Source organism: Paenibacillus sp. Soil750 (assembly GCF_001428045.1).
Taxonomy (GTDB): domain Bacteria; phylum Bacillota; class Bacilli; order Paenibacillales; family NBRC-103111; genus Paenibacillus_E; species Paenibacillus_E allorhizoplanae.
This window is the reverse complement of record NZ_LMSD01000040.1, coordinates 346,028-461,370: the sequence shown is the minus strand read 5'-3', so window position 1 is coordinate 461,370 and position 115,343 is coordinate 346,028. Positions and strand designations below refer to the sequence as shown.

Below are 115,343 nucleotides of genomic sequence, written 5' to 3'. Positions count from 1 at the left end.
CAAGATTTGACGCATTGGATTCGGGAGCATATCAGTAAACCTGAAATCATTGCCTCCATATTCTGGATCACTATCAAAATTGTACTCATCTATGTCATTGCTAGAGTTATCATCAAAATTGCTGACAAAACAATCGCGCATATGGTCATTGCGAGAGAGAAGTCACCGCTCAAAATTGATAGACGAAGATCGAATACCATTTCTATTCTCGTACATAATCTTATCGCATATACAGTAAATCTAGTTGCTATCATGTTGATTCTCGGTCAAGTAGGATTAAATCTTGGACCCTTACTAGCGGGTGCAGGTGTTCTTGGATTGGCAATAGGTTTCGGAGCACAGAGTTTGGTGAAGGATGTTATTACAGGGTTTTTTATCATTTTCGAAGACCAATTCGGCGTTGGTGATGTTATTCAGATTGACCAATTCAAAGGGACCGTTGAGGAAATTGGCATTCGCGTGACTCGAATCAAAAGCTGGACCGGTGAGGTTCACATCATCCCTAACGGAAACATCAAGCAAGTGACCAACTTTTCCACTTATAATTCTATTGCTATCGTCGATGTCTCCATCGCCTATGACGCTGACATTGATCGTGCGATGGTCTTATTAAATGAAGTTGTCGCTGAAGTGCATGAGCGCACAGAGAGTATCGTTAAGGCGCCACAAGTACTCGGTGTGCAAATGATTGGGAACACGGACTTGAAGATACGAGTTATTGCGGAATGTAAGCCGAACAAGCAAGGCGAAGTCAGCCGTATTCTAAATGCAGAGATTAAGAAGTATTTAGATACCCATGGCATTAAACAAGAAAAGGTGGAGGGGAACTAAGATGGAAAAGAAAGAATACCAACTTGGCGATGTTGTACAGATGAAAAAGCCCCATCCATGCGGAACAAATGAAATGGAAATTATTCGAATGGGGATGGACATTCGGATTAAGTGTGTAGGCTGTAAGCACAGCGTCTTAGTGCCAAGAACGAAGTTCGAGAGCAAGCTCAAAAAAATATTGCGCAGTAATGCGGTGACAGAAGAAGAATCGAGCTAAACTTTTCATAAAAAATAGTAAAACACTTGCGAGAGACAGACTTTTTTGATACAATAAGTCCTGTTCTCATTTTCTTGGAAAGGTACCCAAGTGGTCCAAGGGGGCTGACTCGAAATCAGTTAGGCGTCGCGAGGCGTGCGTGGGTTCGACTCCCACTCTTTCCGTACTAGAACACACCAGATGAAAGCCGTTTATATCCTTCGGGGATATGGGCGGCTTTTTTATTGTTCTGTTTCGATATGGTGATATTGGTTTATATGAAATAGGAGGGATAAAATGTAAAGGTCTGAAGCAACCTAACAGTTAGGTTATGGCAAATAGCTACGTAGGAGGACGCGATAAATGAATAAATGGATACTAGCCCTAGCAATGCTTGCTGTGGTGGCCTCAGGCTGCTCTAAGAAGGATGATACGAGTACAGTTAGTCCTACAGCAGGTGTGACGGTACAGCCCTCAGCAGGGGCTTCAGCGACGCCTAGTGGGACGAGTGCAGGAGGCGCTGCAGGGGGGACTGTGACGGCAACACCTACACCAAAGGGAACAACTGGTGGCGGAGCCGCAGAGAAACCTTCTACGCTCACGAAGGAACAAGTGGAGAAAATTACTTTGACGAGTACCTACGATGATTTGGTTAAGCAAACGGGGTCCAAAGGGAAGCTCGTGAAAGAGGAGAATGGCAAACGAACCTATGAATTTGCGATCTCTAATCAAGCAGGTTATTATGCGGAAATCGTCTATTTTAACGATGGGAAGATTTCAGAGAAGCGTGTGTTCCAGAAGTAGTCTGGGATAAAGGTAGATAAGAAAGTGCATTGTGGAAGAAAGGAACACCTCTCATTAAAACTGAGAGGTGTTCTATTCTTTTCATATAGAAGAGCTACATCCGTTTGCCGCCTTTTTTGTGCCATTTGCGATTATGATTGCTTGTAGCTGGAAAGGTGTCCCCTTTACGAAGGGTAACTGTCTTGGGATTGTTAATCCCCATATGGAAGGCATTCTCGCCAATTTCCATATATTCACCGTCGTTAGGAACATGATCGCCTTCATTAAAATGTGTCCATTCACCCACGATTGAATCACCTCTTTGTAAGAATAACAATCATAGTTAGAATGCCCGCAGGAGAGGGAAGCATGTATCTGATGGACTTCCAGCTTCCACCTGTGCGAAGCGTGTGATAAAAACTTGTAATTTGCCGCATGATTTGCTATAGTATTCAGGTGCGAGTTTTGAAAAGAATCCTCGCTCCTTGCTCCTTCGCTTGCCTAGCAAGTTAGAATAGGAGCCGCTTAGTCCAAAAGGAGGTGAAATACATGCGCAAATATGAATTGATGTACATCATTCGTACTGACGTTGAGCAAGAAGTTGTTCAATCTACGGTAGAAAAATTTCAAGGCATCATCTCGAACGGTGGGGGAGAAATCTCCAAACATGACCTGATGGGTAAACGCCGTCTTGCGTATGAGATCAAGAAGTTCCGTGACGGGCACTACGTGCTTGTACACTTCAACGCAGAACCTGCTGTTGTAACTGAACTTGATCGCGTACTTAAGATTTCGGACGAAGTTATTCGTCACTTAATCGTAAACGACGTAGCTTAATCAATGCCAGTATTTTCGTCAGGAGGGTTATTCCATGTTGAACCGTGTTATTCTAATCGGTCGATTGACCAGAGATCCAGAACTTCGTTATACACCAGCTGGGGTAGCAGTTACCCAATTCACACTTGCTGTAGACCGTCCTTTCACGAGCGGTGGCTCGAAAGAACGTGAAGCGGACTTTATCAATATCGTCACGTGGAGGCAGCTTGCCGAAACTTGCGCGAATTACTTGCGTAAAGGTCGTTTAACAGCAGTTGAAGGACGCATTCAAGTGCGTAACTACGACAACAATGAAGGAAAACGTGTTTACGTGACCGAAATTATTGCCGACAATGTACGTTTCCTTGAATCTAGCGGCGGCGGGAATCGCGAAGAGGGCGGATCCTCTAATGCAAATGCAGGCGGCTATAGCGGCGGCGGAAGCAGCAATCGTGGCGGTGGATCGCGCGAGCAGCAGGATCCTTTCATAGATGACGGGAAACCGATCGATATTTCCGATGATGATTTGCCATTTTAAACGTAGAAAGGACTGAAGAGACACAATGGCTTTCCAAAAAAGAGACAATAATGGTGATGATCGTGCTGATCGCAAATTTGCTCCTCGTGGCAAAGGCGGTAAAGGCAAACGCCGTAAGGTTTGTTACTTCACTGTAAACAAAATCAAGCATATTGATTATAAAGATATCGAGACTCTTAAAAAGTTCATCAGTGAGCGCGGGAAGATTCTTCCTAGACGTGTAACTGGAACTTCCGCTAAGTACCAACGTGCTTTGACGATCGCTATCAAGCGTTCCCGTACAATCGCGTTGCTTCCTTACACAACGGAATAGGTTTCGGAATAAAGAGCAATCGGGCAACCGGTTGCTCTTTTTATATTTGAGGAGAAGCGAGCCCGCGGGGGCTCGCTTTTTTGTCGTTGGTTTGCTTTTGCCGCAGCCAGACCCAAGGATACCTAGATTAATAATATCTATAAATCAAGCTAATATTCTGCTTACATACAACCTACATACTGAGGATAAGAACAAGCTTTCACCAATAGAAGGGAGATAGGAACCATGCAAACTGTACAGCTTGATGAAAAGAAGAACGTAACGATCTTTGAGGATCAGCTAGTGACCACAGAGAAACGCCCTTGGTTTGGGAGCATGCCTAGTCAACTGGGAGAAGACTTTTCGTTTGTTGTGATGGGGGATCGTTGCGGGATGGCGACGGAGGGAGTTTTTGAGAAGGCGCTGGACATGGCGAAGGATTTGAAGCCTGACTTTGTCTTGGCGGTAGGTGATTTGATTGAAGGTTATTGGAAAAGCGCCGCGGACACGCATCAGGAATGGGATGACATTGACGACAAAATTGCAGCGATGGGACTTCCATTTTTTCCAGTCATCGGCAATCACGACTATAGCAATCAAACGATGGCAGAGGTATGGCGCGAGCGTAAAGGCTTGGACTACTACGCGTTTCGTGTAGGAGATACGCTCTTCCTTTCTTTAAATACGGAGCATACACCGGATGAGTTCTCAGATGCCTTTATCGACATCATCAAACGGATAACAGCAGACGTGAAACGCGAACCTGAACGCGCCAATGAACACATGAGTGCTTTTGTTGATGAACTGAAGGGAACACTTTCACCTGAGGAACTACAAGGTTTTGGCAAGATTAAGCTGAGTTTTGGTGAAGAGCAACTTGCTTACTTTAGACGCGTATTGGCAAACAATGCGGATGCAAAATGGACGTTCGTCAACATGCATAAGCCAGGTTGGAAATCAGAAAGCGAAGAATACCAAGAGCTCATTCAGATGCTAGGGAATCGCTCTTACACCATTTTTGCTGGGCATTTGCATGCGATGGAGTACGCTCGAGTAGGTAATGCGGAGTTCATACAGCTTGGTAGAACTGGTGGTCTTGCACATGGGGATGGCACGAATCCTAGTGACGAGAATGTCGTGTTATGGGTAACCATGCGCGGAGGAATGCCTACATATCGCGTTATTCATCTTGATGGAGTCAATGATTTAACAGCTTATCAGCCTCATCAGCACAATCACGGGGAGAGTGTATAACATGACGACGAAGGAACCGATTTTCTTCATACAATTAACGGATATTCACATAAGCGCACCAGGGAAGAAACCATTGTTCGGCCTCGAAATGTCAGATAAGCTTCGCGCTGCTTGTGCTGAAATTCGCACATTGGAGGCGAAGCCATCTTTTGTGGTGATTAGCGGCGATTTGACGCATGATGGCAATTTGGAAGACTATCGTTTTCTGAAAAGCCTGCTGGACGAAGAAGAAGCGCTTCTCGGAATTCCGATTCATGTCGCGCTGGGTAACCATGATTTCCGTGAGCCATTTCGCGAAGGTTTCCTAGGGGAAGAGCCATCGAACGAATCCTATTATTATAGCTTCATGACCGATGGCCTCCGCATCGTGATGTTAAATACACAAGTACCAGGGACCCATGGCGGTAGGCTAGATGACGTGCAGCTCGCTTGGCTTAAACAAGTGCTAGCTGAGCCGGCACCATCCGGAACGATTATTGTGCACCATCATCCAGTTGTGAAAACACCTACGGGAATGATGGATGATCATCTATTGGAAAACCCGCAGGATTTGGCAAGCGTCATCGAAGGAACTGACGTGATTGGCTTATTATCGGGGCACATTCATTATCATAATATCGGTATGTTAAATGGCATTTTGTGCGCAGCCGCAGATGGACTTGCCTTCGGTCTGGATCCGTCAGCTTCGACGAATATGCGATTCATCGATAGATCTGGTTACAACTTGATCACGGTGAAGGACGGACAAATGATCGTACAACCAATGACCCTACCTGGCGAACAACGCTTGCTCTATGAACTGAATGTATCGAAGATTCATGCTGAGGTCTAATCCTGCCCATAGATCGATAATAAGAAGGAGCTGTGACATGTCACGAGTCAAAACAAAGATCATCATGTTGCTTTCATTAACTGCATTGGTAACAGCAGCATGTGGAAATGGCAAGGAGAGCGCATCAACCGGGCCAGTTACGATTTCGTTCTATAGCTACAACTTAGCGATCGCTAGCCAAAAGGAAGGCACGCAGCAACTGATTACGGAATTCGAGGCAGCGCATCCGAACATTAAGATCGATGCGATTCCGGTTACTTCAACGGAAATTAATACGAAGGTACAGGCAGATATCGCGGCGGGTTCGCGTCCTGACGTTGCGCAGCTCGTATTCGATGGTTTGGACTACGCTGTTCAGAACTATAATGCGAAGGCATTGGAAGATATTGTACCAGCTGACGAGCTGAAGAAGAACTTCGAAGGCTTCTCTCCGAATGGACTGAAATTAGGTCAATTGAAAGGCAAAACCTACGGACTTCCTTTTACATTCAGTACACCGGTCTTATTCTATAACGCAAAGCTATTCAAGGATGCTGGTCTTGATCCAGAAAACCCTCCGAAAACGTGGGAGGAAGTGAAAACTTATGCGCTGCAGATCGCAGCCAAAACGAAAGCTTCAGGTGTGCATGTAGGCGGTGCTGCCGGAGCGGACTGGATTGTTCAGGCATTGATCGGCAGTAACGGCGGGAAGGTCTTGTCGGATGACCGCAAAACGATCCAGTTCGGTGAACCCGCAGCGATTGGCGCAATCAAGATGTGGCAGGATCTCGTTCAAAGTGGCGCAAGCGACAAGATGAACGACACGGAAGTGATTCAAGCGTTCAGCGAATCGAAGGTTGGGATGTTGCTGTATACAAGCGCATTACAGAGCGCCTTGCTCAGCGCTTCTAAAGCTGGAGGCTGGGATCTGAAAGGTGTACAGATGCCATCCTTCGGAAGTAAACCTACAACACCAGTTAACTCAGGCAGTGCCTTGTTCGTGTTATCTGATGATAAAGCGAAACAGCAGGCAGCGTGGGAATTCCTCAAGTTTGTCACTAGTGAGCGGGGCTACACGATCATTACGTCCAAAATCGGGTATCTGCCGCTTCGCCCTACTATTGTAGACGATCCGAAGTATCTGAAGGACTGGGTGGCAGCCAACCCGTTGGTGAAGCCGAATCTAGACCAGCTGACTCGCTTGCAGCCTTGGGTGTCCTATCCGGGTTCGAAATGGAGCCAAATTGAGACGATCTTGCTCGAAGGTGTGCAGAAATCGATTCAGAGTTCAGGAGATGCCACGTCCATCATGCAGGATGCTCAGAAACGTGCACAATCACTAATGCCATAATTGGTGCGAAGACAGGAGGTGGGTATATCCTTCTGTCTTCTGCCATGTATCGGTCATTCGATGATCGCCGAGAGACCGTTCTAAACATTTAGGAGGGATACCATGAATAGCAATGCTATCACGAGGACAGTTTCTAAGGCTCGTCCGAAGTCGGTGCAGCAGGTAAAAAGACCGTTCCCCTATAAAAAGTTGATCCCTTATTTATATTTGTTACCAGTCATGATATCGATTGGTTTCTGGATCTATCGTCCTTTAATTGAGACCTTTCAGCTCAGCTTCTACGAGTGGAACATGCTGCCGACATCCCCGAAGGAATTCATGGGATTGGATAACTTCGAGAAGCTAGTTACCCTGCCCGAGATGAGTAGAGCCTTATTGAACACCTTGTTTTACACAGTTGGCGTTATGCCATTTTCGCTACTTTTACCGCTGCTGATTGCGATTGCCACGGACAACATCGGGCAGCGTACCCGCAATGCGTACCGTGCGTTAATTTTCGTACCCATGATCATGGCACCTGTTGCGGTATCGGCCGTGTGGAACTGGATTATGAACCCGATGGGCGGTATTCTCAATAAAACGTTGCAGGCTGCGCTGCATATTCAGGAACCAATACGCTTCTTCACCGACGAGCGGTGGGCGATCTGGTCGATCACGTCCATCACAGGTTGGAAGCTGCTCAGCTTCAGCACGTTAATTTTCTCTGCAGCGATGACAGGCATCAATAAAGATTATATAGAAGCGGCTAGAATTGATCGGGCGAATCGTTGGCAGATCATTTGGCATGTGCTGCTGCCATTGTTGTCCCCTACGATTATGTTTATGGCGATGCTCAGTACGTTATTTGCTGCAGAGTGGAGCTTCTCGTATGTCAATGTATTGACGCAGGGAGGGCCGTTAAATTCAACTACAAATATTTATTACTTGCTATGGACGTACGGATTCAAAACGTTCTCCGTAGGTTGGAGCTCGGCCGCCGCTGTATGCGTATTTCTTGGTTCTGGACTTATATCATTAGGTTTCATGAAACTCTCGAAAAAGCTCTCGTTTTACGATAATTGAAGGAGGATCAGCATGAAGAATCCGCGATTGAATGGATCCCGCAGCGCAACCGTCGGTAAACATACCGTGTTGATATTGCTTAGCTTTCTAGCGATTTTCCCATTCTACTGGATGTTAAACACGTCCTTTAAACCAGCAGGTGAAGTGTACTCCACATCACTGCTTCCCACCCACTGGACGTTCGATAACTACGTGCAGGCATGGCATGCGATTCCTATGGCTCGTATGATGACGAACTCGATTATCGTTGCTGTTAGTCAAACAGCAGCCCAATTGCTCACAAGCATTCTGGCGGCATATGCGTTCACGCGCTGGGATTTTCGCGGCAAAGGTTTCTTCTACGGCTTAATTTCATTGACATGGCTGGTTCCATTTCAGGTCATCATGATTCCGAACTATGTAGTCATTAGTGGTTGGGGGCTGCGAAATTCCTTGATGGGGTTAATCATCCCTAACATCGTGTCCGCATTCGCGGTACTCCAGCTGTACAACACTTTCAAATCCTTCCCGCGAACGTTAATTGAAGCGGCTCATCTGGATGGGGCATCCGATTGGAGTGTGCTGTGGCGGACTATTTTCCCGAATTTACGTGCATCCATTGCCTCTATTGGCGTACTATTATTCATTTCCTCATGGAATGACTACTTCTGGCCGTTGTTGGTCACGAACAAACCAGAGCATGCCACTCTCCAAATCGGGTTGCAATCGTTTATGTCCACAGACGCTAATCTGTGGGGACCGATGATGGCGGCGACAACGATGGCGAGTTTGCCGATTCTTCTGCTTTATTTTATCCTACAGCGTCAAATTATTGATTCCTTCGTCAAAGGCGGTTTGCGTTAATGAGTTCATTATTCACACAGCAAGGGCATCTGCTTCAAACGAAAAGCATGGCCAAACCATCACTAGAAAAGAAAGCCTATCAAGAAATTCGGAATCACATTATTCATGCGAATTATTTGCCTGGTACCCTTTTGTCAGAGAATGAATTGGCAGATCAACTGAACATGAGTCGAACGCCGATTCGGGCGGCTATCTCTTTATTAGAGCAAGAAGGATTCGTGGAATCGGTACGTGGTCGGGGTGTTTTTGTTAAAAATATTTCGTCCAAAGAGTTCTGTGACATGTTTGAAGTATTAGTTTCTATGCAGATTTATGCATTCGATGTTGCTGAAAAGCGAGGACTTTCCTTCGATTTGACGTCGTTACGTGACCATCTTGATCTTCAAATTGAAGCGGCTGACAACGGTGACCATTGGCTCTATTATGAAAGTTCGTTGCTATTTATAGAGACGATTCTAACTACAGTTCACAATCAGAACATGATGCAGATTCTGGAGCAAATAAAAGGTAAATATATGTGCAAAGTTGTTTCCTATCGAACAATGAATCCGCAATCTCTATCCAATCCGAGACAGGGGAGAAGGATCAACTCCCGGATCTATGAGGCTCTTTTGCAAGGGAACATCCAGGATGCGAAAGAAGCGATCTATGAAGTGAATGAGATTTTGCATCAGCAATTGAAACAATTCGATATTTGACGTATACCAAATTTGAATAAAGGCGGATGAATAATCATGACGACACATATGGCCAATGAGCAGCGGGTCTTACAGGTCGAAGGCGCATATAACTTGCGTGATCTAGGAGGCTACAAGACGAAGGACGGGCGGATGACGCGTTGGGGTGTACTATTTCGAGCGGATGGCTTGCACATGCTTAGTACGGATAGCCAACAAGATTTGGTGAACAGAGGTGTACGGACGATTATTGATTTGCGAAATGTGCATGAGCTTGAGGAAAAGAAAAACGTGTTCGCAGATTCCGAACAAGTGAGCTATCATAATGTAAGTTTGATCAATCCAGCCACATCGAGTCTTACACAAATTCGCAATCTAGGTGATTTATATATTAACTTGCTTGAAACTTCGCAAGCTGAATTGTTGCGTGTGTTCAGTTTGCTTGCAGAGGGAGCCATACACGGAAGTCTCTTCCATTGCGCGGCAGGTAAAGACCGTACTGGTGTCGTTTCAGCCCTATTGTTAGACCTTGCAAATGTTCCACATGGAACAATTATGGAAGACTATGTGCTAACGAATGCCTGTATTACGCCAATCATGGATGAACTGCGGAAGGGAAAACCAGCGAGTGTGCCCGATGAAGTGTATGAGAGCTTCTTAGGTTGTGATCCAGCATATATGGCGGCTCTGTTATCCCATTTGGAGCTTCGGTACGAAAATGCGGAACGCTATTTACTAACGATTGGTATAACGGAAGGGCAGATTCTAGCGTTGAAGGAGCAGTTAATTACAAATTGAGGGGGCATCGGGATCCCTAATCTCGCACCATTTTTCCTAAAATAATACAATTCCCCAACAAGGCAGCTGTCAAGATCAGCTGTCTTTTTCTACGGCATCGGAGAGCTCGATTAGAGGCTTTCTTTTCTAGTACCTTTTTGTGGTATAATTGATCAATATCGTTTCTGCGGAGATGAGGAGTGATGACGGTTGCTGAATAGGGATAAAGAAGTTGACCTAGCCAGACGGGCCAAAGTCATTGAGTGGCTCAAAACAGAAGTCGTAGATCATGTAGCTCACTTGCTCAAAGGCATGTGGGAAGGTAGTCATGTAAAAATGGTCGATGGATTAGCCAGTTTGATTTCGAGTGGCTATATTTTAGGCCGAAGACTGGGGATTTCTTATCGCAGTTTGGACGAAGCTATTGTTGAGAAAATGAAGAAGCACCGCCAAGAGGGCCATCAACTTGAGGATTGGTACGGCGACATTTCATCGCTCGAAGAACATTTACGTAAGAGGTGAGCCCGGTTGGGGAATCGAAGTTGGCAGAGTGTCATTTGGAGCGTTGTTATGATTATTTCATTGCTATCGCTGATGACACCATTTATTATTTTTACATGTAGTTTTCTGTTGGTACCCGTTCTTATGTTATACGTCAAATCAAGTACGAAGCGTTTCGTCGTAAGTTATGTACTCAGTTTGCTCGTTGTCTACCTACTTACCCAGTGGATAGGTCTCTATTTAATAACGATTGCGTTGTTCATATTACCACCCGTGTTAGTGATGGGGAACCTGTACAAACGCAAAGCGGCAGCAAGATCCGTATTAACTGCGGGTATCGTTACCGTCTTGGCTGAATCATTATTAAGCCTGCTTCTAGGCTTTGCTTTAGGTCTTGACCCGGTTACTAAGTTCAAGCAATTCATGATAGATAGTATTGCAACGATGCCGAGTAGCATTCAGGAGATTTTACCTAAAGATCAGGACTGGTACGTTGGATTCATCGTGCAAGTGATACCGTTGTATTTGATTTTTGTGGCGTTGTTCATTACCTTTGTAACACATGGGGTAACGCGGTGGTTCTTGAACAAAACAGGAGAAGGTATCCCTGGTTTACGTCCAATGAGAGAGTGGAAGCTGCAAAGATCACTTGTTTGGATTTATTTAGTGGCTTTTGTTTTAGATTTATTCTCAGTACCCGATTCAAGCTCACTCATTTCAACACTGCTGATGAATGCGATGCCGCTGTTGATGCTCGTATTCGCTGTTCAGGCGATAGGCTTTTTGTTTTTTGTGGCGCATGCAAATAAGTGGAAACCGATTTTGCCAATTGTGGCCATTATCATTCTAATCTTTATGCCGCCACTATTTATTGTGTATAGCTTGTTAGGGGTATTTGATGTTGCGTTTCCAATCCGTGAACGGTTCAAGAAAAATTTATAGGATTAGGAGCTAGTTCGAATGCCGAAGTTCCTTTTGAAGCGGTGGCACGGTCAACATATTGTGTGGATGTTCGTTCTGCTCATCGCCTTGACAGCCATTATCTATATGTTCAAATGGTGGCTGGGCCTAACGGCTTTCTTACTCTGCGGAGTAATGGCGTATTTTACGCTGCAAGCGGAGACAGCTTTTCGTAGAGAATTGAATACGTACGTCGGAACGATAACCCATCGGGTGAAAAAAGCCGGCAATGAAGTCATGAGCGGGTTGCCCATCGGCATTATTTTATATAATGAAGAGAAACGCATAGAGTGGCACAATCCTTTTGTAGCGAAAATGCTAGGGCAAGACTCGGTGATTGGTGAGTCGCTCTTTGATTATTTCCCCGATCTCAAGAATAAGAAAGACAAGGCCGAAACACTGGAACTTAAAGTTGGCCAATTTATTTATCAAGTCTGGTCCAAACCTGAGGAGAGACTCCTCTATCTGCGTGAAATTACGGAGCATGCTTTGCTGGCGAAGAAATACGAAGATAGTAAAACGGCGATTGGTATCGTGATGATGGATAATTTGGAAGAAGCGACCCAAGGATTAGATGATCAGGCACGCAGCCTTATGCTGGCCAAGGTTACTGGTGAAATTACGGAGTGGGCTCAGAAGAATCAGCTGTACTTACGCCGGACTTCATCAGATCGCTTCCTAATCTTGATGGATCAGAAGGCATTGCGTCAGTTAGAACAAACACGCTTTGAACTTCTAGACGATGTTCGCGATCTTACAATTGAGAATAAGCTGCCTCTAACGCTTAGTATCGGGATCGCATCTGGGGCTGAACAGCTCACTGAACTTGGTCAAATGGCACAAATGGGGCTGGATATGTCGCTCGGCCGCGGTGGTGACCAGGTAACGGTGAAGGTCGGACAGCGACTGTCTTTCTACGGTGGGAGAACGAACGCGGTCGAGAAACGTACACGAGTTAGAGCTCGGGTGATCTCACATGCACTGCGTGATCTGATGAAAGATAGTGACAAAGTCGTCATCATGGGTCATCGATTTGCAGATATGGATTCCATCGGCGCGGCGATTGGTGTGCTCAAAGCTGTCCAAGTCGTCGGTAAAGAAGGCTATATTGTACTGGAGGGCGTAAACCCAGCCATTCAGAAGGTGATGGAGACGATTTCAGCTGATGAACGGCTGCATCGTTGGTTCATTACACCTGAGCAGGGCATGCAGATTACGACGCAGCGAACACTTGCCGTCGTCGTGGATACGCACAAGGCATCCATGGTCGCTGAGCCTAAGCTGCTCCAGCTGACGCACAGGGTCGTCGTGGTCGATCATCACCGTAGGAGTGAAGAGTTCATCCATGATGCTACACTCGTCTATATGGAGCCGTACGCGTCCTCAACGTGCGAGCTAGTGACCGAGCTGCTGCAGTATATTAACGAGAAGCTATCGATGGAGGTTCTAGAGGCCACGATGCTGCTCGCAGGAATAGTTGTAGATACGAAGAGCTTCAGTCTTCGGACTGGCGCAAGAACCTTCGAAGCCGCGTCGTACCTGCGACGCAATGGGGCAGATTCCGCTCTCATTCAGAAGTTAATGAAGGAAGATTTGGATTCTTATATTGAGCGTTCCGAGATTATTAAGCACACAGAAACCATCTATGAACACGTGGCTTTGGCAGTGGCTGAGCCTTCACGTAAATATTCTCAGTTGATGATCGCGCAAGTTGCTGATACATTGTTAAATATGACGAATATTATGGCTTCCTTCGTAATTGCCGAACGACCGGATGGATTAATTGGGATCAGCGCGAGATCGCTCGGCCAAATGAACGTCCAAGTTGTGATGGAGCGTCTGGGCGGCGGAGGGCATTTAACCAATGCAGCGACGCAAACAGACTGTACATTAGAAGAAGCGACGAATCGCTTAAAACAAGTACTAGCCGATATGCAGGAAGAGGAGGGACTTTTCGAATGAAAGTAATTTTACTCAAAGACGTTAAAGGCCAAGGTAAGAAGGGCGAAGTGAAGGAAGTATCCGAAGGGTACGCACAAAATTTCCTAATCGCACAAGGACTTGCAGCTCCAGCTACTCAGGGCACAGTCAAAGTGTTAGATAATCAAAAGAAAGCCGAGCAACGCCGCAAAGATCAAGAGAAGGCAGATGCGCAGGCGTTAGGCGAGAAGCTTAGTGAAATGACCGTTCAAATTAAAGCCAAGTCTGGTGAAGGTGGACGTTTGTTCGGAGCTATTCCTAGTAAGCAAATCGCGGAAGTGCTTGAGAAGCAATATAAGATCGTGATCGATAAGCGTAAAATCGTGCTGGAAGAGCCGATTCGTACCCTTGGTGTAACGAAGGTTCCAGTTAAGCTTCATGCGGAAGTAACAGCTAGCTTGAACGTACAAGTAACTGAAGAGAAGTAGGCTTCAGGGCATAGAATATTGCGATTTGAATAGCAAAAAGTAACGAACGAGAGTCCCAGTCCGGGGCTCTTCTCTCTTGTAGACACAAAACTAGTAAACTATGAATAGTGAAAATGAAAGGCGGGCACAGTAGCATGAGCAACGGAGATAATATGTTTGTGGATCGTGTTCCGCCTCAAAATATAGAAGCAGAGCAAGCCGTCCTAGGTGCGATTCTGATTAATGCTGATGCCTTGATCACCGCGATGGAGCGGATAACTAGCGATGATTTCTATCGCGGCGCTCATCAGCGCATCTTCGAGGCGATCGTTGAGCTCGCTGAGGATCAAGAGCCTGTCGATCTTATTACATTAACTGCGCTTCTCCAAAACAAGCAGCAGCTTGAGGAAATCGGCGGCGTAACGTATTTATCGGAGCTGGCGAATGCAGTGCCAACGGCTGCCAACATCGACTATTACGCGGCGATTGTCGAGGAGAAGTCGATGCTTCGTCGTTTGATCCGGACAGCGACCCAGATCGTCACCAATGGCTATGCCAATGAGGATAATGTTGGGGCGATGCTCAGCGAGGCGGAGGCGAAGATCCTCGAGATCTCGCAGCGTCGTAGTTCCAGCGGCTTCGTCGTCATTCGCGACGTGCTGATGGAAGTGTTCGAGAAGGTTGAAAACCTCTACTCGAACAAGGGCGGGTCAACGGGAATCCCGTCTGGATTCATTGACCTAGACAAGATGACGTCTGGCTTCCAGCGTTCAGACTTAGTCATTCTGGCCGCCCGACCTTCTGTTGGTAAAACCGCGTTCGCACTGAACGTGGCGCAGAATGTCGGCGTTCGGGCCAAAGAGACCGTCGCGATCTTCTCGCTCGAGATGGGTGCCGCGCAGCTCGTACAACGTATGATCTGCGCCGAGGCCAACGTCGATGCGAACCGCATGCGGACGGGTTATCTCGAAGGCGACGACTGGGAGAAGCTGACGATGGCGATTGGCGCCTTGTCAGAGGCGAATATTTATATCGACGATACCCCGACGATTACGGTCGCGGATATCCGGGCGAAGTGCCGTCGTTTGCAGCAGGAGAAGGGGCTCGGCATGATCCTCATCGACTACTTGCAGCTGATTGCCGGCCGTGGCGGTAAGGGTGGCGACAACCGTCAGCAGGAGGTCTCTGAGATCTCCCGTACGCTGAAGCAAATTGCCCGTGAGCTGAATGTACCGGTCATCGCTCTCTCGCAGCTGAGCCGGGGCGTTGAGCAGCGTCAAGACAAGCGTCCGATGATGTCTGACCTTCGGGAATCGGGTTCCATTGAGCAAGATGCCGACATCGTAGCGTTCCTCTACCGGGATGATTACTACGATAAGGAATCCGAGAAGAAGAACATTATCGAGATTATTATTGCTAAACAGCGGAATGGTCCCGTAGGCACCGTCGAGCTGGCCTTCCTGAAACAATTCAATAAATTCGTGAATATGGATCGCAGTCATCAAGAAGCAGCAGCCGCGCAGTATTGACGGCTGTTTTTTTGTTTGTAGAGGGGGCAGGAGGGCACTGCACTGTTGTTAGGTTCGGAGTCGGGTGGCATTCCGGCGGATGAGCTGTTGCTGGCGTAGCGGGGTGCTGCGGACGTGGGGGCGAGCGGGTGTTTGTAGAAGCGGAGACAATGAGGGTTAGCGGCAAGCAGGGTATTCGAAGCTATGCAGTCTATGGGCACGTTTGCACTGGCGAAGTGCTGGTAGGTGGGGTACTTTGAGGCTGTGAGGCAGCGCGGAGTGTTGGATTGACCACACTCTCTCTACTTCCTCTCTCATCTCTCAAAAATGCAAAAATACAACCTTTTTTACTAATTTGTGGTCGTAGTTGGTAAATACGTGCAAATAGGCAACCTTTTAAACATATTTCATGATAATCTCCTGAAATCACTTCAAATTGATGCCTATTTGCATCAATTTCCAATAACGAAGGAGGAAACCCATTCGAAAAGTGCTCTTTTGCATTTTTGACAGGGGGAGAGGACCTGGACTTGAGAGTTCTTAGATAATGAACGAAACATTCCTCCATCGGGAATACATTTGTTATCTCCACTACTTTGCTACATTACTCCACATTCTCCTCCTACTTCACTTTACTCCACTTTACGTCACATTTTCTCTTTATCCAACTACTTTAATTACACTCATAACTCCATATTACTGTCCTTATTATTCACTACTCATATGGGGGAGAGTTGGAGCGGGGGAGCCGCCGGTGCGCTGTAAACATGAAAAACATCACTACAGTCGGTGGAATCCGAGAAAGTGTCGCAATAGTGATGAAAAACATGGTTACAGCTCAGTTTCAGGTCGGATATCTAGGTTACACACGCTGTAAGCATGAAAAACACCCCTACAGCTGTTGTTACGCCTATAAAGTGTTTTTCTCCAGCAACAGACATAAAATATGCCCTCAAGAGGAATCTTATGGAGAACAGAATGCCTGTGAAACTGGCAAAGACAGAGCTTTCCCTTCTTTTAGTGGCAGCAACGAAATAGTTTGCGTAATTTCCGAACAATTATACAGACACCCCTATAATCGTTCGTTTTTCATTGACTTTGGCATGGGGGACTGCTAAACTAAAGACGGTGAAAAAACCTTGATCGACAAGCCGGCCCCAGGCAGGTAACTCGAAATAAGGTCGTTTTTTCATGCCGAAGGGTGGGTTTCCTTCCTGCAGATCACTGCCGAAAGAGACCAGATGTTCCTTTGCGGTGAGTAAGTGAGAGTTAGCTCTTTTGTCTGTTGCCGCGTGTAGCAGTGAATAGAGGTAGTTGCATCACCAGAATCGCCAGAGGGAAAGTGCAATGGACGCTGAACGCTTTAGCGCTTTAATGAAGTCCAACTTTCCTCTGTGGTCTTACAGCCATAACGGCTCATTATGGGTGACTAGTCACCGTACGGAGGTAAGTGCATATGTCAACGGTTGTTGTTGTCGGTACGCAATGGGGAGATGAAGGGAAAGGTAAAATCACGGATTTCTTAGCGGAGTCTGCTGAGGTTGTTGCGCGTTACCAAGGTGGTAACAATGCAGGCCATACGATCATTATCAGTGGGAAAAAGTATAAGCTGACGATGATTCCTTCCGGTATTTTTTACAGAGATAAAGCTTGTGTGATCGGGAATGGGATGGTTATTAATCCGGCTGCACTCATTGAAGAAATTAATTACATTCATGATAATGGTTTTACAACAACGAACCTGAATATCAGTGATCGCGCGCATGTCATTATGCCGTATCATTTGGTGCTTGATGGTCTGGAAGAAGATCGCAAAGGTGATAGCAAAATCGGTACGACCCGCAAAGGAATCGGCCCTTGTTATATGGATAAAGCAGCTCGTAACGGTATTCGTATCGCGGACTTGATGGATGCGGAAGAGTTCGAATTGAAGCTTCGTCGTATCGTTGCTGAGAAAAACGTATTGATCGAGCAAGTCTACGGTTCGACAGGTCTTGATGTGGAGCCAATCCTCAAAGAATACCTGGCGTACGCAGAAATCATTCGTCCATACGTGAAAGATACATCCGTTATCCTTAACGAATATATCGATCAAGGTCGCAGAGTGTTGTTCGAAGGTGCGCAAGGCGTTATGTTGGATATCGATCAAGGGACATACCCGTATGTTACTTCTTCCAACCCAACAGCTGGCGGCGTGTGTATCGGTTCAGGCGTAGGCCCGACGAAGATTCACAACATCATCGGTGTTGCTAAAGCCTATACGACACGTGTCGGCGACGGTCCTTTTCCAACGGAATTGGATAATGAAATCGGCGCTTGGATTCGTGAAAAAGGCTTCGAGTACGGTACGGTAACAGGTCGTCCGCGTCGTGTTGGCTGGTTCGACAGTGTTGTTGTACGTCACGCAAGACGCGTTAGCGGCATCACGGGTTTGTCCTTGAACTCCATTGACGTTCTGACAGGTCTAGAAACGGTCAAAATTTGCACAGGCTACATGTACCGCGGTGAGTTAATTGAGCACTACCCAGCGAGCTTGAAAGCTATCTCCGAGTGCGAAGCGGTATACGAAGAGCTTCCAGGCTGGACAGAAGATGTCTCTGAAGCTCGTACGTTGAGTGATTTGCCAGAGAACGCAAGACACTATGTAGAGCGTGTATCTCAGCTTACAGGCATCCCGATCGCAATCTTCTCCGTAGGCCGTAACCGTGAACAAACGAATTTGGTTCGTCCTATCTACGCTTAAATCATAGATAACCTAAACAATCCTCTAGGCTGCTTTCGCAGCTTAGAGGATTTTTCTTTTTGCTTACAGGGATATAATGGCAGGGTTTTCGTCCATACTGGGAGGAGAAGCATATCTAGCTGTAAGCAATGTTAGGAGTGATATAAATCGTATGAAACTATTAACTTGGTTAAGTAAAATCGTCATAAGTACCGTCCTTATTACATCAATTACGATGTTTACAACATGGTACGTGGTGAACATGTACGTGGAGGATATATTTCGACAATATCAGCTACCAGCGATGGGTAAAAAGATTCAATTTGGTGAATTTGCGTCAAGATTGGCGGGAGAGCTGAATATAGTTAAGGGGAAAGACGGGGGGAAGACGGCTGCAGCAGGAGAAAGCCCAACGAAGAAGCCTTCGCCAACTCCTAGTCCCAACCCGTCAGGGGCGTTTCCAAGCCCGAGTTCAAGTCCAAATCCGAATGATCAACAACCTGTAGGCGGAATTAGTTCGTCAAGCGGCGGTGTAGATACATCGACTGTAAATCAAGACGATGCGATAGCCGTGATGGGAAGCGCTCGAACGGAGGAGAGCGAGAAGAAGGAGCTTGTCATGTCCACAGAGGATTTTGCGAAAAAGAAAGAAGCCCTCTCGAGCGATGATAAAATGAAAATATTTTCACTTGTTGTCGCTAAGCTGCCGCAGACTGAGGTGCAGACGCTATCCGCGATTCTGGAAGATGGGATTACTACGCAAGAACTTGATGAAGTAAATGCGACACTTAAGAAATATTTGAGCGACAAAGAGCTATCACAATTAACAGATATATTAAATAAGTACTAGGCTCAGGGGAAGTTGCTGACCAATGGATCTCAATCCGTAGCTTCCCTTCTAAGTTTCATGCCTTTTCGTCATTTCTCTTAACTAGCAGGCAAATCAGTTGGGATTTCGCACAAAAAAATGGACTTTTAGCGACTTCTTTTGGTGGTGGACACGAATCTATCACATGGTGATTGAGTATTTTGTTGAAATAGGCACGGAAAGTGTGTTAAATTTAACAAAAGAAAGACAACATAATGGATATTATGTCTAATCAAGGTTTATTTATGCATCTACGAGTATTTACGCTAGGGATGCAAAACCGTTCAAAGGGAGAAGATCATGACAGGTTTCAGGGGAATGCGTTTTGTCATGGATCTCATTAAGAGATTCACGCCTAAGCGAGAAAGCTTGACCGGAAATGAATCATTATCAGACAAGCAACTAGAGGAAGTTCAGCCAGTCGATGTTCAGACATCCACGACACTAACGGTAATCAAACGACATAAATGGTCTCTTGCAGTAGGCGTAGGAGTTATTGCACTTACGGGAGTGATTACGTTTACCGGACATGAGTATGTAGAAGCGGGCATGGACGAAGTGTATCATGTGATGCTTAACAATCAAGAAGTGGGTATCGTAAGCGATACTAAGATAATTGATGAATATAAGAAGAACAAACCGTTAGATGTTCAGAAGAATTTTCCAGATGTTCATGTCGTGCTCAAAACAGACGGAATTACCTACACGTCTGAAAGGGCTTACAATATGAAAACGGACGATTCTGCTGTTATTTCCTCTTTGGATCAATTGCTTATACCGCAACCTGTGGGAGTGGCATTGAAAGTGGATGGCAAGACGGTAGCGATTGTGAAGGATCAGGCAACAGCCGATCAGATTCTGAATCAAGTCAGCGAACCATTTACACCCAAAGGGAAGAATAGCGAAAAAGTAGCTGCCTTATCTACCGGTCTAGGTGAGGATATCTCAACAGCACCATCCGAGCTTGAAAAGGTGGAATTCGTTCAAAAAATCGATAAAGAGGAAGTTCCTATCGATCCAACGGAGTTAGCCAAGCCAGAGGATGTCGTGAAGACCTTGAAAACCGGCAATGTTGCACCAGCGAAGTACACCGTTGTTGAAGGTGACTGTGTTTCTTGTATTGCGAAGAAATTAGGCATCACCAAGCAATTTATTTATGATAATAACCCAGGTATTCAAGATGATAAGCTTAAAATCGGGAATCAATTGGATGTTACCGTGCTGAAACCAACGCTATCTGTGAAAACGACGGAGAAAATCGTAAAGAATCAAGAGATTCAATACGATACCGAGTATGTGAAAGACGATTCGATGCGCTTAGGCGTCGTCCAACCGATTTCGCCAGGAAAGAATGGGCTTAAGAAAGTAACCATTCAGGTGACGAAGGTCGATGGTTTAATGACCGAAGAGCAAGTCGTGAATGAAGAAATTATTGATCAACCTGTCACCGCCAAGGTGAAAAAAGGGACGAAAGTCATCAAAGGTGAAGGTACAGGGAAATTCGCATGGCCTGTCATCTCGCCTAGTATCTCGAGTACATTCGGTTATCGTTGGGGCAAGTTACATAAGGGCATCGACATCACAGGTAACAGAAATATTATGGCTGCAGACAATGGCAAAGTTGTCGAAACGGGTTATAAGTCAGATTACGGCAATTATATTATTATTAACCATTTAAATGGATATGAAACACTTTATGGACATTTAAGTCAAATTACTACGAAGTCAGGCACCATCGTCGAAAAGGGCGAGAAAATTGGAATTATGGGGAGCACAGGCGACTCTACTGGTGTGCATTTGCATTTTGAAATCCACAGCAGCGGTAGCTTGGAAAATCCTTTGAAATATTTGAACCGTTAATTTAGAGATAAGAGGCAAGGTCGAACCGGACAACTCGGGGGCCTTGTCTCTTTTTCAATCAATGTATGTTAAAATAAAGAAGAGTATGTAGGAAATAACTGGGCTGAAAAAATGGATCTAACTCTGGCAGTGGCACGCGATCAGGCGTGTCAGCGTCAGTTACTTTATAGTAGGCGGTGGTCACATGTTTGGGAAAATTCTCGTGGTGGATGACGAACAACCAATTGCAGATATTTTGAAGTTTAACCTGGAGAAAGAGGGCTACCAGGTCATCTGTGCGTACGATGGTGGAAGCGCTGTAGAGCTTGCGTTCTCGGAGCAGCCGGATCTAATTCTGCTCGATCTTATGCTGCCTGTGAAGGATGGCATGGATGTATGCCGTGAGGTGCGCTCTAAGCTCAATACGCCGATTATTATGCTGACAGCGAAGGATACGGAGCTGGACAAGGTGCTTGGCTTAGAGATGGGCGCAGACGACTATGTGACGAAGCCATTCGGTACCCGGGAGCTGCTGGCCCGTGTGAAGGCGCATCTGCGCAGACAGACGAAGGTGCAAACGGCACCGAACGAGCCGGAGGCGCAGCGCAATGGGATGCGCATTCATGCGCTCTTTATCGATAACGACATGTACATGGTTTACAAGGATGGAACACCCCTTGATCTGACACATCGGGAGTTCGAGCTCATTCAATATTTGGCCAAAAACTCAGGCAAAGTGATGACCCGTGAGCACCTGCTGCAAGCGGTGTGGGGATTTGAGTACTTCGGCGACGTACGGACCGTCGATGTGACGATTCGCCGCCTGCGCGAGAAGCTGGAGACAGATCCAAGTCGTCCCGAATATATCATGACGCGCAGAGGTCTCGGCTATTTGATGCGCAGTCCTAAAGCCGGAGGCTTCTAAACATGAAGGGCATCCGCTTCTTTCAATCGATTCAAGCGAAGCTAATTATTATTTATGTTCTGCTGATTCTGATCGCGATGCAGCTCATTGGGGTGTATTTCTATAAGACGGTAGAAACATATTTTAAAAATGATTTCCTAGCATCCCGCAATAGTCAGGTCACGCTGCTTGCTGGCTTCGTTGAATCGTATTTGACGGGGGACCAGGAGAGCAAGAATGCGACCGAGGGTAAGAAAACCTACGCGGATTTAAATGAATTCGTAAGCAATCTTTTTTCCATTAATAATGCGGAAATTCAAATCATAGATGCGAATGGCAACGTGATCAGCACGTCGGTCGCGAGTCATTTGAAGCAAAAAAATACACAGCCAGAAGTCATTCGGGCCCTACAAGGGATTAAGGATAATCAGCGGATCTTCACGGACGAGGATGGGTATCGGAAGGTCATTATCGCAAAGCCAGTCGGCAGCGGAGCTCGTGTCTTAGGGGCGGTGTACATCATTGCCTCCATGGAAGATGTGTACAAAACGATTCGTTCCATTAACCGGATTCTCATTTCGGCGACGTTGATTGCGCTGGGCTTGACTGCCTTATTAGGTGTTCTCTTAACGAGCACGATTACGAACCCTATTAAAGAGATTACGAAGCAGGCAACAGCTGTAGCGGAAGGGAATTTTGATCAACAGGTCATTATTCAAGGGACCGATGAGATCGGGCAGCTGGGGCAGACCTTTAATTTTATGATGAATCGACTGAAAGAGGCGCTCTCGCTCAATGAAGAAGAGAAAGAGAAGCTTGCTTCCATTCTAACGAATATGAATGATGGCGTTATTGCTACGGATGATAGAGGACAAGTCATTGTATTGAATCGCCGGGCGAAACAGATTTTGCAAGTGGAAGAAGAAACAACGCTGGGATTGGATATATCCGAAGTCATTGGGATTCCGATAGATACGATCCGCGGCTTGGTCACCGGGCAAGTGAATACGACATTGCTAGATATTCAGCTGCCTGACGACGAGGATGAGCAACTATCGGTTCGAATTACGTTTACGCCGATTCATAAGCGAGGCGAGGGCCAGCACGGGATCATTGCGGTGCTGCAGGACGTAACGGATCAGGAGAAGCTGGAGCAGGCCAGACGAGAGTTCGTAGCGAACGTGTCGCATGAGCTGCGCACGCCGCTGACAACGATCAAGAGCTACCTCGAGGCGCTCGATGACGGAGCGATCGAGGAGCCGCAGCTCGCCTCACGCTTCATCAGCGTGACACGCAGCGAAACCGAGCGTATGATCCGCTTGGTGACGGATCTCTTGCATCTGTCGCGACTGGATTCGAAGCAGTCGATGATGAGCAAGTCCTCGACGCTCGTCAGCGAAATGCTGGAGGAGGTTGCGGACCGGTTTTCTTTTCAGCTGCAGCAACGGAAAATTCGAATTATGTTACACGTGGAACATGGCGTAACCAGTTTATTGCTTGATCGGGATAAGATTGATCAGGTTCTCGATAATTTGGTTTCCAATGCGATTAAATATACCGGTGATGAGGGTACTATTCGCTTGGAAGCTCGCAAGATTGATAAAGAGATACTGGAAATATCCGTGCAAGATAACGGAATGGGGATTCCGAAGAAGGATCTTTCTCGGATTTTCGACCGTTTCTATCGCGTTGATAAAGCGCGCTCTCGCAACATGGGAGGCACAGGCTTAGGCCTGTCCATTGCCCGGGAAATAGTGAAAGCACATGGTGGAACGATTGCATTAGAGTCAGAGTTGGGTCAAGGAACGCGCGTCGTATTTACGTTGCCAATTAGGCAGGAAGAGGAGGGGGAAGTATGATAGAGAGCCTGAAATCGGTCCTGCTCGTTCTATTGATTGGAACAAGCTTGTATCAGAGCTTTATCCTAGCTTCTTATAGCCCTCCGAAGATCGAGCCGATTCAACAAAGCAACTATGTACAGACAGAGACGCTAGGTAAACAAGCCGAGCTATCTGACATGCTATTTCCGGATCAATTGATCATTCACTTAGGAAATCAGCAGCATTCTGTTTTGTACCCAAGCAATTACTACTACACCAGATTGCTAGATAATATTAAGCAACGTAGCTTCAAAGGCTTCCGCAAGACGTCGATGTATCTCGTCAATGTGAACTGGGAAGAAGTTCGGACCAAACAACTTGGTGTGGAGATTCGATTCCGAGAAGGGATACCGTTCTCGATTCTGCAGCAGTTATTCCGAATCGAAGGTGAAATTCCGGTTGAGAATGATAAAATTACGAAGATTTGGATCTACTCCAAGGGGACGAATGATGAGGTTCGCGCATTCTTTTTCACGGATTCGCCAGGTGTTGGTTATGAAGTCATTGGGGCGGATTTCACGAGTAAAGACGTTGAGAATTTCGTGGCCTATGGGGAGCCAAGCAATTTATACAAGACGATGAATGGCGGCGATTATTATCTACCGTTGAAGTCGCTGCATCTACCTAGCTTTACGTTCACGTATTCCCAACTTACGGCAGATCAATTGAAGCAAAGCTTGTTCGTAGACCCCGGCATTACGCGCTATTTGAAAGAACGGGATGGCTCGGAGATTTACACGGATAGCAAGCGTGGCTTCCAACTGAATCGAGACCAGCGGTGGGTGACGTATTTCGATCCGGTAGCACCAGCGGCTAGTAAAACCGAGGTGTTGGAGGATTTGATGGCTGGCATCAAATTTATCAATCAGCATATTGGTTGGGACGGCAAATATATGGTAGCCCACACCCCAGAGAAACAACTGGACAACCAGACGTTCATATTCCGCCAGTACTATGAATCACTTCCGATTGTAACCGCACAGCCAGAAGGTTTTGGAACGATGAACATGCAAGTACAGAAAGGTGTTATCTCAGGATTCGAACGATCCATGGTGATTCCTGATCTGAAATCAGGGCAACGCAAAGAGAATGAATTGATGTCAGGCGAAGCCATAGAGCAACGCTTACAGTACTATCAACGTCGATCCAGCATCGTTTCTATATTCCCAGCGTATCGTCCGGTTATTTTGGAAAAGACATTAACATTAACGAGTACGTGGGCAATCGAGCTGCGTGATGGTACGTATGATTTTATTGAATAAACAGAATGACAGGGATTGGTTGGTGAGATTATGAATTGGAGTAGGGCCAAGACGATTTTGATCGCTTCATTTTTACTGTTGAATATGATTCTCGGCTTCCAGCTGTGGTCCACCAATCGTTCCAATCAGACTGGCGTATCTTTGGATCCATCTAGTACTGTGGAGGATTTGAACCGTGCGCTCCGCAATAAAAATATTCGGCTTACGGACGAGCTTCCATCAGATCCGCCTAAGTTGAAAGTCATCACGGTGAAATATGATGATAGTATCAAGCCGGGCGAGGAGAAAACGCTCAAAACACCCATATACATGAGTGCGCTGCTCGGTAAAGGCGCAAGTAAGGAAGTTCAGACGCTTTCTGAGATTCCAAATTTCACGATGTATCAGCTAGACTCAGCGATTAGTCGAGACGGAATCTATGTATTCTCGCAATTGTATGGCAAGATTCCACTTTTTGATGTGATGGTCGAGTTGAATGAGAAAAATGGAGAAATTACCAGTTACCGTCAAGCTTTCGTTGAAGTAGAATCAGAGGTAGAACAGACGGAGCAGAAGATGATTTCGGCCCAATTAGCGGTCCGCAGCTTGGTGGACAATTATTTAAGCGATGGTTCCATTATTACCGAGGTTCGGTTGGGGTATCATGGACAACCTTATAACTCGCAAACACAGCCTATGTATCCGCACTGGCGGGTAACGATTGATAACGGAGATATTTATTATTTACAAGCCTTCAATGGTGCGGTGGAGAAGGGGGCTGCACTTACCCCCTTTGGCCTGAAAGGTGATGGAGAGGCATCCACGGCTTCTCCAGCCACAGGTGCAAAGATCACGCCGAAGAAGTAAAAGTAACAGTAGCAAGGAATAACCAACTGGCATACAGGTAGGCATAGAGGAGTAGGGAAGATGGGAATTCGATTTACGGTGTTATCAAGTGGTTCAACGGGGAATGCAACGGTTGTCGATAACGGTGAGGTTAAACTGCTAGTTGACGTAGGCTTCAGTGCGAAGAAGATGGAGCTGTTAATGAAGGAGCGGGAACTCGCCGCGAGTAGTATTGACGGCATTCTTGTCACGCACGAGCATTCTGACCATATTAAGGGACTCGGTGCGTTCGCTCGGAAATATGATGTGCCGATATACGCCAATGAGAAGACGTGGGTGGAGTTAGATCGCCAAATTGGTGTGATCGCCGAAGGCAACAAGCGTGTGATGGACACAGGCGGCGTAGAGGAGTTCGGTTCTATGAAAGTGGAATCCTTCGGGATTTCGCATGATGCGGCGGAGCCGGTAGGTTACGTCTTTTATGAAGGCGAACAGAAGTTAAGTGTTGTAACGGATCTCGGATATATGAGCGAAAAGGTGAAGGAAAAGATCTCGGATTCGGATGCCTTGGTTCTGGAAACGAACCATGATGTGGACATGCTGCGCGTGGGACATTACCCATGGAGCATTAAGCGACGCATTCTCGGAGACAAGGGACATTTATCCAACGAAGCCGCAGGGGAAGCGCTCTGTGATATCATGACGAATAAGACGAAATCTGTCTATATGGCGCACCTTAGCCGTGATCATAACTTAATGGATTTGGCCAGGCTAACCGTGAATAGCATAGTACAAGAGCGAGCGCCCGAGGCGAAACAGCTGCGGCTGATGGATACGTATTTTGACCGTTCTACGAAATGGGATGTATTGGATTCGGAGTAAGTGCAGCGTCGAGTTCCTGGGACTTGAGCTGGATTTCTTGTGCGGTGATAAGACCTTTATCAATTAACACCTGAATGAGAGATGAGAGGACGAGCGACTGGTGATAGTGGCTTTCCTTAAGGTCTGCAAGCTTACCAATCATATTAATTTCTTCAAAATGGGATGGAATACGGTTCATAGTGGCATTCTCCTTTAAAATAAGGTCTAGTAAAGTTTCCTAATACTCTAGTAATTCGGTGAGAGATTTGGTTTACTATTATTGTAGGCAAGAAGCGAGTGAAACATTCCTATTATTTGCAAAAAACCAATCACAAGGCGATGTGTTCGAGAACCCATCCATGGATTGAAATAAAGCAAGACGAGTGAGCTTCAAACCCCGTTAGCGAGGAGGGACCTGAAATGAGTTTGTTTGATGATGATTTTTATTCGACCAAAAGGTCCAGAAGGCGCGAGCCGGTCTGGCGTCCCAAAGGGACAGGGAATTTCACGAGTTTCACAAGCATCGCTGGTCGAAGACGGTATGTAGCCCTCATCGCAGGATTCATTGGGGCAATAGGCATGCTCATCGTGGTAGGAATCGTTCACGCTATTGGCGGAAGTACCTCATCAGAAAACGCACTTGCGATTCCTGTAGTGGCCAAAGCAGATGTACATCCGATGAATAGCAATGATTCGGTTGTTGCGGCAACGGACAAAATAAAACCAGCCGTGGTCAGTGTTATCTCTTCGAAGAAGGACGACGCGGGGCAAGAAACGGGAATTGGCATTGGATCAGGCGTCATGTTTGCACGCAGCGGGGATAAAGTTCGCATTGTGACGAATAGCCATGTTGTGGAGAACGGGAACCAGTTCGAAATCGTGAACTTCGAAGGCGAGCACCGCAAAGCTACGTTGGTTGGTCGCGATCGGATTACCGATTTGGCCGTACTAGAGGCGGATGGCAAAGATGTGAAAATACTTGCTGAATTTGGCGATTCCGACAAGCTAAGGGCGGGCGAAATGGCGATTGCCGTGGGCAATCCGCTAGGCCTTGGCTTCTCACCAACCGTGACGCAAGGCATCGTATCCTCACCGAAGCGGACGATACCTGTTTCGCTTTCGCGGGAAGGCACCGACTATGACTGGGAAATGGACGTCATCCAAACGGATGCCGCGATTAATCAAGGCAACAGCGGGGGACCGCTGGTCAATATCGAGGGCAAAGTGATCGGCATCAATTCGATGAAGATTTCGGATACAGGCGTTGAAGGTTTAGGCTTTGCGATTCCCATTAATAGTGTGACACCGATTATTGATAGTCTCATCAAGGACCACAAGGTGAAACGACCATTGATTGGTGTGTCGACGCAGGAGCTGCAAGCTTTTAAAGGGACGGATGTATTAAAGCTGCCTGCAGATGTCAAAACTGGAGTTATCGTCTTTGATGTTTCTGGACCTGCGAAGGAAGCGGGATTGAAGGCGCAGGATGTTATCGTGCAGTTGGATGATCGCAAGATTGAGAGCACGATTGGGTTGAGGAAGTATCTTTATAACGAGAAGAAGATCGGCGATAAGATCAACGTGGTGTACTATCGCGGCGGGAAGAAGCTGACGACGGTGTTAACGTTGGTTGAGGCGACGGATAAGTAGTGAAAGCGTAAGTGCAAGAACAAAATCAAGTGATAGAATAGAAATCTACAGAGCCGCCAACGGATGAGAGGTACTAAACATGCATGTCGTTTGTAAAGATCATGTGGAAATAGCCATAGATGAATTTGTTGATGAGTATGAGGAAGCGCCAGACGTGGTGGATTTGCAGAAAACCCACTTTGCCCACTGGGCACCGCCTGAGCACTGCGAGCATTGCCAGTCATTATCACGTTTTCTAATCGTATGAGGGAGGCCCAAGGGCCTCTTTTTTCTTTGCAGAATTTATAAGTTTTGGGGTAAGTGCAGCTTACCTCATGGAAAAAGCGGGACATGGGGGGAGGGGAAGTCGGAACCGCCCAAATAAACACGCTACTGTTATTTGGTTTCTTGCATAAGCTCGATAAAATGCTGGGCCGCTTTGGAAACATGGCGATCTTTCAGCCATATTAATCCGGTTGCTAATTTGAGCTGACTGTCTGCGATTTCATAAGCTTGGAACGCATATTCGCGATGCAATTTAACAATGGACTCCGGTACAATTGTTGTTGCATCCCCAGAGGATACCCAGTCCAATAGCGTGACCATATCGGAACATTCCCCGATTACGTTAGGCTGCAAGCCGCGTTCGGTGAATTGATCGATGATACTATGATACAGCCCAAGCCCTTCTGTACTAGGCAAAATGAGCGAATAACGCTGAATATCAGCGTAAGTGAATGCCTGTGATTCCGACGCGAAGGACTTAGCTGTAACGAAATAAAAAGGTTCAGATTGCAGCTGGATGACTTCAAAGTCACTTAATTCCATCGGGAGCCGGATGATAGCAAGCTCGATGGTATGTTCTCGAATAAGCCGAAGCAGCTGCGCGGATTCATTCTGTTGTATTTTATACGTAACCTCTGGATAGCGTGTTTTAAAAATACGCAGCAATTGAGGCAGTTGGGCCGAGGACAATGTGTTAACGCCTATTCTTAACTTGCCGCGCGTACCTTTGCCGATCTCTTTTACATCATTCTCTGCTTCCTCTATAAGCTTCGTTAAATGTAGGGCGTGCTTATATAAGGCCTGTCCGGCTTCGGTCAGTTCGATGACTTTACCTGTTCGTAGAATAAGCTCGACACCGAGCTCTTGCTCCATGAGCTTTAATTGTTGTCCTAGCGGGGGCTGTGTCATGTGCAATCTTTGGGCGGCAGCCGTAATTTGCTTCTCTTCAGCGATTGCGATGAAATAGCGAAGTTGGCGAATATCCATCGTAGTGACAATTCCTTTCCAAACGATAAAAGTATGAAAACCAAAGGATATAGATATTTTTCGTATACTTATCGATATGATACCATAGAAGCCGACAGAAAAGGGGGAGCCTTTATGCTTCGAAAGTATCATTCCAATCCGTATTTACATGTTCTACAATGGTTTATTTTTATGACCGCTAGTTCCGTGGCACTTCCTATCGTAATTGGTGGTTTGTTTCATTTGTCTCAGGACGAAATTGCCTCGTTGATGCAGCGTACTTTTTTTGTAGTCGGGCTCAGTTCAATGCTGCAAGCAGCACTCGGGCATCGATTTCCGATCGTGGATGGTCCAGCGGGTTCATGGGTAAGCGTGTTTGTCATGATGGCTGGTATATCCGTGAACCAAGGTCACACGGCCAAAGAAGCGCTGCAGGTTCTAGAAGGCGGGCTGCTAATGGCCGGTGTGCTGTTGTTTTTACTGGGGATAACAGGCCTCTTTTATAAACTCCTTAATCTATTTACACCACTCGTGACGAATTTATTCTTGTTCATCTTGTCTTTACAGCTGAGTGGTGTGTTTCTGAAAGGCATGTTCGGTTTGAAAGCAGGGCAAGGGGCCGTAGATTATGGAACGATTCTGATCTCGTTAGCGGTATTCGTTGGCGTAGTGTTCCTGAATGTAAAAGGGAAAGGATGGACGCGTAACTATGCCGTACTGCTAGGGATTACCGGCGGTTGGGTGCTTCAAGCATTGGCCGTCGGAGGGGTTTCTAGTGCTGGTTCGGCTTCCGATGCTTGGATTAAACTTCCTGATATATGGGCATGGGGATTCCCCCAGTTGAATCCAGGCATGGCTGTAACGGCCGCGCTATTTACACTGATCCTTGTTTCAAATCTTGTTGCAGCTATTACAGCGGCTCAGCAGGCCGTCCCGAGGAAGGAACTCCCTGGCAAGGATGTCTACAACCGGGCTAGCCTAATTGCAGGCGTTTCTCACGGAATTTCGGCTTTATTTTCTGCTGTCGGTGTCGTTTCGCTTCCAGTTACGGCGAGTTTTATCAGAATGACGGGGCAAACGAGAAGAATGCCGTTCATCATCGCCTGCTTGGCGCTCTCGGCAATTGCTCTTGTCCCTTCGATCGTTCATTTCCTTGCTCAGCTGCCTACGTCCGTAGCTAGTGCGGTCTCGTTAGCGACTTTTGTGCAAATGACCAGTAACTCATTCTCTTCCTTATCGCGCGTCGTTCAAACACAGCGCCAATTGACGATTCTGGGAATCGGAATTCTCGTCGGTGCCGGATTCACCCTCATCGCGGCTTCACCTTTGCCTGAGCTTCCTGTAGTCATGCAGTATGCGTTTGGTAACGGGCTGTTAGTTGCCACTGTAGTGGTCATGGCCCTTGAGCGTTTCTGGCAGACGGACCCGAAATTAATCGTTTCTAACTAAGAAAAGAGCCAAGTTCCTCTAAGGGGGAAACTGGCTCTTTGTGCTTTTTATCGAGCTTTCAGGTAATCAATCAGAATGTTCTTGAGAATAGTCAACTGCTGCTCGTTTTCCAGATCGGACTCCAGTAGGAGAATGTTCTTCTGCAGTGACAGTTTTTTGGAAAAGAGACCGAAGGTGTTAATGATAGTAGTCAAGGTCTCCTTAACCGGAAGGTCGGATCGAATTGAGCCGTCCTCGATGCCATTTTGAATAATCCTGCCATACTCACGTGAAATTTTACGGTTCAAGGCATTGAAGTCGAGAATACCTTCCAATGGCTCCAGCGAGTGGGATGCGTAGCTTTCAAAATCCACCATGAATTTGATGCTCGAATCGTTCTGATCTTCGATAAAGGAATCGAATAAACGTTCAAGCTTTTCGAGACATGACAGGGGCTGGTCAGCGACATATTGAAAACGATGCAGCATCGGTTCAAGTAATTTGGTAGCTACGGCAACGATCAGTTTTTCTTTTTTGGGAAAATACCGAAACAAAGTTGCGATGCCGATATTCGCGTCACTGGCGATATCCTGCATGGTGGTTTTTTCGATTCCCTTCAGCGTAAATACACGCTCAGCTGCTTCGAGAATGAGATATAGTCGTTGCTGCTTGCCGTCAAACCGTTCTTTCTCATATCTTGCTTTCGGATCCATGAGGGTTATTAACCTTTCAACTTAGGTATTTCAATACAAGTATTATATCGACTGGGTATTCTTTCAGCAAGTGGAAGTTGAGTTCATAATACCATGGTGATATAATAAATATTGTAGTGATAGTTATACTATCATTTACGTAATAATTTAAAAATTTCATTTCATAAAAGGAGAGATCGCAATGACTCGTCTTACTAATAAAGTTGCCATCATTACCGGAGCAGGCAGTGGTATGGGGCGTGAAGAAGCACTTTTATTTGCTAAAGAAGGGGCTATGGTAGTAGCAACGGACATTAACGAAGCTGCTGTACAAGCTGTTGTGAAGGAGATTGAAGCTGCCGGAGGTCAAGCCACAGCTTATGCTCACAATGTAGTTTCTGAAGAAGAATGGATCAAAGTAGTCGAGGGAGCAGTTGCGACTTACGGCAAAGTGGACGTCTTGGTCAATAATGCGGGTATTTCCCTTGCAGTTGGTTTGCTGGATACGACGATTGAACAATGGAATAAAGTCATGAGCATTAACCTGACGAGTACGTTCCTTGGCATGAAGCACGTTATCCCACATATGCAAGCGAATAAGGGTGGATCCATCGTCAACATTTCCTCAATCGCGGGACTAACTGGCAGCAGTGGAGCGGGGGCGTACACGGCTTCCAAAGGTGGTGTCCGCATGTTAAGCAAAGCGGCTGCTGTGGATTTCGGCAAGGATCATATCCGTGTCAATTCGGTTCATCCTGGGTTTATTGAAACGCCGATGAGCTCTGAATTTGTAAATAATAAGCAGATGCTGCAATGGTTCTTGTCTCAGACTGCACTGCCAAGAGTAGGGTGCGCCTCTGAGGTAGCAGAAGCTGTATTATTCCTGGCTTCTGATGAGTCAGCTTACATTACAGGTGTTGAACTGCCGGTCGATGGCGGCGTCACAGCCAAATAAAGATTCGTATGCAATCAACGAAGGGGGAATCGATATGAGACGCGTGGAAGGCAAAGTAGCGTTAATAACGGGAGGAGCCTCCGGTATTGGCTTATCATCAGCCACTTTAATGGGCCAATCCAAGCATAGCGGATTTTAATCAGTTTTTGGCGCAAGTTTAATTTAAATAATGAGTAAAGAGGGCCTAGAGATGGTATAACTCTAGGCTTTTTGGTATGAACGAGTGCTATTGGTAAGCCTATGCATCGAATGGTATGATGGGAGGAATGAATGAAGAATGAATGATTGAATGGGTTAAAAATGATTGAGATAAGTAAAGGGGCATGTCATGCATATACAGATACTGACCGTTGGAAAATTAAAAGAGCGCTATCTCGTGGACGGGATCGCGGAGTACGTGAAGCGTCTTGGCCCGTATGCCAAGATGCAAATGATTGAGGTGCCGGATGAGAAGGCACCTGAGAACATGAGCCCTGCTGAGGAGCAGCAGGTGCGGGATCGTGAGGGCGCGCGGCTGCTGGCTGCGCTGCGCCCGGATGTGTACGTCGTGGCGCTGGCCATCGACGGCGAGATGTGGTCGAGCGAGCAGCTGGCGAGCTCGCTCGATAAGTTGGCCACCTATGGGCGGAGCCAGGTGGCTTTTGTTATAGGAGGCTCGCTGGGGTTGTCCAGCGAGCTGCTGCGCCGTGCGGATATGCGGCTGAGCTTCGGCCGCATGACGCTGCCGCACCAGCTGATGCGGCTGGTGCTGGTGGAGCAGATTTATCGCGCGATGCGGATAAATCGGGGGGAACCTTATCATAAGTGACGCAAATCATAAATAAACAAAGGTATTACAAAAACCGACATGCCGTTACAGACAACGCAAAGAACGGTTTCACAAGTAAATAAAACTAACATAAATTGCCAGTTGACATCAATAGAAATAGGTTGTAATTTATAAGTATGTTCTTTATAAAGAACAAAATCAAAAGTAATAACGAACAGTGCAACATTGTCCATTTTTTGCAATCAAAAATATAAGGTGGGAAAATGCTTGAGCGCAATCAGTGGCATTTATTATATGGACAATGAGACTATGAAAATAGAAGATGGCGCAATTTTAATGAAAGGTTTAAGGCAATATCCATCCGACGATATTCAAATTTGGCACAGTGACAACATTTTTTTTGGCTGTCATGCACAATGGATTACTCCTGAGTCGGTTGGTGAGAGGTTACCTCGATTTAGTGAAGAAAAGCATTTGGCGATTACCGCAGACGCGATTATTGATAATCGACAAGAATTGTTTGAAAGACTTCAAGTAGATCATACATCAAGAAAGATTATGACAGATAGTGAATTGATTTTACTAGCCTATTTAAAGTGGGAAGAGGAAGCTCCAAAGTATTTAATTGGTGATTTTGCCTTCATGATTTGGGATATGAGGAAAAAGCTACTTTTTGGGGCTAGAGACTTTTCAGGGACTCGGTCACTTTTCTTTTATCGGGATCCCAATCGCTTCGCTTTTTGTACAACGATTGAACCTCTGCTCAATCTTTCATATGTTTCAAAAAGTATAAATGAGCATTGGTTTGCCGAATTCCTGGTTATACCAAGCATGGTTGATGCCGTAGATACTTCATCTACCGCTTACAAAAATATTGAACAAATTCCTCCTTCGCACAGTATCACCATATGTGATGGGAAAGTCAGACTTTCAAGATATTGCAAAATATCATCTCAAGAGCCGCTGAAGTTCAAGAAAAATGAAGAATACGAAGAAGCATTTAAGGCGGTATTCCAAGAGGCTGTTAAAGCTAGAACTCGTACTCATGGCGAGGTTGGAGCACAATTGAGCGGAGGACTAGATTCTGGCGCAGTAGTAAGCTTTGCAGCAAAAGCATTAAGTGGGAGAAATAAACAATTACATACCTTCAGCTACATACCAGAAGATCATTTTAAAGATTGGACCACCCATAGTTATGCAGCCGATGAAAGACCTTTTATAAAAGCAACGGTAGATTATGTAGGCAATATTTCGGATCATTATCACAATTTTGCAGGGGACAATCCCCTAACTGATCTTGATGATTCCCTGGAGCTTATGGGAGCGCCGTATAAGTTTTTCGAAAATTTTTTTTGGTTAAAAGGAATTCATGAGAAAGCCCATCAAAAAGGGGTAAAGGTACTGTTAACCGGAGCAAGAGGCAATTACTCCATTTCATGGGGATCTTGGAACATGACAGTTAACTACTACGCGTCTCTATTTAAAAGGTTAAGGTGGGCACGACTTTATCAAGAGCTTGATCAGTATTGTACGAACTTTAAAACAGGAAAATCAGTCATGCTTCCCGTCGTCTTGAAAAGAGCATTTCCATCCATTTATCGAAGTTCTCCCCTACATGAACCTTCTGAAAATCAAAATCAAAATCAAACACTCATTAGTGCATCATTTGCACAAAGAACAAATGTTTTTGCAAAACTTTTGGAAAATGGTATTGATATAACCGGGACGTCAAAAGAAGATCCGTATGAAATCAGGAAAAAGCACTTTGAACAGCTGTATTATTGGAATAAAAACGGGATTGCCACTACGAAACTATCTTTACGTTACTCCTTATGGGATCGTGATCCTACAAATGATTTACGAGTCATACGTTTTTGTCTGGCTGTGCCAGAAGAACAATATGTTCAGGGTGGCTTACAACGATCACTGATTCGAAGATCAACTAAAAACATGCTTCCTGATAAGGTTAGATTAAACCAACAAGTCCGCGGCATCCAAGGGGCTGATGTCATACATCGTATAGCTTCAAATTGGCATGCTTTTATTGAGGAGCTAAACCAGCTTGTATGTGATCCAAGAGTTTCAGAGATGCTTAATATGGATGTAATAAAAAGGGCGATTACAAATATCGGGCACAATCCCCGTCCAGAACTCGCGTTTGATAACGAATTTAAATTGTTAACGCGTAGTTTAATGGTTTATCGGTTTATTAAAACGCTTGCGTGAGGGGAGGTGAGTACATGAAAAATAGTTGGGTAGCACCAGTATTGGAAGTTCTTGATATTAGCTTCACAATGGGTGGACCAGGGAATGCGATTGCTGACAGTTATTGCACGAATAACCAGGATTTTGAAAATCATGATGGTATGTCAAATAACAGCTGTACACATAGCAGTTAATTTAAGCATAATTTCTGTAGCCCTTATACCTTTCAAACGTATAGGGGCTTTTTACTAAGTATGACCCAATTAATCACTTAGGGAGAATTACCTATATGATACATACAAATGAAAAAGCCATGTATAGTGCGTTTGGATTGAACGTAAGCAGCGAAATTAGCTTGCCTGAATTGACAGCTGCAAATCAAAAGGACCAAAGTGATATTACGATCGAAATTGATGAGTTATCGCGATTATGGTCCATGTTAGCTGTTCCTAACGAGTCTTTTATCATTAGAGAGAACTTCGTTATGTTTGAAGTCCCTGATACGGCTATCTACGCGATACAAAATGGAAGCAAGATTACGGTTGAACCTAAGGCTTCACTGCTTATGAGCTTGCTTCCTTAGTCATAGAGACAATAGAAAACGAAAAACAGGCCCATTTATCTAGAGGCTTTATATAATAAGCAGGAAGGGAACAAAACTATGAAGCAAACGTTCTATTTTGTTAAAAAACTACATGCCTTTTCAGGGAAAATTTTATATATCAATCTTCTTGCCATGATTTTCATTAGTCTGCTAGAGGGAATCGGAATTTTATTTTTAATTCCAATGATAACGGCAAGCGGTATTATAAAGTTAAATGCAACAGGGATCCCCTTTTCGCAGTGGTTTGAGATATTTCATAAGGTTCCTGCTTTACTTGAATTACCCCTAATCTTAGGGATTTATGTTTTACTAGTGATTGGGCAAACCGTATTTCAAAATCATATATCGATTCGCAACGCAAAAATACAGCATGGCTTTACCAGACATCTACGATTAGAGACCTATGGTTTCATACTTCAAGCCAACTGGGATTTTTTCATAAAAAGTAGAAAATCTGATTTAATAAACTTGTTAACTTCAGAACTTGCTCGTGTTAGTGCTGGCACACATACCTTTTTGCAATTTATTGCATCCATTATTTTTACGTTGGCTCAAGTGAGTCTTGCTTTTTGGCTCTCACCTAGGATCACTGTTTTTGTTTTAGTTAGCGGATTGCTGCTGATCTTCATCTCTCGTAAGTTTCTTAGAAGATCGCTAAAGTTTGGTAATTCGACATTTGAGTTAGGACAAAGTTATCTTGCGGGTGTCACAGACCAAATTAATGGAATTAAAGATATTAAGAGTAATCGATTAGAAAAAGCGAGAATGGATTGGTATGTTGCCCTGACCGAACGGATGAGAAATGAGCAAGTGGCATATACCAAGTTACAGGCAGGATCTAGCAAAATGTATAAAGCTTCATCGGCAGTATTAATCGCAGTTTTTATTTATATATCTGTGAACTTATTTCGTGCTCAGCCTGAACAGTTGTTGTTGATTATTATCATTTTCTCTAGGCTATGGCCTAGATTTATTGGGATTCAATCAAGTATGGAGCAGATAGCAGTGGTAATGCCATCCTTTAATGCGTTGGTAGAGCTACATGAACAATGCGCGGTTGGGAGAGAATTTAAAGAGGGCATAGATCATGAACCCAAAGAGCAGAGGATTCATATGAAACAAGGGATTAACCTTGAGAATGTCTGCTTCCGCTATGATTTGGGGGAACCCGCATATGCTCTTCAAAAAGTTAATTTGCATATTCCTGCTAACCGCATGACAGCCATTGTGGGGCATTCTGGTGCCGGAAAAAGCACCTTAGTAGATGTAGTAATGGGATTGCTGAAACCTGAGAGTGGAAGCGTCATGATTGATGGCATCCCGCTAACAGATGATATCCTATTATCGCTAAGAGAGTCTTTAGGTTATGTTTCTCAGGATCCTTTTTTGTTTAATACGAGTATAAGAGACAATCTGCTCATGGTTAAACCGCATGCACAAGAGGAACAATTGTGGGAAGCTTTACAATTCTCATCCGCTGCTGACTTTGTAAGGAAATTACCACAGGGTCTTGATACGCTCATTGGTGACCGAGGAGTCAGGCTTTCAGGTGGAGAAAGACAGAGGCTGATCCTCGCTCGAGCGATGCTGAAGAAACCTTCTATTTTGATTTTGGATGAAGCGACTAGCGCATTAGATAATGAGAATGAAGCAAAAATTCAGGAGGTCCTAGAACAGTTAAAGGGGAAAATGACGATTATCGTGATTGCCCATCGCTTATCGACAATAAGGGATGCTGATGAAGTTATTGTCATGGAAGAAGGTAAAATTATTCAAGTCGGAAAATATGAAAAACTGGCAAAAGAGAAAAAGGGTGTATTCAGTTTTTTGGATAAATATGAGTTGATGACTGTCCAAAAAGCAGAAAATTTCACCTGATGGGACAGCCCCGAATCGCTGTTAGAATGATACGGAGAAACGTACCACAAATGACGCAAATTTTTGGTATTAGCTGTAGTTTGTGGGATCATTGCCTTTTTTGGTCCCGATCTTTTCCGAAAAATATGTAAGAAGGGGCCCTCCAAATTAAGAATGAATATTATTTTCAATCTTAAAAGGAGGACGAACTTCACAACATGATGCATACGGATACAGAACTCCGCTTTATCAACGATGTGCGGACAAACATCATCTCAGGATGACCGTGCTTCGTATTATTGATTACGATCAGTTATATAGTCCATTTCAATCTTTGATGAAGTAATCCATCAGAGTCTTTATTTTCTCCCACGACAAAGTCGGTCATATGGTACATTAGATATTCTCCGTAATTGCTTTCGGTGTTGAGCAGGAGCTCATGAACATTATAAATACCTACAGGAATATCATCTAGGATTAGGCTGGCAAAGCCTGCATAAATGCCGCATGCGACTTGGAAATACGTGGCATTCGTTTTGTGCTGAGCATAAATGTCACTACTTTTCATCGAATTATACATAAACTTTTCCATATCCTCGTAAACCAAAAGAACTCCAACGAGGTCTTCACCTTCAACCTTGCCTTTCTCTGGATCAATTAAGCGCTGGTTCCAATCCCATAAATCGTCTACATGATCTAAATTGTTTCGGATTAATTCCGTTGTATATTCACTGACACGATAAATAAATCCAATCTGTATATCAAAAATTTCACCTAGTGTTAGTACTTCTTCATGCGGCATCAGACATCCGTAAAATTCCTTGTCTCCTAACCTTACTTTGTATTCCATTGCATAGACTTCTTCATAAAAATAATGAGGCAAATGATTATGGACAAACATCGGATAGCTTAATATCGATTCATCCAGGAAACATTCGACTGACCAAGAAGTGTAGATGGTGTTAGGTTCAATTAATGTTTGATCTGCAAAAAAGGAAGTATCATGCTCAACAATGTAGCAGGCTAAAGGTTTTTTGCCTGGATTTTCTTGCATCAGTTTAAGAGCCATCCATTGTACGACACCGGGATTCATACCCGAGCACGTAATGGCCGTTGTATGGGTAAAATCAGTTTTTCTAGTTTTATATCTAAGATATCGCTCTGCAAGGGGAAAACCGTACAGACTCTCGTCCTCATCGACCTGCGCATTCTCAAGGGCTGAATTGACGTACAATATGCCTAATTCGTTACAGCAGCTAAGCATCTCAATCGTATCGGCCCATGATACGTCAATGACTACTTCTGTTTTTGTCTTAGTGAGGTGTTTCCGAAGGGCGTTTACATTTTTAAGATCTAGCTGGTGGAGTTTGATTTGATTCGAGAGATGAGGGAATAGTTGATCAAAATATGCTTTATCCTTTTGATTAATATCAATGAGGTGAAGTTGCGAATGGCTAATGATAGGATATATAGGGTCATTTTTATCTTGAACAGATTGATTTATAATGGCTAATACCGCTTTAGCAGCACCTCCGCTGCTGCCTAATATCGTAATGGAAGAGGGTCTTGTACAATTCAACATCTCATCACTTCCTTCAAGTCAATCATACTGTATGTATTAATATATGATTCTACTAATCGCAACGTAAGTGTTTCTACCCATTAATAAGAGATATGTTGAAAAGAAACAAGATTAAGTTTAAGGAAGAAGTGGTAATTTTAGCGGTGATAGGTTAGAGGGGGAACTAACTAGCTGATAGAGGACTTACGCTGAACCGTACCATAAGTAACGGCAAGTTTTGGCGATCCATTGATGATGTAGTTTATTTCGAAATTGATTGTATGTCGAAAGTAATTTATGAAATAATTGTAATGAAGTGTCGTGGTATGGATTACAAATTTAGGTAATGGAGGTTTTTCGTAATGTCGGATAACACCGCAAGCGGCAATCCAGGGAAAATGCATTTCATGTTATGGTCTACGCCGCCAAGAACAACTTTTTCTCAGGATATGACAGTAGAAGAACGTAACATTATGCACCAACATATCGCCTATTGGACGGATAAGCAGAATCAGCGGATAGCTTTGGTCTTCGGACCAGTTCGAAAACCGAACGATCCTCATGGGCTCGCCGTCATTGAGGTTGAGAATGCAGATCAAGTCTCAAAACTCATAGCGGAAGATCCTGCCGTTATCGCGGGAATAATGAATACAGAATTTTATCCAATGATGGCAGTCTTACCGAAATAACACTTATTACTTTGAAGTAAGAAGGATTAACTTAAATCGAGGGACGAGTACGATAGCCGAAAGTAGTGGTAAAGCAGAGAATTGAAGTAGTAGTTGATCGATACGATAACTAATTGAAATGATGAGAAGCCTCGTTTAAGGGGCTTTTTTACGTTAAGCAGCAATATATCTTTGTCATTCAGAAAAGAGTTCTACCAATATCCTTCATTTGTAAGCTGGTGATATAATAAGGAGGTAACGAAAGAATTATGATGTTAGTCTTGCTCCAGAAAGATACATAGAGGCTCAGGTTTGGGATGATGAGGTACTTAAATACATAGTGTAAAAGAGCAATTTGATTGAAATTGAAAGGGGTAGCGAGCGTTTCGCATGGGTAGGAATTTGATCGGTAAGGCAAATTTTCAACCCGATGCAAATGAGGGCATCGTTACTATTTTTCACAATAAGAAAGGAACTGATTCCCAGCCATGAACCAATTAATAGATCAATATAGCGATGAGATTGTCCAGATCTTCGGGGAAGCCTCGGCTCAATTGCAGACGCTACCGGAGGAATTGAAGGAGCAGGCTTTGGCGCTTCTGAGCCGGTGCTATCCTTTGGACAGGAAGGACAACGAAGGACCTAATATGATAAGCTACCTGCTCCCATATTGGGTTGGAGAGACTTTGGGGAGTTCGATCGAGCTGTGTCGCGAGTTAGCCGTGGGAAATGTGTACGGGATGTTGTCCTTTTTTCTCTTGGACGATGTAATGGATGAGAAGAGGGAGGTTCGGCGTTCGCTGGCCCTAAGCACGCTTTTGAATCAACGATTCTTGGAGGCTTATCAGCGGTGTTTCTCAGGAAACGCTCAGCTATGGGTTTGTTATCATCGCTATTTAGCGGAATGGGCAGATGCTATGTACCGTGAGGCGGACGAGCCAATGGACCCGCGGGATCCTGGCCGATTGGCACGTAAGGCTGCCCCGGTGAAGCTGTGCGCCGCGGCACTGTTGCTCCAAGCTGGAAGGGCCCAAGAGATTCGGGTTATGGAGACAGCCACCGATTTGGCTCTTGCGGTACTCCAACTCTCCGATGACTGGACAGATTGGCAGGAGGATTTGCCGACGGCTTCGTGTAACGCCTTCCTAGTGTTGCTGCGGGAGAACCTTCAGCTAGAGGCAAGCGAAGTTTTGGATGAGAGTATGGTGAAACGCAGTATTTATCGTGAGATGGCCTTAGGAGAATTTTCGGCCCTTGCAAGCGGTTATGCGGATCAACTGAGCGCTATGAAGGATGCTCCTGCATCTCTCCAGATTTTCTCATCCTCCATCGCTCAAAGCTTGCAGAGCAAGGCAAACGAGATCAGAGATCGTTACGATAGTTTGTTAAATGATGGGGGATTTTCAGTTTATTTGACGATAAATGGTTAATAATGGTACAAAATGTCTAGTTCTATGGTATTATGAAGATGCAAATTATCCTAATATTTGGGAAGGTTGTGTTGTCATGTCCATAGATACGTTGAAAGTGAATATCATCAAGAAAGCTTGGGAGGACGAGGATTTTAAGGCACGTTTGCTGGCAGATCCCCGTAGTGCGTTGGAGCAGGACTTCGGACACAGTATTCCTGAAGGTATTGAGTTGCATGTGATGGCGGTAACACCCACTAAGTATGCGCTGATCATTCCTCCGAAACCAGAGGAATTGGATGAATTGACAGCTACTGGGGTACAACCACAGATGATTGCTTGGAGCTAGGGTTGGAAACGAGAGGGAACCGGACGATGGCTTCGGTTCCTTTTCCTTTTTCACTATGGAATTCCAGTGTGCCCTCCAACTCGCCAGGTTTTCGCATCCGTTATCGCTCAAAGCTTGCAGCGTAAGGCTAACAAGATCTGAGATCATTACGATGGTTTGTTGAATGGTGGCGGATTTTAAATTTATTTGTCGATAAATGGTTAATAATGGCACAAAAGATCTAGTTCCATGGTATTATGAAAATGCAGATATCCTACATTTTGAAGGGTTGTGTTGTCATGTCCATGGATACGTTGAAAGTAAAGATTATTAAGAAGGCTTGGGAAGACGCAGATTTCAAGGCGCGCTTGTTGGCAGATCCCCGTAGTGCGCTGAAGCAGGACTTCGGAATTGAAGTTCCTGAAGGTATTGAGCTGAGTGTGCTGGCGGAAACACCAGCTCATTATGCGCTTGTCATTCCCCCGCAACCGGAGGAATTGGATCAATTGAAATCTGCTGGGGTACAACCGCAGATTACTTGGAACTAGGGTTGAAAACGAGAGGGAACCGGACGATGGCTTCGGTTCCTTTTCCTTTTTCACTATGGAATTTCAAGGTGCCCTCCATTACTTCGATGATACGGAAGGTAACCATCAGACCGAGGCCGGTTCCTTTGGTTTTCGTCGAGAAGTAAGGCTCTCCTAGTTTCGCGATCTGCTCCGGCTCCATGCCTTCGCCGTTGTCTGCAATGCGGATGACAGCGGTTCCTCCTTCGGCCCAGGCGTTGATAGTAATGTGGCCTTCTTCGTGAAGGGACTCGATGCTATTCTTGATGATGTTGATCAATGCTTGCTTGAACTTGGATGAGTTGCCCAGAATGATTTGAGGTTCGGGCACGTGGACATCCAGCTCCCCATTGTTCAGCAAGACCAGCGGTGTCATCATGGTTTCGATCTGGGCGAGCTCATGCTGCAAATTCAGCTCTACTAGGGTATCCAACTCCGGTTTCGCAAAGGTCAGGAAGTCCGTTATGATGCCTGACGCCCGATCCAGCTCCTGAATGGCCATGGTAAAGTAGGACTTGTCGTGCTCTACTGATTTTCCCGAGAGTAACTGCAAAAAGCCTCTTGTGACCTGAAGCGGGTTGCGCACCTCATGAGCAATGGAAGCGGCCAGTTCGCTGATGATCTGCATTTTCTCTGTCCGCTGTAGTTGGTGATTGTAAAGTTCCAACTCTTTGGAATAGGAGAGGAGCCGGGCATAGTCAGATGCAATGCGGCGGTTCAGGATCATCACCAGGGAAGCGATCAGAATAATGATGCCAATCTTCCAAAAATTAAGCATACGGAGAGTATCTATCGCGTACATCAGCAAGAGATCCGTCACACCAGATAGGGCAAGGATCAAAATGCCCAGAGAGAGGATCAGGGAATTGGGATTCTGCATGGCGTTCCGAAAGGCGAGGACGCTAATGAGAATCAGTTGTCCGATAATGAGTGGTGCACCCAACCAGAGAGTCAGGAACGCGTAGAGAGAATATAAGGGAGCCCCGATGATCTTATAACATACCATAACGATGAAGCTAATCGAATAATAGACAACAAGCCAGCGAAACACTCGCTTGATCCATGGATACCGGCCTTCGAATAGGTGGGTGACGAAGTACAGCAGGGCAGGAAATATAATATAAATAGACGTATCAAATAGAAATAAAAAAAGATGTCCAAGCTCAGGAAAATAGTAGTATGGCATATCCGAGTAGGTGATAATCAGAATGCCGCTGCACATTATGAATAGGGCAAGCGCTAGAGCAGTACTGCGTAGGGCCCGGTTCAGGTACCAGGAGCAGAGAAGCATCAAGAGCGACAGGAAAGCAAAACCTCCCCCTAGCAACAGGTCAGGCAGTTTCTTGCGGACGGCTTCCTTGGAAATTTCGGGAAGCTCGCCAAGATGGATATCGCTGCTGATGCCTGCCCGTTCCTTCGCCGTGAGCCGCAGGTAGAGATCGCTGGTTATCTCAGTATGGTCAAGCGGCAGTTGTAGAGGGGTGCGCTCGAAGTCAAAGCTACGATTGGCCTGATAGACGGGTTTGCCGTTCTCATAAATCATTATGTTCATGGCGTACAAGGGTTCAATATACAGTCCAGGTTTGGATAGGTTGGACGTCGGGGGGACAGTCAGGTGAATCCATGCGCCGACCTTCCCATTGGGGATAGTAACAAATGGGTGCTCAACCGTGGCAGACAGCCACTCTCCGTCTATGTCAGGTGGGGCGTCTTCCTGAGCTCCAACTGGAATCCATTGCACTTTCCAGGTGGTTATTGGAGTACTGGCGGAATCCTCCGATGAACTTATATAGGGATACAGGAGCAATGCCAAGAAGGCAGCGCCGCCAAATGTGAGTAGTAACAAGATTAATTGAAAACGCTTCATTTGTGCACCTCGTGGGAATAATCCAGTATTTTCATGTATGCCTATAATTTCGACAAAATTGTGTATAAATCCTTTCGTTGCCGACAAATTTTTACAAATCCCACGACATGCCAAAAGACCCACTTCACAACCGTAAACGAACGGATAGAAGAGGGTCTGTATTCAGATTAGGGTATTAAATTCTATCGGCCAGCCAGAATGGCATCAGCCAAGATATCGATCTGATTCTCGACGGCAATAGGATCATCGTTATACAAGTAATTATAGTTAACTACGTGGACGTTTCCATTTTTGACTGCTTTTAAATTTTTCCAGAGAGGGCTGCTCTCTAGTTCTTTAAGAACAGTCGAAGTACCCTCAGGGTCATAGGTCGTCAAGATAATGTGATCCCCTGCAAATTCGGGTAGAACTTCGTAAGAGATTTCACGATACCACTCTTTGGCATTGCGGAATTCTTTATCTACTTTGGGAGCAGGTGTCACTTGCAGACCTTCATACAAAGCGTAGCCTCCCATATTGACAAACCCATATACGCGCAGTTTATTTTTCCAAATGTTGAGAATGGTGAAAGTCTCATCCTTGCTAATTTTGCTGGAAACCTTTTTCCGAGCTGCTTCTACTTTCGTATCAAATTGCGTAATCCATTGTTCCGCTTCAGCTTTTCGCCCCAGAATGTCTCCAAAGATGCGTACAGAATCCTTGGGACCGCCACTTAGTTCCAACGGCACAGTTGGAGCGATCTTGGAGAAATTATCGTATTTCGAAGCTCCCCAGGAAATGATAAGATCGGGCTGCAACTCAACGATCTTCTCCAGTGATTTTCCAATGCTCTCTGTGCCATCTTTCTTAATGAAGGGATGATTCTTGAGTACGAAATCATCTGTCCCAACAGGCTTAAGCCCAAGGGCAACGAGTTGGCCATAGTACCAGTCAGTGACTACACGTTCTGCTTTGACAGGAATTTCGGAGGTACCTGACATATGTTTATAGGATCGAGTTTTCGCTTCTGTATTCGGCTTACCCGTTTCCTTAGTAGCGTCTACTGATTGGTTATTGGCCGTTGGTGTTCCCGCGGCATTGCTGGTTTCCTTTGCATTACTGCAAGCGACAGTCCCCCCAACCATCATGATGATGATGAAACAAATTAGTACGATTCTCTTTCTACCCATTACCTATTGCCCTCCTGTATATAATGATTCTCATTCTCATTTACAATGATAACAAGATCATTCACCCATGTACATGTCAGATTAATCTCTGTTTCTTTGGATAATTGGGCAAAAGGTAATGGATGACATCATGTAGTTGGGCATCTAGTGCAGCTGGCCCGTAACCGTACCATTTGGTCATATCCACCGGATAAACACATTGTTGCTTCCCGGCAGTTAAGGCAAGCCACTCAGGGCTTCCCTTCATGGTCACTGCACGTTGTTTGGCAGCTTGATTATTCTCAATGGATACAAAGTAATAATCGGCATCGTAACGGCTTAAGTCAGAGATAGAAAACTCAGGGTGCTCTAACCCTTGAGCGTACATGGACGCAACAGCCTGAGGGCGTTTTAGCTGCAGAATGTCATAGAGTAAATCTGCCCCCATGTATCCGTAGGCATAAATCAGTGAACGATTACTGCGCACATTCATTATGGCAACTGTGGCGTGAGGATCCAGTGTTCGACGCAAAGCTTCCCGCACTTGTCCTGCTCTGTGATCGAAGGATTCCAACCAGTTGCGTGCCTGCTGCTCCATACCCGTTATCTGGGCAACACTCATAAAATGCTGCTTCCAAGTAACACCGCGCCACGGAATCTGAATGACAAGACCCGCCTGGTGATAGCGTTCAATATGTTGGTATTCATCGCCTTCTACTAGAGGATGCAAAATGATATCAGGCTTGACGTTCTGGAGTACCTGCAGCCGTCTCGCATGCTCGGTTTCCCAATAGAGCGGTTGAAACGAACGTGAGCCTTGTAATAGTTGAAACTGATCATTCATCCAAGTATCTGTAATGGCTGCACAAGGCTTAACGCCAAGCGAGAGCAAGTCCAGTGTATAAGCATGGTCCAGGGATGCGACTGTATGGGGTTTACGTAGATATATCGTAGGGGACATTCCTGTGACTTGCTTGAATTTACGGCTTAAATAGAACTCATCGGCATAACCCACTTGGTGAGCAACTTCGTTTAACGATTGTCGGGATTGCAGCAAAATAGTCTTAACCTTGTCAATGCGTATACGATTAAGATATTCCGTAAAGGTAGAGCCTGTACGCTGCTTAAAGCTTAGCGTGAATTGCCGAAGGCTTAAACCGGATAGGCGTACAACATCATTTCGTTTGATTTTGCGCTCATAATGCGTGTGCACATAAGAAATGACCTGCTCGATACCATCCAGCGGTTGAGTAAAAGAAAGGCAATCGGGCTGTTCGAGTGCCCAGCATGCATCAGCAAAAAGGGAAAGGAATTGGGCTTGTAGAGGCAGACGCTGTGATAGGCTGTTATAAAGTCGATTTTCGTATGAATCGTATAGGGAGGACACTTGATCAAGCAGAGCCGAATGGCTCAGTTTAGCAAGCATCGGCATAAACGGGGGGTCCGTGGACGATTCCTCGCCCATCCAATCGTAGTTGCAGGCATAGAAATGAATCTGCTCGGTAGATGATGAAAGATTCTCTATCAGATCCTCATTTTGAATATGAATGGATGTATGGGGTGGTAGATATACACAACCGATGCCTTCAAGCCTGTGTGTGTGATTGTTAATCGTAAGTATAACTGAACGTGCATGTATAAATAATAAACTATAGGCATCCCGATAATAGTGAAAGCCCTCGGTGTGCAAAGCTTCTGTGTACATCGACATGTTTTTAAGAACAGGAAGTCCTGAATGCTTCATAACGAGTGCCAGCTCCTTCTATGATGCCTCTTCTTCATTAATCAATTTACTTATTCGTGAAAAGAACCATTCTCTCCTGTAAACCTTCCATAACCTCTTTAGGCACTTCCCTAATCTTGATATCTCCACCTAAGAAAAGCAGCCAATTTGTGACTTCAGCCAACTCATCCGAGTGATGAACATGGACGAAAGTCTTTAAAATAGCCGTAGACTGATAAGGATTCGTGTATGAAATTGACATTTTTAACGGATGGTACTTTTTGAACTGGGCAATCGCTTTTGGACCTAGTTCAAGGACAAGATTGACGACTTTTTCCTGCTTGCTTAGTTGTTCTATAATCTTCTTTTTGGTTATTCTTTTTTTCCCAGAGTAGGGTGTAACATCGGTGAGATTGTCGACAGGAATAATTCGCCTCTTCTCTTCCTCTAGGTCATAGCCTTCAATTTGCCAAGAGCTTTTTTCACGATATAAGTGCAGCAGATAGATGGGATAAGTCTCAATTTCCCTCCCTACTTCAACGGAAACCACTAAGTAGCTATCCATAATAATGATTTGGATAAGTTGTTCTAACATAGGATGGGGCAGATCTGACAGATCAAGCAGGTCGGGATTGTGGGGGTTGGTTCCCTCAAATAGCAAGATTTGATTTAAGATAACAAGATCATCTTGCTGGTTTTCCGAGATGAGTCCGAGTAATTTTTCCGCTAAAGAGTGGCGACTCTTCAGATAGGGAAGTTGTTGATTTCTAGTGGCCATGAAGGCAATAAAAAGGGCTTTGATCTCATTATCGGTAAAGCGGACAGTCGGTAGGACGGAATTTTTCATGACAAAATAACCCCCATCCCTACCGACTTCGGCGACAAGCGGCATTCCCATCGTCTCAATTTCTCTGATATCTCTAATGGCTGTCGAACGAGAGATATTAAATTCCTGCATAATCTCAGAAATAGTAAAGTGGGCGCGGTTATTGATATACCGCATGATGATGTTAATTCGTTCTACTTTTTTCATCGGGTCCTCTAAACAGTATCATTTTTTGACATGGTTTAAGGTTATTATAAACGTATCAAGTGAAAAAACAAATCACTTCCAGTTGTTAAGAAGTAAACAGGATCAGAGGAGGAATGAAAATGAGTACAATTATAAGGAATGAAAAAATGGCGAAAGTAGAGTCCCGCCCTTTTGGACGGGTGGCCGCTTATTGGGCAGTCACAATCATACTTGCATTCTCAATTGCATTAAGCGGTATCGGGCAACTAATGCGATATGGGGGGAATGTCGATCTAGTGACCGATATTGGTTTTCCGTTATATATCACAAACATTCTCGGAACTTGGAAGTTGCTTGGCGTCATTGCAATCGTAATGCCAGGTTTCCCTCGGCTTAAGGAATGGGCTTATAGCGGTATCTTTTTTCTAATGACTGGTGCGGCCTTATCTCATGTGTTCGCTAACGATTACGGTGATTACGGATTCCATATTATTCTTCCGCTTTTCTATGCCGCGCTTAGTATCGCCTCTTGGGCGTTGCGTCCGAAAAGCCGCAAACTTTAATAGGTAGTAGAGATTTCAATGGAACTTCTAAACAGTATCATATTTTGACATGATTTAAGGTTAATATAAACATATCAAGTAAAAAAATATTTCATTAATTTGAAAAAAGGAGATTTTAATTATGACAATGTATACCCTTGAGGAAAAAGACAGCTTTATCGTTCTAGGTATTGGCACGGAGCTGAAGAGCAATTACACAGATTATGCCGGTATCAACAAGGAGAAGGAAAGCTTTTGGCGGGCAGTAGAGCAAGATGGAAGGCTTGACGCATTAAAAGCGATTGCCACGAACGACTACATTTTTGCCGTGAACGAAGCGGTAAATCACAAGATGATGTACTATGCTGGTGTCATGACAGGAGCATCGGTACCGGAAGAACACAGAGTTATTCAATTCCCTAAGGGACAATACCTCGTGGTTAAAGGTGAAGGGAAGACGGCAGAAGAGTTGAGTAATAGGCTGACTGGCATTGCCTTTGGTCAAGTTTTGCCGGAAGCACAAAATTTCGCCTATGTAGGCGGGCCAAATACAACGGTTGAGATGGGGCAGCGAGACGGCCTCGTCTATGGTGAAGTATGGATTCCTGTTATTGGGAAATAAGCGAGGTTATTGGAGGGATGAGCGTGTCTCAAATCGTTGATTTTAAAAATGTGTCTATGGTGGGTTTAGAGTCTTCACCAGTAGCAGAAGCGCTTGCTGGTTTACGTGCGAATGAAGCCCGTTACTTTATGAATAAATACAAACATGAATTTTCGGTTATACCCGCTAGCGAAAGTCAGGAGAACCTTGATTATGTGAACCGCGTTTTGAAAGAACGTGATATCACGTTTGCGGCCAAACCTTTAGAAACGTCGCGTTTTCAAGTGGAAAATATCCAATTTACTTACGTCTTTTATGAGGATGGTCTGGGGATCAATGTCATGTATACGGTTGATGACCCTAAGAAGCGGGCTGTTGGTTTTAAGCTTTCTGAGGGGATGGAAGTACCTAAGGAATTGGAAGAGAAGAAATTTAAATTTGCTAGACAGAAGTCCAAGTTAGCTGGGACCATTCGAGGTTCGTTCTTTGTCATAAAAGGGCAATATTAAAGTAAGTATAAGCGAAAATAGAAAAAGTCTGAATGAACTCCCACAGCTACGTTGCGGGGATTCAATCAGACTTTTTTATTTATGGTCGGACTAGCGTGTCCATGCTTCGCATTTTTATTGATTATGACGAATTGTTTGGCTGGAGTAAGATTTCATCATCATCCCAAAACCAAGCCATTTTGAAGTAAGCCCCTTCCCGATAAGATGAAAATAACGACGGAGAAGGGAGGGAAGTGGAACGACTAACGATAGAGTTAAGCGAAACTGGTAAAACTAGCGCAGGTGCAACCAAGCAAGTGATTTGCCAATAGGAGAGGAGACGATTGACAATGAGTAACGCTTTATCAATTCGTATGTCCAAGCTTGCGGTTTCTTTGATGACAGCTTTCCTACTTTCGGCCTGTTTCAATGTATCTTCATTCGTCCATGCAACCTCCACCTACGATACGGCCGTACTGGCTGACAACCCCGTTGGATATTGGCCCTTATCCTCCGCGGTAACGGCTGATCAATCGGGGAACGGTTTGAACGGTACGTTTACTGGAAGCCCGACGAACACGACGATGCCAAATGGGGATGCAGCTCCGGTATTCAACGGAACGAATCAATATTTTACAATTCCTGATAATGATTATCTGGAGGTTACGCGCACAGGGATCTTAACCGTCGAAGCCTGGATGCGGCCGGATACGCTACAATTTACAAACTATGAGAGTAGTGGGTATGTGCATTGGATGGGCAAGGGGACATCCGGGCAGCATTCTTGGGTGGCTAGAATGTACAATCAGACAAACACCGAAAACCGTCCAAACCGCATCAGCGGGTATTCGTTTAATTTGAGCGGCGGCTTAGGCGCAGGCTCCTACTTCCAGGATACGGTGACCGCCGGTCAATGGATTCACTACACCTTAGTGATTAATACCGTAAATACGAACTCAACATACACAACGGGTTACACCAAGGTGTTTAAAAACGGCGTCCTACGTGATCAAGACAAGCTGTCTGACTACAGTATCGTACCCGGAAACGGCACGGCTCCGATGCGCATCGCCACGCGAGATCTCGCATCGTACTTCCAAGGTGCAATCGGCAAAGTTGCTGTGTACGATTATGAGCTGACGCCTACCCAGTTGGCTGCGCATTACAGCGCGATGACCAATTAAGTGATAGCTGCGCATAAGGCAGCTTAGAAATTAATAAGGACGATCCTCCAAAGTAATTTGGTCAGGATCGTCCTTTTTTAGTTCATACGAGCTCGCCTGAACTCGCTGGGCGTAATGCCCGTATGCTTTTTAAACATGCGGTTGAAGGAAGCAATCGTGTAATAGCCGACAAGCGTAGAGACGTCCTGAATTTTGAGATCCGTCTTCTCCAGCAGCTCCATCGCTTTATTCATGCGCACCGTATTGACATAATCGCTAAAATTAATGTCGGTCTTTTCTTTAAAATACGTCGACAGATAGGCGCCTGTAATGTTGAGCTTATCCGCTAACAAGTCCAGCGATAGATCGCTGCCGAAATGCTCATTGACGTAGTTCGTTACGAAACTGGTAATGTGGTCGGTCGCTTCTTTCTTCTGACGAATATCGGAGGCGGACTGTGTCAGGATTTCCTTGAAAAACTGCTGAAATTGTTCTAGCGTGCGGCAATTCCTGAGAATATCCGCAGGGCTCCTCTTATCATCCAGCAAGGAGATCGGATTATGGCTGGAATAGAGCGTTTTAATAATCAAGTTGACGATTTCCTTGGCAAGGTCATGAATTTGCGCGTAGGAAGCGCCTCGTTTGACGGCGAGCTCTAACGTTTTTGAAACGATAGGAATTGTGATCGCGGGGTTACCGGAAGTCAAATTCGCCGTGAATTCTTTCATATTAGCCGGTGTGAACCAGAGATCTGGAGGTAGCGTTTCCTTGTCCCGAATGATTTGGACACCTTCCCCAAGTTTCCGTTGTTTGGCTAACAGCAGCGTGTTCTCAAAAGCTTCGTTGAAAATAAACGCATTGTCATGGACAGGACTCACGGCAATCGTGACGGAACAATAGGAAGCATCCAGTTCAAATATTTTTTTAATATCAAGCAGTAGATTGTCTAGTACGGAAAGTTCGGAATCGTTTGTAAAAATAATCGTTAGAATTTGATCCTTCTCAATTTGGAAGGTCAAGGCATCTTTATAGGCCTGAATAAACTGCGATTGAACGAATTCCTTAATGTAATATGAGGCGCGATTAGGATCCATGTCCATGGCAGCTAACTGGTTGTCGATATACATGAGCTGGTAGAGAACGATGACATAAGGTTTTTCGGAATCAATGGATATTTTCGCGTCCTCAATATCGGTGTGAATCATTTTCACCTTATTTAAGTAGGCGTAGTGCTTGAGCAGGGAATTTTTGCTTAGTAAGTCACGGTTAATCGTTTCATTGGTCAGAAATAAATCATGCAGCTTCTGGCTAATGACATTGAACTCGCGAATGGGACTGACAAAGGGAGCGCTTTGGTGACGATCCATCTGTTGAATGGAACTGATGATGGTGGTGAGCGGGTTGTTAAACCGTTTGGCAAAGAGAATTGAAATGCTGACTCCGATGATTATAGAAAGAAAGATCAGCCCAATCATAAACACATTGAGTTTGAAGAACTGCTCGGAAATGGTAGCGAAAGGCACGATCAGCACATAGGTGTTTCCGGTCACTGCACCTTGTTTGTAGAAATAATAATTGGTGCCTTCCAAATAATAGCCGGAGCTGTCAGTATGCGGCTTCAATTGCAGTGGATCCTTCCGACTGGATACGGAGTACGTTGTACCCCCAGCATCATCCAGAATGTAGAAGCCGGAGTCTGCTTGGAAATGGCTGAAGGCATCAAACATTTGATCACTGTCTAGCAAGGCTATAATGGCGAAGCCGTCCGTAGCGGCGCTTTTGAAAAGAACGGGATTAAACTTCCCAAAGCTTCTAGTAGAGAAGCTTGTACTTTCTTGGAATTCCGCAGAAGGGTACACCCGGAAGGAGAGCGAAGATTTTGCGGTTTCCGTTGACCAGAACTGCTCTGGATAAATGGGGGACGTATAAAATTTGCTGAACATCATTTGCGCATCTCGGGAGCCATCTTTATCGATAACAAAGTCACGGTTCGGAAAGTAATAGATGATGTTATATAAAGAAAGCTGATTGTTCGCTAACACATTTTGCAGCTCGCGTTGAACCTGACTCGAAACATAAAAGTCGAGCTTCTGCGGATTGTTTTTAAGAGCTTCGGTATGGGTGTTGAAGTATAGGCTGACCAGCAGGCTTTTAATTAACGAAATGTTTTTTTCATAGCTGGCTACGGTCGTCTCGAGATTCAGAGAGCTGTTCTTAATAATTTCTTCGCGAATACTGCTTCGAAAGAAGGTAAAGGAGGCTACATTAAAGGATACGAGCAGCAAAATGATGATAATGAAACTGATCAATAGTCGGTAGAACAAGGAACTGCTGTATCTTTTTCTAGGGACATAGGTGGTTTGCATGGTCGTCTCCTTTCGCTAGCCAGTAGTATGTGGAAATTATAGCATGGTGAAATTCATGGTGTGAGAAAAAATTTACAATTCCTTATATGAATTTTTACGATTCTTATTATTATTCTCGATTTAGAGAAATTTGCGAATGAGTCGATGAGGAAGTGGATAGTCGGCATGGTGTTTTTCCGATACGATGGGCTTGTCGATACAGAGCCTTCATAACCGAGGGGGCAACCCACATTGAGAAAAAGGAGAGATGACTATTGCGTACGAACCCATCGGCCGCCACGACACAGACGTCTGTTTCGCAAACGAATCTCCGGTCGAAAAGAAGTACCTATCTGAAGCAGTGGAAACGAGGAAAATACTTATTTCTCCTCTTCCTTCCTACCTTGTTGTTTTATTTACTTTTTAAGTACGTTCCTATGTTCGGATTAGTCATTTCTTTAAAAAACTACAATTTGTTTAAGGGTGTCTGGGCAAGTGAATGGGTCGGATTCAAGTATTATAAGCTGTTTTGGGAAAATCCCGACTTCTTTAAGCTCATCTACAACACGTTTATGCTCGGGATCTACAGGCTAATCTTTGGCTTTCTTGCACCGATTCTACTGGCGCTGCTCCTAAATGAAGCGAGGCACGCGTTCTTCAAACGATTTGTACAAACGGTCAGTTATTTGCCTCATTTCATATCCAATGTGGTGGCAGCGAGCATGGTACTCATGTTCCTTTCGCCTTCCAGTGGGATCGTCAACCACCTGATTCAAGTCTTCGGCTTTGAGCCGATTAACTTCATGGTGATGCCCGGGATGTTCCGCTCGGTCTATGTGATTTCGGAAATTTGGCAGCATGTCGGCTGGGAGACCATCATTTATCTGGCAGCTTTGACGTCGATTGATCCTCAGTTGTATGAAGCGGCGGAAATGGATGGTGCGAGCAGGTGGAGGAAAATAGCGAATGTCACACTCCCGGGCATTACACCGGCTATCGTCATCGTCTTTATTCTAAATGTCGGGCACGTTCTCGATATCGGTTTCGAAAAAGTGTTTCTGCTCTATAATCCCGCCATCTATGAAACGGCTGATATTATCAGCACTTATGTGTACCGCACGGGGATTGGTCAGGGCAATTACAGCTATGCGACGGCGATTGACTTTTTTACAGGGATCGTCAGTTTAGTCTTCATATACTCGGCCAACTGGATCAGCCGAAGAGTCGGCGAGACCAGCTTGTGGTAGAAAGGAGGTACGCTTTATGAAAACGAAATTTGGTGTGGCTGACCTACTGATCATCCTTGTGCTGTTTGGGGTGGTTGCTGCAACGCTGTACCCCTTTGTTTATATGTTGGCGGTCTCGTTCAGCGATAGTACGCACATTTTGAAAGGCGAGATTACGCTTTGGCCAAAAGGATTCAACGTGGAAATGTACAAAATCGTCTTACACGATCCGCGTATTTCCTCCGCCTATATCAATACCATTCGATATGTACTAGTGGGGACCTTGGTCTCGCTAATTATGACAGCTATGGGTGCGTTCGCGATCTCCAAGAAAGAGCTGCCGCATCACAAGCTGTTTACACTGCTTATTGTGTTTACGATGTTTTTCAGCGGTGGTATGATTCCGACTTTCCTGGTGGTCAAAAGCTATGGCTTGGTAGATAGCCTGTGGTCTATGGTGTTACCAACGGCTGTCAGTACGTGGAATCTCATTGTGATGCGAACTTTTTTCTCCGCAATGCCCAAAGAGTTAGAGGAATCGGGTAAAATGGACGGATTGACAGATATCGGCATTTTCTTTCGGCTCGTGCTGCCGCTTTCCAAAGCGGTACTTGCCACCATCGGACTTTTCTATGCCGTTGGCATCTGGAATAACTTTTATTCCGCCTTACTCTACCTGCGCAATCAGGATATGTTCCCCCTGCAAGTTGTTCTACGCAATATCGTCTTGCAAGGGCAGATCAACTCAGCGAACGTGTCCAGCGTAGGCGGCGATAATTTGGTCGTTGATGATGCCTTGAAATTTACAACGATCCTTGTTTCCACCGTACCGATCCTCCTTGTGTATCCGTTTCTGCAAAAATACTTCGTCAAGGGGGTGATGATCGGTTCGGTGAAAGGTTAGTTCATATTCAGTAATAAAAAGGCTGTGGGTCTAAACAAATGAAAAGGGAGATGGGTTCTATGAATAAAACAGTAAAAGGGTTGTCAATTTGTTTAGCTTTGGGACTATCTATGACGGCAATCGCCGGTTGTTCGACGAGTACGAACGAGACATCGACGGCAGCGCCTTCTGCCAGTACGGGGACAACAGCTTCAGCTCCTGCGCAAGTGGTCAAACAAACCTTTAACGTGCTCAATTATTCGAATCCAAGCTGGCCTTATAATAAAGACAATATTTCCTGGAAATTAATCGAAGAGAAAACAGGCGTCTCCCTGAATGTGCAGCTGCCGTCCGGAAAGCTGGATGACGCGCTAAGCGTTACAATTGCCTCAGGTAATTTGCCGGATATGATGATGACGCAGGACAAAAAGCTGGCAGATAAGTACGGACAGCAAGGTGCGCTAGTGAATATTTTGGACTATGTCAACGAGATGCCGAACTTGAAGAAATGGATGGAAAAGTATCCTGTTGATACGCAAAATACGATTTCATCAGATGGCAAAATGTATATGTTCCCGAATGCGGGAATCGGGGAAACGAATCGCATGATATGGATGTATCGCGATGATGTGTTTAAGAAGTTGGGGATTTCCGAGCCAAAAACGTGGGATGACTTGTATGCAGCGCTTAAGAAGATAAAAGAAGCTTATCCAAAGAGCTATCCGCTTTCATTCCGAAACGGCTTGCAGCGTCTCTTGAATTTTGCTCCAGCCTTTGGCACGGGTTCGGATGTGTACTATGATTTTGATAAAAAAGAATGGCGCTATGGTCCGCTGGAAGACAATTACAAGCAAATGATTGTGTATTTAAATAAATTTTATAAAGAAGGCCTCATTCCGCCTGATTTCTTGTCTGCAGATACGAAGCTATGGCAGGACCTGATGTCTACGGAACGAGCCTTCGTTACCGTCGATTACATCGGACGGATTGACTTCTTTAACTCGGCATTGCGCAAAGATAAACCGGAATTTAATCTGGCTTTCATGGGAGCGCCGACCGGATTTGCAGGTGCGCCTGCCAAAAATGCGTTCACGCAGTATTTGGACGAAGGCTTCATGATTGCAACATCTTCGAAAAAAATCAAAGAGATTATGAAGTTCATGGATTTCTTCTACAGTGAGGAAGGTAAAACGCTGGCCAGCTGGGGGAAAGAAGGCGTCACGTACAAAACGGAAAATGGCAAGAAGCAGTTCATTGAGAAATATGCGGATGTAGCGGACATGAGAAAGAAAACTGGTATTTCTACGGATGGCACCTATGCGTGGTTCGATTATGATGCTCATCTTTCCCTGTCTTCGCCAGAGCTCCAGAAGGCTTATCAAGAAGCGCCGAAATATGATAGTCTGCAGCAGCCGCGCCCGGCTTTCACAAGCGCAGAGATGGAAACCCTCTCTCTTTCCGGGGATACCATTATGAAGAAACGCGATGAGAATATCTCCAAGTTCATTGTTGGTGAGCGCAGTCTGGAAGATTGGCCGAAATATGTGAGCGACATGAAAGCGCTAGGCGTTGATAAAATGGTGGACATTTACAAAAAAGCGTATGATCGGGCTTTGAAAAAATAAAGTTTGAGGATCGTAATTACTTCATCTTCACAATCCCAAGACCCTAAGTAGGGTCTTTTTATTTTTTCATATCGTGCAGATTATCCAACACCATCACTTTCTAACAAGGAATAAAAATTATCGCGGTCTTCGTCATCGAACTTGCCTAGCGTCCGTACCCTGATAAATTCATGTCCACCAAACATGTCTAATTCCTCGCCATGCCTATTGTAGAGCGCGAGCACATGACCATCCTGATCCAACTCCATGTACCCGTAACAAGTTACTTCAGGTTCTTCACCATAAAGGAGCACGAATCTAATTTTGTCCACGCTGTTCATGCAGCGCCTCCATTTCTATCCTTGGTGTGTATATTTCTTATTTCCCCAATGACCTGAAACAAATTTTACTTGAAACCGGATGAATTGGAAAAAGGGAAATCACTCTTCATTCGCGGAAATACATTCATATTTCGAAAGTATAAGGGGGGATCCTCCGTTATGTCGCATATTCGCACATTATCTCTTGACGCGATGAGATTTGAGGAGTATTATATCGTGCCAGTTAACTGTACAAAATACATCAACAAAAAGACCGACTTTTCGAAGTGCCTTGGCACCGAATCGTCAGCCTGTTGTGTAAAGTTTACTTATTTGAAATGCCCCTCCATAGCCTCCAGCCGCGGAAGCGATACACCGAGCTTGCGTGCTTCAACCAGAACATCATTAGGGAAGTGAGCGAATGATTCGCGTGAGATGTAGGCTGTGCGCTCCATTCTGTCCATGATGGCCGCGGGTACGGAGTTGCCTTTCAATAATTTGAAAGCGGCATAACCGATCAAACCGGCGGGGAGTCGCATCGCGAGTGCAGTGCCTAGACCGATTATACCTCCTTTAGCTGTGATTAGTGGAAGCATCTCGCGCATGAGCAATATCGCATTGGCAACTTTTTTTGGAGATTGATACAGGTTGCTATAACTGCCTTCTTTCAACGCCTGAGCTGCCATTCCTGCATTCAAAATGAAATGGAACCAATACCAGACGCGTATATCTTTTTGCCAGGAAAACGAAAATCCCGCCTGCCGGAAAAGCTCCACGACACGTTGATGCCTCGTTGCAGAAGCCGCGGTTGCTTCGGTTTGCAAATAGATCGATTTCATAAAGCCGCCTTCTAACTTATTATGGCTGCTAAACCCCCCGCCACCGCCAGGGAAGCCCCAAATGATCTGGTCCATAGGCAGGCCCTTTGCAAAGATAGGTAGATCCTGCCAGACATTATTGAAAAGTAGGATGGTTGCTTTCCCTACATGTGGACCAATGACTTTCACTACATCCTCAAACTGATTATGGTTGACGCTGAGTACGATTAGGTCATAGTCATGATCAGGTGTAAGCTCCTCACGCATCCGAATCGGCCATTCTTCCTTAACAGGAACGCCTTTAAAGCTTGTTCGGCCATCCAGAATATCTAAATCGATAAAAGGACCGAATTGCTCTTTTCGCCCTGGTCGAACATAAAACTCCACTTCGTGTCCCGCTTTTTCAAATGCCCATCCGTACTGTGCAGAAATAAAGCCGCGACCAAACATTAATATTTTCATAGGTAGGCTCCTTGAATAGTTTTTAAATTTTAATGCATGTATTTAAAAACAAATATATCTTGAGGCGTCGCAGTAAGTCAATAAGTTTTTAAATATGTTTCATTACGTTTAAAAACTTATCAATTTGTGAGATAATACATGTATCATTGTTAAAAGGGGTATCCGTGTGAACAAATACGAAATCAGAACGAATCAGAAGAAAGAGGCGATTATCCAATCGGCGCTCGAGCTATTCCGAGAGAAAGGTTACACGAATGTCAGCATTAATGAGTTGGCAGCCACCTCGGGAGTGTCTTCTGTGTCGATTTACAATTATTTTGGAAGCAAAGAGGGATTGGTTAAGGAATGCGCGCGGATCCTATTGCGGGAAACGACACAAGCAGTGGATCGTTTGCTGAACGAGGGTATTGGCTTCAAAGAGAAGCTGATGCAGGCTGTGGCGCTTTGTGCCGAGATGCCGAATAAACTAATGGAGCAGTATTTCTCCAAGGAAGCGATAGACGATCAGGTGTTTGTCGAACTATTCAGCAAAAGCTCGGGCGAGATTCGGATGGATATACTAGGCGCATTCATAGATAGCGGTAGGGAGGAAGGGGCAATCGATGCTTCCATTTCTACAGAGACCGTGTTGGAGTTTCTACAGGCCGTAGGTGGCATGCAGAGTCAATGGGTAACTGCTTCCGAATATAAGGAAAAAGTCGGTGAATTGTATAAGCTTATGCTATACGGCCTGATCGGGCGTTGAGGGCATGCTTGATAATTTTCTTCTAGCATATTGCTTCATAGTTTTATATAATACCACCAAATAAGAGATGGGGGTGACAGGTGCGTGCGGAAACACTGGATTGAAGTAATTGAAGGACAATTGCTTCCGGATTTGCAGATTGCCAGTGAGCGACCCTATGACCCGATCGTTGTTTATCATGTCCCTAAGCCGTGGCAGCTAGTTGGAGCGGGAAATTACGCGGCCGTGCTGATGCATCCAAGCTATCCGGATATGGTGGTAAAGGTATACGCGCCGGGACGGCCGGGCATAGAGGATGAGAAAGAAATATATCGACGGTTGGGTAAGCACCCAGCTTATTCCGAATGTCTGCATGCGGGTGATACGTATCTTGTGCTGCGTCGATTAACGGGTGTCACGCTGTATCAAAGTTTGTTGCGCGGCATCCCGATTAAGCGTCAGGTGCTGAACGATATCGATGAAGCGCTGAAATACGCGGTAAGCCGAGGACTGACACCACATGATGTACATGGCAAGAATGTGATGCAGCTGGACGGTCGAGGCTTGGTCGTTGACGTATCGGACTTCTTGAAAGAGGACGATTGCACGATGTGGGACGATTTGAAGCGCGCCTACGATCGCTTTTATTTCCCATGGCTGCGCAGGATGCCGCTTCCAGAGTTCTTGCTGCACTTAGTTCGGCGAGGCTACCGGAAATACCGCAGATGGGCGCGACCTTCAGGTGAGTTACACAAGAAGGGTATGTAAAATGGTATAATTGAAGGAGCTTGCCGCGGCCAGCTCCTTTTGTATTTTTGCCGTGAGGATAGGAGAGATATTAATGGGAAATACGGATAAGTTTGAAATGATAGCTAATGTATACGACACGCCTGAAAGAATTCAAATTGCTAAGGTATCCTCGGATGCCATTCGTGAATATGTCGTTGACGCAAATCGTAAGAATGCGATTGATTTTGGATGTGGAACTGGTCTAGTCGGATTGAGTCTATTAAACGAGTTTAACTCGATGCTGTTTCTGGATACTTCACCCAACATGATTACGCAACTAAAGCAGAAAATTTCTGATTTACATATTCAGCATGCAGATACATTATGTTTTGATTTTGAAAAGGAAGGTCTATCGGATTTGCATGCCGATTACATTTTTATGGCGCAAGTCCTACTCCATATTCCGGATGTAGAATTCGTTTTATCCAGATTATTTGAAGTTCTCAATGAAGGCGGACATTTACTAATCGTGGATTTTGATAAAAACGAAAAAGTAGTTTCCGATATGGTTCATAACGGATTTAATCAAGAGAAGCTAACGGACATCATGACTAAGATAGGTTACAAGAATATTCAATCGAAAACTTTTCATCAGGAAAGCAACATATTCATGGGACAAGATGCATCTATGTTTATTCTTGATTCTCAAAAGTAATCGTTACAGCGGCGGAGAGCTTTATTATAAATGTAGGTAAGACGGAGATGACTCAGTCCCAAACGGGATCGGGTCTAGTGGATCATTTCGCAAACGCAAACGTTTATATTGAATTCATTTTTGGTATAATAATAGGAATTAGTGATAGAAAACGAGGGATGTAAATGTCGTATGTCGTTGATTTTAAAAATGTGTCCACGGTAGGTTTAGAGTCTTCACCTGTAGTAGAAGCGCTTGCTGGTTTACGTGCGAATGAAGCCCGTTACTTTATGAATAAATACAAACATGAATTTACGGTTGTACCCGCAAGCGAAAGTCAGGAGAACCTTGATTATGTGAACCAAATCTTGAAAGAACGTGATATTGCGTTCGCGGCTAAACCGCTAGAAACCTCGCGTTTTCAAGTGGAAAACATCCAGTTTACCTACGTTTTTTATGAGGATGGTCTTAGCGTTAATGTCATGTATACGGTGGATGACCCTAAGAAGCGGGCCGTTGGGTTTAAGCTTTCTGAGGGGATGGAGATTCCCAAGGAGTTAGAACCGAAATTTAAGTTTGCTAGACAGAAGTCCAAACTAGCTGGAACGATTCGAGGATCATTTTTTGTAATTAAAGGTCAATATGAGTCTTAAGAGATACGTGTAAATTAAAGTAGGTATTTCACAGTGCATGTGAGATATCTACTTTTTCATTGCAAAAAAGAAGGAATCCGGTCGAAAAATATAGAATGTTAATATTTGTCAGGTCTATTATGCAGGGGGAACACATCTATGGTATATCGAAATATGCTTTTAAAAGTGTTGCTTGGTCTCTTTATTGCAGTTTCGGGATTGTGTATGGCTCAGCCACAAGTGGAGGCGGCATCTTATTCTTCCTATTGGTATCCACAAGGAAAAGTTGGATTGATGAAGCCAACGATCGTGTTTGAATTTGTAAAAAGCGATATCACACCCGAGTTCAAAAGCTATACGATGAAAATCGACCAAGTCAAAGTAGATGCTCAATGGGACATTGGTAGAATGATCCTGTCTTATACGCCAACGGCGGATTTAAAAGCGGGAGAGCATACCGTTAATATCATATTGGAGCTTAAGGATGATGGCTATTTGCCGCTCGAGAAGAGTTGGACATTTCGTGTTGACGAGAAAGCCATTTCTGAGCTGCCTGGGGCACCTACGGCCCAGCAATTAGAAGGTATCAAGGCGATCAACGATTACAGGGTTATGCATGGCTTGAATCCCCTTACCTTCAATAAGAACCTTACGTATGCGGCCAAACTGCATGCTCAGTATTTAGAAACGAACAAGGTCAGTGAATCGGGGGTATCCATGCACGAAGAAAATAGTAAGCTCCCCGGCTATATCGGAAGTAAGTTGTATGAGCGCGGTATGTACGCATCGTATGCCGGTAATTTCTCAGAGGATGTATCTTATAATGGAAACTCGCAAGCAACGATCACACAAGCAATTGATGGCCTTTTCGATGCTCCTTATCACCGTACGCCGTTCTTAACACTAGATGCCATAGAAATTGGTCTTGATAAACAAGGGGATTACACGGTTATTGAATTTGGATTAACGAATGAATGGAACTCGCGATTAGTCGTTTCTCCAGCTCCGGGCGATCCCTATGTTCCAATTGGTTTTGATGGTCATGAATCACCAGACCCGATACGAAACCATGCGGGTACCAAGTACCCTGTCGGTTATCCCATCATGGCGCAGCTATCTGGTAGATTTGTTAGAGATGTCAAATTAGTAGAATCCAAGCTGACGGACAGTACGGGCAAGGAGCTGGATCTATTGCTGAATACGCCGCTAGACGATGATCATCTACAGAGTGAGGTTATGTTAATTCCGAGCAAGCCACTCTCCCCAGATACAGTCTATACGGCATACGTTAAATTGTCCGTCATTGAAGATAATCAACCCAAGATTTATGAAAAGAAATGGGATTTCCGTACGGAACCTATTGCGTATGTAGGGAAAAGTAAATTGCATAACGATTCTACCGCGTATTTGAAGAATATGAACCAACCTGGCAAGTTGCAGCATGTGGTTTCTTTTGGACTAGCAGATAATAAATTCATCTTGGATGATGTTAAAGTGCCGATGAAGCAAAAGCCTATCATTAAAGAAGGAAGCTCCTACCTTTGGATAAGAGACTTAGCAGGGGCACTCGGGGCATCCGTAGAATGGGACGATAAACTGAAGGCAGCTATATACACGAAACAAGGTAGAACCATCACCCTCTTTACGACCAAAAGTGCTTATGCGCTAAATGGTGTAGAAGTTGTGACGGATTCGCCAGCTATTTTGGACAATGATTCTACAATTATCCCAGTGAGACTGCTATCTGAAGTGCTTGGGGCTAAGGTAGACTATGAGGACAAAACGCGAACGGTTAGAATAAGTTATTAGCTTAACCTTAGTTACGAATCCTAGAGAACCCATATGAAAGAGATCGTTGATCGTTGACGGTCTCTTTCTTTTTGCTTCGTTATCAGCAGAAAAAGTAGAGAAAACCGAACAGATGAATCCGGCCTGTGTTACAGTCGTCCACATAGAGGTTTTTTCTTTGGATAGGTATCGGCTTAAAACCGACAAATCGCAATAAATGCAGCTAACGCGAAGAACACAATGTTCACGCCGATTTCTCGAAATTCCTTTCGAGAAACATGGAATAGGGCGCCGAGAAGAACGATTGTGGCATACCGGATATCAATAAAAAGATGCTAACCCAACAATTAAGAGAACTTGCTTATAACGATATCGTACATCGTGAGGTGTATAACCAAGTTCCTCCTAAAGTAGAATATTCAATATCGGATTACGGCAAGGGCTTAAGTAAAGTCCTACAGCCTTTGAACGATTGGGGTGCAGCTCATATTGAGCATATGAATAAGTTATACGGAGAGGATCGCCCGAGGTAATTTTATATCTTCGTTGTCCAGTAGAAGCAATGATAAACTAAGAGGAACTTTTTGAATAAGATGGCGGCGTATAGAAGAGGGAGAGCATGGTATTGAATAGAAGCGGTATTGGACTGGATGAATGCACGTATTCTTGATGTTTCATCCTTTTTAAATATGGCTATCATGCTTGCCACGTTAGCTCATACGACACATAAGTAAGATAAAACCTTGGGTGTTCTAAATAATAGCGGCTGAAATAACTAACGTTTTAAAAGAAAATTTTTGTTTTGCATTCATTTTTGTAGCCCGTCCTTTTTTCATGTTTTTTGTAGTGCTAACTAGGAATACTGTAATTAATTGATAATAATTATCAGTATCAAATATAAATATCCTTTACCAGGTTGTCAACGAAAAATATAAAAGAGTGATTGCATATTGAGCAAAAGAATGCAAATAACTGGGTACAAATTACCATGACAAAAGTCCTACTATATCGACATATTTCGTGCTATACTTTCGTTAAAAGGCGAGTAAATAGGGAGGGATATTTGTAGTTGATCAATCATCATTTGTTTTACAGGTAGTAGGGTTTACCAGTAATGTGCCTACGCACAAAGTATAGGTTTATCCGCATGGGGGGATAGAGCTTGGAAAATCACAACGAGATGACATTAAGCTCATATATACAAAAGAATTCATCCGATCTTTGGTTTTTTTTATACGTAGCTTTGGAATTGGTGGAATGGATTAGACAGTTACATAGTAGCGGTGTCGTTTTGCACAATCTAAACCCTGACAATATTTCCATCCAATCCAAAGACGGTCGATTAGCGCTAAAACTGATTTCCCAATCCAGCTCACACCGAATTGATGTGCTAACGTTGGAACAAAATGAGGACCTTATCAAAGTGTTTGCTTATATGTCACCAGAGCAGACGGGTCGCATGAAGTGGAAGATTGATCAACGCAGCGATTTGTATGCGTTAGGTGTGATTTTTTATGAATTGCTGACTGGAGAGCTACCTTTTAAAGCGAATACGGCTAACGAATGGATTCATGCCCACATGGCGTTGCTTCCATTGCCTCCAAGTGTAGTTAAACAGGGAATTCCACCAATGTTAAGCGAACTCATCATGAAGCTACTTTCCAAAACAGCGGGGAGGCGTTATCAAAGCGCATATGGACTTCTGGATGACCTGCGAAAATGTTCGGACCAGTTAAGGCAGAATGGAATGATTGAGCCATTTCCACTAGGAGTAGTAGATAAACTAAGCCAATTTCGGTTACCGGATAAGCTCTATAGCCGAGAAAAAGAGCTGCAGGAGCTGCAAGACGCTTATGAACGAGCCTGTTCGGGTTCTAAGGAGATCTTGTTCATCGGTGGTCATGCTGGAAGTGGTAAAACGACGTTAGTTCAAGCCGTTCAAACGTCGGTTATGCATAATAAGGGGTATTTTATTTCAGGTAAGTTTGACCCACTACATCCATCCATCCCGTACGCATCACTTATTGCAGCGTTCCGTGATTTAATAAGGAAGATACTTACAGAAGATGAAGATCATATTTCCTTATGGCGACAAAAGATAATAGAGGCCATAGGACAATGTGGCATTGTTCTTATTGAAGTGATTGCCGAACTAGCCTTAATTATAGGGGAACAACCTCAGGTTGAGGCACTGCCTCCAGTAGAATCAACAAACCGATTTCAAACGCTTTTTTGCAATTTGATTAAGGTCTTTGCAAATAAGGATCATCCTTTGGTGATTTGGTTGGATAATTTGCAAGGGGCCGACTCAGCCTCGATTAATTTGCTTCGGGTTTTAATGATCGATCCTTCAAATAAGTATCTTTTCCTCATCGGGACATTTCGAAATCGTGAAGTCGATGAAGAACATGAATTAGTTGGCATGTTTTCTGACCTTTCACCAATAAGAGATATATCTATTCGCTCCATCAACCTTGAGGCACTAAGCTATCTAAGCGTAATACAATATGTAGGCGATTCGCTTCATGCCGATCAAAGCAGGATTATGCCGTTGGCGAAAATCCTGTATCAAAAAACAGCCGGAAACCCCTTTTATTTAAAGCAAATACTGCAAATTTTTTATGAGAAAAAGTTAATCTATTTCGATTTGGACCAGAAGAGATGGGAATGGCATATCCAAGAGATTAGAAAGTGTGACGGCTTTCAAGATGTTAGTAGCTTAATCGTGGGGAGGTTTGACACGCTTCCATATGAAACTCGTGAAGTACTGCATTTAGCTGGTTGTATTGGAAACTCTTTCGAAATTCACATGTTGTCCATGCTATGTGGGCAGGAGACGGAACAAACGGAACAGGATTTAGTGCCAGCGCTAAGTGCAGGCTTGGTATTAATTGAAAAGGATCGCTATGTGTTCTTACATGATCAGGTGCAGAGGGTAGCCTACGATTACATACCGATAGAAGAGAAAGCGCAGGTTCATTTGAAAATAGGCCACTTGATGCTCTGTTATTTTCAATCTGAACCGTGGGACGAGCATCTGTTTGAGATTGTACATCATCTAAATTTAGGCAGCGAGCTTATAACGGACCCGGTAGAAATTGAAAGGTTAGCCGAGCTATGTTTACGAGCAGGGAGAAAGGCTAAAGCATCTGCAGCCTATGGCCAGGCATTGGAACTATTGGAGAAGGGGTCTCAATTAATTGCAGCCGAAGGGTGGTCCCAGCACTTTGATCTATACGCCCAACTTTTAATTGAATGCTCGGAATGCCAGTATTTCTGCGGTTACTTTAAACAAGCGGAATCCGTTCTCGAGCAGTTATTGCAACATGTAAATGATGTTTTGGATAGAGCCAAGATTTATGTTATCCAGATTACGATGTATGCATTTGAAAAAAAAGTAGGACAAGCAAGCGACATTGCTTTAAAAGCAATGGCTGAGTTTGGACTTCATACTCCGTCCAAATCCACTTGTCTATCCATTATGGGGGAAATTATCTATACGCAAGTCATGCTTGCAGGAAAGCGTAGTCATTTAAAGGACTTACCACAGAGCCATGACCCATTGCATAAAGCATTAGCGGAAATAGTTATGGTCTCATCGTCGATTTTATTTGTTGCAAATGATGAACTGGCCGTCATTTTATTTGCAAGATACGTACGAATGTCCTTGGATCAGGGGCACGCTGAAGCGTTGGCCATTGCGCTTGGTTCGTATGCCATTACGCTGGCTTTCGGATTTAAAAGTTATAGAACTGCTTTACGTCTAGCCGAGATCGCGCTACACTATTCCGAGAAAACGGACAGTCTCCTGCTTCAAGGGAAAATTCAAGTTATTGTCGGGCTGATTTTACAATTTGTGCGACCTCAGGAATCAGGTTCTTACTTTCAAAAAGCGGGACAGTTAAGCTTGGAAGGCGGTGATTTACTTTATGCCGGACATGCCCTATCCTGCCAATTAATTGCGGGCAGCAAGAATTTGCGGCACTTAGATCATATATGTAAATCGAATGCCGAAAAATCTGCCCGAGTTTTGGATAAATTGACGTTGAGAGTTCTGAATCAAACCATGCAATACGTTGATCTTTTACAAAATACGACGAATTCCAACCACTTGTGTTTCAACAAAGGTTATTTTGACGAGAGCCAACTGAAGCAGGAAGAATTCTTGGTCGCTCAGCACAATGTCAATTTGTATTACTATTACACTTGTAAGCTTGAGGTCTCATACATATATGGACATTACTCGGAAGCATTGGCGATAGCTGAACAATCGAAGGGTCTCGAGGCAGCAGTGCTAGTGCCAATCAAGCAGAAACACTGTTTCTATTATGCATTATCGATTATTGCTATATATCCAAGTGCAACGCATCGTTTGAAATGTCAGTATCGAAAAATTCTTAATCAATTGTTGGCTCGAATGAAGCAATGGACGAAGCTCGTTCCGGAAAGCACATTATCTAGATATTGGACGATGCTTGCAGAATTAGCTATTTTGGATCAAGAATTTACTAAAGCAGCCACCATGTATGATCAAGCTATTCAATGGGCACAAAAGAACGAATGTCCACAGGATGAAGCGATTGTGTATGAAAGGGTTGCTCACTATTACCAACAGTTAGGTAACCATATAAAGGCGGAAACTTACCTTCAGGACGCCTGTAAGGCCTACTACAAATGGGGGGCTTTTGGGAAGGTGAAAAGTTTGCAGGATCGCAATCCGTCACTGATGATCCTCATCTTTAATGAGATGGACCCGTCCGATGATCATGGCTACCATGCGGTGAAAGAAACCGCGGCAGTTGATAAAAGGGTTAATAATGGCCTTAATAGCGAATTAGATATGGATACGCTCCGACAAGCTTCAAAGATTGTTTCAAAGGGTAAAGCGGAGAAGGAGTTGCTGAATGATTTTCTTAATTTGGCCATATATAATGTTGGCGCTGAAAGGGGCTGTATCATATTAGGAAGTGAGGGTATGTGGACTGTAGAGGCTGAAAAGGAAAGCAACCACAATAAAGAGAGCCCTGGAGATACCAGAGCCCACTTTGCAACATCGGTGGCACAATTCGTGATGCGAACAAGGGAAACGCTCATTCTTGGCGACGCTCGTCAAAGTATATTCATAACAGATCCTTATATTCGGCAGAACCGACCTAAATCAATTTTATGTTTACCTTTTCGATATACAGATCACCGAGATGGCATCTTATACATGGAAAATAATCTAACAGCTGATGCATTTACCTCAGATCGTTTGGAAGTATTAGAAATGATTTTTTCGCGAATGTCCTATATAAGGATCAATTCCGTTGAGGATGTAAAAAGTAGCGAAGTCAAAGTTTCACCCACATTAGTTGAATCACTTTCGAATCGAGAAATAGAAATTCTTCGTTTAATGGCAGAAGGCTTGTCTAATAAGGAAGTAGCTGTACAGTTAGAGATTACGGAAGGAACGGTAAAAAGCCACGCTTTCAACATCTATGGAAAGCTGGAAGTAAATCGAAGGGTACAAGCCATCTCCAAAGCAAGAGAGCTTCAACTATTGAACTAATTGTGTGATTTCCTTTTGAAGCAATTCCCCACGAATGATTTGGATGTCTTGAGGTGCTTCAATGGCTAGACGTAAGTGACCCTCATCACTTTTAATCACTCTTACTATGATCTTCTCATCAATCACGATGTATTGACCCGGCTTTCTTCCTACAACCAGCATAGTGTGCACTCCTTAATCATATTTACCCATGAGACTCAACGAGTATCGGTTATGAGTATTATCTTAGTTTGTTACCCTGAAAAAGTAATCAGACGAAAGTTATAACAGATCAAAAATAATAATTATGGCAGCGGAATAGGGCATAAGTCCTAGGTTTTTGGTGTCAATCGAGAGAGTTGATAGGATACAAAAGAAGGCTTAAAGATGACGTTACGATATGGGGTATAACGAAAGTTGTATTTAATTCTATTCGACATGAAGTGCGAAATAGAAGTTCCAACGGAATTAGATGTCGATTTATAGAATTTATTTTTAAAAAGGTATTCACATTTAAACATGTACCGCCGATATATCAGGTAAAGGATATCATATCCACTCAAGGACGAGTGAATGAGCATGGCATTTTTCAGGTTGACTGAAAAGTAGCTATGTGAATTTACTCGTCTTTTTGTGTTTTTTTAGATATAGGAATAGAGATTTAGATGCAAGACCAATAGCATAGAGTGACTTACGGATGAGCAAATAGCTCGATTGTCGATCTTCAGGATGAAGACAGACATCGAGTCGTTTGCTCATCTTTTTTTTTTCATACTAACTCATAGGGAGATGAGATGGATGTTGGTTTTAGGAAGAAGACCTGGAGAATATGTGTTGATTGACGGCAAGATTACGGTGAAAGTTATCAAAAGTGAAGAAGGACATTTACGTCTGGCGATCGATGCACCGCGGGATATTTCAATTGTTCGTGGGGAATTGGTTGAAGAGGAAATGAAAAATAAACATATAGATAACGAATAAGATTACCTTCCATTCAAGGCCGAGTGGTGTGGATCAGGGATGAGCAGGGTTACGGATCTTACGATTGATGTTGGATAAGCGCGCAATTCAACGAGCAATTGTCGGAACGTGTCCCAAAGCTTTAATGAATGCAAACGGATGTGTATTCAAAAACCCACATGGAGGTAGTCTATTATGAGAATTAATCACAACATTACAGCAACAAACACGCACCGTCAGTTGAGCACGAACACAGCGAACCAAAGCAAATCTATCGAGAAATTGTCTTCCGGTCTTCGCATCAACCGTGCAGGTGATGACGCAGCAGGTCTAGCAATCTCCGAAAAAATGCGCGGTCAAATCCGCGGTTTAGATCAAGCTTCCCGTAACGCGCAAGATGGCATCTCTTTGATTCAAACAGCTGAGGGCGCACTTAGCGAAACTCACGACATTCTTCAACGTATGCGTGAGCTATCTGTTCAAGCAGCTAACGGTACGAACACAGCGAATGACCGTGATGCGATTCAATCCGAAGTAAACCAATTGACTTCAGAAATCAACCGTATCGGTAACACAACTGAGTTCAATAATCTTAAATTGCTTAACGGAAAAATCAACGTAACACCAGCTGTTACAGCTAATGTTAAAGGTGGACAACTTTCCTCCGGTAACATTGACATTCTAGCTGCTGCTACGCAAGCTACAGCAAAAGGTACTGCTCTTACTAGTACTTCCACACAAATTTCTGCTGTAGGCGGACCAACAGTAACGGGTACTAAAGCATTTACTACGCCAGGTACTAACAACTCCGGACCAAACGTTGGTGAGACGAAAGCTGTTCTTACAGGCGCGGCTCTAACTGCACAAAACGTTGGCGCATTTGCTCCTTCAGTTACAGGTACCAATGACTATGCTACTGCAGTAGGGCCTAACCTTGCGACGACTGGTGCAACTGCAGTTGGTTCTACAGTTCTAACGGGGAACTCTAATTTCAAAGTCTCTTCTACCGTACACCAAGAAGCAGTTGGAGCAACCGGGTATACAGTGGCCGGTGCTGCACCTGGTGAAGTTGTAGGTCCAAATGTTACCGCTGCGGACAACGAGCTTACATTTACATCGAATGGAACCTCGCATACTGTCACTTTGACTGTTAAAAACTATGATGGAGCACTGGCTGGAGATGGCGTTAATGATTTCGTAGCTGATCTTCAAACTGCAATGCAAGTAGCCGATCCTGATGTTACTGTAAGCTATAACGCAACAAGTGGAAAAATAGAGTTTGGTTATACAGGTGCAAGCCAAGATTTCAGCATTGATGGTGGTAACCTAACATCACACCTTGGTGGTATCCCAGCAACAACTGATTATGTGCAAAATGACACGTTATCTTTGACTGTAAATGGTACCACTAAAAATATTACGTTGGCATCTGCTGGTTATGATTTAACGGCAGGCGCAGGTAAAACAGCGTTCTTGGCTGATCTTAACGCAAAATTGGACGCTCAATTCGGAGCGGGTAGCGTTGTTGGATCATTTGATGGAGCAGGTAAATTGAAGTTGACTGATGGAGCGACAGGTTCAGGAAGCACAATTACCAGCATTACGGGTAACGGAGCAGCTGCACTTGGGTTGGATACTGCAGCACTTACGCAAGGTACTGAAAACAACTCCTTAACATTAACGTATGGCGGCGTACAAAAAACCATTACAATGGCGGTAAACGATTATGATGGCACTGCAGGTAAAACAACAGCAGACTTCTTAACGGATCTTAACGCTAAGCTGACAACAGCTTATGGTGCAGGTAAAGTTACTGCTTCCCTAGATGCAAGCAAGAATATTAAATTCACAACACAAAATGCTGGTGACACGTTGTCACTTGACAGTGGCGGTTTGCTAGATAAAGTGGTTAAAAACAGCGCGGCTGACTCATTGACTGCTAGCACACCAACTGCCAACAACCAATTGTCCTTGTCTGTAAATGGTACGAACAAAACAATCACATTGTCAGGCAACTATACAGACCTTACCAATGCTGGTCAGCAAACTAGCTTCGTAACAGATATCAATGCGAAATTAGATGCTGCATTTGGTGCAGGTAATGTTGCCGCATCATTTAGCAGTGGTAAATTGGTGTTAACTGACAATACAACGGGTACTGCGAGCACTATCGACAACATCGGTGGTACAGCAGCAGCAGCTCTAGGCTTGAGCGGCAGCGCACAAGGAACAGAATCCAACAAGCTGGATGTAACGTACAATGGCGTATCCAAAACAGTTACTCTCGATACAGCTGACTATAGTGCTGGCGGAGATGACAGTGCGACTGATTTCCTTGCTGACATTCAATCCAAATTGGATACAGCTTTCGGAGCAGGCAACATCAATGCAAGTTTTGATGCAAGCAATAAAGTAGTCTTCGCAGCTAAAAATGCATCCGACACAATAACTATCGATGGCGGTGGGGCGGCAGCTCTTCTGAAAGCAGCTCCTGCGGATTCCTTTACAGCAGGCGTTTCAAGCAGTAACAATGCGCTGAATATTACTGCAAATGGTGTTAGCAAGAGCATTACGTTGTCTGATGCAACGTATGATTTCACTAACGCTGGTGACAAAACTAGCTTACTAGCTGATCTGAACGGAAAATTGAACACTGCGTTTGGAGCAGGTAACGTTGTTGCTTCCTTCGATGCAAGTAATAAATTGACTTTCACAAACGGCTTGTCTGGCTCCGAAAGCAGCATTACTTCAGTTACAGGTTCTGCAGCTAACGCTTTAGGCTTAACTTCCACAACGAACACGCAAGGAAGCAATGCTAACAACACAGGAACAATCACAATTGATGGAACTGCTGTTAACATTACACTTGCTGCTCAAAACTACACAACAGGTGGTCTAGCATCTGATCTTCAATCACAAATTCGTGCAGCTGGTGGAGCACTTGCTAATGCATCTGTTAACTTCACAGACGGAGCATTCCAAATCACTTCCGGTACTAACGGAGCTGCTGGAAGTGTAAGCATTTCAGCTGGTGACTTGGCAAAAACATTGAAACTAGATGTAACCAATGCAACTAGCACTGCTGGCGCTGCTACTGCAGACAAAGGTTTGCGTTTCCAAGTAGGCGCAAATGCTGAGCAAACAATTGCTGTTGGCGTATCTGATATGCGTAGCCAGGCATTAAACATCAGTGATTCTGCTACAGGAACTGTAACAGCTAGCGATGGCAAAACAGCATCCTACACAGCAATTTCAACAGTAACAGACGGGACTAGCAACACGAATACTGAGTTCGCTTTGGATATTTCCTCCACTGAAAAAGCTACTGCAGCTATTAGTGTATTGGATGATGCGATTAACGCAGTATCTACACAACGTGCAAGCTTAGGTGCTTACCAAAACCGTTTGGAACATACAATCAACAACTTGAATACATCTTCCGAGAACTTGACGGCTGCTGAATCCCGTATCCGTGACGTAGACATGGCGAAAGAAATGATGAACCAATCTAAAGCTAGTATCCTTGCACAAGCTGCACAAGCTATGCTTGCTCAAGCGAATCAACAGCCTCAAGGTGTTCTTCAATTACTTCGTGGTTAATCATAGCTTTAATCAAATGGACTCTAGATTTTCTAGAGTCCATTTTTTATTTCCATTGAGCTCTTTGCATGTCAATATACGATCTTTCGCTGTGCCCAATAGCTGAACGAAAATAAGAGGGATTCCGTTATTAGCTTTGCAGCTATGAGCGGTATGCCTATGCTCTCGTGAAAAAGGTACATGAACCCGTAATTCAAAAACATGATAAGGACAACGAGAGAGAAATACCGGGGCAACGATTTGCGGATAGCCGTTCCGTTCCTTTTGCCAAAAACAAATTTGCGATTCATGGTGTAATTGAATATGGAACTGAACAGTCGGGATCCAATGATGGATACGAGCAAATTGGAGGTCATTCCTTGCAACAAGAACAGCAGTATGAAATCCAAGATTGCGGCGAATCCCGAAGACGCACAAAATTTCAGGAAAGGAAAGTAAACTCTAGCAGAATCGGCGAGTGGACGAAAATGCGAAGATTTATTGTCGTCCAGATAGATGGTGTCGATCGGTACCTCGACCAAGTCGTATCCTACATGAGGTGCCTCGAGAAGCATATTCATTTCATACTCGAAGCGATTGCCTGGAATTTGGCATAGCCAATCCAACATCTCGGAGGAATACCCCCGCAGGCCAGTTTGCGTATCTTGTATGGGTTTACCCGTCGCCAGAGAATAAACCAGCCTCGTCGCCGAATTCCCGATGCGGCTGCGCAAGGGGACTTTGCCCGTGAATTGTCTGCTGCCCAGTACGATATGATTACGGTGCTCGCGAACGACTTTCGTGAGTCTTAGAATATCTTCGGGCAGATGCTGTCCATCACTGTCGGCGCAAACAACGCCATCACTTCCACCTTGCTGTCGCACATAGTCAAAGCCCGTCTTCAATGCGCTGCCTTTCCCTTGGTTCATCTTGTGCGTGAGCACGGTACAACCTGCTTGCTTCGCTGAATCAAAAATACCGCGGTATTCTTCACCGCTGCCATCGTCAACGACAAGGATCGAATCGTCGCTAACTTCTTTTAGATGATGGATAAGAGAAATTAACCTTTCGTCCGGCTCGTAGGAGGGGATGAGGATGGTCATGGTATCAGTCCTCCTTACTAAGATTTAGGAATATAGATAATGTCGCTTACGCCTCGTTCATTGCCTTTGCCAAGCGGATTATTAACGACTCTGCCCATAAAATACATCGTGGAAGAGCCGCCGCCATCGAGATTATAAGCTTCGGTAGCGCCGAGTTCATGGAAAAGATTCGCGAATTCAGTTAACGTCATGCCACGGCTATAGTTGGTTTTTCGTCCGTCGACCACGACAAACACGAAGTGATTCGGCGAGATCATCCCAAAGCCGGTGCGCGGATTGGCATCTTGAATCGATCGGTTTCCAAAGTTTTTATCAATTTGTACGGCGGAGAAATCTCCGGCTATCTTGCCATCTTTGACGAGGGTAGGGCCGAAGGAAAAGGTGTTTGTTGTTCCCTTAGCGAGTAAATCATCTGAAGAGATCTCCTCTTCGTTATAAGCTTGCAAAGTACCGTTGCTGAGTAAGGCGAGGCCATCACGTGCAGGTTCATCGCGGTAAACGGTACCGCCTCGAATGATGACGCCGTCGTTACGAAATCCGTAATAGTCGCCGTTGATCGCGAATACGGCGTTGTTACTTGCAGCAATCGTCGAAGTGTTTTCGATGATGTTTGTGCCGAAGGCATTTTTAGCGAATGCTGTGAGCAGGTTCGTGCTATTGTTGAACTTCACATCAGCAACGAAATAGGTGATCGCATCAGCTCCGGAGCCCGTTTGCACTTGTTTGATGCTAATCGTCTGGTTGTCGTCCTTATAATTCCAGTCATCGTATTGCGGTTGTGACGCTGCTTGTTTCACGGGCAAATCTTGCGTTACAACGTTATTCGGGGCGACGACAACCTCAACGTGTTCGAATAAATAACGATTAGCAAGCCAATAAAGAATCGCAGCGATAATAAGTAGACATATAGCTATGATGGTGATAATTTTGGTTTTTTTTCGCTGACGGAAAATGATAATCACTCCTCTTCGGGTCATAAAACTATTTTAGTGCGGCAACCTTTAGCGAATCTTAAATGTCAGCAGGTAGGCAAGCGAGTGACTGTTAACACACTTACATAAAGTTCAAAGTGTACGATTTAACCACTAAAGTTTAAACTTTAACATTTAAATTTTGAACTTCAAACGCCAAACTTCATTTCCTCCCCAAAATCAAAATTGTTAAAAATTCCTAGTAACCGTCTTAAATCCTCTCTATTAACCGAATCTATTTATAGTATCTATTAAGGTTGGGAGAGGAAATAGACATGGCTAAACATGATATTCTTACCACAACTATTCACTTATCCATTGATAACGGCAGCAGTCATATTAAAGGCATATATGACGATTTGAACAACAGCTTTATTTTCCCGAATGTTGTCGCACAACCTTTTGGGGAGCGCTTTTTGCTGATGGAACAAGGAGATCCCTTGGATTTCTTAGATGTGCAAATTACATCGCCAGCGATTGATACAGAGCAATATCGTCATGTCTACGTTGGAAACTTGGCTATTGGTGACGAAGGAATTGTGCATGAAATTGTAGGAGATAAAGCGGTGCAAAAGAAGGCTCAGCGGCCTGAAACCATGGTTACACTTCTAACGGCTGCGGCATATGCCATTGCCACGAAGCATGAGGATGCGATTAAACGCGGTAAGAATCGCATTAAGGCTACGGTGCACTTAGGAACAGGTCTGCCCATAAGAGAAATTACGAAGTTTAGCGAAGAATTTGCACAGAAGATAACAGGCGGTGTTCATTCTATTACGTTTGTTACGACACCTATGTTTAAAGGCGTAACGGTAGAAATGGAGTTTACGTTGCCATCGGATATCAGCATTGACGATGTGTCAGGTGTTTATGATATGGAGGCTACAACCAAATCACAGCTATCACATAAAGGCTTCGGGATTGCGGATGTTGGCGGTGTCGATATGGATATTGCCTTCTTCAGACCGGGGCTTGATCTGGATCAACGGCATTCAACGGGAGCTAAAATTTACTTAAACGATGCGTTGGAAAGCATTCGTAATGAAATCAACGCCCAAGGAGAAGAGCTAATCTCAAGCACGGCGGAACTGACGATCATGCTAGTCAATAAGGAATATGAAATTTACGCTGAAGGTAAAGTGGCTTTTGACATGACGAATCTCGTAAACCGTCACATGCGTATCCTAGCCGAAAAAGTATTAAAGTACGCCCGTAACTCCTGGAAACATGTTCGTTATGCGAATGAGTTCTGGTTTATCGGTGGCGGGGCGATCGTTCTGCAACCTTGGATCGAGAAATTAAATGCCGAATTAGGCTTGCCGATTCGATTTGATAAATCAGAGTACAGTCAATTCCGTAATGTACGCGGTACTTTCTTTTTGCTGGAGCATGCCTTGAAACAAACGAATAATGAAGTAGCGGCAAGCATGGAAACCCAGAAGGAAACTGAGGCTGGGAGCGGAGCGGATTGAAGAAACGGAGATCGACTGTTTTGGTGAGTCCGGGTAAGGATGTGACACTATACATTCCGACAGAAACACCGCCAGAGGTCATTGCGTATATGAACCAGTTAAAAGCTGAAGGCATGTTTAGTCATGGCATTATGGAGATTTTGACAAAGCATATCCTTCACGAACAATCGCTGGCTACGTTGGTAGGCGAAGAGGATCCAAATCAGACTATCGAATCATTCGTAGAGGATGATTATTTCTTTACCGCACCCATGGAACACCAGGAACCTGTGGACGTCCCGGTTTCCAACAGACAGAAGAGCTTCAGTTTAGAAGATATATTTCGGCAAGCTGGTCGCAATGCCGGCAAGCTTATGTAGGATTGAATGGGTGGGGTGAACTCCGATCATAATGAAAAGGAGGACATCGAAATGTCTAACGGACAAGTAAGTGAGGGTACACGTAATTTTACACTGTCGGATGATATTTTCCGTCAACCAGGTCTAGATTTGTGTTCTCAAATGGTCTACATTATTCTGAAAAGCTTTGGCTCTGAGTCCAATTTCCCTGTGATATCGGAGATTGCCATTCTTGGGAGAATGACGGATAAGCAGGCGATGAAGGCGCTGCAAGACCTCGTCGATCTTAAAATCCTTCCGCACAAACTGTTTCGCCGGATGGTTGGCGATTTCCAAGATGACCGACTCTCATGGGCGGCTAAGGGTTTACTTATCTTTTGCAAAGAGAACCCGCATATTCAATTGCATGACTTGCTGGAGTTAACGAGCCAATCGGGAGAGGACGAACACAGCATTCGAAATTCGTTAAAAGAGTTGAGTCAATACGGCTACTTGGATGAATACCCCGAATGGCTACAAATCGCGAACTGAGATGCGTGAGGATGGTTTGGAGCCAAATGAGACACACTAAAGCGTATGCCAAGGCCAACGTGTCTGGCAATCGAACCATCAACGCAAAGAGGTGATCATGTGAGCGGCAGAAATAATAAGCCGGATAATGACGGCCCAGCAGGGAAGCCAGGCAGGCTTGACCAGTATGGTGATAAGCTGGGATCGAGCAATGAGGCAGAGTTTGAAGCAGCGGCCAATCAAGCATGCGACGTTCCCTCGACAGAGGATTTGAGCGAGCAGGGGCAACACGAATAGAGGGCTTCGTTAATATTCACAAAGTAAGACCATCCTACTTAGGATGGTCTGTTTGATGTTTATCTGACGAGAGCACATGTTGCGCAGCGAGGGGACATTTCACAGCCGTATGTTTTTGGCTTTTTTGCAACCCAAGAGGCGTTGATGCTCGCGGCACCGGAAGCCTCTTGGGCATGAATTGCAGAATGCTTCTGCACTTACTGTCTCGTTCCAGTGTGATCTTTCTGAATTGATTAAATGGATATTCTACAGCTAATTTCGTGGAGATTGCTATTTTCGGAGGTTTAGATGGATTTTGTACAGCTAATTTGGTTCTACTCGTACAAATTGGAGAAATTCATGGAAATTAACATGAGAAAATCCACTTATTTGCGCCAAAATGAAGAATAGGCTAAATTTATATGCAGAAAATCCAGTTATTCTTTGAAGTAGGGATAATTACCAGTTCTGCTGAAATACAAGTGGATGTGAATCAGGATGGTGTTTTTGACCGCGAGGATGTTAGCAGGTTATTGAGCCAGATTTCAAAGGTAGTCGAATAAGCGTTGCACTGCTAATTAGCCTACAAACGATTCAAATCGTTTGTAAGGCTTTTTTATTTGGATCGTATCAAATTTAATCAATTGCTTATAATAAACTCGCACTGTCTCAAACCAACATCATAAGGAGTGTGAGCAACATGTCAGGTCACAAACAGCAAGGACAATCCAGAAAAAATACAACCACACGTACAGAGGACCAGAGCAGTAACAAGGGTGGAAAATAACGCTGATTGTACATGAGGAGGCTGGAATATGCTCGAAAATGTAGAAAGCAATTATGATTGCGCGAATGCAGGAGATGATTTGCACAATTTAATACAGGAACTTGAACAGTTCCAAGGCTCGGAAGAGCAGCGTAATCGGCTTGAAAATCAGATTCAATTTATACAGAATAAATGCTCCATCACACATGAGCATAACCCTAAGTAAAGAAAAGTCCATGCCTCTACTTCAGAGGTGTGGACTTTTTTAAATGACATTAACCCTTCGTCATCCGGTTGAGATCGGAAGTGAGCTTATCGAGCTGAAGGAAGCTCTCTAGGATGTCGCTAATGCGACTGTCTTGTGTCGTCATGCTTGCGGACATTTCTTGGATGGAAGCCATGTTTTCTTCGGTAATACCAGCAATCGTAACGATCTGATCCGTAATTCGCGTGTACTGTTGGTGAAGATCCTCCGCGGATTGTTCCACGTGAGCGGACTGACTTTCTAGGTGACCCGCATCGGTCGCCAGTGCATGCATGACTTGTACAACTTTCTGCGCGGCATCACTGCCATTCGCTACGGATTGCTGCCCCTGTAAGACTTGCGCCGCGGCTTGCGTTGTTTTCGAGCGAATATCCTCGAGGATCTGCTCGATCTGCTCGGTAGATTGCTGCGAGGTTTCGGCCAATTTACGAATTTCGTGAGAAACAATACCGAATCCACGACCGTGCTCACCTGCACGTGCGGCTTCAATAGCGGCGTTCAGTGCAAGCAAATTCGTTTGCGTCGAAATATGCTTAATCGTCGCAACTATATCACTGATCCGCGAGTTCTGACTGTCTAGAACGTTCATCAACTGAACGGAAGAATCCATGGTCTCGTGGGCACTTTTCACTTGAATCTCTAAGGACTCTGCTTCTTCACTCCCCACCTGGGTCAGTTGGGCAGAGCTTACGGATAGATCTCTCATTTCCGTTGAGCGGTCTGCCAAGGATGTGACGGATTGCTCGATCTGTCGAATGGATTCGCTGATATCACTAATACTGGATGTTTGCGTTTCTGTGCTTGCGGTAATTTCCCCGAAGGCTAAGGTGACTTCTCTAGAAATGGAGCCCGTAGCTGTCGCATTCTGCCTCAGATTCGAGCTGAACTGTGTAAGTGAGACTAGAGAGGAGGAGACGAGATTAACCAAATCGACAGATTTGTTTTCCTCCAGGACGGCTTGCTCCCGCTCAGAGAAGATATCTTTTTGTAATTTCAGGCACAGCGATTAACGCAAGGTACATGTACATGTTTACCATATCGTTGTCACCGAAAATCTCGGTTTTATAAGGGCTTAGGAAAAAGTAGGCCGTTAGAACAACACCCATGAAGCTGGAGAAGGCAATCGCGCGTGAGCTGCCATACAACGTCATAATAGCTAAATTCACGTAGACAAGGAGATAGGTTGTGAAGATGGGTCCCGTCAGTATGAGTAACCATGTCAGTAGTGTGATAATGGCGGATATGATATACATGATGTAGGTGGTAAGCCAACGTTTGTAGGTAAGAATGGTTGCCAATCCGCTAGTCAATGTGCCGACAACGAGAAGGACGATAATCGAATCCATACCTGCAGCAGTCAGGAAATCGACGGCTATGCCAAGGGCAAGCATTCCCCAAATAATATTCACAAGCAGTTTGTTGCGGCGGTGCAATGTCTCCATGTAATTCATCATCCGTCCACCTTTTCCATATAAAGTTACGTAATGATGATAACATGAAACGACAAATTTTTACATGAGTTTAACGAGTGCTAGACGGGTACTAATCCAACGCTCCCCGCCATTGATTTAGCAGCTTTTCATGCAACTGAGCAGCTAGATCAAAGCGGTACGTGGCAAGGAGATTCTCCAGCTTCACTGGCGCAAGAAGCGGATTCACAGGAATATTGGGCGCTACCGGGAAGGAAAAAGCTGTGTTCATGTAATCGGTTTGAACCTCTTTGGAGAGCATGAAATCAACAAACTGTTTGGCCGCGGCAGGATTGTTGCCTCCTTTCAGGATGGAGACAGCACCAATCTCCCAGCCTGCTTGTGGTGGAATAAACGAGCTTATGTTATAGCCCGAGTTTTTGAAACGCAGCTGGTCGCTTAAGAAGGAGACGGCCGCTGCCACTTCGCCTTCCGCTAAATGCTGTGCGCTCGTATTGCCGGCGAACGTCATGGAGGCGCTTTGCTTCTTCAGTGCTTGCATGAGATCAATCGCTGCGCTATCCCCGCGCTGCTGGGCAACCGATGCGAGCAACGTGTAGCCTGTCCCCGACGTCTCTGGGTCGGGAATCTCGATCTTGCCCTTGAGCTCAGGGCGCAGCAGATCCTCGTACCGCTGTGGCAGCGGAAGAGCCGCCAGCTGAGGATCTTGCTGCCAGACAGTTTGGTTCACGCCAATGGCCAGTGCACCCATGTAAATGCCGGTCCAATAACCATCTGCATCTTTGTATTTAGTGGGGATGCTGCTAGCGGAGGCAGATGAGTAGCGAAGAGATTTGTTCTTATTTTTGAGCTGCTCGTGCAGATCCGCAGGGCCACCCAGAACGATATCAATACCGGATTTACCCAGCGTCAGCAGGTGGTAGCTCGCTTCACCACTGGACATCCGGATGATATCATACGGTTGATCCGTTTTTTCCTTGAACGTCTCGAGCAGAATTTTCCCTGCATCCTCCTGGAAGATGACGTATACCTTAAGAGGCTGGTTACTTTTCTTCTCCCCGAAGACGAGATATCCAAGATACACCCCAATACCGACTATGAGCACGAGCAATCCTTTTTTCCACATGGCGAAACTCCCTCCTGAACAGCCAAAAAAGGAAACCAAAGTTTCCCTTTTTAACCTCCTGCTATTTGATATGTCCAACTAACTTAGTTTAATTAAATGAATTTTATCATCGGCTGCACTAATCGTGACATTCCCCTGATATCTTGTCAAACCGATATCATATGCATCGACAATCCATTCTTTCATATCATCATCTAAAATGAAGTATCGTTCCTTCTCGCCGAGGAACATGGAAGATTTCACGAAGCCGCTCACCACAAATTCGCTGGCGCTGGTAGCATTGATACGCATGGACTCAGGACGAATACTGAGCAGCACCTTTTCACCTGCCGACACTGCTTCATCAATCGTCACGCTTGCCGTACGTTTACTCGTGCCGTATTCCACAGTGGCTTTGCCATTGGCTGATTCAACTACAACGGCATCAACGAAATTCGTTGTCCCGATAAAGTCGGCGACGTAAGGCGTGCGAGGCTTGTAATAAATATCATGTGGCGTGCCGTACTGGTCAATCGCGCCTTTGTTGAAGACAACGATGTGATCGGACATCGATAAGGCTTCCAGTTGGTCATGGGTGACATAAATGACGGTTAAACCAAGCTCTTGTTGGATGCTGCGCAGTTCCACACGCACTTCTTCACGTAGCTTCGCGTCCAAATTACTTAGCGGCTCGTCGAGCAGGATGATCGGCGAGTTCATGACGAGGGCCCGGGCCATAGCTACCCGCTGTTGTTGCCCCCCGGACATCTCGTGCGGATACCGCTCCTCAAGTCCCGTCAGTTTCACTTTCGCCATCGCGGACTTCACACGATCCTGTATTTCCGCCTCAGGGCGCTTTTGAATATCTAGCCCGTAAGCGACATTATCGAATACCGTCATGTGCGGGAACAATGCATATTCCTGGAATACCATTGGTGTTCCGCGTTTGTACGGGGGCAGATCGTTGACGAGCTGACCATCAATCTTGATTTCACCCTCATCAATGGTATAAAAGCCGGCAATCGAGCGCAACAAAGTCGTTTTCCCACATCCACTTGGACCGAGAAATGTAATGAACTTCCCACGTTCAATCTGCAGATTGATCTGTTTGAGAACGTGGTTGCTGCCAAACACCTTACTTACATTTTTTAAATCTAACAATATGTGTGAACTCATGATTCTCACTCCTTAGGACGTCAGTGTTACGTATAGTTAGAAATCGAATATTTTGACCTTCGAACGGAAAATGAGCTTCATCACACCAAGCGTAGCCAGTGTTGTCCCCATCAAACCGACGGCAACAGCTGCTGCCCAGTAGTAAGTGCCGGTCTCTGCATAATTGAAGATGGATACTGCGGCGACGACCCATTTGGGCGTAATAAGAAAGACGATGGTGCTTAGCGTGTTCATATTTTTCATAAAGGCATAGACGAAGTTCGCAACGATGGTCTTTTGCAGCATAGGAAATACGATGGTTGTTAGTGTGCGGCGGCTGTCTGCACCAAGATTCGTTGCGGCTTCCTCAATCGATTTATCTACCTGCTTGAAGGAAGCAGTGAGTCCGCGATAGCCGACTGGCATCTGCTTGAGCAGCATGGCGACGATAATGAGAATGGCCGATCCTTGCAGCATAATTGGTCCATTGCTGAAAGCGACGATCAAGGCTAGACCAACGAACGTCCCTGGAAGAGCAATTGGCAATACGGCTGTGAAATCCAGCAATTTTTTGCCGGGGAACGGCTTGCGTACAACCACATAGGCCAACACAAGGGCGAAGCCAACAGCCAGAATGGAACTGATGAGCGATAAGACTAAGCTGTTCATGACAGCAGGACTGGAGGGGTTAAACACGATTTTGAACATATGATCCAGCGTAAAGGTGTTGTCACGTCCAAAGTTTTTGGTGAAAGCGAACAGGATCGTGATTGCGAACATGGACAAGATGAAGAGCGCCATAATGCTGTTGAATATGAAAAGCAGGATATCTGTCTTGCGGGAAGTCTTCACCCGGTTGAGTCCAGAAACAGGCTTTCCAGTGATAGTTGAGTAGGAGCCTTTGGCCAGCAGCCTGCCTTGAATAACGAATACCAAGAGGGCAGGAATGACGAGAATGAGACCCATGACGGAGGCGAGCCCAGGCTCGTTATTAATGATTTCTCCGTAAATTTCAACAGCCAAGAGGGAGTAATTTCCTCCAATTAGCTTGGGATTTCCAAAGTCGGCAAAACAGTTGATTGCCACGAGTAGAAAGGCGTTAATGACGCCGGGAAGTGCTAATTTAAACGTAATGGTACGAAAAAGCTTGAAGCCGCGTGCGCCTAGATTCTGTGCAGCAATTTCTAAATTTGGCGAAATGGAGCGAAGGACGCCTGTTATGGTCATGTAGGCAAGCGGGAAATATGAGATCGTTTGTACGATCCAGAGGCCCGGCAATCCGTATAAGTCCAGTTCGACGTTAAACCATGCTTTCATGGTTTGTGAGACCATTCCTCCTCTGCCGAATAAAAGCAGGAAGGCTAGGCCGGTCATAACAGATGGCGCGAGAATCGGGAGGAAGGCGATGAAGCGGAAAAACTTTTTCCCCACGATGTTGCTGTAATGAATGGAATACGCATAAATAAAGCCGCAGACCGTTGCAGTTAGAGCGGATAAGGAGGAGCTGACAACCGTATTGAGCAGAGCCTTCGCATACCGGCTTTTACTGAAAAAAGTTGTCCAATCCGTTGCTCCTGGCAGCGCTATCACATAAATAAGCGGATAAATGACGAAGAGACAGAGAACAGCGAAACTGATGAGGACAAGGATCAGCGATGATGGATCTTTCATCAGTCTGCCGATCGACGAACCCATACCCTTTTTTTCTATGATCATAAGGGGTTCACGACCACCTTCCAAATTCATTGTGTAGGAGGGCATTGATCAGCATAAGAAGCATTGCTTCAATGCCCTGTACATAGGCTTTTTACTTGAGATCTTTTAGTGCATCTTGCAGCTCTTTACGCTGTTCGGCAGCTTTCCACAAGCTGTAGGTGGTGTTATATTTCGTTGCTTTGATGTCAATGCCGCCCTTAGGGATCGGTACAGTAGGTTTCACGGAACTTGCAAATGCAGACTCGGTGTAAAGAAGTCCAGGTTCATTGGTTAACATGTAATCCATTAGTTTCTTAGCGCCCGCTGTGTTAGCGCCGCCTTTCACGACAGCTAATCCACCAACCTCATAGCCTGCGGCTTCAGGGACGATACTAACAATCGGGTTGCCTTGATTTTTCATCTTTAACTGGTCGCCAAGGAACGTAATACCGATCGTGTACTCGCCTTTGGCTGCTTTCTGAATCGGCTCAATGCCGGATTTCGGTCTTTCTTTAAGATTGGGAAGAAGTTTGGCAACATACTTCAGCATCTCATCTTTCCCCCATACTTGCGCAAGGGAAGCTACAGCTGTATAGGCTGTACCCGAAGTAGCAGGGTCGGACATTCCGATCTCGCCTTTAAATTTCGGATCTAGCAGCTCTTGGAAGGTCTGCGGGTAAGGAGCTGCAGCGTATTTCTCTTTCCAACGCTGTTCGTTGATACCAATAGCGATAGGATTAAGATAGAACCCGGTCCAGAAGCCTTCTTTGTCCTTCATATTGTCAGGAATATCCTTGGCATTCGGCGAAATGTAGGCTTCAAGCGCACCGGCTTTTTTCAGTACCTCATGCGAATCAGCGGGACCGCCCATCAGGAAGTCGGCCTGCGGCTTGCCCATCTCATTTTGTACACGGGTCACGGCCTCACCGCTTGGCAGACGAAGTACGTCGTAGTCGATTCCTGTTTCTGCTTTGAATTTATCTAAAATCTTGCGGGCTTCTTCTTCTTGGAAGATAGAGTACACCGTAATTTTACCTTTCGATGTCCCGCCAAAAACGCCGGATTTGTACAGGAAGAATCCTGCTATGAGTACGACAACAATGACCGACACGATCATAATGGAACTATTACTTTTCTTTCTAGCCATTTCATCAACCATCCCCTCAATATGTTAGGAGGCATCACTTAACTTGAAATAGGCTTTATGGTTGGTTTCATCTAACAAATCGAACACAATGAAGTAAGCGTTATCATATCGGTCGAGATGCAGCCAATGCTTACCGTTCGCGGCTTCGTCGGTTAATTGCACGACATAGTGGCTACTAGGCTGTTCAGCCATGAAGTCGAAATGACTGAAATCGATTAGCCTGACGGCAGTTCGCATTTGCGTCGTAAGTGCAGCCCGATCTGCCTCGGAAAGCGTTGTAAGAAGGCCATCTTGCAAACGAAATACTTGATGGTTCCTGTTTGCAATAACGCCACTTACTGTATCCGCAGTGAGCGTCTTGTCGATGAGCATATTCTGCAGCTTCCGAATTTCAGCGCTTATTTCCAGTGAATTGACCGAATCTGTTCCGAAGCGAAAGCCGCTAGTACCGATTTGGAAGGGGATATCCTCCTGATCCAGATAGGCAATGGAGCCCGTTAACAGCAAACGTGAAGCGTTTGCACGCGTTTGCGGCTTTCCCCCGTTTAATATGCGGGTAAACGATGCTTTCCACGCAATAAGCTCTTTCGGATCATCAATGGAAATGGTGCCAACGCCAGGATACGTCACGTTCATGCGCATAGGAACACCGTCGAACATATCACGGCTGTTTGCTTCCTTAGGGACGATACGAACTTCATCGACGCCGATACGAAACACATAGGCAAAAATGCCGATTAACGTACAACCAATTACGATTTGTAGTAAGATGAGACGCAACCATGAAAGCCCTTTCTTCTCCTCTTGCATGTAGATTACTCTCCTTTTATCTCAGAAAAATCATCGATTTGTATCAATTTTGTAACAAGCCTTGCGTGAGGGTGGGTTCGGTTTGGAACATCAAAATGACTTCAGTGCCAATTTTCTCACGGCTATGTACGGTGATGTTACCGCCTTGCAGCTCCATTAATTGTTTGCAGAGCAGTAATCCAAGCCCATGGGAATGCGTCGAAATGGGACGCTTCTGATTGTGCTCAGAAGAAGCTAGGAACAATGCGGCAGTATCTTGCTCGCTTAGACCTTTGCCGTTATCTGAGATATGGACGTGGCAATAATATTCTAGCTGCTCTAGTCGAATATTCAGATGTGTGCATTCACTGTGCTTGATCGCATTTTCAATGACGTTGAACAGCACCTGCTGCGTGCGCTTGGGATCCACATAGACCTCGCACGGCTCGACCTCCAGCGTCGTCGTAATGGATGATTTATGCAAGGTAGGTTCAAGAATTCGCAGGCTATCCGTTAGGATTGCCGCCAGATCTGCGCGCTCAAGCTGTACGCGCCAAGCTTCATCGCCTTTGAGCGATGTTTGTAGCAGCTCTTCAACCATTTGTAACAGACGTGTGCTTTCCTTGCGGATGTAGACATTGCAGGTTCGAATATCTTCGACACGCTCCATTTTGTCAATCAGATCAGAAAAGCCAATGATAGAGGTTAGCGGTGTTTTGAGCTCGTGTGTCACATTATCATAAAATTTCTTCTGTTTGCTTTGTTCATACTGAAGAAGCTCGATATGTTCTTGGAGCGCTTCTGACATTTGATTGAAGTCATCGGCCAGTTCCCGCACTTCGTCTTGACTGGTGACAACAATCTTTCGGCTGAAATCACCAACGGTTACTTGCTTTAGCGCCTGTTGGAGTGCGTGCAGGGGTCTCATGATAAAGAAGGAGAAGGAGTAGCTTGCTAGCAACGCGATGAGTAAGCAGCCGAGCGCAACACCAATAAACCAAGAGCGCATCTCAGATAGCGTTTCTTCGTGCTTATTCAGATCTAGCAAGTAGCGAAATCCGCCTACAATTTTCCCCTCATAGGTGAAAGGAGAGGCATAAATAAGAATTTTGTTGTTCTCACCTTCGGTAATGACAGTTGCCGATTGTCCAGCTAATGCAGCGTCAATATCGCTTCGTTTCATCAAGTCTTCTTTGTTGCCGCTATCGCCGATAATGGTACCCTCCGGATCAAATAGCTGTACTTGGAAGTTGCTGTTAGCCGCAAGGTGGGAGGCAATTAGCGGAGCATAAGTCCCAGAAAAGAGTTGTTCAATACTAATTTTCTTATCATTAACGATTTTTAAAGCTTCAATGCGGTGCAGACCATAGTACTGGGCCAAGGTTTGGGTATCCCGCTCGATCATGCTTTTACTCAGTGTATAATTCACAACAACATACATCGAGGCAAGCAGCATAATGATCGTTATAGAGTGCTGGATGAACAGTTTGTTGCGAAGCTTCATGGCTTAAACCTCCAGTTTATAGCCCGTACCATGAACTGTGGCGAGCACGTGATCGTAGGGTTTGATTTTTTCCCGCAAACGATTGACCATCATATCAACAGACCGCGTCTGTCCGTAATATTCAAATCCCCATACCTGGTCCAGAATGTGCTCGCGGGTAAAAACTTTCTTAGGATTTTTGCACAGCAGCCAGAGGAAATCGAACTCTTTGCTTGTCGTTTTAATAGGTTTGCCAGCCAGCTTGAAGGATCGCTCATTTCTATCAATTTCGATGATGCCAACTTGAAGGACGTCAGCAGCTTGTACGGTTGCATCCGATGTGACACGACGCATGACAGCGCGAATTCGCATAATAAGTTCTCGTGTCTCAAAGGGTTTGGTTAAATAATCGTCGGCTCCGAGCTGAAAGCCTAGTATTTTATCATTCATTTCATTTTTGGCTGTCAGTACAATTACGGGTATTTCTTTATGGATTTGCTGGAGTGTCTTCAGGAGCTCAAAGCCTGACTGATCAGGCAGCATCAGATCCAGCAAGATGAAATCGATAGGCTCTGAGGCGAGTATCTCAAGACTAGCAGCGACAGTGCCAGCTACAACAGGATGAAACCCCTCTACTTCAAGGCTTAATTTGAGCAGCATTTGAATGCTGGAATCGTCTTCAATAATTAGAATATTCATAGGAAAAGTTCCTTCCTTTCCGGTGGCATTTTGCGTACCTCATTCACCAATCATGAGCATGTTCCTTGTGTATCCATTCTACACAACGGGCACGACATGTAAATACGAGAATAAAATGGGATTCAAAAAATGAGGCAGGACGCAGCTCATCATAGGGAGGGTGGTTATCAAAAAGTAAACACCAAAAAAGACTTGCCGATATGATCGGCAAGTCTATCTATGAAGGGAGCTGCACATAAAACGACGTTGCCTCGTGCTGTACACTTTTCGCATGAATCTTCCCCTTATGCTGCTCCACAATGGACTTGGCGATGGCTAATCCAAGCCCGTAACCGCCATGCTTGCGCGAGCGCGATGGATCCGCGCGGTAGAAGCGGTCGAAGATCCGCTCCACATGCTCAGGCGAGATACCCTCGCCGGTATTGGTCACGGTGAGAAGCGTATCGCTATGATGCTTCTTGAAGGAGAGCGTAATAGCACCCTTCGGTGGCGTGTATTTGATCGCATTGTCCATAAGAATCATGACAACTTGCTTGATTTGCTCGCTATTGCCGTGCAGGGTTAAGTCGGGCTGAATCTCGTAATCCAGCGTAATATCTTTCTCGAACACGACGGCTTCCATCGTGAGAAGAACACTTTCCACAGATTCACTCACGTTAAATTCGCTGTACAAGATTCCCGCTCTAGTATCATCCATTTCCGTGAGATAGAGGAGATCGTTGGTGAGCGTCTTCATGCGTTCCGTCTCCGATTTGATGCGATGCAGCCACTTTGATTGGCTATCGATGGTATCCTCGCTATTCGCTAGGAGAACATCCGCATTGGTATTGATGACGGCTAACGGTGTTTTCAACTCGTGAGATGCATCCGCAATGAATTGTTTCTGTTTCTGGAAGGCTTCGCGGACTGGCGCGATGGAACGATTCGCGAAATAGCGGCTCGTAAAGAAGATGACGATCAGCATCACCAAGCCGACGAGTGTAAAGGTATAGACAAGATTCGTCAGGATGGTCTTCTGAGCCGTAACGTCGAGATAAACGACGCTATACCCGGTGTCATTCTTTTGCACCATATACGCCCATTGGTTGCCACCCAGCGTGAACTGGCCGATATCCGACCTGTTGGCGGAGGCTTCCTTAATGGCCGTTTCGTAGAACGCTGTGTCCATGTCAAAACGGGAGTTCGTTGCTGTGATGTTCCACTGGGCATCTGCTTGCAGCATGAAGGAAACCGATCGTTCGGGTGGTGAATCATTGTAACCCTGAGGTTCTTGCGGGTGATGCCCGCCATCAGGTCCACCCTTCGGACTCCCCTTTTTCCCATCAGGCTTGAGATTGAATTCCGCAACGCGATGCAGTTCCATATCGATGTCGGCCTTTACATTCCCATATGTGATGAAATAAATCGTAGCGAAAGACAAGAGCATGATACAGGATATGATGACTAGATTCACGATGAGAAATCGGTTGCGCAGCTTGTTAAACATCAGGAGGTCACCTCCTCCAGCACATATCCGACGCCTCTAAGGGTCGAGATACGGACAGCCGCGTGTAAGAAAGTCAATTTTTTGCGTAAAAAAGAGATATACACTTCCACGTTGTTATGTTCCACCTCGGAATCGAAGCCCCATAGCTTCTCGATGATCTGTTCCTTCGATGTTACGGCCTGCTTTCTCGTCATTAACAGCTCCAGGAGCTCACTTTCTTTTAGAATCAGCTTGAGTTCCTTCCCCTTGCATGTCAATTTGAGATTCCCTGTATGCAATTCGATGTCCCCAAACTTCAAGGCATCCTCTGGCACAACCTCGCCCTTGCGTCTTAACGCCGCGCGTATCCGAGCCAACAGTTCTTCTGTTGAGAACGGTTTGGACACATAATCGTCAGCACCGTAATCCAATCCCGCGATTTTATCTGAAATTTCTCCTTTTGCCGTAAGTAGAATTACAGGTGTTGAAATTCCCTTGGTACGCAGTGTCTTGAGAATCGTGATTCCGTCCATTTCAGGCAGCATGATGTCGAGTAACAGAAGATCATATATACCACTTAACGCATTATCCAGCCCGGACTGTCCATCGTGAACAACGTCAACGGAGTAATGGTGTTTTTTTAAAATTTGAGTTAACGCTTCAGCTAAATGTACTTCATCTTCCACGATTAGAATTCTCATGGTCGTTTCCCCCTTAGTGCCTCAAGATGCTTCGAATGGCATGGCTTCATTATAGGCCTGTGAACCTTTAATCAACCTTAATAGTAGCACCACAAGTGCGGATTTACGAAAAAAACATAATTCATTTCGCATTTAAGTTTCACTAAAGGTTCGAGGGCTAAGATACAGTCATGGAACAGCGAGCAACACGCAAGGTGAAACAAGAAGGAGGCGCATCACAATGGCGATTGAAGTATTTAATCGGTATGAAAATAAGTATCTAATGGATACGAAAGCCTTTTACACGATCTATAATCGACTGCTCGAATATATGGAAATGGACGCCTACAACAAGAATGAACAATTCTATTCGATCAGTAATATCTACTTCGATACCGAGCATGATTCATTAATTCGAAATTCGCTGGCGAAGCCAAAATACCGAGAGAAGCTGCGAATAAGAGCTTACGGGGTTCCAAACGCAGATGCGAAGGTGTATCTAGAGCTGAAGAAAAAAGTGTTCGGCCTGGTGAATAAAAGAAGAACAGCTCTGAAGCTGAACGAGTCATATGACTTTGTACGAACCAAGGTAGAGCCTGAATTCAAGGACTATATGAACAAGCAAGTCATTCAAGAAATCAAATATTTCCTACAGCGTTATGATTTGGAGCCGAAGGTATATCTGGCGTATGACCGGATTGCGATGTTTTGTAAAAATAACCGAGATTTGCGGATCACCTTTGACACGAATATCCGTTCCAGACGGTATGATCTCAAGCTCGAAAGTGGCGATCATGGCGAGCAACTGATGGGCCGCGGGCAATGGCTTATGGAAGTGAAGGCGGAGAAAACGATCCCGCTCTGGTTGTCGAAGATGCTTTCGGAGCATGACATGTTTCGAACGAGCTTCTCGAAGTACGGCAACGAATATAAGAAAATGCGAAATGAACAGCTAACGGGGGAGAGGATTCAATTATGATCGATTCAATTTTTGCAGAAGTCACAGCAGGCACAGAATTAACGCTAATGAATGCTTTATTAACCATACTTATTGCAATTGTACTAGGTGCTATGATCAGCTTCACTTATATGAAAACACAAACGAACTACACACAAAGCTTCACGTTAACCATGATTGTTCTGCCAGTAATTGTAGCCATTATTATTTTATTAATCGGCAGTAACATCGCTAGAGCGTTCAGCCTTGCAGGGGCCTTCTCCATCATTCGATTCCGAAGCGCTCCTGGAGATCCAAAGGACATTTCCTTCGTCTTGTTCACAATGGCGGCAGGGCTTGCCTGCGGTGTTGGTTCGTTTGGTTACGCAGTACTTTTCACGCTTGTACTGTGTGTCTTGATGTTTGTCCTGAAAGTCACCAATTTTGGTGCGAAGAAGGCTGCACAGAAGCTATTGAAGGTGACGATTCCCGAGAGTCTGGGGTATGAAGAAGCGTTTGCTGAAGTGTTCAAGATGTTCGACATTGCCTATGAGTTGAAAAAAGTGCGTACAACCGAGTTAGGCAGCTTATATGAGTTAGTTTACGTCGTGACGATTGATCATTTGACGAGTCAAAAAGAGTTCCTAGACGCCATTAGATGCAGAAATGGGAACTTAGATATCACATTAACGATGAGCCCTACAGCGGCTGAATTTTAAATCATTTTACAAACAGAGAGGAAGAGATTTCTATGAAAAAACCTTTGAATATGAAAGGCGCAGGTATTCTACTATTATGCGCTGTTGTGTTAGCAGCATGCAATGAAACGACGGATATCGCTTCGACTTCTACGGAGGCTACACCAGCAGTAACAACGGCTGGAACGACGGCTTCAACTGCAAAAGCAACGTCCACAGATATCATCCAGAAGGTGGAGTATGCGGCGGAAGATGCTTATACAGATTGGGCTTCTGCGAATCCGACGAAGATCTCGTTAACGGGGACTAGTGTAACGATCGAGGGTGAAGGGGTAGCGGCGAAGGATGGTAAGATTGCAATTACGAAGGCCGGAACTTATGTCGTGAGTGGGAAATTGACAGATGGTCAAATAATGGTGAATGTGAAGGATAAAGGCGTAGTTCGTTTAGTTTTGAACGGCGTGGAGATTTCGAACAGCACGTCTTCCGCGATCTTCGTCGAAGAAGCGGGTAAGGCGATCATCTCCTTACAAGAAGGAACAGAGAACATCGTTTCTGATGGAACGAAGTATGTGTACCCGGACGCTACGACAGACGAGCCTAATTCGGCGATCTTCAGCAAAGACGATCTGACGATTAATGGAACAGGAAAGCTTGTCGTGAAAGGGAACTACAACAATGGGATTACTAGCAAGGATAAGTTGAAAATCACGGGAGGCACACTGGATATTAAAGCTGCTGATGATGGCGTGATGGGGCGTGACTTAGTCGCTGTCCAAGCAGGTACCTTGACGATTGATGCAGGTGGACATGGCATTAAAACTTCAAACGATAAAGAGGGTGAGGAAGGGTATATCAGCCTGACTGGTGGAACCTTCACAATCAAATCCGGCGAGGATGCGTTGCACAGCAGCGGAGGTCTTGATGTGAGCGGTGGAGATCTTCACCTTAATGCTGGCGACGATGGTATTCACGCCGAGGTATCACTTGCTATCGCAGGTGGTACGATCGATATCACGCAAAGCAATGAAGGGATCGAGGCGCCTGCGGTTCTGATCTCGGGTGGTAAAACCAATGTCGTCTCTACGGACGACGGTGTGAACATCTCCAGCGGCGACGCTGAGTCCGCTGAGGGCGGTGGCGCTCCGGGAGCGGCGACTGGCGGAGCAGGAGCAGGCGCTGGTGCTGGCCAGGCTGGGGCAGCACCTGCTGGCGGGACTGGCGGTGCACCAGGAGGCGCACCGGGCGCATCCGGCGCGAATTCGAACAATATGCTGACGATTACCGGCGGCTTCTTATCCGTCGACTCGAAGGGCGACGGGTTGGACTCGAACGGCTCCATTACGATGAGCGGCGGTACGGTGGTGGTCAACGGGCCGATCGAGAACAACAACGGCTCACTCGACTATGACGGCACATTCGTCATGACTGGTGGTTTCCTTGTTGCCGCGGGAAGCTCCGGCATGGTGCAAGCCACGTCCGACAAGTCGACGCAAGCCGGCGTCCTGATGACGTACACCAAGACACAGCAAGCGGGTGCGCTGGTTCATCTCGAAGATAGCGCAGGTAACACCATTATTACCTTTGCACCAGCGAAGAACTACCAGTCGGTGTTCGTCAGCTCACCGAACCTGAAGCAGGACGCTTCGTACACACTTAGCTCGGGTGGATCTTCAACAGGCACCGCTACGAAAGGCTTGTTCGAAGGTGGCACGTACCAAAGTGGGACGAAAGTTGTCGACTTCAAGGCGGCGACACTGATCACGTGGTTGTCCGAAACAGGCGTAACCGAAGCTAGAAGCGGGATGATGGGTGGTCCTGGCGGTGGCAGACAAGGCGGAGGTGGAGGCGGCATGCCACCACAAGGTGGTGGACAGCGTCCGCAACGAACCGCACAGTAAATCGAGCGAATCTTACATGTTTATGAGGCTGTCTTCACGTAGATTATTTATGTGAGGACGGCTTTTTATCAGTTTAATGGTAACCTCTCCGCCAACTCTCAATATGAGGGCCTTCAAGTCCCCTCTCCCTGTCAAAAATGCAAAAGAGCACTTTTTGAATGAGTTTCTCCTCCGTTATTTGAAATTGATGCAAAAAGGCATCCATTTTGAGCGATTTCAGGAGATTATCATGAAATTCGTTAAAAAGGTTGCCTATTTGCACGCATTTACTTATTTTCCACCCTAAACTAGTGGAAAAGGTTGTATTTTTGCATTTTTGAGAGAGGGGAGAGGAGAGGAAGTGTGATCAATCCAACACGCCACACAGCCTCACCGCCCCCGAAGTGCCCTGCCAACCAGCAGTCTGCAGTGCAAGCAGGACCACAAGCTCGCATGGCTGCGACTACCCTGCCGTTACCCGTGTTGTCTCTACGCCTATAAATAACCCTCTATCCACCACGTCCACATTATCCCGCCAACGTCAGCAGCATCTCGTCTGGAATGCCACCTGCTGACCTCACGTCATACCGCCACCACCACCGTCCGAGTTCCCGTTCAATTGAAGTTTCAACCAGATGAAAGGAACCTAGATGCGCTATTACGCCAAAATCGGCTATTTTTTACATCGAGAGGAACGAGAGTGCGCTAAGTGCGCGAATTTTGATGTTTTTCCTGTATTTTCGAACAAATAGGGTACTCACGTTCCCTCAGATGTTGTTTTTCGTATTTTTCGAACAAATAGGGCACTCACGTTCCCTCGGACGGCACTTTTCGTGTATTTCGAACAAATAGGACATGCACGTTCCCTTGGATGTCTTTTTCCCGTATTTCACGGCCAATAGCGTCCCCTAGTTCCCCCTCCCCCAAGGTCGACGTCCCCGCCCACCCTTTCTCCCTGTTCCAAAAAAGCGATTGACAATTCAGAAGGATAGAAATATTCTTATAGTGCACTAGTTCAATAGTGCACTGGTTTGCGGTGAAGAGGAGGGTAGGACGGTGCAACTTAATTTTAATAGCCCGAAACCGATTTATTTGCAGATGGTCGATGAGGTTAAGAAAGCATTGGCTAGGGGCGAGTTATCGCCAGGTGATAAAATTCCGTCCCATAAGGAACGGGCACAAATATCACAAGTGAATCCTAATACGGTGATGAGGGCTTACCAAGAGATGGAGCGGGTGGGTTTGACGGAAACGTTACGAGGACAAGGTACTTTTATCAAGAATGATCCAGCGATGCTCCTATCGATTCGTTCCGAAATGGCGCAGGCTGCGGTTCATCAATTTATTGAAGAAATGCGCGGATTAGGCATTGAACCAGACGAAATGGCGCATATGCTTCGCGATACTTTACATATGGAACGCAAGGAGGGATAGACCGTGTCGAGCGAAGAGAATCCGTACATGATTGAGCTCAAAGGCATTCAGAAGAAGTATTTATTAAAACAAGCCATAAGAGGCATCGACCTTCAGGTTAAGAAGGGGACGATTGTCGGCTTACTGGGGCCGAACGGGAGTGGGAAATCGACACTGCTCAAGATGATGGCCGGTCTAATCTATCCAACTTCGGGCACGATTCTCGTTGGTGGGAGGAAGCCGGATGTCCACAATAAACAGCATGTCGCTTATTTACCTGAGATTGATCATCTATATGGGTGGATGACGGTGAAGGAGACGCTGAAATTTATCTCAGGGTTCTACAAGGATTGGCAGGCAGACAGAGCGGCGGAAATGGTTATCAAAATGGAGCTGGATGAGAACCAGAAGGTTCGGAATCTGTCCAAAGGGATGCGGGCGCGCTTGAAATTAATTGCAGCGTTATCTCGGAAAGTGCCGTTAATCCTGCTGGACGAGCCGTTCTCTGGTATTGACCCTTCGTCGCGAGCCAAAATTATCCGCTCCATCATCAGTGAGTTCCAATCGGATGAGCAGACGATTGTGCTTTCCACCCATTCGGTGAATGAATCTGAGCCTATGTTTGATGACGTTATTTTTCTACAGAATGGGCAGGTTACGATATTCGACTCAACGGAGAATTTGCGCGAGACGTACGGCTGCTCGTTAGAGAACATTTGGGAGAAGGTGTACGGGTAGATGGCACTCTGGAACCTATTTAAGAAAGAAATAAAAAGTATTTCGCCCTTATTCGGTTTTTTCACAGTGGGTGTGGTTGCGCTGCACGTAATTGTTTTGTACAAAAGCGCCGATTTCCAAATGGATGCGACGATGGTATTGGCACTCATTATACCTTATTTATTCTTAGTCGCCTTAGCGATTGGAACGGGCTACTATCAACTCCATGTGGAGTGGAGAACGAACTCGATTTACCTCCTCCTTTCCTTACCTATTCGGGGGTGGAAGGTGCTAGCGGCCAAGCTAGCGGCAGTGCTATCCTTGCTAATTGCCACGTCCATCGTGATTGCAGCAAGCTTTGCGAGCTTGTTACTCCGTGTGATGTGGGAGGAAGTAAGCACAAGCGAGGATTGGTCGGAGCTAGGGCCCAGCCTTATGAGTCTAGTGCTCAATCTCTACTGGATCTGCCTTTTCGTTATGTTGTTCTTATTAATTGTCGTGCAGTTCACGTTCCTATGTGGGCAGCTCGTAGCAAAATTCAAATGGTTTGTGATGGTTAGCGCCTTTTTTGGCATCATCTGGCTGTCCCTTCTTATCAGCCCGCTGCTATCGAACCTGCTGGTCTGGACGCCTGAGATCGTGATTGGACATAAGGATTCAGATATGGCTTTCTTGCATTCGGGACCTTTTATTGTCCTCGGCTTACTCTGTATAGGGTTAATAGCGCTGAATGGATTCATTTTCGAGAAAGAAGTGGAGGTGTGAGGATGTCGTTCCGGCAAAAAAGAAGTGTTCTTCTCATCTCCGTTGTGATGCTGTTCCTACTCTCCATTCTGGATGTGTTCATCCGTAAGGAAGATGTTTTTCAAGCGTTCGTCGAGCAATTCGTGAACGAAGAGAAGACAGAGGCCTATATCGGCGAGAGGCGAGCTGTAACGGCAACCGCGCAGCTTCAATCAGAAATTAACAAGCCAGAGATCAAGGAAGTACTGCTAACAAGTCAAAAAGGCAAAATATCCGTACAACGTTCGGAGACGTCTACGATTCGGTTACAGGCTACGGTGACAGTAACTGCCGCGAATACAGAGGTGGCTAATCGCAGGCGAGACGCTGTTAAGGTCGAACAAGAACTCCAGAATGGACAACTCACGTTTGTTACGAAAGCGAACGGAAAGGCCATTGATTCCGACTATGTATCTATCGATTATGTACTTGCTATCCCCGAAATGATGAAGTCGACGATTGAGAATGAAGATGGCGCTGTGCGAATCAGCGGGATTAACGGGAATGTTACGGCTACATCTACCAGTGGGCTCATGGAAATAGTCAATGTAAAGGGAGATCTCAAAGTGAAATCCTCCTATGGAAGTCTATACATGGCCGACATTAAGGGAAATGTGGAATTGGTGAACCGATCTAGTAATGCCAATATGGATCGTATGCAAGGTAATCTGGTCCTCGATCATCAATCAGGCGATACCGATCTAACAGACATTACAGGGGAAGTAACAGGGAAAACGAAATACGGTTCCGTATTCTTTCGTGAAATGAAAGGTGCTGTTTCCGTTGTAGGACATGGTTCCGATATGAAATTTGACCATATCCAGGGAGACACGCAAGTAGTGTCGAACGCGGGCGGTAATCTGACGTTCATTTTGTCCAAAGATGAGGGGTATACGTTGGATGCTGCGGTGAGTGCGGGACGCATTCAATCCTTACTTTCTTTACCTATCCAAAAGGGTACCGAAAACGAATTTGACACCCGCATGAACGGTGTCTTAGGCAAAGGGACAAGAAAAATAGAGGCCAAGGTGGCCTCAGGCGATATCATTTTCCAAGTTAACTAAATCGAGAAGGAGGCTTATCCATGAGCAGTGAACCTATTGTAAGTCTGCGCGGGGTTACGAAGAGGATCGGGCGAACAACCATTATTGATAATCTAACGTTTGACGTACCGCAAGGTGAGATCTTCGGATTCCTCGGGCCCAATGGTGCAGGGAAGACGACAACGATCCGTATGATGGTTGGATTAATGTCTATCACGCAGGGCGAAATTGTAATTAAAGGGAAGAACATTAAGCATGACTTTGAGCAAGCGATCCGCCATGTGGGAGCAATTGTTGAGAATCCGGAAATGTATAAGTATTTAAGTGGCTATCATAACCTTATTCATTATGCGCGCATGGTTCCCGGAGTTACGAAGGAACGCATTGACGAAGTGGTCAAGCTGGTGAAGTTGGAGACGCGGATACATGATAAGGTGAAAAAGTATTCGCTCGGTATGCGCCAGCGACTGGGGGTCGCTCAGGCGTTGCTGCACAGGCCATCACTGCTCATTCTGGATGAGCCGACGAATGGCCTAGACCCTGCAGGGATACGTGAACTGCGTGATTACCTGCGTTATTTGACGCGATCGGAAGGCATCACCGTGATTGTTTCTAGTCATTTGCTGAGCGAGATGGAGCTGATGTGTGATCGTGTTGCCATTCTTCAGCAAGGCAAGCTAGTGGATGTGAAGACGATTCAAGATTTCATGGCAGATTCGCAGGATGGGACGCAAACTTACTTAATCGAAGCTACACCTGCGGAGCTGGTACACTCAGCTATTGTTGGTAGGACAGGTGTGAAAGAAGTAAAGATTGTTCCACAAGGCGTAGAGGTTGTGACAGAGAGAGACTGTATTCCTGACATTTTGGCAGACCTGATGCGTAGAGATATCCGGATCTACGGTGTCCAGGTGCTGCGACAATCACTAGAAGATCGGTTCTTGGAAATGACAGGAGGTGAGCAAGTTGGTTAATTTGTTTCTAAACGAAAATATGAAGCTCTACCGTCGTGTACGTACATGGATCATGGTCGCTATCATGATTGGCGCCGTTTTCTTAGGCAGTTTCATGGATTGGTATTATGATGACAAATCGGGAGAGGTCGATGCGTGGCGGAATCACGTGATCGAGCAGAAGCAGGAGCTCACCGATGCGCTGAAAGAGCCGAAACGGAGTGCTGAGAGCAAGGCCAGCATCGAAAAGCAGATTGCTAGGTACGACTACCATCTCGAGCATAATATTCACCCGGAAGGGGGGACCATGTGGAGCGGAATTAACGATTCGGCGCACTTAATTATCTTAATCACCTTGTTCACCGTTATTGTTGCAGGGGACAGCTTGGCTGGGGAATTCACAACAGGGACCATCAAGCTGCTCTTGATTCGACCTGCCAATCGAACAAAGATTCTAGTGTCCAAATATATATCGATGATTGCTTTTGGTTTATTCTTATTAATTATTCTGTTCGTTGTGTCTATTCTAGTAAACGGGATTCTATATAAGTTTGGGTTGATTGACCTACCCCTAGTAACCACCGATGCAGCGGGCCAGGTTGTAGAGAAAAGCATGGTTGCTAACCTATGGAAAACTTATCTGCTCAATGGTGTGTCTACGATTATTTTCGTCACCATGGCCTTCATGATTTCTTCTGCTTTCCGCAGCAGTATCATGGCGATTGGCTTTTCCATCTTTGCTTTATTTGCGGGAGCGATCTTCTTGGAGCTCTTGCAGCCTTACGAATGGAGTAAATACCTGCTATTTGCTAATATTGATCTGTCTCAGTATTTGAGCGGCCGCCCGTATCAGACGGGGATGACGCTTCAATTCTCGATTATCGTATTGAGCATCTATTTCTTCACTTTCAACTTAGTAGCATGGCTAGTATTCACGAAGCGAGATGTGGCGGCATAATTGGTTTGTAAACAGAAGAGGCTGTTAGGTCATGTAGAAGCATCTACGTTACCTAACAGCCTTTTGTTGCGGGATGGGATGTTTACTTTAACATACAACGTTGCTTCTAAGCATTTTCACATAAGCTTCAGCGGCTAATGGCCGACTCAAATAGTAACCTTGTACAGCGTTGCACTGAAATTGTTCTAATAACGTGAGTTGACTGGCCGTTTCAACGCCTTCAGCTACGACTTTCAGCTTCAAAATATGAGCCATGGCAATAATCGCCTGCACAATCGCGGCATCTTCCTCTGAATTCGTGATGTCATTAATGAAAGACCTGTCGATCTTCAGGGTATCAATAGGCAATTGCTTCAAATAGCCGAATGAGGAGTAGCCTGTCCCGAAATCATCAATGGAAATGCCGACCCCTAATTTCTTCAAAGCGATTAATTTCTGTATGAAAAGATCGACGTTGTTCATGGCGTTACTTTCCGTAATCTCGAACTCCAGATCCTGCGGTGCGAGTCCGGTTTCATTCAGGACTTGCTCGACCATTTCGATGAAGTTTTCCTGTCTCAGTTGCAGCATCGATAGATTAACGGCAACCGACATGTGCAGCATTTCTTGGGTTTGCCAAGCTTTGAATTGCTTACAAGCGGTGTGAAGTACCCACTGACCAATTGGAACGATCAGCCCGGTTTCTTCTGCCAAAGGAATGAACTCCGAGGGGGCAATGAAGCCCAATTCGGGATGCTGCCAACGAATTAAGGCTTCGGCTCCCGTAATTCTCCCAGTAAGTACATCAACCTTGGGTTGATAATGAACAACGAATTGATTTTCTTCCAAAGCTTTGCGCAGTGCATTTTCCATATTTAGCTTCTGATGAATTTGAATTCCCATCGTTTCATTAAAGAATTGATAGGTGTTTTTTCCTTTATCTTTGGCACGGTACATCGCCGTGTCCGCATTCTTTATCAAGATGTCCGCCCTCTCTCCGCCAGATGGATATAAGCTGATGCCGATACTAGGAGTGACAAATAACTGATACTCCTGCAAGGTGAAGGGCTTGCTAAAGGCGTACAAAATATCCTGTATGGCTTGTTCAAGTTCTTCCTGCGTATGCCCTGAAAGAATAATCGTAAATTCATCGCCACCTTGCCGGGAAATCGTTGCTTGTTTGCTTAGACATTCGGTGATTCGCCCAGCGACATTCTGTAGCAGCACATCACCGACATTATGTCCGAGCGTATCATTAATAAGCTTGAATCGATCTAGATCCATATAGAGAACCGCGATGCTGGTATTGTTCCGTTTTGCGGATTCAAGTGCAGTGTTCAGCCGATTTTTGAACAATCTTTGGTTCGGCAGACCCGTTAGTGCGTCGTGATAAGCCATGTATTTCACGATTTTCGTATGCATGCGTGTGAATGCAATGAATGTCGTAATCGCGAAAAGCATAACAGCAATAGCGCTTGGATATAATCTGTATTTTTCAAATAGATTCAGAATACCAATGCTATAACCAACAGCTATGACAGACGTGAAGACAAGCAGGAAAGTACGTTTATCTTTCTCCGTTATTTTCAGGCTGACAACGAATGAGAATAACAAGCTGATGATAAGTAGCACGACATTGAGATGGAAAACCCCTGCCCAAGGCCCGTTAGCTGGAAACATGAAGTCAGTAAGGCTGTCCATTTTGACAAGATACAGATTTTGGATCCCTAGATTGGTCCAACCGATCAGATAGACAAATAGGCTCCAGGAAAACACCAATACCACCATGGTTTTACTCACCGCTACCCGAAGCCATCGAGATTTCTGACTCTCCGCTACTTCGCTGGCCATACTGTACGCCACATAGATCAAAGCGGGTGTAAGCATGATAGAACCAAACCTGAAGAAACGAAATAAAAACTCAATGGTTGTTTCAGACAGTAGATGGTGTGCATACAAAACGGCGGTGTCTAACTCCCACATGGAAGCAAAAAATAAAAACATGAAAATAGCTCTCGCCAACTTGGTCTTCTCGAACATAAATAAGATGGTCAAACCAACGAAAAGCGGAATAAATGTAATAATTAATAGCAATAACAGGAACATAAAATCACCTCTCAGTCAATCTTGGTGACAAATAGACAAGTGTTGTTGCCTCCGTATCCATGTGTGGTAATAGCCACGCTTTGGATGTTCTGATATCGAGTTTCTAGCACGATTGGCAGATTCTCGAATCCTTCGGCATTCGTTTTAATAGTCGGAGGTATAAAGCCGTATTCCATGCTAAGAAGGGAAGAGATGACTTGAATGACTCCCATAGACCCTAGCGTGTGTCCTGTCATACCTTTAATTGAGGTGATGGGAACCGATGGACCAAATAAGGTTTCATGGATGATACTTTCTACTCGGTCATTTACTTTCAAACCAAGAGCCTGGCTGTTCAAATACGTCGGAATATGTTCGCCTACAGCGGTTCGAAGAGCTTGCAACATATTTTGTCCTGTTTCGTCGCTTTGCAGAATGGAGGTGCCTTCATTGTAAGAGGCAGTCCCTTTGATAGCACCGTAAAGAGAGGCTCCTCTTGCTTTAGCTTCTTTCTCACGTTCTAAGATAAGAACACCGGCGCCTTCAGCCAATACAAATCCTTGATGAGCATTGGAAAAAGGAACGCCAGTTTCCATAATATCAACATCGGGCGTGATCCCTTGGATTTTCAAAAAACCTTTCATCGTCCATCCCGTAATGGCCGCATCGGAACCACCCACTATACAAACATCTGCCATTCCGCTATCCAGGAGAAGTTTCCCCATGCAGATTGCGTCGGAGCTTGATGTACAGCCTGTCGTGATTGTATAAACCTGCCCCCTTATGTCCAAATGATGAGCCACCGCTGCAGATAAACTGTGCGCATTAGCTAATGCTACACTATGAATGGGCAATTTCTCATATACGGCACCGCCTGCAGAATATTCTTCCATTTCGGAAATGCCCGCTGCGGATGTTCCCAAAATTACGGCAATACGCAGAGAACCTCTGTCGTCAATACCGGCCATCTCCATCGCATCATCAGCAGCTGCCATAGCAAATCGAGCCATCCGTGGATATCGCTTCAGATTTTTGCCTCGAACGATTTTAAAGTCGTTATCAATAACGCCGCAAACAAAGTTTAGATCGTTTATTTGGCTCTTTATCACGCGATGCGTGCATATCCCATGTTCCAAGACCGTCTTAAATTGCATCTTGTTATCAATATGAGGGGCTTTGATACCAAAACCCGTGATGACTACATTATCCACAATAAATCCTCCATGAAGCTCCTATTAGAAATTTACTTTCCTTAATAAAATTCGATAGATTTCTACAGAATCCTACTTCATATTAAATATGGTACTTAGTACCTAGTTTTTCATTCGGAAGGTATTCGAAAATGTAAATGATAACCAGTTAGATTATTTCGCTAAAAATCAACAAATTTCATGGCAAGTTTGATAACATAGAACATGCGGAATGAAAGATGATTCCCGTATGGGGGCTAGAGCAATGAGTTATAATGCATATTTATCCGTCCTACTGATTGCTGCGACCTGTTGTTCATTAGTCATTGCCTACCTTTGTTGGAAAAGAAGAGAGCTTCCCATTGCCATCAGCTATGGTTTAGGCGTGTTAACGGGAGCATTTTACACCTTCGGCTACGCTTTTGAGGTTGTTAGTACATCGATAGAGCAAATACAGTTCTGGTTGCGCATCGAATATATCGGGATTCCATTTGGCACCATCCTGTGGTTCGTGCTCGTTTTACAGTATACAGGTCGACAAAAATATGTCAGCAAATGGGTTGTGTCGCTCCTCATGATTGTACCGATGACCACATTTATTTCCCATAATACGAATGAGTGGCATCATTTATTTTATTCAAGTATGAGATTAGATTACTCCGAAGGTTTCCCTCTCGTTACCATGGAAAAAGGACCGCTATACAAGCTGCATGTTGCTTACTCGTATTCATTTTTTGTAGTCGGTATGGGTATGTTGATCCAAATGTTCCGTAAAGCAACACCCCGAATGAAGAAACAAATCGCGTTTATGATTATTGGTTCATGGGGCCCGTTCGGCTTTACTTTGATATATTTAAGCGGTTTCTTCTACCTGCCAATCGATATTTCCCCATTCGGCTTTATATTCTCAGGCATCTTCTATTTATGGGGGATCTACCAATTCAATATGCTGCGGTTAGCGCCCTTGGCACTGCAAAAGGTGTTTGCATCCATGCAGGATGCGGTTATGGTGTTTGATTTGGATAACATCCTGACTAGCTTCAACCAGTCAGCGAAGCGTGTTATTGCAGGCATTGATCCGAATTGGATCGGGCAGCCAGCTGGTCAGGTTTTCTCACAATTCCCGATGTTGCTTGAAAGGGTATTACAGGGACCCTCAATGGAAAGTAAGATTCCAATATCGGGTTTAGCGGATAGGCGATTCTATAATGTTCACATGTCCTATATTCATGATCATGCGCAAAAGCCTGCCGGCAAAATGCTCTTGATAAGCGATGTCACCGAAATGGTACGATCGGAGGAGATTTTACGCGATAATGCTAGGCAATTAAGTGAACTGAATACCTTCAAGGACAAAATGTTTAACGTCGTGGCGCATGATATTCGTGATCCATTGGCTGTCCTTATCAATTTAGTAGAAATTATGGAAGACGATTTGCGCGATGTCGAGGGGGATTATGAAGAGATTGTACTTGAAATGAGCCAACAGATTCAGAATACGTTTACGTTGGTAGAGAGTTTACTCGAATGGTTTCGAAGTCAGAGAGGTGGCATGATTTTCAACCCAGTTGAACGAGACTTGGCACAAACCATACAGACAAACTTGCGTATGATGAAGGTCCGCAGTGAGAGTAAGCAGCTTGAGATGATCAATGAAATTCCTATGGATACGTACGTGTACGCAGATAAAGAAATGCTGGATCTCATTATCCGTAATTTGTTATCCAATGCGATTAAGTTCACGGCTATCGGAGGCACGATCCGGTTACGAGTCGCCTATGAAGCAGATGTCGTCGTAGTTTCGGTGAGCGATACAGGGGCAGGCATGACATCTGATCAGGCTAGTACGTTGTTGAAAGAGGCTTATCCGGCTTCGTCAACGGGAACCGCTGGAGAACGAGGCGTCGGACTTGGGCTTACCCTATGCAAGGAGTTCGTGCACTTAAACGGTGGGGAAATCTGGTTTGAGAGTGTACCCTTGGAAGGAACTACGTTTTATTTCACTATACCAACACGGCCTGAGGCGTCAACAAAACTAGCAATTCATGAGGGAGGGCGAGAGAGATGAAAGTCATCCTGATCGACGATGAGAAGGCCATGCATCTCATCATGAAGCGGATGCTCGCCAAAATGTCAGATATCGAAGTTGTGGGTAGTTTCTCAGCGGCGAAAGAAGCTTACGATTACCTGACCACGCACGAGGTGGATATGGTTTTCGTAGATATTAGCATGCCGCGGGAAAATGGCTTGGAGTTTGCAGAGCGTGTGCGGGCGAGTGGGCGAGCAACCAAAATCGTGTTCATTACCTCTCACATGGAATACGCCTTATCAGCTTTTGATGTATATGCATTCGACTACATCGTGAAGCCTGTTGTGCAGGAGAGATTGGTGAAAACGGTGGAGCGGGCTCGTGGGGAGGTAGTTCCAGACGTAGATAGGGTAGTTACCTCATCCGAGTCTCTAATCGATCCACTGACGAATCGAGAACTGGATATCGCTTTAGCCATCATAGATGGGTTGTCCAACATGGAAATTGCCGAACGGTTCGGACTAACGGAAGGTACGGTAAAAGGACATATCAATCGCTTATATGGAAAATTAGGCATTAAACGACGCGTACAAACAGTTGCTAGAATGAAAGAGTTGAGAATGTTAACTTGATAGGTCTAACTACATAGGAATAAAACGCCCATACCTGCCATAAGTATGGGTTTTTTCGACATTATTTTCAAAACTATAACTTTAGTTACATTTCATTTGTAGGTGTAAAGTCTATAATTGCCAGTAGAAATAGAGTTATGACAAAAATCGATAGGAATGAGGGTTGAACGCACACCGTTAGCGTAGAGTTAAGTTGAATTACGAATAGATTAATAGGAGGAAAAAGAAACTATGATTTTCAAATTTAAAAAAGCAATTATTTCTTCACTATTAGCAACAATTGTCATATTCGGCGCAGTAGCGCCTATGGCATCTGCAGCAGGCGGATCTACCCGGGTAGATGAATATACGCCTAATTTTAATAATAATTATTATGGTGTTTACGCAGATTCAGGAAGTGGAAGTATTCGTGTTCAATACTTAGACTCAGATACATCAAAAGTAGTTCTCTATGATGCTAATGGTACTGAAGCAGGTTCTGCGGTAAATGCGAACCCTGTTATTAGTAATCAAATAACTACAGGGGAGACATTATTGAGTGTTGAATTTAAAGATGTAACTCCTGGTCTGTATACGATCAGAGAATTTGCTGGCACAGTTAGAAGTGCAGCCAGTAATGTAATAACATTAAATCCTAAAGCCCCGGAATCAACGTTTGGCTGGGATCCTACGGCTCTAGGGACAGTTCAGGTAACTAATCTTACACCCGGCGCAGTTGTTACTTTATTTAACCCATATGTACAAGGAGAAGTTCCAATTCAACCTACACAAATAGCAGATGCGAATGGTATAGCCAATTTTACAGGCGTTCCAAATGGATCATGGTATCGTGTGAAACAGACATTTGTTGCACTGGGAGGTACTTCACTTACTTCTTATTCAAACTCGTATAAATATCTTGCTAAAAATGACCTTCCTAGCATGGAAATTCAAACTAATGCTCAGGGTGACGTAACCGTAAGTAATGCTATTCCTACTGCAGAATTGAGATTATATCATGTGTCAATAACTACTTCAGGCAGCACTACAGTTACTTCTGATGTTTATTTATCCGCTATTGTTCCAGCTAGTGGATCATTTACCTTCCCAGCAGCTGCCACAGTAGCACAACGCTACCGAGTCATAGAAACTACAAACGATGGAAACGATAGAGTGAATTCTTTCGTTATAGAACCTCATGCACCAACCCTTGCCGTAACTACAACGGGGACAGGTGTAGCCATTACAGGAGCATTACCAAACGCTTATATCTATCTTTACAACAAATCCAATGGGTACTATGACTATAGATATGCTGACGATAGTGGAAATCTAACGTTTGATCAAGTTCCTGCTGGTATCTATGTAGCTCAACAAGCATCTCCTTTTAATCCTTGTTCATATGGCGACAATTCAAACGAAATTATCGTACAAAAATGGATGACTCGTCATCTATATACAGGATGGAATACATTATCAGTTCCGTTTGCCTTGAAAACAGCCACATTGCAAGCTATTCTTGGAGATCATATTGCTTCTTTGGATAAAGCTTACGCATATAACAATACAACTAGCCAATGGGTAGCACTAACAACGGCGAATCAAGCACAATACTTATCCAAGCCACAAACAGCTTTGTATATTAGTCTTCTAGCTTCTACTAATGAAGACGTTTATGCGACCTTCAATGCAACTTCAGATATCACACCACCGTCTGTCTTACCAATTGAAATTGGATGGAATTTAGTAGGACCATCATTTTTGGAAATTGGTGGATCTCCCAGAGATTTCTTAACTGGAAATTCACTTGACATTATTCCAATGTTGATTAGCCCTAACGGTCAAGGATTTGTTTATAATAAAAGCAATATTAATACTGGTGTAGTCATTAATACATTAGGTTATTGGGTATACGCTAAATCAGCAACAAACTTAATCGGACAAATCTCTACTGGAAACGTTAGTGATCTTAATGATTGGGATCTTAACACATGGGTTTATTACAATAGACCATAATCTAATACAGTGGGGTACATTCTAGTGTGCCCCTTTTTTATTTGATGTTGATGCGTTCATTGTATTTGTTAAAAAGCATTTCATTTGAAAGGCGGAATTAACTTGAAAAAAAGGACTTTGAAATTTTCAGCAGTCTTCATGATATGTTTCATGTTTTTGTTCTCAGCCATGCCAGTTTTTGCAGATGAAAGTACTCCACCTAGCTTACCTATGTCTGTATCCGGTTCAGTCGTTTCCACAACAGGTGCGCCGGCTTCAGGGTCGATAGAGGCTATATTAGATGGTAAGACCGTTGGAACGATTGCCATCAATTCGAATGGGTCTTTTGGTGGTTCTGGATTGGTACCGCAACTATTAGTTCAAGGATCCTATTCGGAAAATAATGACCACCCTGTTACTTTTAAAGTGAATGGTGGAAGTGCTACTGCTTCAATGGCGATTACCTTTCATGCTGGAACTAACATCACTAATGTAATAATTACTGCCACGGTAGCTTCTCCTCCTACCCCAGTAACACCAGTAACACCAGGAGGGTCAGGAGGGGCAGGAGGGCCAGGAGGGCCAGGAGTAACCGTACCAGAAAAAAGCAACACCGTAACCCCAATTGGTTCAAATGCTGTGCCTGTAGAAGTAGATACCAGCAAAAATGTAGTTAAACCAACTAAAGATGCAAAAGGACATGTAACAAACAATGTTACACAAGATGGTCCAGCATTAATTGATGCATTAAAGAAAGCGGCAGCCCAAGATAACCATGGGGATGCTCCAATCGTTTTTATCCCGTTCAATAACCCAACGGATGAAGCAGTCGTTTTTAATATTTCATTATCCGTATTGGCTACTGCTGCAACTACCATGCCTAATGCAATCATTTCTTTACAAACCAATGATGGAGAGTATTCACTACCTCTTAGCATTATTGATTTTACGTCACTAGCACAAAGTTTAGGCACAACAAGTGCGAATATTAACATTCAAATCCACATCTCTACAGTTAATAAAGACATCAACGCAAAGATCAAAACAGATGCTCAAGATATTTCTTCTTCCCAGCAAGGGAGTGCAATTGAGTTTTCAATTACAGCAGAAGGAAATGGAAAAACAGTTGAATTGAACAATTTTGGTTCAACTTATGTTGATAGAACTATTGTTTTGACGATTCCTATTGATGCAATCCATGCAACAGTAGTCCTTTACGATCCGACGACAGGGCAATTTTCTTTCGTGCCTGCGTTGTTTGAAAAGCAATCAGACGGCTCTACTAAAGTCACCTTTAAGCGTAATGGAAACAGTATTTATACTGTACTTTCTTCTACTAAATCGTTTGATGATGTAAGCAAGCATTGGGCTAAAGCAGATATCGAGCTGATGGCAAATAAACTAATCGTCAAAGGTGCTACGGACACTAGTTTTGCTCCGGATAATAATATTACCCGCGCGGAATTTACAGCATTGTTGGTTCGAGCATTAGGATTAACTTCGGATACAGCTTCAGCAACTTTTACAGATGTTATATCTAGTGATTGGTTTGCTGGCTCTGTAGGTGCAGCAGTAAAAGCTAAGCTAGTCAGTGGTTTTGAAGATAATAGTTTCAAACCGAACGACACGATCACACGTGAACAAATGGCGGTTATGATCGCAAGTGCTATTAAAGCAGCAGGAAAAAAAGTCGCTGATCCCACTACATCTAGCAAATTTTTGGCAAGTTTCGATGATAGAGGCTCCATCAGCAGTTGGGCTCAAGTGGCTGTATCACAATCTATTGAAGCAAAAATAATTTCCGGAATGACGGATACAACTTTGGTGCCTTCTGCAAATGCAAGTCGTGCTCAAGCCGTTGTTATGTTGAAGCGATTAATGCAATATGTAGATTTCATTAACTAATCAGACATAGCCAAAAAGGTCATCTTTGCAGATGACCTTTTTTGTCGTTCTATTTTACCCTTATGCAGCTTTTTCTACATTAGGTTCTTCGGCTGGGGTAGTCTTCCTGATAAAGAAGGCCAGCACTAACGCGGCGAGTGTCATCCATGTTGCGATTTCAAAGGAGAAATTGATCCCATATACCGTGGCATGATGCGTAACATCGGCCATAGCTGCCGCGTCTTTGGGATCGATTTTGCCAGCAATAACAAGGTCTTTCGCGTGGGAAGTCGCTGTATTCGTCATAATTGTAACCAGCAGCGCTGTACCTAGCGCCCCCGCGACATTTCGCAGTGTCTGGGACATTGCCGAGCCATGCGCGTTCAGACGTCTTGGCAGTTGATTCAAGCCCGCTGTTTGAATGGGCATCATCAGCATGGACATCCCGAACATCCGAAGGGTGTAGATCAGCATGAGATGGGAATACGTAGAATCAACTGTAAGGTGACTGAATTCGTAAGTTGTAATCGTTGTAATCGTCAAACCGATAACAGCCAGCCAACGTCCTCCGATTTTGTCAAAAATAATACCCGTCACAGGGGACATTATGCCCATCAGGATAGCACCAGGCAGAAGCAATAGTCCAGAATCCAACGGTGAGAATCCACGGATATTTTGCAAGAAGATCGGCAGCAAGACCATTGCAGAAAACATCGCCATCGTAATGATGACATTAATGACAGTGGTTAAGGAGAACATGCTGTATTTGAACACGCGAAGCTCGAGAAGTGGTTTTTCTATTTTAAGCTCACGCCATACGAATAGAAGCAAGGCTACGGTACCAATAATTAAGCAACTAACAACAGTGGCGCTGCCCCAACCATCGGATCCAGCATCACTAAATCCGTATAACAAACCACCGAAGCCGAGAGTAGAGAAAATAACGCCAAGAATATCGAATTTAGGTGTAGACGTTTTGATCACATTTTTCATGGAAAAAGCGCCGAAAATCAATGCAAATAAGGATAATGGCAAAATGATGTAGAACAGCACACGCCAGGAATGATGCTCAACGACCCAGCCAGATAATGTCGGTCCGATGGCAGGCGCACAGATCATGGCAAGACCCATAAGACCCATGGCTTTCCCACGTTCCGCAACAGGGAAAATCGTTAGGAACACGATCGTCATCAGCGGCATGAGAATACCAGCACCAACCGCCTGAACGAGACGCCCGGTTAATAAAAGGCTAAAGCCTGGGGAGAAGGCACAAATGATGGTGCCAAGTGCGAAGAATCCGGATGCTGCTAAGAATAGATTTCGCGTCGTAAAGCGAGAAATGAGAAAGGCACTGATTGGAACGAGAACACCGTTCGCGAGCATATAACCATTGATCAACCATTGAATGGTGTTTTCATTGACATTCAAATCCTTCATCATGCTCGGCAAGGCGACATTCAACAAGGTTTGAGCTAATAGGGCGACAAAAGCCGCGATCAGCAGGGAGGCAACAATTGGGCCTCTTCGTAGGGTATTCGTGACGGCATTACTCATACGTAGAATCTTCCTCCAGTTCTTGGTGCAGGATGCGCACAATTTTTTGGTGAATACGAAGCAAACTGTCGATTTCATCATCGGACATTTGCAAGAGCGGAGACATGCGCTCCACTTGGTTTTCTCGCACGCGTTGAAGCAACAGCTCGCCCTTGTCTAGCAGTTTAAGGGTGACCGAACGGCGGTCAGTGCTGGATTGTTCGCGGGATACCAGTTGATCTCTGACCATGCGATCGATAATGCCGCTCGTCGTGCTTTTGCCCAATTGAATACATTCGGCTAGCTCCGATAGGGTGATGCCAGGTTTCTCACTCAGCTTTCGAAGGACGAATGATTGAATCGGTGTGATATTTAAATGCTGGTAAGCTTTACTCATCACCTGGTGGAAGGCTTGTTTGACCTCTCGTGCGGACCGAATGATTTCAAGAGTACGCTGTTGCTGCTGATCGTCCATGTTCATTCATTCCTTCAATTAAATTTCGTGGGCGAATAATTCGTATACGAACTATTATAGAAGCACTGATAAAGTACTGTCAAACTGATAAATTTGGTTGTTTGTCCTAGTTTGTACAGATAGATGGACATCATGCAGTTCATATGTAGTGAAAAAAGCCCTATCAAAGCGAGGAGCGCTCAGATACGGGCTCTAAAGGGTAATGTTTGAAAAGCCAGCCTACAACTGACTCCTCCGCACGCCCGCGTAGGCCATAAGAACCCCGAGCGTGAAGCACAGCAAGGCTGCCGTTAAGTATTTTCCGTAGCTATCCTCGACGGAGATGTTATTGACAATAACCATCGTAGCGTTAGATAGAAAGAATGAACTCACGATTAAGGCAGGCATTGTCTTCCGAATCATGCCGAAATAGAGCGGAATTAGCGACACGCTCCCACATGCAAAAGCGAAAATCAGGATGCGAATCGCTTCTTTCATAAGCCGGTCGTTGGTTAGCGTTTCGGTAATGTAATGGTTATGCGAATTGAAGAATAGAAGTGAGAGCAACACGAAAACATTGTTGAATAGCACCGTAGCGAAGGTCCAAGCCCCGATAATGATCAATTTGGCCAAGAATACCTGTTTACGAGGCACGGGGTAGGCGAAGAGAAGGGTAATCGTTTTGTTCCGATACTCGTCAATGACCATTCGGGACATTAGTACGGAACCGAAAATAATGAAGGTAATCCCGGCATAGTTCATAATGCTCTGGAAAGCTCGGTCATAGCTTATGATTTCATTATTAGGTACATCGCTACCTATGACCCATAGCGCTACCATGAGATTGGTGATCACGGCGCTAAGTAAAAGTCCCCGCCACTTCGTTTTCTTCAGTTCCAGCTTAATGAGCTTCCATAGCATCATGGTTTCCTCCTTCGATGACCCCGAGGAAATAGTCTTCGAGCGAGCGGGTCTTTTTGTTCAGCGCCTCGACGCCAATCTCATGCTGCACAAGTAAGCGATTCAGCTCTACAGGGGCAAGACGAGGATCATAGATGCGTATGGTGCTGTGGTCCATAATTTTATAATTAACGATAGCCAGCTTATCTTCCAGGACTAGCACAGCCCGCGGCACATCCGTCACGACAATTTCTGTATACTCGTTATGCCGTCCACGAACCTGTTCCATGGATACCTCTTCGAGCAGCTTTCCATGGTTAATGACGCCGATTGTATCAGCCAATTGCTCAATTTCCTGTAAAATATGACTGGAAATGAGCAGCGTCATGCCAAATTCCTTGCTCAACATGCGAAATAGATCACGGATTTCACGAATACCCGATGGATCCATGCCATTGACGGGCTCATCGAGGATGAGCAACTCGGGCTTCGTACAGATGGCCCGGCCAATGCCAAGACGCTGCTTCATGCCAAGTGAGAAATCCTTCACGGGTTTATTGCCACTGTCGGACAGTCCAACGAGATCCAGTGTTTCACGTATAGCAGTTTTATCGTAATAGCCCATATATTCGCAGTGCAGCTCCAGATTAGCACGTGCAGTCAGATGGTCATAGAAGATCGGATACTCAATAATGCTGCCCATTCGTTTCATCGTTTCGTAAGAGTGGGGGGTTAGTGGAGCCCCGAACAATTCAATTTCACCGCTAGTCGGCGGGATTAGATTCGTAAGCATACGCATGACCGTTGTTTTGCCCGCACCATTCGGGCCGAGGAACCCGTAGATCTCGCCACGACGCACGCGCATGTTGACTCTGGAGACAACTTCGGTCTTTTTGTACCTTTTAGACAATTGCTTCGTTTGAAGAATAAGGCTCATCACATAAGGTTCCTTTCAAAAGCGGATTGTGGGAAAACGGACCGTAAATACGGTCTTCACATGAGGAATACTGTCCAGGGAAATACTCCCTTCCATGAGTTCAACTAACCGCTTCGTAATCGTGAGACCTAGGCCGCTGCCCTGATAGGTCTGGTTTCTGGAATCCTCCAGCGTGTAAAGGCGCTCGAAGACATTCTGGCGATCTCGCTCGTTAATCCCCTTACCTTGATCCCACACGTCGATATAGACGCTGTCGGTGTCTTGTCGCAACGTGATGCCAATAATCCCGCCATCGTTTCCATAACGAATTGCGTTGGAGAGTAGATTTTGCAGCACACGTCCGAGTGCCTCCGTATTCCCATACGCATAGATCGGATCTTCGGGTATGGTGACATCGACTTCGAGACCTTGTGACTCAATTAATTCGTAATAGAAAAGAATGCCGTTGCGGCAAGCCTCACTCAGATTGATTTTGGATATAGGGACAGGTCGATCACCTGATTCCAATCGCGCCAGATCGAAAAACTGATTCGTCAGATTGAGGATGTCGAGCGTTCTTTCGTGAACCTTGAGGGAGAGTCGCTTCCGCTCCTCCTCGCTGGCAGCGTGGTCATGTACGAGTGTTTCTGTCAGGCCGAGCACAACCGTAAGCGGTGTTTTCAAGTCATGGGACATGTTGGCGACCATCTTTTTGATCGCATTTTCCTTGCGAGTATAGTCAGCTTCCACTTTGCGATTCGCATCGAGGAGTCGGTTTATGACAATGAGTAAGCGTTGGAGCTGGGTGGAATCGGTATGGAGATGAACCTTCTCTGAAGATTCCTGATCAAGAATATCGGTTAGTTTCGTTTGCAAATAGCGGAGATGACGCGATTGGTCGATTCTGATCTTCAATTGAACGAAGATGACTATTCCAAGAAGGATACACAGGCTAGGCCACACAATGTCCATATCAGAAATCCCCCATTTTGTAACCAATCCCCCATACGGTCTTAATGTAACGCGGGTGCGCAGGATCGTCCTCAATCTTCTCCCGTAGGCGGGAAATATGGACCTGAATCGCATTCACATCGTCATAATAAGCGTCATTCCATACTGAGCGATAGATTTGCTCCTTGGAGAAGGCGCGTTTGGGATGGGACATCAATAGTTTTAAAATAAGAAGTTCCTTCGCAGTGAGATTGAGAGGTGTGTCATTTTTGGTCACGAGATGCTCATCGGGATGAAGCGTCAGCTCATGAATGCGCAGGAGGGCGTGCTCAGCCTGTGCTGAAGGACTGGCATATTGGGAAGCCCGCCGCAAAATTGCTTTTACACGTGCTGACAACTCAATAAGGGAGAATGGCTTCGCCAAATAGTCATCAGCTCCAAAGCCGAGACCCAATGCTTTCTCAACATCACTATCTTTCGCGGACAATATGAGCACAGGCACAGTACTTCCACTCCGCACCCTGCGCAGCACTTCCATGCCATCGACTCCAGGCAGCATCAGATCCAGCAGTATCAT

General features: G+C 45.0%; 107 protein-coding genes, 1 tRNA gene and 2 pseudogenes (2 of these 110 running past the window's edge). 76 read left to right on the top strand and 34 right to left on the bottom strand.

Annotated elements, in window-relative coordinates:
- The 4 genes from ASL11_RS29450 to ASL11_RS29435 all read left to right on the top strand — a co-directional run.
- Nucleotides 1-831, top strand: the 3' portion of a protein-coding gene (locus ASL11_RS29450; RefSeq protein ID WP_056622654.1) for a mechanosensitive ion channel family protein. It extends 24 nt beyond the left edge of the window; 831 of the gene's 855 nt are visible here — the last part of the coding sequence; its start codon lies off the left edge, out of view; it ends in the stop codon at nucleotides 829-831.
- A 1-nt stretch (nucleotide 832) separates the two neighbouring features.
- On the top strand, nucleotides 833-1,048 hold the full coding sequence (locus tag ASL11_RS29445) for a DUF951 domain-containing protein (RefSeq protein ID WP_056622652.1): 216 nt from the start codon (nucleotides 833-835) through the stop codon (nucleotides 1,046-1,048).
- 76 nt (nucleotides 1,049-1,124) lie between these two features.
- Nucleotides 1,125-1,212 (top strand) — tRNA-Ser (locus ASL11_RS29440).
- Between the two features lie 178 nt (nucleotides 1,213-1,390).
- Nucleotides 1,391-1,831, top strand: a complete 441-nt coding sequence (locus tag ASL11_RS29435) for a hypothetical protein (protein ID WP_056622650.1) — start codon at nucleotides 1,391-1,393, stop codon at nucleotides 1,829-1,831.
- 94 nt (nucleotides 1,832-1,925) lie between these two features.
- On the opposite strand, the gene ASL11_RS29430 is transcribed toward ASL11_RS29435, so the two are convergent.
- Entirely contained in the window at nucleotides 1,926-2,117 is a 192-nt protein-coding gene (locus ASL11_RS29430) for a YjzC family protein (protein WP_028557224.1), read from the bottom strand.
- A gap of 242 nt (nucleotides 2,118-2,359) precedes the next feature.
- Between ASL11_RS29430 and rpsF the strand changes: the two genes are divergently transcribed.
- The 23 genes from rpsF (at nucleotide 2,360) to ASL11_RS29315 (ending at nucleotide 26,769) form a co-directional block, all read left to right on the top strand.
- Nucleotides 2,360-2,647, top strand: a complete 288-nt coding sequence (gene rpsF / locus ASL11_RS29425; protein ID WP_056622648.1) for a 30S ribosomal protein S6 — start codon at nucleotides 2,360-2,362, stop codon at nucleotides 2,645-2,647.
- 34 nt (nucleotides 2,648-2,681) lie between these two features.
- Nucleotides 2,682-3,164, top strand: a complete 483-nt coding sequence (gene ssb / locus ASL11_RS29420) for a single-stranded DNA-binding protein (protein WP_056622646.1) — start codon at nucleotides 2,682-2,684, stop codon at nucleotides 3,162-3,164.
- 25 nt (nucleotides 3,165-3,189) lie between these two features.
- The gene (gene rpsR / locus ASL11_RS29415) at nucleotides 3,190-3,477 is read left to right on the top strand and encodes a 30S ribosomal protein S18 (protein WP_028557221.1); all 288 of its coding nucleotides are present in this window, start codon (nucleotides 3,190-3,192) and stop codon (nucleotides 3,475-3,477) included.
- A gap of 225 nt (nucleotides 3,478-3,702) precedes the next feature.
- The gene (locus ASL11_RS29410) at nucleotides 3,703-4,710 is read left to right on the top strand and encodes a metallophosphoesterase family protein (protein WP_056622644.1); all 1,008 of its coding nucleotides are present in this window, start codon (nucleotides 3,703-3,705) and stop codon (nucleotides 4,708-4,710) included.
- Nucleotide 4,711: 1 nt separating this feature from the next.
- On the top strand, nucleotides 4,712-5,542 hold the full coding sequence (locus ASL11_RS29405; protein ID WP_056622642.1) for a metallophosphoesterase family protein: 831 nt from the start codon (nucleotides 4,712-4,714) through the stop codon (nucleotides 5,540-5,542).
- A gap of 37 nt (nucleotides 5,543-5,579) precedes the next feature.
- On the top strand, nucleotides 5,580-6,872 hold the full coding sequence (locus tag ASL11_RS29400; RefSeq protein WP_056622640.1) for an ABC transporter substrate-binding protein: 1,293 nt from the start codon (nucleotides 5,580-5,582) through the stop codon (nucleotides 6,870-6,872).
- 102 nt (nucleotides 6,873-6,974) lie between these two features.
- Nucleotides 6,975-7,934 (top strand): carbohydrate ABC transporter permease, encoded by a 960-nt coding sequence (locus ASL11_RS29395; RefSeq protein WP_063795717.1) that lies wholly within the window; start codon nucleotides 6,975-6,977, stop codon nucleotides 7,932-7,934.
- Nucleotides 7,935-7,946: 12 nt separating this feature from the next.
- Nucleotides 7,947-8,777 carry a carbohydrate ABC transporter permease gene (locus tag ASL11_RS29390; RefSeq protein WP_056622638.1) on the top strand — a complete coding sequence of 277 codons (831 nt, stop codon included), beginning with the start codon at nucleotides 7,947-7,949 and terminating at the stop codon, nucleotides 8,775-8,777.
- Nucleotides 8,777-9,475, top strand: coding sequence for a GntR family transcriptional regulator (locus ASL11_RS29385; protein ID WP_056622636.1), 699 nt, complete (start codon nucleotides 8,777-8,779; stop codon nucleotides 9,473-9,475). Before ASL11_RS29390 ends, ASL11_RS29385 begins: the two co-directional genes overlap by 1 nt.
- A gap of 36 nt (nucleotides 9,476-9,511) precedes the next feature.
- Entirely contained in the window at nucleotides 9,512-10,252 is a 741-nt protein-coding gene (locus ASL11_RS29380; protein ID WP_056622634.1) for a tyrosine-protein phosphatase, read from the top strand.
- A gap of 189 nt (nucleotides 10,253-10,441) precedes the next feature.
- Nucleotides 10,442-10,753, top strand: coding sequence for a MazG-like family protein (locus ASL11_RS29375; RefSeq protein WP_056622632.1), 312 nt, complete (start codon nucleotides 10,442-10,444; stop codon nucleotides 10,751-10,753).
- 6 nt (nucleotides 10,754-10,759) lie between these two features.
- The gene (locus tag ASL11_RS29370) at nucleotides 10,760-11,674 is read left to right on the top strand and encodes a DUF2232 domain-containing protein (protein ID WP_056622629.1); all 915 of its coding nucleotides are present in this window, start codon (nucleotides 10,760-10,762) and stop codon (nucleotides 11,672-11,674) included.
- Nucleotides 11,675-11,692: 18 nt separating this feature from the next.
- Entirely contained in the window at nucleotides 11,693-13,654 is a 1,962-nt protein-coding gene (locus ASL11_RS29365) for a DHH family phosphoesterase (RefSeq protein ID WP_056622626.1), read from the top strand.
- A complete protein-coding gene (gene rplI / locus ASL11_RS29360) occupies nucleotides 13,651-14,100 on the top strand; it encodes a 50S ribosomal protein L9 (RefSeq protein WP_056622624.1) in 450 nt (149 codons plus the stop codon). Before ASL11_RS29365 ends, rplI begins: the two co-directional genes overlap by 4 nt.
- 134 nt (nucleotides 14,101-14,234) lie before the next feature.
- Nucleotides 14,235-15,608 carry a replicative DNA helicase gene (gene dnaB / locus ASL11_RS29355; protein ID WP_056622622.1) on the top strand — a complete coding sequence of 458 codons (1,374 nt, stop codon included), beginning with the start codon at nucleotides 14,235-14,237 and terminating at the stop codon, nucleotides 15,606-15,608.
- 1,435 nt (nucleotides 15,609-17,043) lie between these two features.
- A complete protein-coding gene (locus ASL11_RS29350) occupies nucleotides 17,044-18,330 on the top strand; it encodes an adenylosuccinate synthase (protein WP_028557210.1) in 1,287 nt (428 codons plus the stop codon).
- Between the two features lie 151 nt (nucleotides 18,331-18,481).
- The gene (locus ASL11_RS29345; RefSeq protein WP_056622620.1) at nucleotides 18,482-19,159 is read left to right on the top strand and encodes a hypothetical protein; all 678 of its coding nucleotides are present in this window, start codon (nucleotides 18,482-18,484) and stop codon (nucleotides 19,157-19,159) included.
- 318 nt (nucleotides 19,160-19,477) lie between these two features.
- Nucleotides 19,478-21,037 (top strand): peptidoglycan DD-metalloendopeptidase family protein, encoded by a 1,560-nt coding sequence (locus ASL11_RS29340; protein ID WP_056622618.1) that lies wholly within the window; start codon nucleotides 19,478-19,480, stop codon nucleotides 21,035-21,037.
- 184 nt (nucleotides 21,038-21,221) lie between these two features.
- The gene (gene yycF, locus ASL11_RS29335) at nucleotides 21,222-21,941 is read left to right on the top strand and encodes a response regulator YycF (RefSeq protein ID WP_056622616.1); all 720 of its coding nucleotides are present in this window, start codon (nucleotides 21,222-21,224) and stop codon (nucleotides 21,939-21,941) included.
- A gap of 2 nt (nucleotides 21,942-21,943) precedes the next feature.
- Nucleotides 21,944-23,779, top strand: a complete 1,836-nt coding sequence (gene walK, locus ASL11_RS29330) for a cell wall metabolism sensor histidine kinase WalK (protein ID WP_056622614.1) — start codon at nucleotides 21,944-21,946, stop codon at nucleotides 23,777-23,779.
- The gene (locus ASL11_RS29325) at nucleotides 23,776-25,062 is read left to right on the top strand and encodes a YycH family regulatory protein (RefSeq protein WP_056622612.1); all 1,287 of its coding nucleotides are present in this window, start codon (nucleotides 23,776-23,778) and stop codon (nucleotides 25,060-25,062) included. The genes walK and ASL11_RS29325 overlap by 4 nt, the downstream gene beginning before the upstream one ends.
- A 30-nt stretch (nucleotides 25,063-25,092) precedes the next feature.
- Complete coding sequence (yycI, locus tag ASL11_RS29320; RefSeq protein ID WP_082595956.1) at nucleotides 25,093-25,908, top strand: two-component system regulatory protein YycI; 816 nt, start codon at nucleotides 25,093-25,095, stop codon at nucleotides 25,906-25,908.
- Nucleotides 25,909-25,968: 60 nt separating this feature from the next.
- The gene (locus ASL11_RS29315; protein ID WP_056622611.1) at nucleotides 25,969-26,769 is read left to right on the top strand and encodes an MBL fold metallo-hydrolase; all 801 of its coding nucleotides are present in this window, start codon (nucleotides 25,969-25,971) and stop codon (nucleotides 26,767-26,769) included.
- Here ASL11_RS29315 and ASL11_RS29310 read toward each other — a convergent pair.
- Nucleotides 26,738-26,947 (bottom strand): hypothetical protein, encoded by a 210-nt coding sequence (locus ASL11_RS29310; RefSeq protein ID WP_056622608.1) that lies wholly within the window; start codon nucleotides 26,945-26,947, stop codon nucleotides 26,738-26,740. The two genes, ASL11_RS29315 and ASL11_RS29310, sit on opposite strands and share 32 nt — an antisense overlap.
- 221 nt (nucleotides 26,948-27,168) lie before the next feature.
- Between ASL11_RS29310 and ASL11_RS29305 the strand changes: the two genes are divergently transcribed.
- Both ASL11_RS29305 and ASL11_RS35505 read left to right on the top strand, forming a co-directional pair.
- Nucleotides 27,169-28,398 carry a S1C family serine protease gene (locus ASL11_RS29305; protein ID WP_056622605.1) on the top strand — a complete coding sequence of 410 codons (1,230 nt, stop codon included), beginning with the start codon at nucleotides 27,169-27,171 and terminating at the stop codon, nucleotides 28,396-28,398.
- A 79-nt stretch (nucleotides 28,399-28,477) separates the two neighbouring features.
- A complete protein-coding gene (locus ASL11_RS35505) occupies nucleotides 28,478-28,645 on the top strand; it encodes a CxxH/CxxC protein (protein ID WP_063795715.1) in 168 nt (55 codons plus the stop codon).
- Nucleotides 28,646-28,773: 128 nt separating this feature from the next.
- On the opposite strand, the gene ASL11_RS29300 is transcribed toward ASL11_RS35505, so the two are convergent.
- Nucleotides 28,774-29,649 carry a LysR family transcriptional regulator gene (locus tag ASL11_RS29300; RefSeq protein WP_056622604.1) on the bottom strand — a complete coding sequence of 292 codons (876 nt, stop codon included), beginning with the start codon at nucleotides 29,647-29,649 and terminating at the stop codon, nucleotides 28,774-28,776.
- A 114-nt stretch (nucleotides 29,650-29,763) separates the two neighbouring features.
- Here ASL11_RS29300 and ASL11_RS29295 point away from each other — a divergent pair, with 114 nt between their 5' ends.
- The gene (locus tag ASL11_RS29295; protein WP_056622601.1) at nucleotides 29,764-31,077 is read left to right on the top strand and encodes a purine/pyrimidine permease; all 1,314 of its coding nucleotides are present in this window, start codon (nucleotides 29,764-29,766) and stop codon (nucleotides 31,075-31,077) included.
- A gap of 47 nt (nucleotides 31,078-31,124) precedes the next feature.
- Here the strand turns inward: ASL11_RS29295 and ASL11_RS29290 are convergent, their stop codons facing one another.
- A complete protein-coding gene (locus ASL11_RS29290; protein ID WP_056622599.1) occupies nucleotides 31,125-31,769 on the bottom strand; it encodes a TetR/AcrR family transcriptional regulator in 645 nt (214 codons plus the stop codon).
- A 181-nt stretch (nucleotides 31,770-31,950) separates the two neighbouring features.
- On the opposite strand from ASL11_RS29290, the gene ASL11_RS29285 reads away from it, so the two are divergent.
- From ASL11_RS29285 to ASL11_RS29265, 6 genes are all read left to right on the top strand, one after another.
- Nucleotides 31,951-32,703, top strand: coding sequence for an SDR family NAD(P)-dependent oxidoreductase (locus ASL11_RS29285; protein ID WP_056622598.1), 753 nt, complete (start codon nucleotides 31,951-31,953; stop codon nucleotides 32,701-32,703).
- 328 nt (nucleotides 32,704-33,031) lie between these two features.
- Nucleotides 33,032-33,511 (top strand): 23S rRNA (pseudouridine(1915)-N(3))-methyltransferase RlmH, encoded by a 480-nt coding sequence (rlmH, locus tag ASL11_RS29280; protein WP_056622595.1) that lies wholly within the window; start codon nucleotides 33,032-33,034, stop codon nucleotides 33,509-33,511.
- A 228-nt stretch (nucleotides 33,512-33,739) separates the two neighbouring features.
- Nucleotides 33,740-35,698 carry an asparagine synthase-related protein gene (locus ASL11_RS29275; protein ID WP_056622593.1) on the top strand — a complete coding sequence of 653 codons (1,959 nt, stop codon included), beginning with the start codon at nucleotides 33,740-33,742 and terminating at the stop codon, nucleotides 35,696-35,698.
- A 14-nt stretch (nucleotides 35,699-35,712) separates the two neighbouring features.
- Nucleotides 35,713-35,871, top strand: a complete 159-nt coding sequence (locus tag ASL11_RS38270) for a paeninodin family lasso peptide (RefSeq protein ID WP_157257087.1) — start codon at nucleotides 35,713-35,715, stop codon at nucleotides 35,869-35,871.
- A 95-nt stretch (nucleotides 35,872-35,966) separates the two neighbouring features.
- Nucleotides 35,967-36,260 carry a hypothetical protein gene (locus tag ASL11_RS29270; RefSeq protein ID WP_056622591.1) on the top strand — a complete coding sequence of 98 codons (294 nt, stop codon included), beginning with the start codon at nucleotides 35,967-35,969 and terminating at the stop codon, nucleotides 36,258-36,260.
- A 78-nt stretch (nucleotides 36,261-36,338) separates the two neighbouring features.
- Nucleotides 36,339-38,159 carry an ABC transporter ATP-binding protein gene (locus ASL11_RS29265; RefSeq protein ID WP_056622589.1) on the top strand — a complete coding sequence of 607 codons (1,821 nt, stop codon included), beginning with the start codon at nucleotides 36,339-36,341 and terminating at the stop codon, nucleotides 38,157-38,159.
- Nucleotides 38,160-38,451: 292 nt separating this feature from the next.
- Here ASL11_RS29265 and ASL11_RS29260 read toward each other — a convergent pair whose 3' ends face one another.
- Entirely contained in the window at nucleotides 38,452-39,720 is a 1,269-nt protein-coding gene (locus tag ASL11_RS29260; RefSeq protein WP_056622587.1) for a saccharopine dehydrogenase NADP-binding domain-containing protein, read from the bottom strand.
- 341 nt (nucleotides 39,721-40,061) lie between these two features.
- Here ASL11_RS29260 and ASL11_RS29255 point away from each other — a divergent pair, with 341 nt between their 5' ends.
- From ASL11_RS29255 to ASL11_RS29240, 4 genes are all read left to right on the top strand, one after another.
- Nucleotides 40,062-40,388, top strand: coding sequence for a YciI family protein (locus ASL11_RS29255; protein ID WP_056622585.1), 327 nt, complete (start codon nucleotides 40,062-40,064; stop codon nucleotides 40,386-40,388).
- A 467-nt stretch (nucleotides 40,389-40,855) separates the two neighbouring features.
- Nucleotides 40,856-41,797 (top strand): hypothetical protein, encoded by a 942-nt coding sequence (locus ASL11_RS29250; RefSeq protein ID WP_056622583.1) that lies wholly within the window; start codon nucleotides 40,856-40,858, stop codon nucleotides 41,795-41,797.
- 76 nt (nucleotides 41,798-41,873) lie between these two features.
- Entirely contained in the window at nucleotides 41,874-42,125 is a 252-nt protein-coding gene (locus tag ASL11_RS29245) for an NHLP leader peptide family RiPP precursor (RefSeq protein ID WP_063795731.1), read from the top strand.
- A 278-nt stretch (nucleotides 42,126-42,403) separates the two neighbouring features.
- Nucleotides 42,404-42,652 carry an NHLP leader peptide family RiPP precursor gene (locus tag ASL11_RS29240; protein WP_082595934.1) on the top strand — a complete coding sequence of 83 codons (249 nt, stop codon included), beginning with the start codon at nucleotides 42,404-42,406 and terminating at the stop codon, nucleotides 42,650-42,652.
- Here ASL11_RS29240 and ASL11_RS29235 read toward each other — a convergent pair.
- The 4 genes from ASL11_RS29235 to ASL11_RS29220 form a co-directional block, all read right to left on the bottom strand.
- On the bottom strand, nucleotides 42,639-44,537 hold the full coding sequence (locus ASL11_RS29235; protein ID WP_056622577.1) for a sensor histidine kinase: 1,899 nt from the start codon (nucleotides 44,535-44,537) through the stop codon (nucleotides 42,639-42,641). The genes ASL11_RS29240 and ASL11_RS29235 overlap by 14 nt on opposite strands.
- A gap of 182 nt (nucleotides 44,538-44,719) precedes the next feature.
- Nucleotides 44,720-45,706, bottom strand: a complete 987-nt coding sequence (locus ASL11_RS29230) for an ABC transporter substrate-binding protein (protein WP_056622576.1) — start codon at nucleotides 45,704-45,706, stop codon at nucleotides 44,720-44,722.
- Nucleotides 45,707-45,782: 76 nt separating this feature from the next.
- Nucleotides 45,783-47,429, bottom strand: a complete 1,647-nt coding sequence (locus tag ASL11_RS29225; RefSeq protein ID WP_056622573.1) for a helix-turn-helix domain-containing protein — start codon at nucleotides 47,427-47,429, stop codon at nucleotides 45,783-45,785.
- 46 nt (nucleotides 47,430-47,475) lie between these two features.
- Complete coding sequence (locus tag ASL11_RS29220) at nucleotides 47,476-48,441, bottom strand: helix-turn-helix transcriptional regulator (protein ID WP_056622571.1); 966 nt, start codon at nucleotides 48,439-48,441, stop codon at nucleotides 47,476-47,478.
- Nucleotides 48,442-48,560: 119 nt separating this feature from the next.
- Here ASL11_RS29220 and ASL11_RS29215 point away from each other — a divergent pair, with 119 nt between their 5' ends.
- From ASL11_RS29215 to ASL11_RS29200, 4 genes are all read left to right on the top strand, one after another.
- Complete coding sequence (locus tag ASL11_RS29215) at nucleotides 48,561-48,983, top strand: DoxX family protein (RefSeq protein WP_056622569.1); 423 nt, start codon at nucleotides 48,561-48,563, stop codon at nucleotides 48,981-48,983.
- A gap of 121 nt (nucleotides 48,984-49,104) precedes the next feature.
- Nucleotides 49,105-49,584 (top strand): GyrI-like domain-containing protein, encoded by a 480-nt coding sequence (locus ASL11_RS29210; RefSeq protein ID WP_056622567.1) that lies wholly within the window; start codon nucleotides 49,105-49,107, stop codon nucleotides 49,582-49,584.
- 23 nt (nucleotides 49,585-49,607) lie between these two features.
- Nucleotides 49,608-50,072, top strand: a complete 465-nt coding sequence (locus ASL11_RS29205) for a hypothetical protein (RefSeq protein WP_056622565.1) — start codon at nucleotides 49,608-49,610, stop codon at nucleotides 50,070-50,072.
- 329 nt (nucleotides 50,073-50,401) lie between these two features.
- Complete coding sequence (locus tag ASL11_RS29200; protein WP_056622563.1) at nucleotides 50,402-51,235, top strand: LamG-like jellyroll fold domain-containing protein; 834 nt, start codon at nucleotides 50,402-50,404, stop codon at nucleotides 51,233-51,235.
- 77 nt (nucleotides 51,236-51,312) lie between these two features.
- On the opposite strand, the gene ASL11_RS29195 is transcribed toward ASL11_RS29200, so the two are convergent.
- Nucleotides 51,313-53,580 carry a helix-turn-helix domain-containing protein gene (locus ASL11_RS29195; RefSeq protein ID WP_056622561.1) on the bottom strand — a complete coding sequence of 756 codons (2,268 nt, stop codon included), beginning with the start codon at nucleotides 53,578-53,580 and terminating at the stop codon, nucleotides 51,313-51,315.
- Between the two features lie 332 nt (nucleotides 53,581-53,912).
- Between ASL11_RS29195 and ASL11_RS29190 the strand changes: the two genes are divergently transcribed.
- Genes ASL11_RS29190 through ASL11_RS29180 form a run of 3 tightly spaced genes read left to right on the top strand, consistent with a single transcriptional unit; the run spans nucleotide 53,913 to nucleotide 57,293 of the window.
- Nucleotides 53,913-54,806 (top strand): ABC transporter permease, encoded by an 894-nt coding sequence (locus ASL11_RS29190; RefSeq protein WP_056622822.1) that lies wholly within the window; start codon nucleotides 53,913-53,915, stop codon nucleotides 54,804-54,806.
- A 16-nt stretch (nucleotides 54,807-54,822) separates the two neighbouring features.
- Nucleotides 54,823-55,689, top strand: coding sequence for a carbohydrate ABC transporter permease (locus tag ASL11_RS29185; protein ID WP_056622559.1), 867 nt, complete (start codon nucleotides 54,823-54,825; stop codon nucleotides 55,687-55,689).
- Between the two features lie 59 nt (nucleotides 55,690-55,748).
- Complete coding sequence (locus ASL11_RS29180; protein WP_056622557.1) at nucleotides 55,749-57,293, top strand: extracellular solute-binding protein; 1,545 nt, start codon at nucleotides 55,749-55,751, stop codon at nucleotides 57,291-57,293.
- Nucleotides 57,294-57,373: 80 nt separating this feature from the next.
- Here ASL11_RS29180 and ASL11_RS29175 read toward each other — a convergent pair whose 3' ends face one another.
- Together ASL11_RS29175 and ASL11_RS29170 are read right to left on the bottom strand one after the other, a co-directional pair.
- Entirely contained in the window at nucleotides 57,374-57,613 is a 240-nt protein-coding gene (locus tag ASL11_RS29175; RefSeq protein WP_056622555.1) for a hypothetical protein, read from the bottom strand.
- 308 nt (nucleotides 57,614-57,921) lie between these two features.
- Nucleotides 57,922-58,872 (bottom strand): ketopantoate reductase family protein, encoded by a 951-nt coding sequence (locus ASL11_RS29170; protein WP_056622553.1) that lies wholly within the window; start codon nucleotides 58,870-58,872, stop codon nucleotides 57,922-57,924.
- 166 nt (nucleotides 58,873-59,038) lie between these two features.
- On the opposite strand from ASL11_RS29170, the gene ASL11_RS29165 reads away from it, so the two are divergent.
- From ASL11_RS29165 to ASL11_RS29140, 7 genes are all read left to right on the top strand, one after another.
- Nucleotides 59,039-59,617 carry a TetR/AcrR family transcriptional regulator gene (locus tag ASL11_RS29165; RefSeq protein ID WP_056622551.1) on the top strand — a complete coding sequence of 193 codons (579 nt, stop codon included), beginning with the start codon at nucleotides 59,039-59,041 and terminating at the stop codon, nucleotides 59,615-59,617.
- 84 nt (nucleotides 59,618-59,701) lie between these two features.
- A complete protein-coding gene (locus ASL11_RS29160) occupies nucleotides 59,702-60,364 on the top strand; it encodes a hypothetical protein (RefSeq protein ID WP_056622550.1) in 663 nt (220 codons plus the stop codon).
- A 73-nt stretch (nucleotides 60,365-60,437) separates the two neighbouring features.
- On the top strand, nucleotides 60,438-61,040 hold the full coding sequence (locus ASL11_RS29155) for a class I SAM-dependent methyltransferase (RefSeq protein ID WP_056622548.1): 603 nt from the start codon (nucleotides 60,438-60,440) through the stop codon (nucleotides 61,038-61,040).
- 164 nt (nucleotides 61,041-61,204) lie between these two features.
- Complete coding sequence (locus ASL11_RS29150; protein ID WP_056622546.1) at nucleotides 61,205-61,672, top strand: hypothetical protein; 468 nt, start codon at nucleotides 61,205-61,207, stop codon at nucleotides 61,670-61,672.
- A gap of 138 nt (nucleotides 61,673-61,810) precedes the next feature.
- Nucleotides 61,811-63,460, top strand: a complete 1,650-nt coding sequence (locus ASL11_RS29145; RefSeq protein ID WP_056622544.1) for a stalk domain-containing protein — start codon at nucleotides 61,811-61,813, stop codon at nucleotides 63,458-63,460.
- Nucleotides 63,461-63,750: 290 nt separating this feature from the next.
- Nucleotides 63,751-63,972: a winged helix-turn-helix transcriptional regulator gene (locus ASL11_RS36070; protein ID WP_442953105.1), complete on the top strand. Its 222-nt coding sequence runs from the start codon at nucleotides 63,751-63,753 to the stop codon at nucleotides 63,970-63,972.
- Between the two features lie 629 nt (nucleotides 63,973-64,601).
- Nucleotides 64,602-68,990, top strand: coding sequence for an AAA family ATPase (locus ASL11_RS29140; protein WP_056622542.1), 4,389 nt, complete (start codon nucleotides 64,602-64,604; stop codon nucleotides 68,988-68,990).
- Here ASL11_RS29140 and ASL11_RS29135 read toward each other — a convergent pair.
- Nucleotides 68,979-69,152: a carbon storage regulator gene (locus tag ASL11_RS29135; RefSeq protein WP_056622540.1), complete on the bottom strand. Its 174-nt coding sequence runs from the start codon at nucleotides 69,150-69,152 to the stop codon at nucleotides 68,979-68,981. The two genes, ASL11_RS29140 and ASL11_RS29135, sit on opposite strands and share 12 nt — an antisense overlap.
- 615 nt (nucleotides 69,153-69,767) lie before the next feature.
- Between ASL11_RS29135 and ASL11_RS29130 the strand changes: the two genes are divergently transcribed.
- The 3 genes and pseudogenes from ASL11_RS29130 to ASL11_RS38060 all read left to right on the top strand — a co-directional run bounded on the left by ASL11_RS29130 (nucleotide 69,768) and on the right by ASL11_RS38060 (nucleotide 73,529).
- On the top strand, nucleotides 69,768-69,950 hold the full coding sequence (locus ASL11_RS29130; protein WP_056622538.1) for a carbon storage regulator: 183 nt from the start codon (nucleotides 69,768-69,770) through the stop codon (nucleotides 69,948-69,950).
- 174 nt (nucleotides 69,951-70,124) lie between these two features.
- A pseudogene (locus tag ASL11_RS38265) lies at nucleotides 70,125-70,539 on the top strand (flagellin N-terminal helical domain-containing protein); the annotation flags it as partial.
- A 608-nt stretch (nucleotides 70,540-71,147) separates the two neighbouring features.
- Nucleotides 71,148-73,529, top strand: a complete 2,382-nt coding sequence (locus ASL11_RS38060) for a flagellin (RefSeq protein WP_442953104.1) — start codon at nucleotides 71,148-71,150, stop codon at nucleotides 73,527-73,529.
- A gap of 71 nt (nucleotides 73,530-73,600) precedes the next feature.
- Here the strand turns inward: ASL11_RS38060 and ASL11_RS29120 are convergent, their stop codons facing one another.
- Complete coding sequence (locus ASL11_RS29120; RefSeq protein WP_056622535.1) at nucleotides 73,601-74,611, bottom strand: bifunctional glycosyltransferase family 2/GtrA family protein; 1,011 nt, start codon at nucleotides 74,609-74,611, stop codon at nucleotides 73,601-73,603.
- A gap of 17 nt (nucleotides 74,612-74,628) precedes the next feature.
- The gene (locus ASL11_RS29115) at nucleotides 74,629-75,573 is read right to left on the bottom strand and encodes a phosphodiester glycosidase family protein (protein ID WP_235550610.1); all 945 of its coding nucleotides are present in this window, start codon (nucleotides 75,571-75,573) and stop codon (nucleotides 74,629-74,631) included.
- A 284-nt stretch (nucleotides 75,574-75,857) separates the two neighbouring features.
- Here ASL11_RS29115 and ASL11_RS29110 point away from each other — a divergent pair, with 284 nt between their 5' ends.
- The 6 genes and pseudogenes from ASL11_RS29110 to ASL11_RS35500 all read left to right on the top strand — a co-directional run bounded on the left by ASL11_RS29110 (nucleotide 75,858) and on the right by ASL11_RS35500 (nucleotide 79,170).
- Nucleotides 75,858-77,054 carry a ParM/StbA family protein gene (locus ASL11_RS29110; RefSeq protein WP_056622531.1) on the top strand — a complete coding sequence of 399 codons (1,197 nt, stop codon included), beginning with the start codon at nucleotides 75,858-75,860 and terminating at the stop codon, nucleotides 77,052-77,054.
- Complete coding sequence (locus ASL11_RS29105) at nucleotides 77,051-77,413, top strand: hypothetical protein (RefSeq protein WP_056622529.1); 363 nt, start codon at nucleotides 77,051-77,053, stop codon at nucleotides 77,411-77,413. Before ASL11_RS29110 ends, ASL11_RS29105 begins: the two co-directional genes overlap by 4 nt.
- Nucleotides 77,414-77,464: 51 nt before the next feature.
- The gene (locus ASL11_RS29100; RefSeq protein WP_056622527.1) at nucleotides 77,465-77,923 is read left to right on the top strand and encodes a hypothetical protein; all 459 of its coding nucleotides are present in this window, start codon (nucleotides 77,465-77,467) and stop codon (nucleotides 77,921-77,923) included.
- A 99-nt stretch (nucleotides 77,924-78,022) separates the two neighbouring features.
- Nucleotides 78,023-78,199 (top strand): hypothetical protein, encoded by a 177-nt coding sequence (locus ASL11_RS37125; protein ID WP_164483578.1) that lies wholly within the window; start codon nucleotides 78,023-78,025, stop codon nucleotides 78,197-78,199.
- Nucleotides 78,200-78,265: 66 nt separating this feature from the next.
- Nucleotides 78,266-78,373 (top strand): annotated as a pseudogene (locus ASL11_RS38260) (TetR/AcrR family transcriptional regulator); the annotation flags it as partial.
- Between the two features lie 620 nt (nucleotides 78,374-78,993).
- Nucleotides 78,994-79,170, top strand: coding sequence for a hypothetical protein (locus ASL11_RS35500; protein ID WP_063795714.1), 177 nt, complete (start codon nucleotides 78,994-78,996; stop codon nucleotides 79,168-79,170).
- Between the two features lie 49 nt (nucleotides 79,171-79,219).
- Here the strand turns inward: ASL11_RS35500 and ASL11_RS37730 are convergent, their stop codons facing one another.
- From ASL11_RS37730 to ASL11_RS29050, 11 genes are all read right to left on the bottom strand, one after another.
- Nucleotides 79,220-80,137: a methyl-accepting chemotaxis protein gene (locus ASL11_RS37730; protein ID WP_235550609.1), complete on the bottom strand. Its 918-nt coding sequence runs from the start codon at nucleotides 80,135-80,137 to the stop codon at nucleotides 79,220-79,222.
- A 40-nt stretch (nucleotides 80,138-80,177) separates the two neighbouring features.
- The gene (locus ASL11_RS37725) at nucleotides 80,178-80,663 is read right to left on the bottom strand and encodes a hypothetical protein (protein WP_235550608.1); all 486 of its coding nucleotides are present in this window, start codon (nucleotides 80,661-80,663) and stop codon (nucleotides 80,178-80,180) included.
- Nucleotides 80,664-80,751: 88 nt separating this feature from the next.
- Nucleotides 80,752-81,765 (bottom strand): extracellular solute-binding protein, encoded by a 1,014-nt coding sequence (locus ASL11_RS29090; protein ID WP_056622526.1) that lies wholly within the window; start codon nucleotides 81,763-81,765, stop codon nucleotides 80,752-80,754.
- A gap of 78 nt (nucleotides 81,766-81,843) precedes the next feature.
- Entirely contained in the window at nucleotides 81,844-82,920 is a 1,077-nt protein-coding gene (locus tag ASL11_RS29085; protein ID WP_056622524.1) for an ABC transporter ATP-binding protein, read from the bottom strand.
- A gap of 36 nt (nucleotides 82,921-82,956) precedes the next feature.
- Nucleotides 82,957-84,615 (bottom strand): ABC transporter permease, encoded by a 1,659-nt coding sequence (locus tag ASL11_RS29080; RefSeq protein ID WP_056622522.1) that lies wholly within the window; start codon nucleotides 84,613-84,615, stop codon nucleotides 82,957-82,959.
- Nucleotides 84,616-84,706: 91 nt separating this feature from the next.
- Complete coding sequence (locus ASL11_RS29075; protein ID WP_056622519.1) at nucleotides 84,707-85,741, bottom strand: ABC transporter substrate-binding protein; 1,035 nt, start codon at nucleotides 85,739-85,741, stop codon at nucleotides 84,707-84,709.
- A 24-nt stretch (nucleotides 85,742-85,765) separates the two neighbouring features.
- Nucleotides 85,766-86,551 (bottom strand): DUF3919 family protein, encoded by a 786-nt coding sequence (locus ASL11_RS29070; RefSeq protein ID WP_056622518.1) that lies wholly within the window; start codon nucleotides 86,549-86,551, stop codon nucleotides 85,766-85,768.
- Between the two features lie 43 nt (nucleotides 86,552-86,594).
- Nucleotides 86,595-88,034 carry a sensor histidine kinase gene (locus ASL11_RS29065; RefSeq protein WP_056622517.1) on the bottom strand — a complete coding sequence of 480 codons (1,440 nt, stop codon included), beginning with the start codon at nucleotides 88,032-88,034 and terminating at the stop codon, nucleotides 86,595-86,597.
- Nucleotides 88,035-88,037: 3 nt separating this feature from the next.
- Entirely contained in the window at nucleotides 88,038-88,712 is a 675-nt protein-coding gene (locus ASL11_RS29060; RefSeq protein ID WP_056622515.1) for a response regulator transcription factor, read from the bottom strand.
- A 217-nt stretch (nucleotides 88,713-88,929) separates the two neighbouring features.
- Nucleotides 88,930-90,198: a sensor histidine kinase gene (locus ASL11_RS29055; protein WP_056622511.1), complete on the bottom strand. Its 1,269-nt coding sequence runs from the start codon at nucleotides 90,196-90,198 to the stop codon at nucleotides 88,930-88,932.
- Entirely contained in the window at nucleotides 90,198-90,878 is a 681-nt protein-coding gene (locus ASL11_RS29050) for a response regulator transcription factor (protein ID WP_056622509.1), read from the bottom strand. Before ASL11_RS29050 ends, ASL11_RS29055 begins: the two co-directional genes overlap by 1 nt.
- A 220-nt stretch (nucleotides 90,879-91,098) precedes the next feature.
- Here ASL11_RS29050 and ASL11_RS29045 point away from each other — a divergent pair, with 220 nt between their 5' ends.
- The 9 genes from ASL11_RS29045 to ASL11_RS29000 all read left to right on the top strand — a co-directional run bounded on the left by ASL11_RS29045 (nucleotide 91,099) and on the right by ASL11_RS29000 (nucleotide 100,239).
- On the top strand, nucleotides 91,099-91,836 hold the full coding sequence (locus ASL11_RS29045) for a polyphosphate polymerase domain-containing protein (protein WP_056622508.1): 738 nt from the start codon (nucleotides 91,099-91,101) through the stop codon (nucleotides 91,834-91,836).
- Nucleotides 91,833-92,513, top strand: coding sequence for a DUF4956 domain-containing protein (locus ASL11_RS29040; protein ID WP_056622506.1), 681 nt, complete (start codon nucleotides 91,833-91,835; stop codon nucleotides 92,511-92,513). The genes ASL11_RS29045 and ASL11_RS29040 overlap by 4 nt, the downstream gene beginning before the upstream one ends.
- A 32-nt stretch (nucleotides 92,514-92,545) precedes the next feature.
- On the top strand, nucleotides 92,546-94,393 hold the full coding sequence (locus ASL11_RS29035) for a carbohydrate-binding domain-containing protein (protein ID WP_056622504.1): 1,848 nt from the start codon (nucleotides 92,546-92,548) through the stop codon (nucleotides 94,391-94,393).
- 1,035 nt (nucleotides 94,394-95,428) lie between these two features.
- Nucleotides 95,429-95,806: a GntR family transcriptional regulator gene (locus ASL11_RS29025; protein WP_063795713.1), complete on the top strand. Its 378-nt coding sequence runs from the start codon at nucleotides 95,429-95,431 to the stop codon at nucleotides 95,804-95,806.
- 3 nt (nucleotides 95,807-95,809) lie between these two features.
- Nucleotides 95,810-96,523 (top strand): ABC transporter ATP-binding protein, encoded by a 714-nt coding sequence (locus ASL11_RS29020; RefSeq protein WP_056622500.1) that lies wholly within the window; start codon nucleotides 95,810-95,812, stop codon nucleotides 96,521-96,523.
- Nucleotides 96,524-97,267 carry a hypothetical protein gene (locus ASL11_RS29015; protein WP_056622498.1) on the top strand — a complete coding sequence of 248 codons (744 nt, stop codon included), beginning with the start codon at nucleotides 96,524-96,526 and terminating at the stop codon, nucleotides 97,265-97,267.
- Nucleotides 97,268-97,269: 2 nt separating this feature from the next.
- Nucleotides 97,270-98,349 (top strand): hypothetical protein, encoded by a 1,080-nt coding sequence (locus ASL11_RS29010; protein ID WP_056622496.1) that lies wholly within the window; start codon nucleotides 97,270-97,272, stop codon nucleotides 98,347-98,349.
- Between the two features lie 20 nt (nucleotides 98,350-98,369).
- Nucleotides 98,370-99,302 carry an ABC transporter ATP-binding protein gene (locus ASL11_RS29005; protein WP_056622494.1) on the top strand — a complete coding sequence of 311 codons (933 nt, stop codon included), beginning with the start codon at nucleotides 98,370-98,372 and terminating at the stop codon, nucleotides 99,300-99,302.
- The gene (locus ASL11_RS29000) at nucleotides 99,295-100,239 is read left to right on the top strand and encodes an ABC transporter permease (RefSeq protein WP_056622492.1); all 945 of its coding nucleotides are present in this window, start codon (nucleotides 99,295-99,297) and stop codon (nucleotides 100,237-100,239) included. The genes ASL11_RS29005 and ASL11_RS29000 overlap by 8 nt, the downstream gene beginning before the upstream one ends.
- Before the next feature lie 87 nt (nucleotides 100,240-100,326).
- On the opposite strand, the gene ASL11_RS28995 is transcribed toward ASL11_RS29000, so the two are convergent.
- Nucleotides 100,327-102,324, bottom strand: coding sequence for a putative bifunctional diguanylate cyclase/phosphodiesterase (locus tag ASL11_RS28995; protein ID WP_056622490.1), 1,998 nt, complete (start codon nucleotides 102,322-102,324; stop codon nucleotides 100,327-100,329).
- A gap of 11 nt (nucleotides 102,325-102,335) precedes the next feature.
- Nucleotides 102,336-103,514 (bottom strand): beta-ketoacyl synthase N-terminal-like domain-containing protein, encoded by a 1,179-nt coding sequence (locus ASL11_RS28990; RefSeq protein WP_056622488.1) that lies wholly within the window; start codon nucleotides 103,512-103,514, stop codon nucleotides 102,336-102,338.
- A gap of 244 nt (nucleotides 103,515-103,758) precedes the next feature.
- Between ASL11_RS28990 and ASL11_RS28985 the strand changes: the two genes are divergently transcribed.
- The 4 genes from ASL11_RS28985 to ASL11_RS28970 all read left to right on the top strand — a co-directional run bounded on the left by ASL11_RS28985 (nucleotide 103,759) and on the right by ASL11_RS28970 (nucleotide 110,033).
- Nucleotides 103,759-105,561: a sensor histidine kinase gene (locus tag ASL11_RS28985; protein ID WP_056622486.1), complete on the top strand. Its 1,803-nt coding sequence runs from the start codon at nucleotides 103,759-103,761 to the stop codon at nucleotides 105,559-105,561.
- Nucleotides 105,558-106,154: a response regulator transcription factor gene (locus tag ASL11_RS28980; RefSeq protein WP_056622484.1), complete on the top strand. Its 597-nt coding sequence runs from the start codon at nucleotides 105,558-105,560 to the stop codon at nucleotides 106,152-106,154. The genes ASL11_RS28985 and ASL11_RS28980 overlap by 4 nt, the downstream gene beginning before the upstream one ends.
- 231 nt (nucleotides 106,155-106,385) lie before the next feature.
- On the top strand, nucleotides 106,386-108,149 hold the full coding sequence (locus ASL11_RS28975) for a hypothetical protein (RefSeq protein ID WP_056622482.1): 1,764 nt from the start codon (nucleotides 106,386-106,388) through the stop codon (nucleotides 108,147-108,149).
- Nucleotides 108,150-108,251: 102 nt separating this feature from the next.
- Nucleotides 108,252-110,033, top strand: a complete 1,782-nt coding sequence (locus tag ASL11_RS28970; RefSeq protein ID WP_056622479.1) for an S-layer homology domain-containing protein — start codon at nucleotides 108,252-108,254, stop codon at nucleotides 110,031-110,033.
- Between the two features lie 60 nt (nucleotides 110,034-110,093).
- Here the strand turns inward: ASL11_RS28970 and ASL11_RS28965 are convergent, their stop codons facing one another.
- The 6 genes from ASL11_RS28965 to ASL11_RS28940 all read right to left on the bottom strand — a co-directional run.
- Nucleotides 110,094-111,566, bottom strand: coding sequence for a DHA2 family efflux MFS transporter permease subunit (locus ASL11_RS28965; RefSeq protein WP_056622478.1), 1,473 nt, complete (start codon nucleotides 111,564-111,566; stop codon nucleotides 110,094-110,096).
- Nucleotides 111,559-112,020, bottom strand: a complete 462-nt coding sequence (locus ASL11_RS28960; protein ID WP_056622476.1) for a MarR family winged helix-turn-helix transcriptional regulator — start codon at nucleotides 112,018-112,020, stop codon at nucleotides 111,559-111,561. Before ASL11_RS28960 ends, ASL11_RS28965 begins: the two co-directional genes overlap by 8 nt.
- A 219-nt stretch (nucleotides 112,021-112,239) precedes the next feature.
- Complete coding sequence (locus ASL11_RS28955) at nucleotides 112,240-112,923, bottom strand: ABC transporter permease (RefSeq protein ID WP_082595924.1); 684 nt, start codon at nucleotides 112,921-112,923, stop codon at nucleotides 112,240-112,242.
- On the bottom strand, nucleotides 112,901-113,836 hold the full coding sequence (locus ASL11_RS28950; protein ID WP_056622472.1) for an ABC transporter ATP-binding protein: 936 nt from the start codon (nucleotides 113,834-113,836) through the stop codon (nucleotides 112,901-112,903). The genes ASL11_RS28955 and ASL11_RS28950 overlap by 23 nt, the downstream gene beginning before the upstream one ends.
- A 15-nt stretch (nucleotides 113,837-113,851) precedes the next feature.
- Nucleotides 113,852-114,787, bottom strand: a complete 936-nt coding sequence (locus ASL11_RS28945; protein ID WP_056622470.1) for a sensor histidine kinase — start codon at nucleotides 114,785-114,787, stop codon at nucleotides 113,852-113,854.
- A gap of 1 nt (nucleotide 114,788) precedes the next feature.
- Nucleotides 114,789-115,343, bottom strand: the 3' portion of a protein-coding gene (locus tag ASL11_RS28940; protein ID WP_056622468.1) for a response regulator transcription factor. The gene runs 144 nt beyond the window's last position; 555 of the gene's 699 nt are visible here — the last part of the coding sequence; its start codon lies off the right edge, out of view — the gene reads right to left on this strand; its stop codon occupies nucleotides 114,789-114,791.

Excerpts from the sequence above, each read along its gene's own strand:
- ASL11_RS29445 (WP_056622652.1), top strand. The coding sequence starts at position 833 with ATGGAAAAGAAAGAATACCAACTTGGCGATGTTGTACAGATGAAAAAG.
- ASL11_RS29435 (WP_056622650.1), top strand. The coding sequence starts at position 1,391 with ATGAATAAATGGATACTAGCCCTAGCAATGCTTGCTGTGGTGGCCTCA.
- rpsF (WP_056622648.1), top strand. The coding sequence starts at position 2,360 with ATGCGCAAATATGAATTGATGTACATCATTCGTACTGACGTTGAGCAA.
- ssb (WP_056622646.1), top strand. The coding sequence starts at position 2,682 with ATGTTGAACCGTGTTATTCTAATCGGTCGATTGACCAGAGATCCAGAA.
- rpsR (WP_028557221.1), top strand. The coding sequence starts at position 3,190 with ATGGCTTTCCAAAAAAGAGACAATAATGGTGATGATCGTGCTGATCGC.
- ASL11_RS29410 (WP_056622644.1), top strand. The coding sequence starts at position 3,703 with ATGCAAACTGTACAGCTTGATGAAAAGAAGAACGTAACGATCTTTGAG.
- ASL11_RS29405 (WP_056622642.1), top strand. The coding sequence starts at position 4,712 with ATGACGACGAAGGAACCGATTTTCTTCATACAATTAACGGATATTCAC.
- ASL11_RS29400 (WP_056622640.1), top strand. The coding sequence starts at position 5,580 with ATGTCACGAGTCAAAACAAAGATCATCATGTTGCTTTCATTAACTGCA.
- ASL11_RS29395 (WP_063795717.1), top strand. The coding sequence starts at position 6,975 with ATGAATAGCAATGCTATCACGAGGACAGTTTCTAAGGCTCGTCCGAAG.
- ASL11_RS29390 (WP_056622638.1), top strand. The coding sequence starts at position 7,947 with ATGAAGAATCCGCGATTGAATGGATCCCGCAGCGCAACCGTCGGTAAA.
- ASL11_RS29385 (WP_056622636.1), top strand. The coding sequence starts at position 8,777 with ATGAGTTCATTATTCACACAGCAAGGGCATCTGCTTCAAACGAAAAGC.
- ASL11_RS29380 (WP_056622634.1), top strand. The coding sequence starts at position 9,512 with ATGACGACACATATGGCCAATGAGCAGCGGGTCTTACAGGTCGAAGGC.
- ASL11_RS29365 (WP_056622626.1), top strand. The coding sequence starts at position 11,693 with ATGCCGAAGTTCCTTTTGAAGCGGTGGCACGGTCAACATATTGTGTGG.
- rplI (WP_056622624.1), top strand. The coding sequence starts at position 13,651 with ATGAAAGTAATTTTACTCAAAGACGTTAAAGGCCAAGGTAAGAAGGGC.
- dnaB (WP_056622622.1), top strand. The coding sequence starts at position 14,235 with ATGAGCAACGGAGATAATATGTTTGTGGATCGTGTTCCGCCTCAAAAT.
- ASL11_RS29350 (WP_028557210.1), top strand. The coding sequence starts at position 17,044 with ATGTCAACGGTTGTTGTTGTCGGTACGCAATGGGGAGATGAAGGGAAA.
- ASL11_RS29345 (WP_056622620.1), top strand. The coding sequence starts at position 18,482 with ATGAAACTATTAACTTGGTTAAGTAAAATCGTCATAAGTACCGTCCTT.
- ASL11_RS29340 (WP_056622618.1), top strand. The coding sequence starts at position 19,478 with ATGACAGGTTTCAGGGGAATGCGTTTTGTCATGGATCTCATTAAGAGA.
- yycF (WP_056622616.1), top strand. The coding sequence starts at position 21,222 with ATGTTTGGGAAAATTCTCGTGGTGGATGACGAACAACCAATTGCAGAT.
- walK (WP_056622614.1), top strand. The coding sequence starts at position 21,944 with ATGAAGGGCATCCGCTTCTTTCAATCGATTCAAGCGAAGCTAATTATT.
- ASL11_RS29325 (WP_056622612.1), top strand. The coding sequence starts at position 23,776 with ATGATAGAGAGCCTGAAATCGGTCCTGCTCGTTCTATTGATTGGAACA.
- yycI (WP_082595956.1), top strand. The coding sequence starts at position 25,093 with ATGAATTGGAGTAGGGCCAAGACGATTTTGATCGCTTCATTTTTACTG.
- ASL11_RS29315 (WP_056622611.1), top strand. The coding sequence starts at position 25,969 with ATGGGAATTCGATTTACGGTGTTATCAAGTGGTTCAACGGGGAATGCA.
- ASL11_RS29310 (WP_056622608.1), bottom strand. The coding sequence starts at position 26,947 with ATGAACCGTATTCCATCCCATTTTGAAGAAATTAATATGATTGGTAAG.
- ASL11_RS29305 (WP_056622605.1), top strand. The coding sequence starts at position 27,169 with ATGAGTTTGTTTGATGATGATTTTTATTCGACCAAAAGGTCCAGAAGG.
- ASL11_RS35505 (WP_063795715.1), top strand. The coding sequence starts at position 28,478 with ATGCATGTCGTTTGTAAAGATCATGTGGAAATAGCCATAGATGAATTT.
- ASL11_RS29300 (WP_056622604.1), bottom strand. The coding sequence starts at position 29,649 with ATGGATATTCGCCAACTTCGCTATTTCATCGCAATCGCTGAAGAGAAG.
- ASL11_RS29295 (WP_056622601.1), top strand. The coding sequence starts at position 29,764 with ATGCTTCGAAAGTATCATTCCAATCCGTATTTACATGTTCTACAATGG.
- ASL11_RS29290 (WP_056622599.1), bottom strand. The coding sequence starts at position 31,769 with ATGGATCCGAAAGCAAGATATGAGAAAGAACGGTTTGACGGCAAGCAG.
- ASL11_RS29285 (WP_056622598.1), top strand. The coding sequence starts at position 31,951 with ATGACTCGTCTTACTAATAAAGTTGCCATCATTACCGGAGCAGGCAGT.
- rlmH (WP_056622595.1), top strand. The coding sequence starts at position 33,032 with ATGCATATACAGATACTGACCGTTGGAAAATTAAAAGAGCGCTATCTC.
- ASL11_RS38270 (WP_157257087.1), top strand. The coding sequence starts at position 35,713 with ATGAAAAATAGTTGGGTAGCACCAGTATTGGAAGTTCTTGATATTAGC.
- ASL11_RS29270 (WP_056622591.1), top strand. The coding sequence starts at position 35,967 with ATGATACATACAAATGAAAAAGCCATGTATAGTGCGTTTGGATTGAAC.
- ASL11_RS29265 (WP_056622589.1), top strand. The coding sequence starts at position 36,339 with ATGAAGCAAACGTTCTATTTTGTTAAAAAACTACATGCCTTTTCAGGG.
- ASL11_RS29260 (WP_056622587.1), bottom strand. The coding sequence starts at position 39,720 with ATGTTGAATTGTACAAGACCCTCTTCCATTACGATATTAGGCAGCAGC.
- ASL11_RS29255 (WP_056622585.1), top strand. The coding sequence starts at position 40,062 with ATGTCGGATAACACCGCAAGCGGCAATCCAGGGAAAATGCATTTCATG.
- ASL11_RS29250 (WP_056622583.1), top strand. The coding sequence starts at position 40,856 with ATGAACCAATTAATAGATCAATATAGCGATGAGATTGTCCAGATCTTC.
- ASL11_RS29245 (WP_063795731.1), top strand. The coding sequence starts at position 41,874 with ATGTCCATAGATACGTTGAAAGTGAATATCATCAAGAAAGCTTGGGAG.
- ASL11_RS29240 (WP_082595934.1), top strand. The coding sequence starts at position 42,404 with ATGTCCATGGATACGTTGAAAGTAAAGATTATTAAGAAGGCTTGGGAA.
- ASL11_RS29235 (WP_056622577.1), bottom strand. The coding sequence starts at position 44,537 with ATGAAGCGTTTTCAATTAATCTTGTTACTACTCACATTTGGCGGCGCT.
- ASL11_RS29230 (WP_056622576.1), bottom strand. The coding sequence starts at position 45,706 with ATGGGTAGAAAGAGAATCGTACTAATTTGTTTCATCATCATCATGATG.
- ASL11_RS29225 (WP_056622573.1), bottom strand. The coding sequence starts at position 47,429 with ATGAAGCATTCAGGACTTCCTGTTCTTAAAAACATGTCGATGTACACA.
- ASL11_RS29220 (WP_056622571.1), bottom strand. The coding sequence starts at position 48,441 with ATGAAAAAAGTAGAACGAATTAACATCATCATGCGGTATATCAATAAC.
- ASL11_RS29215 (WP_056622569.1), top strand. The coding sequence starts at position 48,561 with ATGAGTACAATTATAAGGAATGAAAAAATGGCGAAAGTAGAGTCCCGC.
- ASL11_RS29210 (WP_056622567.1), top strand. The coding sequence starts at position 49,105 with ATGACAATGTATACCCTTGAGGAAAAAGACAGCTTTATCGTTCTAGGT.
- ASL11_RS29200 (WP_056622563.1), top strand. The coding sequence starts at position 50,402 with ATGAGTAACGCTTTATCAATTCGTATGTCCAAGCTTGCGGTTTCTTTG.
- ASL11_RS29195 (WP_056622561.1), bottom strand. The coding sequence starts at position 53,580 with ATGCAAACCACCTATGTCCCTAGAAAAAGATACAGCAGTTCCTTGTTC.
- ASL11_RS29185 (WP_056622559.1), top strand. The coding sequence starts at position 54,823 with ATGAAAACGAAATTTGGTGTGGCTGACCTACTGATCATCCTTGTGCTG.
- ASL11_RS29180 (WP_056622557.1), top strand. The coding sequence starts at position 55,749 with ATGAATAAAACAGTAAAAGGGTTGTCAATTTGTTTAGCTTTGGGACTA.
- ASL11_RS29175 (WP_056622555.1), bottom strand. The coding sequence starts at position 57,613 with ATGAACAGCGTGGACAAAATTAGATTCGTGCTCCTTTATGGTGAAGAA.
- ASL11_RS29170 (WP_056622553.1), bottom strand. The coding sequence starts at position 58,872 with ATGAAAATATTAATGTTTGGTCGCGGCTTTATTTCTGCACAGTACGGA.
- ASL11_RS29155 (WP_056622548.1), top strand. The coding sequence starts at position 60,438 with ATGGGAAATACGGATAAGTTTGAAATGATAGCTAATGTATACGACACG.
- ASL11_RS29150 (WP_056622546.1), top strand. The coding sequence starts at position 61,205 with ATGTCGTATGTCGTTGATTTTAAAAATGTGTCCACGGTAGGTTTAGAG.
- ASL11_RS29145 (WP_056622544.1), top strand. The coding sequence starts at position 61,811 with ATGGTATATCGAAATATGCTTTTAAAAGTGTTGCTTGGTCTCTTTATT.
- ASL11_RS29135 (WP_056622540.1), bottom strand. The coding sequence starts at position 69,152 with ATGCTGGTTGTAGGAAGAAAGCCGGGTCAATACATCGTGATTGATGAG.
- ASL11_RS29130 (WP_056622538.1), top strand. The coding sequence starts at position 69,768 with ATGTTGGTTTTAGGAAGAAGACCTGGAGAATATGTGTTGATTGACGGC.
- ASL11_RS38060 (WP_442953104.1), top strand. The coding sequence starts at position 71,148 with ATGCAAGTAGCCGATCCTGATGTTACTGTAAGCTATAACGCAACAAGT.
- ASL11_RS29120 (WP_056622535.1), bottom strand. The coding sequence starts at position 74,611 with ATGACCATCCTCATCCCCTCCTACGAGCCGGACGAAAGGTTAATTTCT.
- ASL11_RS29110 (WP_056622531.1), top strand. The coding sequence starts at position 75,858 with ATGGCTAAACATGATATTCTTACCACAACTATTCACTTATCCATTGAT.
- ASL11_RS29100 (WP_056622527.1), top strand. The coding sequence starts at position 77,465 with ATGTCTAACGGACAAGTAAGTGAGGGTACACGTAATTTTACACTGTCG.
- ASL11_RS35500 (WP_063795714.1), top strand. The coding sequence starts at position 78,994 with ATGCTCGAAAATGTAGAAAGCAATTATGATTGCGCGAATGCAGGAGAT.
- ASL11_RS37725 (WP_235550608.1), bottom strand. The coding sequence starts at position 80,663 with ATGATGAATTACATGGAGACATTGCACCGCCGCAACAAACTGCTTGTG.
- ASL11_RS29090 (WP_056622526.1), bottom strand. The coding sequence starts at position 81,765 with ATGTGGAAAAAAGGATTGCTCGTGCTCATAGTCGGTATTGGGGTGTAT.
- ASL11_RS29085 (WP_056622524.1), bottom strand. The coding sequence starts at position 82,920 with ATGAGTTCACACATATTGTTAGATTTAAAAAATGTAAGTAAGGTGTTT.
- ASL11_RS29080 (WP_056622522.1), bottom strand. The coding sequence starts at position 84,615 with ATGATCATAGAAAAAAAGGGTATGGGTTCGTCGATCGGCAGACTGATG.
- ASL11_RS29075 (WP_056622519.1), bottom strand. The coding sequence starts at position 85,741 with ATGGCTAGAAAGAAAAGTAATAGTTCCATTATGATCGTGTCGGTCATT.
- ASL11_RS29070 (WP_056622518.1), bottom strand. The coding sequence starts at position 86,551 with ATGCAAGAGGAGAAGAAAGGGCTTTCATGGTTGCGTCTCATCTTACTA.
- ASL11_RS29065 (WP_056622517.1), bottom strand. The coding sequence starts at position 88,034 with ATGAAGCTTCGCAACAAACTGTTCATCCAGCACTCTATAACGATCATT.
- ASL11_RS29060 (WP_056622515.1), bottom strand. The coding sequence starts at position 88,712 with ATGAATATTCTAATTATTGAAGACGATTCCAGCATTCAAATGCTGCTC.
- ASL11_RS29055 (WP_056622511.1), bottom strand. The coding sequence starts at position 90,198 with ATGTTTAACAAGCTGCGCAACCGATTTCTCATCGTGAATCTAGTCATC.
- ASL11_RS29050 (WP_056622509.1), bottom strand. The coding sequence starts at position 90,878 with ATGAGAATTCTAATCGTGGAAGATGAAGTACATTTAGCTGAAGCGTTA.
- ASL11_RS29045 (WP_056622508.1), top strand. The coding sequence starts at position 91,099 with ATGGCGATTGAAGTATTTAATCGGTATGAAAATAAGTATCTAATGGAT.
- ASL11_RS29040 (WP_056622506.1), top strand. The coding sequence starts at position 91,833 with ATGATCGATTCAATTTTTGCAGAAGTCACAGCAGGCACAGAATTAACG.
- ASL11_RS29035 (WP_056622504.1), top strand. The coding sequence starts at position 92,546 with ATGAAAAAACCTTTGAATATGAAAGGCGCAGGTATTCTACTATTATGC.
- ASL11_RS29015 (WP_056622498.1), top strand. The coding sequence starts at position 96,524 with ATGGCACTCTGGAACCTATTTAAGAAAGAAATAAAAAGTATTTCGCCC.
- ASL11_RS29010 (WP_056622496.1), top strand. The coding sequence starts at position 97,270 with ATGTCGTTCCGGCAAAAAAGAAGTGTTCTTCTCATCTCCGTTGTGATG.
- ASL11_RS29005 (WP_056622494.1), top strand. The coding sequence starts at position 98,370 with ATGAGCAGTGAACCTATTGTAAGTCTGCGCGGGGTTACGAAGAGGATC.
- ASL11_RS28995 (WP_056622490.1), bottom strand. The coding sequence starts at position 102,324 with ATGTTCCTGTTATTGCTATTAATTATTACATTTATTCCGCTTTTCGTT.
- ASL11_RS28985 (WP_056622486.1), top strand. The coding sequence starts at position 103,759 with ATGAGTTATAATGCATATTTATCCGTCCTACTGATTGCTGCGACCTGT.
- ASL11_RS28980 (WP_056622484.1), top strand. The coding sequence starts at position 105,558 with ATGAAAGTCATCCTGATCGACGATGAGAAGGCCATGCATCTCATCATG.
- ASL11_RS28975 (WP_056622482.1), top strand. The coding sequence starts at position 106,386 with ATGATTTTCAAATTTAAAAAAGCAATTATTTCTTCACTATTAGCAACA.
- ASL11_RS28965 (WP_056622478.1), bottom strand. The coding sequence starts at position 111,566 with ATGAGTAATGCCGTCACGAATACCCTACGAAGAGGCCCAATTGTTGCC.
- ASL11_RS28960 (WP_056622476.1), bottom strand. The coding sequence starts at position 112,020 with ATGGACGATCAGCAGCAACAGCGTACTCTTGAAATCATTCGGTCCGCA.
- ASL11_RS28955 (WP_082595924.1), bottom strand. The coding sequence starts at position 112,923 with ATGATGCTATGGAAGCTCATTAAGCTGGAACTGAAGAAAACGAAGTGG.
- ASL11_RS28950 (WP_056622472.1), bottom strand. The coding sequence starts at position 113,836 with ATGAGCCTTATTCTTCAAACGAAGCAATTGTCTAAAAGGTACAAAAAG.
- ASL11_RS28945 (WP_056622470.1), bottom strand. The coding sequence starts at position 114,787 with ATGGACATTGTGTGGCCTAGCCTGTGTATCCTTCTTGGAATAGTCATC.